Below are 112,395 nucleotides of genomic sequence, written 5' to 3'. Positions count from 1 at the left end.
GGAGATAGTCCCTGCGCGTGTCGGCCATCTGGCCCTGGTTGCCGCGACGGTAACGCACCAGCATCGCGATGCCCATGGCGATCGTGGACGCGATCATCACCATGCCCATGATCTTCATGATGGGCTGGGCCGAGGGGTTGAAGAAGAACACCACGGATCCCCCCATGCCGAGCATGGGCAGGAGTTGCATCCACGCGCCCTCCTGCTGTCCGCGCGGCAGCTCCGGCGGCGACTGCAGGTGGACCTCCTCCGTGGGCACGTTCTTCGGCAGCGCCCGAGGCGGACGCTTGACGACGATGTGGCTCACTCCGCACCAATTCCCTTGCCGGCCCGAACTGTTCCGTCCACCGTCCGTCTACCGGTGCACGTCGATCGCGAAGAGCGATCCTACTGACACACACGGACAACAGTGGGCGGTAGGGTGCCTGTGCGACGCGTGAGCAGTTGCGAACCTGCCCGGGGAGAAGGGAATCCCACAGGGAGAGCAACGCCGCGTACGAGCGGCCCCCGAGCCCCGCAGCGGTGAAGGGGGCGACGGAACAACCGAGCAGGATCGTTGCCAAGAGGCGGGGCGTCGGCGCCGCACCTTGCCGACATCACCTATGAGGGGGACAACGGGTGAGCATGACGGCCTCCGCGCCGACCGGCGCGACGGGCGGAACACGCACCGGTGCCGGAAGCGCTGCCGCAGCGGGCTCGGGACTCGGCTTCTGCCGAGTCACGATCGTGGCCCCCGACAGCCGTATCGACGTGGCCCTGCCCGACGACGTGCCGGTCGCCGACCTCTACCCCGAGATCCTGCGGTTCTCCCGGCAGAGCCCCGCCGAGGGCGCGCCCGTCGGGTACCACCTCGTACGCCGTGACGGCACCGTCCTCGACAGCGCCCGCTCCTTCGCGGCGCAGCGCATCCTGGACGGCGAGCTGCTCACTCTGCGTCCGTTCGCCGACTCGCTGCCCCCGGCCGTGTTCGACGACGTGTCGGAGGCGGTCGCGTCGGCCGTCGTCCACGACCGCACGCTGTGGGACGGTGCGCTCACCCGCGCGGCGTGTCTGGCCGCGGCGGGAGTCTTCCCGGTGCTGCTGGCGTTCGTGGCCTGGAGTTCCCAGGTCCGCCATGACATGCACGGTCTCCAGGGCATCCTCGCCGCCGTTGCCGGAGTCCTGCTCGTCATCTTCTCCTGCGTCCGAGCGCGCATCTACCGGGACCGGGGCTCCGCTCTGGCCCTCGGCCTGGGTGGACTCGCGAACGTGGCTGTCGCGGGTTCCGGACTGGTTCCGCTCGCCGAGGGGCATGGCATCGGGAGGCTCCAGTTCCTCCTGGCGTGCGCGGCGGTCCTGGTCGCCTCCGTCGTGCTCACCCTGGTGTCACCGAGTGGCGACAGCGCCTTCGTCGCGTTCGTCTTCTCCTCCGCGATCGGTCTGCTCGCGACGTTCGTGGCGATGCTGACGCACCTGCAGCCGATGGAGACAGCCGCGGTCTGCGCGGTTCTCTCGGTGTGCGCGCTGGCGTTCCTGCCGGGTCTGTCCGTGCGCTTCGCGAGGCTCCCCCTCGGCTACGAACCGCCCAACCAACCGCGCGGCTCCTACGCGCCGGACGAGGCCGGTGTGCCGGAGCCCGTGGACGCCGAACGCGTGGCGGCCCAGGCCCGTCGCGGACACGAGCTTCTCGCGGGGCTGGTCGGCGGCTGCTCGCTGGTCTCCGTGGGCGCGTCGATCGTCCTCGGCTTCACGGGCAACGTGTGGGCGCAACTGCTGACGCTCGCCACGGGCATCGCGATGGCGATGCGGGCACAGTTGTTCCGCTACACCACTCAGGTCGCCGCCACGCTGGCCGCCGGCCTCATGTGCCTGGTCGCCCTCGGCCTGGGACTGGCCATGAACCCGCCGACGGAGTACTGGCACGACGCTCTCAAGGGCGACACCGCGGCCCTCGACATGCGCAGCGTGTGGCTGGTCGCGGCGGTGGGGGTGGCCGTGGCTCTGGTCACCGCGATCGGTCTGATCACTCCTCGGCGCGGTGTGACGCCCTTCTGGGGGCGCTTCATGGAGATCGCCGAGGTCTTCGTTCTCCTGACCTTGATTCCCCTGGCCCTCGCGGTCTTCGACGTCTATGCCTCGGCACGGTCGATGACGAGCGACTGAGGACGGGGCTCGCGCGGCGCCACGCAGCGGGGACCGGAGGGACAGGCCCGGGGTCAGGGACGAGCGGGCCGAGGAGCAAGGGGCCAGAACGGCCGGACACCCCCTGGGGCGCCCCGCGAGACGGTACGACGATCGGGCGGCATCGGCCTGCCGCCCGACCACAGTGTCACTCGGCGCCGTTCCCGCTCTCCTGGGGCGCCGGCTCCAGGTCGAACTCCCCGTCCCGCGCGCCGAGTACGAAGGCCCGCCACTCCGCCTCCGTGTACCGCAGCACGGTGTCCGGGTCGAGGGACGACCGCATGGCGACGGCGCCTTCCGGGAGGTAGGCGATCTCGACCCGCTCCTCATGGGCCTCGGTGCCGGGCGCGCTGTGCCATTCGACGCCGGAGATGTCGAGGGCGTAGAGCTCGTCCCGCTCCCGGTCCTTGCGTGCTCGGAGTTCCTTGTCCTCGGCATCGGCCATCGTGGCTCCGGTCCTCCCTGCTGTGCCAACGAACTGTGCGGCTACCCTACTTGCTGCCCACCTTCATGCCTCGCGGTTCGCGCACGTCTCACCAGGCAGGGAGTGATGATGCCGTCGACTTCTTGACATCTCGACTCCTCGAGACATCGACTCTCTTGTACGGAAGGCGTCCACTGTGAGCTTCGGGCCCCCGCCCACCCCCTACAACGCGCCCGCGCCGGACAGCCGTCCCGGTCCACCGCCGCGCTCCGGGCGCCGGAGGGCGGCCGTCGGTGCGGTCGCGGCGGTCACGCTCGTGGCCCTGGCGGCCGGGCTGTGGGCATTCGGTACGGGAGGGGCCGACGGGGACTCCGCGCCCGACGGACGTCCGGTGGCCGCCCATCAGGCCCCGGACGACATCAGGGAGACCGTGGAGACCCGGCCGCCGTCCGTGGAGGGCACCGCGGCCGTGTCGTACGAGGAGACCCTCCGTACCGTCGGACGGAACGTCTCGGCGATGGGCACCTGGGCCACGGACAAGGTCTTCGCCAAGAGCTTCGGCAACGAGATCAAGGGCTTCCGGCTCGGCGGCTCCGAAGCGTCGGAGATCGCCTGGCGCCTCACCCTCCCCGGCCCGCTCTGCGCGGTGACCCGGCACGTCAGCGTGGACGGCCGTACCGCCATCGCCTACGCCGGCGACGGTGAAGACGAAGGGGAAGGCGAAGGCTCGGGCGGCGGGCCGGACGCCGACCCGCTCACCCGCGTCTGCGACCGGCTCGCGGTGTTCGACATCGACACCGGCAAGAAGATGTGGGACACGAAGCTGGCCGGCGCGGGCTCCTCCCTGGCCGTCAACGTGACGATGACGGACGGCACCGTCGTCACCGCCTGGGGCCAGGGGTCGGCGGCGTACGAGCTGACCGGCGGAAAGAGGCTGTGGGCGGACACCGATCCGTCGGCGTGCACCGACAAGGGCTTCGCCGGTGGCCGTGACCTTCTCGCCCTCCTCTCCTGTGGCGACTCGGCCGATCCCGCCTACCGCGTCCAGAAGGTCGACCCGCGCACGGGCGACGCCGAGTGGACGTACCGGGTCGCCCGGGGTGTCCAAGGCGTCTACCTGGTCTCCAGCTCACCGGCCGTCCTCGCCGTGGCTGCGGGCGACGTCGTCGTCACCGACCTGATCTCCCTCGACGAGCGGGGCAAGCGCCGCGCCACCATCCGCCTGAACCGCGACCACCAGGTCCTCGACTGCGACCGGACCTTCACCGCCGTGGTCGAGAGTTGCGGCGCGATCGTCGTCGACGGCGAACGGTTGTACCTGTCGGAGGAGGACCACGTCGTCGCCTACGACCTGGCCACCGGCCGGACCGCCGGGAAGTTCGACGGGCCCGCCGGCGGTGAGGTGCACCCACTGAGGATGAGCGGGGAGCAGCTGATCGCCTACCGTCCGGGCCGGGGGCTGGGCCGCCCCGACGCGATCGTCGCCCTGGACCCCGATTCCGGCGAGGAGACCCTCCTGCTCCTGTTCGCCGGGGGAGCGGAGGTCAGCGCACTCGACGACCCCGCGCAGAACGACATCGTGTACGAGCACGGGCGCGTATTCTTCGGCGCGCGCACCGTCGTGGGCCCGTACAACGAGGGCGAGGTCGGCGGAGCCGACCAGGTCGCGGTGGGCATCGAAAGCGCCGGGTAAGTGGCGCGTCTCCCGACTGGTACCCTGTGTGACGGCCGCTTGTGTACGCGCCCCCGGAGCCCCGAGCCCCGGAGGTCGCGTCCGGCGGACCCTCGCCTTCCGAGTCGTGGAAGATCCCCCGAGACGTAGACCGGGGGCACTCGGTGGCCCGTCACAGACCAAGAGGAGTACGCGTGTCGCTCGACGCCGCAGTGAAGAAGCAGATCATCACCGAGTTCGGTACCAAGGAGGGCGACACCGGCTCCCCCGAGGTCCAGGTCGCTCTGCTGTCCCGTCGGATCTCCGACCTGACCGAGCACCTCAAGACCCACAAGCACGACCACCACTCCCGTCGTGGTCTGCTCATCCTGGTCGGCCAGCGTCGCCGGCTGCTGCAGTACCTCGCCAAGAAGGACATCCAGCGCTTCCGTGCGCTGGTCGAGCGCCTCGGCATCCGCCGCGGTGCGGCGGGCGCCCGCTAGGACGCCGTGAAGGGAGCGGTTCCCATCGTTCGGGGGCCGCTCCCTTTGCTGTACGTGCGCGCTGTCGCCGCCTCTTTGTAGTGTGGTAACAGAACACAGGACGCGCGACGCACCAGCACGACGCGTCAGTGCGCACGAACGAGTACGAACGAGTACGAACGAACCAAGGAGAAGCGGACCTCACGCCGCCGCCGGTCCTCGGTAGTGGCCCCCGGGGGCAGATCCCCGGGTGCTTCGATCGAAGACCGGCCCGCATTGCACGGAACGCTTCTCCGGCACCGTTCCCTCCGCCACACGGGCGGGGCGGGACAAAAGACGACAAGTATCGGAGAAATCACTAGTGGAGAACGAGACCCACTACGCCGAAGCCGTGATCGACAACGGCGCGTTCGGCACCCGCACCATCCGCTTCGAGACGGGCCGCCTGGCCCGTCAGGCCGCCGGTTCCGCCGTGGCGTACCTGGACGACGACACCATGGTGCTGTCGGCCACCAGCGCCTCGAAGAACCCGAAGGACCAGCTCGACTTCTTCCCGCTCACGGTGGACGTCGAGGAGCGGATGTACGCCGCCGGCAAGATCCCCGGCAGCTTCTTCCGCCGTGAGGGCCGGCCCTCCGAGGACGCGATCCTCACCTGCCGCCTGATCGACCGCCCGCTGCGCCCGTCCTTCAAGAAGGGCCTGCGCAACGAGATCCAGGTCGTCGCGACGATCATGGCCCTCAACCCCGACCACCTGTACGACGTCGTGGCGATCAACGCCGCCTCCGCGTCCACGCAGCTGGCCGGCCTGCCCTTCTCCGGCCCGATCGGCGGCGTCCGCGTCGCGCTGATCCGCGGCCAGTGGGTGGCCTTCCCGACGCACACCGAGCTCGAGGACGCCGTCTTCGACATGGTCGTCGCGGGCCGCGCCCTGGAGGACGGCGACGTCGCGATCATGATGGTCGAGGCCGAGGCCACCGAGAAGACCGTCAAGCTGGTCGAGGGCGGCGCCGAGGCGCCCACCGAGGAGGTCGTCGCCGCCGGTCTCGAGGCCGCGAAGCCCTTCATCAAGGTGCTCTGCCGCGCCCAGGCCGACCTCGCCGCCAAGGCCGCCAAGCCGACCGGCGAGTTCCCGATCTTCCTCGACTACCAGGACGACGTCCTGGAGGCGCTGACCGGCGCCGTCCGCCCCGAGCTGGCCCAGGCGCTCACCATCGCCGGCAAGCAGGACCGCGAGGCCGAGCTGGACCGCGTCAAGGGCATCGCCGCCGAGAAGCTCCTGCCGGAGTTCGAGGGCCGCGAGAAGGAGATCTCCGCCGCGTACCGCGCGCTGACCAAGTCCCTGGTCCGCGAGCGCGTCATCAAGGAGAAGAAGCGCATCGACGGCCGCGGTGTCACCGACATCCGCACCCTGGCCGCCGAGGTCGAGGCCATCCCGCGCGTGCACGGCTCGGCGCTGTTCGAGCGCGGTGAGACCCAGATCCTGGGCGTCACCACCCTGAACATGCTCCGCATGGAGCAGCAGCTGGACACCCTCTCCCCGGTGACCCGCAAGCGTTACATGCACAACTACAACTTCCCGCCCTACTCCGTCGGCGAGACCGGCCGCGTCGGCTCCCCGAAGCGCCGCGAGATCGGCCACGGCGCCCTCGCCGAGCGCGCCATCGTGCCGGTGCTGCCGACGCGCGAGGAGTTCCCCTACGCGATCCGCCAGGTGTCCGAGGCCCTCGGCTCCAACGGCTCGACGTCCATGGGCTCGGTCTGCGCCTCCACCATGTCGCTGCTGAACGCCGGTGTGCCGCTCAAGGCCCCCGTCGCCGGCATCGCCATGGGCCTGATCTCCCAGGAGAGCAACGGCGAGACGCACTACGTCGCCCTCACCGACATCCTCGGTGCGGAGGACGCCTTCGGCGACATGGACTTCAAGGTCGCCGGCACCAAGGAGTTCGTGACCGCCCTCCAGCTCGACACCAAGCTGGACGGCATCCCCGCCTCCGTCCTGGCCGCCGCGCTCAAGCAGGCCCGTGACGCCCGCCTCCACATCCTCGACGTGATGATGGAAGCGATCGACACGCCGGACGAGATGTCCCCGAACGCGCCGCGGATCATCACCGTGAAGATCCCCGTCGACAAGATCGGTGAGGTCATCGGCCCCAAGGGCAAGATGATCAACCAGATCCAGGAGGACACGGGCGCCGACATCACGATCGAGGACGACGGCACCATCTACATCGGTGCCGCCCAGGGTTCGCAGGCCGAGGCCGCCCGCGCCACGATCAACGGCATCGCCAACCCGACCATGCCCGAGGTCGGCGAGCGCTACCTGGGCACGGTCGTCAAGACGACCACCTTCGGTGCGTTCGTCTCCCTGCTGCCCGGCAAGGACGGTCTGCTGCACATCTCGCAGATCCGCAAGCTGGCCGGCGGCAAGCGCGTGGAGAACGTCGAGGACGTCCTCGGTGTGGGCCAGAAGGTCCAGGTCGAGATCGCCGAGATCGACTCCCGCGGCAAGCTCTCCCTGATCCCCGTGATCGAGGGCGAGGAAGGCAGCGACGACAAGAAGGACGACGCCGACAAGTGACGTCCCGTAGCGCCAAGGCGACGGCCCGCACCTCCTCGGAGGCGCGGGCCGTCGCCCGTACCCAAACCCTGATCAAGGGAGAGAACGGCATCGGCACGGTCCGCAAGACCACCCTCCCCGGCGGCCTGCGCATCGTCACCGAGACGCTCCCCTCGGTCCGCTCGGCGACCTTCGGCATCTGGGCGCACGTCGGCTCCCGCGACGAGACCCCGGCCCTGAACGGCGCCACCCACTACCTGGAGCACCTGCTCTTCAAGGGCACCCGCAAGCGCAGCGCCCTGGACATCTCCGCCGCCATCGACGCGGTCGGCGGCGAGATGAACGCGTTCACGGCGAAGGAGTACACGTGCTACTACGCGCGCGTGCTCGACACCGACCTGCCGCTCGCCATCGACGTCGTCTGCGACATGCTGACCGGCTCGCTGATCCAGGAGGAGGACGTCGACGTCGAGCGCGGCGCGATCCTCGAGGAGATCGCGATGACCGAGGACGACCCCGGCGACTGCGTGCACGACCTGTTCGCCCACACCATGTTCGGCGACAACGCGCTGGGCCGCCCCGTCCTCGGCACCGTCGACACGGTCAACGCCCTCACCGCCGACCGCATCCGCCGCTTCTACAAGAAGCACTACGACCCCACCCACCTCGTGGTCGCCGCGGCCGGCAACGTCGACCACAACAAGGTCGTACGCCAGGTCCGCGCCGCCTTCGAGAAGGCCGGCGCCCTCAGGAACCCGGGGGCCGAACCGCTCGCCCCGCGCGAGGGACGGCGCACCGTCCGTGCCGCCGGCCGCGTCGAGCTGATCGGCCGCAAGACCGAGCAGGCCCACGTCATCCTCGGCATGCCGGGCCTGGCCCGCACCGACGAGCGCCGCTGGGCGATGGGCGTACTCAACACCGCCCTCGGCGGCGGCATGTCCTCGCGCCTGTTCCAGGAGGTCCGGGAGAAGCGCGGGCTGGCCTACAGCGTGTACTCGTACACGTCCGGGTTCGCCGACTGCGGCCTGTTCGGCGTGTACGCGGGCTGCCGACCCTCCCAGGTACACGACGTGCTCAAGATCTGCCGCGACGAGCTGGACCACGTCGCCGAGCACGGCCTCACGGACGACGAGATCGGCCGCGCCGTCGGCCAGCTCCAGGGCTCCACGGTCCTCGGCCTCGAGGACACGGGCGCGCTGATGAACCGTATCGGCAAGAGCGAGCTGTGCTGGGGCGAGCAGATGTCGGTCGACGACATGCTGGCCCGGATAGCCTCGGTCACGCCGGACGACGTCCGTGCCGTCGCCCGCGACGTCCTGGGCCGCCGGCCGTCCCTGTCGGTCATCGGCCCGCTCAAGGACAAGCAGGCGGCCCGGCTGCACGACGCCGTCGCCTGACGGTCCCGTTGCGAAAAGTTCGAGAAGGAAGCATGTGACATGAGCAAGCTGCGCGTGGCCGTCCTCGGTGCCAAGGGCCGGATCGGTTCCGAGGCGGTCCGGGCGGTCGAGGCCGCCGAGGACATGGAGCTGGTCGCCGCCCTCGGCCGGGGCGACGGCCTGGAGGCGCTGGCCGAGTCCGGCGCCCAGGTCGCCGTCGAGCTGACCACCCCCGCCTCGGTGATGGACAACCTCGACTACTGCCTGCGCCACGGCATCCACGCCGTCGTCGGCACCACCGGCTGGACCGACGAGCGCCTCGCGCAGCTCAACGCGTGGCTCGACGCCTCCCCGGGCACCGGCGTGCTCATCGCGCCGAACTTCTCCATCGGCGCCGTGCTGACCATGAGGTTCGCGCAGATCGCCGCCCCGTACTTCGAGTCCGTCGAGGTCGTCGAACTGCACCACCCGAACAAGGTGGACGCCCCCAGCGGCACCGCCACCCGCACCGCCCAGCTGATCGCGGCGGCCCGGCAGAAGGCAGGCTCCGCACCGGCGCCCGACGCCACTGCCACCGCCCTGGACGGCGCCCGCGGCGCGGACGTGGACGGGGTCCCGGTGCACGCGATCCGGCTGCGCGGACTGCTCGCCCACCAGGAGGTCCTGCTGGGCGGCGAGGGCGAGACCCTCACCGTCCGGCACGACTCCCTGCACCACAGCAGCTTCATGCCGGGCATCCTGCTGGGCGCCCGCCGGGTGGTCACCACCCCGGGCCTCACCTTCGGCCTGGAACACTTCCTGGACCTGAACTGAGGCCCTCACCCTGATGCGCGCGAAGATCACCTACCTCGTCACGGCCGCCGTCCTGGTCTTCTACTTCCTCCTGGTCGGCAGCCGCGGCGTGCTGCTCATCAAGACCGGCACCCTGCTCACCGTCACCTTCGGCGTCGCGGTGCTGATCCTGCCGGTGATCGGCCTGTGGTTCCTGTGGAAGAACACCCAGTTCGTCCGCAGGGCCAACCAGCTCGCCGCCGAACTGGACGCCGAGGGCGGACTGCCCGTCGACGAGCTGAAGCGCACCCCCAGCGGCCGGGTCGACCGGGAGTCGGCCGACGCGGTCTTCGCCCTGCGCAGGGCCGAGACCGAGGACGCCCCCGGCGACTGGCGCAGCTGGTTCCGCCTCGCCGTCGCCTACCACGACGCCCGCGACACCCCGCGCGCCCGTAAGGCGATGCAGCGGGCGATCGCCCTGCACGACGGCAAGCAGGTCGAGGCCGCCTGAGCGGACCGCACGCCGGACGCCGGGGCCCGGACCGCACAGCTGCGGTCCGGGCCCCGGCGTCTCGGCTTGTCGGGCGCGTCAGTCCCGTCGGTACTCGGCGGCCCATGCCTCCACCGCGTCGGCCGCCCGGTTGAAGGCACCGTCGCGCGCGAGGAAGTCGGAGTTGTGCGTGGTCAGCAGCGGGGCCATGGGCTCGGCGGACCGGCCGTTGCGGACGAGCAGCAGCGCCTGCCCCTGCACCGTGCGCGGCAGTCCGAGCCAGCGCACCGGCTGCTGCACCGTGCGCACACTGGCCACCTGCTGCCAGGCCACCGTGCGCGTGGTGAGGAAGCCCACCTGACGCACCCCGTGCGCGCTCACCCACGCGCCCATGCGCAGGATCCGCAGGGCGCAGAGGATGACGACGACCGCGACGCCGAAGACCACCCCGGCGGAGGACACCCCGCCGGTCGCCGCGATGATGACCGCCGCGAACAGGACGAACGAGGCGAGCAGCAGCATCACCGCCGCCGTCCCCACGCGCCACGGCCCCGGCCGGTAGGGCCGGCGCCAGAGGTCGCGGTCGTCGTACGGCAGCGCGACGTCGGCCGTGTCAAAGGCGCGGTCGGCCGTCAGGAAGGGCAGGGGCACGGCTGGTCCTCACTCGTTCCATGGCAAGTGTTGTGCCCGGTGAGGCTACCGACCTGTGTCTGCCGTCACCACCCTCGGGGGTCCGGACGGAGTCCGACCGGCCGTCCTGTGCGCTCCTAGCGTCCCTCGGACGCCTGTGACGGCTGCTTGTGCGGGGAGGGCTGGTCGGCCGACAGGGCGGGCATCCCGATCACCAGGGAACCCACCAGACCGGCGACGACGGTGACGCCGAGGAGCCAGCGTCCGGCCAGCTGGCCGAAGGACGCCCGCTCGGGCGGCGGGGGTGTGACATTGCTGCGGAACCTGTCGGCCTCGGCGACGAAGGCGAACGGCACGGGTTCACGCCGGCGGATCATAGGGACTGCGTCTCCCTTCGGGGACTGGAATGAAGTGCTGTTACTCATACAGACGAACGAACGCCCCTCCAGGTGCCCTGTTTCACCGACTTCATTGCGGCACGGCATCGAACGCCCGATTCGGCGCCACTTGGCGGCCCGTAGAGTGGCCTCGCCAGGCGACGTGATGGGCGCCAAGCGACGAGATGGGAAGGCCCTCCACCCGTGACCGACACCCCCGCCGACGATTTCAAGATCGACCTCCGCAGCGACATCACCGTGGAGCTGGTCAAGAGCGCCGCGACCGACTCCGACGTCCTGTTCGCGGCCCGCGTCTCGACCGCCGGGGAGCAGTCCCTGGACGAGCTCAAGAAGGACCCCGAGCGTTCCAAGGGCCTGATCAACTACCTCATGCGGGACCGGCACGGCAGCCCGTTCGAGCACAACTCGATGACCTTCTTCGTCAGCGCCCCGATCTTCGTCTTCCGCGAATTCATGCGGCACCGCGTCGGCTGGTCCTACAACGAGGAGTCGGGCCGCTACCGGGAGCTCCAGCCCGTCTTCTACGTGCCGGACGCCTCCCGCAAGCTGGTCCAGCAGGGCCGCCCCGGCAAGTACGTCTTCGTCGAGGGCACCCCGGAGCAGCACGAGCTGGTCGGCGGCGCGATGGAGGACTCCTACCGCCAGGCCTACGCGACGTACCAGAGGATGCTCGCCGCCGGCGTGGCCCGCGAGGTGGCCCGCGCGGTGCTCCCCGTCGGCCTGTACTCGTCGATGTACGCCACCTGCAACGCCCGCTCGCTGATGCACTTCCTGGGCCTGCGCACTCAGCACGAGCTGGCGAAGGTGCCCTCGTTCCCGCAGCGGGAGATCGAGATGGTCGGCGAGAAGATGGAGGCGGAGTGGGCCCGCCTCATGCCGCTCACCCACGCAGCCTTCAACACCAACGGCCGCGTGGCGCCGTAGGGCGTCCGGCCTCATGGCCGGCCCGGCCGGGCACAGATGTACGCATCAACCATGCGAAGTGTCCGGATTGCGGCGTTTGGAGAAGTTCATCTAGCCTGATCAAAGGGACCCGGCACTGCTTGAACCCCCGAGCAGGCAGTGCCGGGCTCCACTTCCGTTCCGACCTGCCGCCTCCCCCGAGGGCAGACCCCGCCCTGAGCAACGAGTAGCGTGTAACCCATGGCTCCGACCTCCACTCCGCAGACCCCCTTCGGGCGGGTCCTCACCGCCATGGTCACGCCCTTCACGGCGGACGGCGCACTCGACCTCGACGGCGCCCAGCGGCTCGCCGCCCACCTGGTGGACGCAGGCAACGACGGCCTGATCATCAACGGCACCACCGGCGAGTCCCCCACCACCAGCGACGCGGAGAAAGCGGACCTCGTACGAGCCGTACTGGAGGCCGTCGGCGACCGGGCACACGTCGTCGCCGGAGTGGGCACGAACAACACCCAGCACAGCATCGAGCTGGCCCGCGCCGCCGAGCGCGTCGGCGCCCACGGCCTGCTGCTCGTCACGCCGTACTACAACAAGCCCCCGCAGGAGGGCCTGTACCAGCACTTCACGGCCATCGCCGACGCCGCGGAGCTGCCCGTCATGCTCTACGACATCCCCGGCCGCAGCGGCGTCCCGATCAACACCGAGACCCTGGTCCGTCTCGCGGAGCACCCGCGCATCGTCGCCAACAAGGACGCCAAGGGCGACCTCGGCCGCGCCAGCTGGGCCATCGCGCACTCCGGCCTCGCCTGGTACTCCGGCGACGACATGCTGAACCTGCCGCTGCTCGCCGTGGGCGCGGTCGGCTTCGTCTCCGTCGTCGGCCACGTCGTCACCCCGGAACTGCGCGCCATGGTGGACGCGCACGTCGCCGGTGACGTACAGAAGGCACTGGAGATCCACCAGAAGCTGCTCCCCGTCTTCACCGGCATGTTCCGCACCCAGGGCGTCATGACCACCAAGGGCGCGCTCGCCCTCCAGGGGCTGCCCGCGGGACCGCTGCGCGCCCCCATGGTCGGCCTCACGCCCGAGGAAACCGAGCAGCTCAAGATCGATCTTGCCGCCGGCGGGGTACAGCTCTGACATCAGACTTCGCACCACCGCACGACCGCACGGACTTCACAACTGAATAGGCGGGCCACCGGTGCCCGCAACCCCATACGACAACTGCTTCTGCACGAACGTCATGCGCGCCACGTGCCCACCGGTACGTGGCGCGTGTGGTGAGGAGAGTCTTTTGAGTCATCCGCATCCTGAACTGGGCCGGCCCCCGGCGCTTCCCAAGGGTGGCCTGCGGGTCACCCCCCTGGGCGGCCTCGGCGAAATCGGCCGCAACATGACGGTCTTCGAATACGGCGGCCGTCTGCTGATCGTCGACTGCGGCGTGCTCTTCCCCGAGGAGGAGCAGCCCGGCATCGACCTGATCCTGCCGGACTTCACGTCCATCCGGGACCGCCTCGACGACATCGAGGGCATCGTCCTGACCCACGGCCACGAGGACCACATCGGCGGCGTCCCCTTCCTCCTCCGGGAGAAGCCGGACATCCCGCTGATCGGCTCCAAGCTGACCCTCGCGCTCATCGAGGCCAAGCTCCAGGAGCACCGCATCCGGCCGTACACCCTCGAGGTGGCGGAGGGGCACCGGGAACGCGTCGGTCCCTTCGACTGCGAGTTCGTCGCGGTCAACCACTCCATCCCGGACGCGCTGGCCGTCGCCATCCGCACTCCGGCGGGCATGGTCGTCCACACCGGCGACTTCAAAATGGACCAGCTTCCGCTGGACGGCCGCCTCACCGACCTGCACGCCTTCGCGCGGCTCAGCGAGGAGGGCATCGACCTGCTCCTCGCCGACTCGACCAACGCCGAGGTGCCGGGCTTCGTCCCGCCCGAGCGGGACATCTCGAACGTCCTGCGCCAGGTCTTCGCCAGCGCCCGCAAGCGCATCATCGTGGCGAGCTTCGCCAGCCACGTCCACCGCATCCAGCAGATCCTGGACGCCGCGCACGAGTACGGCCGCCGGGTCGCCTTCGTCGGCCGCTCCATGGTCCGCAACATGGGCATCGCCAGAGACCTCGGCTACCTGAAGGTCCCGCCGGGCCTGGTGGTCGACGTCAAGACGCTCGACGACCTGCCCGACAGCGAGGTCGTCCTGGTCTGTACGGGCTCCCAGGGCGAACCGATGGCCGCCCTGTCCCGCATGGCCAACCGCGACCACCAGATCCGCATCGTCAACGGCGACACGGTGATCCTGGCCTCGTCCCTCATCCCGGGCAACGAGAACGCGGTCTACCGGGTGATCAACGGCCTGACCCGCTGGGGCGCCAACGTCGTCCACAAGGGCAACGCCAAGGTCCACGTCTCGGGCCACGCCTCGGCCGGCGAGCTGCTGTACTTCTACAACATCTGCCGCCCGAAGAACCTGATGCCGGTCCACGGCGAATGGCGCCACCTGCGCGCCAACGCCGAGCTGGGCGCCCTGACCGGCGTCCCGCACGACCGCATCGTCATCGCCGAGGACGGCGTGGTCGTCGACCTGGTCGAGGGCAAGGCGAAGATCACCGGCAAGGTCCAGGCGGGGTACGTCTACGTCGACGGGCTCTCGGTCGGCGACGTCGGCGAACCGGCCCTCAAGGACCGCAAGATCCTCGGCGACGAGGGCATCATCTCGGTCTTCGTGGTGATGGACTCCTCCACCGGCAAGATCACCGGTGGGCCGCACGTCCAGGCCCGCGGGTCGGGCATCGAGGACTCGGCCTTCGCCGCGGTGCTCCCCAAGGTCACCGAAGCGCTGGAGCGCTCGGCCCAGGACGGTGTCGTCGAGCCGCACCAGATGCAGCAACTGATCCGCAGGACCCTCGGCAAGTGGGTCTCGGACACCTACCGGCGCCGGCCGATGATCCTGCCTGTTGTCGTGGAGGTCTGACGGGCCGTCGGACCACCGACAGCGCCAACCTGGAGCGGGGCGCCCCGATTTGCATCGGGGCGCCCCGCTCCAGTACGTTTACATCTCCGCTCGGACGGGCACCCGATCACTTCGTGGTTCGGAGCCGCCCCGGAGGGTGGAAATCCCGACTCAGAATCTCTGATAAAGTCGGACTCGCCGGAAAGGGAAACGCGAAAGCGGGAACCTGGAAAGCACCGAGGAAATCGGATCGGAAAGATCTGATAGAGTCGGAAACGCAAGACCGAAGGGAAGCGCCCGGAGGAAAGCCCGAGAGGGTGAGTACAAAGGAAGCGACCGTTCCTTGAGAACTCAACAGCGTGCCAAAAGTCAACGCCAGATATGTTGATACCCCGTCTCTCCCGTTCGGGAGGGCGAGGTTCCTTTGAAGTAACACACAGCGAGGACGCTGTGAACGGTCGGATCATTCCTCCGACTGTTCCGCTCTCGTGGTGTCACCCGATCACGGGTAAACATTCACGGAGAGTTTGATCCTGGCTCAGGACGAACGCTGGCGGCGTGCTTAACACATGCAAGTCGAACGATGAACCACCTTCGGGTGGGGATTAGTGGCGAACGGGTGAGTAACACGTGGGCAATCTGCCCTTCACTCTGGGACAAGCCCTGGAAACGGGGTCTAATACCGGATACTGACCTGCCAAGGCATCTTGGCGGGTCGAAAGCTCCGGCGGTGAAGGATGAGCCCGCGGCCTATCAGCTTGTTGGTGAGGTAATGGCTCACCAAGGCGACGACGGGTAGCCGGCCTGAGAGGGCGACCGGCCACACTGGGACTGAGACACGGCCCAGACTCCTACGGGAGGCAGCAGTGGGGAATATTGCACAATGGGCGAAAGCCTGATGCAGCGACGCCGCGTGAGGGATGACGGCCTTCGGGTTGTAAACCTCTTTCAGCAGGGAAGAAGCGAAAGTGACGGTACCTGCAGAAGAAGCGCCGGCTAACTACGTGCCAGCAGCCGCGGTAATACGTAGGGCGCAAGCGTTGTCCGGAATTATTGGGCGTAAAGAGCTCGTAGGCGGCTTGTCACGTCGGTTGTGAAAGCCCGGGGCTTAACCCCGGGTCTGCAGTCGATACGGGCAGGCTAGAGTTCGGTAGGGGAGATCGGAATTCCTGGTGTAGCGGTGAAATGCGCAGATATCAGGAGGAACACCGGTGGCGAAGGCGGATCTCTGGGCCGATACTGACGCTGAGGAGCGAAAGCGTGGGGAGCGAACAGGATTAGATACCCTGGTAGTCCACGCCGTAAACGGTGGGCACTAGGTGTGGGCAACATTCCACGTTGTCCGTGCCGCAGCTAACGCATTAAGTGCCCCGCCTGGGGAGTACGGCCGCAAGGCTAAAACTCAAAGGAATTGACGGGGGCCCGCACAAGCGGCGGAGCATGTGGCTTAATTCGACGCAACGCGAAGAACCTTACCAAGGCTTGACATACACCGGAAAGCATCAGAGATGGTGCCCCCCTTGTGGTCGGTGTACAGGTGGTGCATGGCTGTCGTCAGCTCGTGTCGTGAGATGTTGGGTTAAGTCCCGCAACGAGCGCAACCCTTGTCCCGTGTTGCCAGCAAGCCCTTCGGGGTGTTGGGGACTCACGGGAGACCGCCGGGGTCAACTCGGAGGAAGGTGGGGACGACGTCAAGTCATCATGCCCCTTATGTCTTGGGCTGCACACGTGCTACAATGGCCGGTACAATGAGCTGCGATACCGCAAGGTGGAGCGAATCTCAAAAAGCCGGTCTCAGTTCGGATTGGGGTCTGCAACTCGACCCCATGAAGTCGGAGTCGCTAGTAATCGCAGATCAGCATTGCTGCGGTGAATACGTTCCCGGGCCTTGTACACACCGCCCGTCACGTCACGAAAGTCGGTAACACCCGAAGCCGGTGGCCCAACCCCTTGTGGGAGGGAGCTGTCGAAGGTGGGACTGGCGATTGGGACGAAGTCGTAACAAGGTAGCCGTACCGGAAGGTGCGGCTGGATCACCTCCTTTCTAAGGAGCATTTCTTACCGGCCTTCGGGCTGGTCAGAGGCCAGGATGTGAGCGAACGTCTCGCACTGGTTGCTCATGGGTGGAACGTTGACTACTCGGCACGATCAGGATGAGGACTGCTAGTACTGCTTCGGCGTGGAACGCAGGATCTTGACTGAACGTGTCGGGCACGCTGTTGGGTGTCTGAGGGAATGAGTTTCCTTCAGTTGCCGGCCCCAGTGCACTCGGGAGTTTTTTCCGGGGTGATGGGTGGTTGGTCGTTGTTTGAGAACTGCACAGTGGACGCGAGCATCTGTGGCCAAGTTTTTAAGGGCGCACGGTGGATGCCTTGGCACCAGGAACCGATGAAGGACGTGGGAGGCCACGATAGGCCCCGGGGAGTCGTCAACCAGGCTTTGATCCGGGGGTGTCCGAATGGGGAAACCCGGCAGTCGTCATGGGCTGTCACCCGCTGCTGAACACATAGGCAGTGTGGAGGGAACGCGGGGAAGTGAAACATCTCAGTACCCGCAGGAAGAGAAAACAACCGTGATTCCGGGAGTAGTGGCGAGCGAAACCGGATGAGGCCAAACCGTATACGTGTGAGACCCGGCAGGGGTTGCGTGTGCGGGGTTGTGGGATCTCTCTTCTGTTGTCTGCCGGCAACAGGACGAGTCAGAAACCGTTGATGTAGGCGAAGGACATGCGAAAGGTCCGGCGTAGAGGGTAAGACCCCCGTAGTCGAAACATTAGCGGCTCGTTTGAGAGACACCCAAGTAGCACGGGGCCCGAGAAATCCCGTGTGAATCTGGCGGGACCACCCGCTAAGCCTAAATATTCCCTGGTGACCGATAGCGGATAGTACCGTGAGGGAATGGTGAAAAGTACCGCGGGAGCGGAGTGAAATAGTACCTGAAACCGTGTGCCTACAAGCCGTGGGAGCGTCGGACATCAAGCTTGCTTGGTGTCTCGTGACTGCGTGCCTTTTGAAGAATGAGCCTGCGAGTTTGCGGTGTGTTGCGAGGTTAACCCGGGTGGGGAAGCCGTAGCGAAAGCGAGTCCGAACAGGGCGATTCAGTAGCACGCTCAAGACCCGAAGCGGAGTGATCTAGCCATGGGCAGGTTGAAGCGGCTGTAAGAGGTCGTGGAGGACCGAACCCACCAGGGTTGAAAACCTGGGGGATGACCTGTGGTTAGGGGTGAAAGGCCAATCAAACTCCGTGATAGCTGGTTCTCCCCGAAATGCATTTAGGTGCAGCGTCGTGTGTTTCTTGCCGGAGGTAGAGCACTGGATAGGCGATGGGCCCTACCGGGTTACTGACCTTAGCCAAACTCCGAATGCCGGTAAGTGAGAGCGCGGCAGTGAGACTGTGGGGGATAAGCTCCATGGTCGAGAGGGAAACAGCCCAGAGCATCGACTAAGGCCCCTAAGCGTACGCTAAGTGGGAAAGGATGTGGAGTCGCACAGACAACCAGGAGGTTGGCTTAGAAGCAGCCACCCTTGAAAGAGTGCGTAATAGCTCACTGGTCTAGTGATTCCGCGCCGACAATGTAGCGGGGCTCAAGCGTACCGCCGAAGTCGTGTCATTGCAGCAATACGGCCAACGCCGGCTGTGATGGGTAGGGGAGCGTCGTGTGCCGGGTGAAGCAGCCGCGGAAGCGAGTTGTGGACGGTTCACGAGTGAGAATGCAGGCATGAGTAGCGATACAAACGTGAGAAACGTTTGCGCCGATTGACTAAGGGTTCCTGGGTCAAGCTGATCTGCCCAGGGTAAGTCGGGACCTAAGGCGAGGCCGACAGGCGTAGTCGATGGATAACCGGTTGATATTCCGGTACCCGCTGTGAAGCGTCAAACATCGAACCAGGCGATGCTAAGTCCGTGAAGCCGCCCTGATCTCTTCGGAGTTGAGGGGAGTGGTGGAGCCGACGAACCAGACTTGCAGTAGGTGAGTGATGGGGTGACGCAGGAAGGTAGTCCATCCCGGGCGGTGGTTGTCCCGGGGTAAGGGTGTAGGCCGTGCGGTAGGTAAATCCGTCGCACATAAGGCTGAGACCTGATGCCGAGCCGATTGTGGTGAAGTGGATGATCCTATGCTGTCGAGAAAAGCCTCTAGCGAGTTTCATGGCGGCCCGTACCCTAAACCGACTCAGGTGGTCAGGTAGAGAATACCGAGGCGTTCGGGTGAACTATGGTTAAGGAACTCGGCAAAATGCCCCCGTAACTTCGGGAGAAGGGGGGCCACACCCGGTGACCGGATTTACTCCGTGAGCTGGGGGTGGCCGCAGAGACCAGCGAGAAGCGACTGTTTACTAAAAACACAGGTCCGTGCGAAGCCGTAAGGCGATGTATACGGACTGACGCCTGCCCGGTGCTGGAACGTTAAGGGGACCGGTTAGTCACATTTCGGTGTGGCGAAGCTGAGAACTTAAGCGCCAGTAAACGGCGGTGGTAACTATAACCATCCTAAGGTAGCGAAATTCCTTGTCGGGTAAGTTCCGACCTGCACGAATGGCGTAACGACTTCTCGACTGTCTCAACCATAGGCCCGGTGAAATTGCACTACGAGTAAAGATGCTCGTTTCGCGCAGCAGGACGGAAAGACCCCGGGACCTTTACTACAGTTTGATATTGGTGTTCGGTTCGGCTTGTGTAGGATAGCTGGGAGACTTTGAAACTCGCACGCCAGTGTGGGTGGAGTCGTCGTTGAAATACCAGTCTGGTCGTGCTGGATGTCTAACCTGGGTCCGTGATCCGGATCAGGGACAGTGTCTGATGGGTAGTTTAACTGGGGCGGTTGCCTCCTAAAGAGTAACGGAGGCGCCCAAAGGTTCCCTCAGCCTGGTTGGCAATCAGGTGTTGAGTGTAAGTGCACAAGGGAGCTTGACTGTGAGACCGACGGGTCGAGCAGGGACGAAAGTCGGGACTAGTGATCCGGCGGTGGCTTGTGGAAGCGCCGTCGCTCAACGGATAAAAGGTACCCCGGGGATAACAGGCTGATCTTCCCCAAGAGTCCATATCGACGGGATGGTTTGGCACCTCGATGTCGGCTCGTCGCATCCTGGGGCTGGAGTCGGTCCCAAGGGTTGGGCTGTTCGCCCATTAAAGCGGTACGCGAGCTGGGTTTAGAACGTCGTGAGACAGTTCGGTCCCTATCCGCTGTGCGCGTAGGAGTCTTGAGAAGGGCTGTCCCTAGTACGAGAGGACCGGGACGGACGAACCTCTGGTGTGCCAGTTGTTCTGCCAAGGGCATGGCTGGTTGGCTACGTTCGGGAGGGATAACCGCTGAAAGCATCTAAGCGGGAAGCCTGCTTCGAGATGAGGACTCCCACCCCCTTGAGGGGTTAAGGCTCCCAGTAGACGACTGGGTTGATAGGCCGGATCTGGAAGCACCGTGAGGTGTGGAGGTGACCGGTACTAATAGGCCGAGGGCTTGTCCTCAGTTGCTCGCGTCCACTGTGTTGGTTCTGAAACCACGAACAACCCCACGTCCACAGCGTGGTGCGGTTGAGTGTTTCATAGTGTTTCGGTGGTCATAGCGTAGGGGAAACGCCCGGTTACATTTCGAACCCGGAAGCTAAGCCTTACAGCGCCGATGGTACTGCAGGGGGGACCCTGTGGGAGAGTAGGACGCCGCCGAACAAATATTGGAAGGGCTGGTCCCGGAACTTCGGTTCCGGTACCAGCCCTTTTTTGTTGTCTGTCACTTCGAGTTCACGTTGGACCCCGACCATCCCACACATGGGTACTGCAGCAATGCTCAGGGCCGCCGGCGTGGGCGTCGGTGACGAGGTCGTCGTACCTGCCTTCGGAAACGTGGAAGTCGCCGAGGCCGTGGCTCTCGTGGGCGCGTCGCCGGTGTTCGCCGACATAGATCCGACGACATACTGCCTGGATGCTTCCCTGGTGGAGGCGGCGCTGACGCCTCGGACCGCGGCCGTGGTCGTTGTGCACCGGTTCGGGCGGCCTGCGGACATGGGCGCACTGCACAGGATCGGACAGCGGCACGGCCTGCTCGTGCTGGAGCACGGCGAGTCCGAGGGACCGTACGACGAGATAGCGCGCCGCAGACAGCGTGCGGCCTACCTCGACGGGAAGTTGAGGGGCGTGCGCACCCCGGACTGGGGCGACGGGCACACGTACCAGCAGTACGTGGTGCGGGTGCCGGGGAACGGGCGGCCGGACCGGGACGCCTTCGCCCGGGCGGTGCGGGGGCGGGGAGTCGAATGCCGGGTGCCGGTGAAGGCGCCCGTGCACCGAATGCCCGGATTCCGGCGGTGCGTGGCGCTGCCGGAGACGGAGCGGGCCGTCGACGAGACGCTCGCGCTGCCCGTCGAAGCCGCGTTGACCAAGCGGGACATGCAGCGAATCGTGTCCGCCTGCAATGCGCTCGGAGGGCTGCTGCAACCCGCCTACTGACGACCAGTCCGTGGTTGGGAGCACCGGCTTGTTCGGGGTATGATCTATTCCGTTGCCGCGAGGGAAGCCTCGAAAGCGACAGGCCCCTATAGCTCAGTCGGTAGAGCGTCTCCATGGTAAGGAGAAGGTCAACGGTTCGATTCCGTTTGGGGGCTCCCACAGAAAGGCCCCGCCCACTCGGGCGGGGCCTTTCGCATGCCCTGGTCAGTCCGCGTGGGGCTCCGGGACGCGCATCGCGAGGATCGCCATGTCGTCGGACGGGGCGTCGGACGCGAAGCGCTCCACCGCGCGCATGATGCGGGCGGCCACCGCGCCGGCCGTGAGGCCCGTGCAGGTCGTCAGGACGTCGGCGAGGCCGTCGTCGCCCAGCATGCGCGTGCCCTCGCGGCGTTCGGTGACGCCGTCCGTGACACAGAGCAGGACGTCGCCCGGGTCGAGGGTGACCGTCTGCTCGTAGAGCTCCAGATCCTCGATGACGCCGAGGAGGGGCTGCGGTTCGGCCGCCGGCTCGACCGTGCCGTCCTGGCGCAGACGCAGAGGGAGCGGGTGGCCGGCGCAGACCACCTTCAGCTCGGCGCTGCCGTCCTCCTGCGGGCGCATCTCGCCGTACAGCAGCGTGAGGAAGCGGCTGCGGGCGCCCTCGTCGAGGATGGCGGAGTTGAGGCGCTGCAGGACCTCCGGGCCGCTGAGGCCCTCGCGGGCCAGCAGGCGCAGGGCGTGCCGGGCCAGGCCCGTGACGGCCGCCGCGTTGGGGCCCGTACCGCAGACGTCGCCGATGGCGAAGCCGTACGCGTCGTCGCTGATGGGGAAGAGGTCGTAGAAGTCGCCGCCGACCTCGTTGCCCTCGCCCGCGGCGCGGTAGATGACGTCGACCTCCACGCCGTCCACGACGGGGAGTTCCGGGGGCAGGAGGCTGCGCTGGAGGGACTGGCTGATGGCCGTGCGCTCCGAGTACAGCCGGGCGTTGTCCAGGGCCAGGGCGGCCCTGCGGGACAGGTCCTCGGCGAGTTCGAGGATCTCCTGGCGGAAGTGGTCGTCGGTGGGCTTGCCGAGCGTGAGCATGCCGATGACGCGGTTGCGGGCGACCAGCGGCAGGACGACGGTCTCGCCGCCGACGGCGGAGGCCGTGGCGAGGGTCGGGCCGATGCCGGTGCTCAGCGGCTGCGGCGTACCGCCGCTGAGGCCGAGGTCGCGCATGGAGGTGCGCAGCGCCGCCTGGTGGGCCATCTCCGCGGGGGCCGTCCACACCCGGGCGCCCGGCGTGGGCACCGGGTCGGGCGGGGCGATCTTCGAGAGCAGGGACTTGATGCCGTCGATCAACTCCTCGTCCTCGTGCAGGACGTACGAGAGGTACGGGTCCGAGGACTGGTCGGCGATCGTGTAGACGGCGCACCAGGTGGCCAGTGTGGGGACCGTCATCTGGGCCATCAGGGCCAGGGTCTGGTCGCGGTCCAGGGTGCCGGCGAGGAGGTCGGAGGCCTCGACGAGGAAGCTGAGGGAGCCGCGGCGCAGCCGCTCCAGCTCGCCCAGGCGCGCCGACTCGACGGCCAGGGCGATGCGGTCGGCGGCGAACTGGAGGCGCAGCGCCTCCTCGTTGGAGTACCGGCCGGCGGCCTCGGCCGCGACGCCGAGGGAGCCGGTGAGGCGGCCCTCGACCTTGAGCGGAACGGTGACGACCGAGCGCATGCCCGTGCTGTTGAGGAGCGGGACGGCGCCGGGGACGGACTCGAGGTCGTCGTGGACGGCGGGCATGCGCGCCGAGCCGTAGCGTCCGGGGCCCGCCTCGACGGGGACGCGGGCGAAGCGCTGGCGGGCGGAGGGCAGGCCGGTGGAGGCGCGGACCTCCAACTCCGTTTCGTCGTCGGTCGCCAGGAGCAGGAAGGCGGCGTCGGCGTCGAGCATGTCGCGGGCGCGTTCGACCGTGCGCTGGAGGAGGCCGTCGAGGTCGTCCGGGGCGGGGGAGCCGATGAACACCTCGAAGGGGTCGGCACTCTGGCCCTCGGCGGAGGGGGAGTCGGGGGCCGGTACCCGCAACGGGGTTTGCAGCACCGCGCGTTCGTGGTCGCGGACGAGGAGGCAGACCGTGGAGGGCTCGCCGTCGGCGTCGCGGACGCGGAGGTGGGAGGCGTAGACCGGGGTGACGCGGCCGTCGGCGCCCCTTATGCCGTAGCTGCCCTCCCAGCGGGAGAGCTGGAGGGCCTCGGCGATGCCGGTGCTGGTGCCGGGGGTGTGCGGCCAGGCGGCGAGGTCGGTCAGCGGCTTGCCGGTGACCTGGTCGGCGGCGTAGCCGAAGAGGTCCTCGGCGTCCTCGTTCCACGACGTGACGGCGCCGGTGCGGTCGATCTGGACGACGGCGACGCGGACCCGGCCGTCGGCGAGCGGCAGCAGGGCGGCCGGGAGGGAGGGACCGGCGGCGCGGGTGCCGACCGGGCGCTCGGGCAGATGGAGGTGGAACCAGACGTTCTTGAGCGTGGGCGTGTACTCCACGCCCCAGCGGTCGGCCAGTGCCGCGCACAGCTGGAGGCCGCGGCCGCCCTCGCGGTCGAGGCTGCCCATGGTGGCGGGGGAGCCCTGGAGCGGGACCTCGCGCTCCGGATAGTGGTCGGCGACCTCGATCCGTACGCCGTCGTCGCTGCGCAGGCACACGACGTCCGCGGTGGTGCCCGCGTGCACCACCGCGTTGGTCACCAGTTCGCTGGTGAGCACCACGGCGTCGTCGACGATGTCGGCATGGCCCCAGCCCTGGAGCGTGTCGCGGACGAAGGACCGGGCACTCGCCACGGATCGCCCCACGGGCTCGAAGCTGGCGGCCGCGCGCGCGGTGATCACAGAACTTCCCGACCCTCTCTCCCCGTGCACGGCCTCATGGCCGAGCGGCTGGTGCCGCTGCTGCGGCAGTCCACCCGTCGGCCCGGGATCCGGGGGCTGCCCCCCCGGGATCAGTCCGGTGGTCATTCCGGCCGCCCCTCCGATGCCCGCTCGTCTCCGTGCCACCGCCCAGACCGGACGGACCGGTACGGCTGGACAGCCACGTGCAAGGTTACTTACCTTCGCCGTCCATCCGGATGCCGGTCTGCAGTGTTTCCGCCCAGAGGGTGTGCGGACGATGTGCGAAGCTGCCGAACTGTTATGGCCTGGTTCGGCCGGGGTGAAACACTGGGCAAGCTGCCAATGAGGGTCCGGGCAGGTGAATGCACTGCTGGCCGGATGGGCAGCAGCCCTGGAAGCGGTCCGGCGCGCCGGACCGGATCGCCCGGCAGTACGAGAAACAGGCGGCAGGAACCGGTCCGCCGAGCGTTGGCGGCCGGGCACAGCGGTATCGGTCGAGCCCTGCGGGAGGGACACAGTGGAGTCTGGCGCAGCGACGCGGGCCACGAAGACGCGCGCGAAAGGCGGACAGTCCCTGAGCAACCAGGGCAAAACGCGGGGCGGCAGCACCCGGGGCGGCACCACGACGGTGGACACGGCGGCCCTGAACCGGCTGCTCGCGGCGCTGGTCTCCATGCGGGAGGGAAACTTCCGCAGGCGGCTCACGGTGTCCGGCGACGGCGTGATGCCGGAGATCGCGGCGGTCTTCAACGAGGTGGCCGACCGCAATCTCCACCTCACGGGGGAGCTGGCGCGGGTACGGCGCGTGGTCGGGCGTGAGGGAAAACTCACGGAGCGGCTCGAGACCGGAGCCTGCGAGGGGTCCTGGGCGACCGCGATCGACAACTCGAACGCCCTGGTGGACGACCTCGTACGGCCCGTCTCCGAGGTCAGCCGGGTGCTGTCGGCGGTCGCGGACGGTGATCTGTCGCCGCGCATGGAGCTGCGGACGCAGAGCGACGAGGGCACCGGGCAGCCGCTGCGCGGTGAGTTCCTGAAGGTCGGCCGGACCGTGAACAACCTGGTCGACCAGTTGTCGACGTTCACGGACGAGGTCACGCGGGTGGCCAGCGAGGTCGGCACCGAGGGCAAGCTGGGCGGTCAGGCCCGGGTGCGCGGGATGTCCGGGTCATGGAAGGACCTGACGGACTCCGTCAACACGATGGCGTACCGGCTCACCGCCCAGGTGAGGGACATCGCGCTGGTGACCACGGCCGTGGCCAAGGGTGATCTGTCGCGGAAGGTCACGGTGCACGTGGCCGGCGAGATGCTGGAGCTGAAGAACACCGTCAACACGATGGTGGACCAGCTCTCGGCGTTCTCCTCCGAGGTGACCCGGTTGGCCCGTGAGGTGGGCACCGAGGGCGCGCTGGGCGGGCAGGCGAGGGTGCCGGGCGTGGCCGGGGTGTGGAAGGAGCTGACGGACTCGGTCAACACCATGGCCGGGAACCTGACGGCCCAGATGCGCGAGATCTCCCACGTGACGACGGCGGTCGCCAACGGCGATCTGTCGAAGAAGGTGACGGTGCCGGCCCGGGGCGAGGTCGCGCAGCTCGCCGAGACGATCAACCAGATGACCGAGACGCTGCGGATCTTCGCGGACGAGGTCACGCGCGTGGCGAACGAGACGGGCGGCGAGGGCCAGCTCGGCGGCCAGGCGATCGTGCCGGGCGCGGCCGGCATCTGGAAGGACCTGACGGACTCCGTCAACACGGTCTTCCGGAACCTGACCACTCAGGTGCGGGACATCGCCGCCGTGACGACCGCCGTGGCCAGCGGTGACCTGTCGCAGAAGGTCACGGTGGACGTGGCCGGCGAGATGCTGGAGCTGAAGAACACCGTCAACACGATGGTGGACCAGCTGTCCGCCTTCGGTGCCGAGGTCACGCGGGTGGCCCGCGAGGTCGGTGTCGAGGGCGAGCTGGGCGGTCAGGCGCAGGTGCCGGGGGCGGCGGGGACGTGGAAGGACCTGACGGACTCCGTCAACACGGCGTTCCGCAACCTCACCGGTCAGGTGAGGAACATCGCCCAGGTGACGACGGCGGTGGCCAACGGCGACCTGTCGCAGAAGGTCACCGTGGACGTCTCCGGCGAGATGCTCCAGCTGAAGAACACCGTGAACACGATGGTGGACCAGCTCTCCAGCTTCGCCGACCAGGTGACGCGGATGGCCCGGGACGTGGGCACGGAGGGCCGCCTGGGCGGTCAGGCCCGGGTCGACGGCGTGTCCGGGACCTGGAAGGAGCTGACGGACTCGGTCAACTCCATGGCCGGCAATCTGACCTCCCAGGTGCGCAACATCGCCCAGGTGACGACGGCGGTGGCGCGCGGCGACCTGTCGCAGAAGATCGACGTGGACGCGCGCGGCGAGATCCTGGAGCTGAAGAACACCATCAACACGATGGTCGACCAGCTGTCGTCGTTCGCGGAACAGGTCACCCGGGTCGCCCGTGAGGTGGGCACGGAGGGCCGCCTCGGCGGTCAGGCGCAGGTGCCCGGCGTCGCCGGTGTGTGGCGCGACCTGACGGACTCGGTGAACGGCATGGCCGGCAATCTCACCGCGCAGGTCCGCAACATCGCGCAGGTCGCGACGGCGGTGGCCCGCGGTGACCTGTCCCAGAAGATCACCGTGGACGCGCGCGGGGAGATCCTGGAGCTGAAGAACACGCTGAACACGATGGTGGACCAGCTGTCGTCGTTCGCCCAGGAGGTCACGCGGGTCGCGCGCGAGGTGGGCACCGAGGGCATCCTCGGCGGCCAGGCGGAGGTGCAGGGCGTCTCCGGCACCTGGAAGGACCTCACGCAGTCCGTGAACGGCATGGCCAACAACCTGACCATGCAGGTGCGCAACATCGCAGAGGTCACCACCGCGGTGGCCAAGGGCGACCTGTCGAAGAAGATCACCGTCGACGCCAAGGGCGAGATCCTCGAGCTGGTCACCACCGTCAACACGATGGTGGACCAGCTCTCCAGCTTCGCCGAGCAGGTCACGCGGGTGGCCCGCGAGGTGGGCACGGAGGGCATCCTCGGCGGCCAGGCGAGCGTGCCCGGCGTCGTGGGCATCTGGAAGGACCTCAACGACAACGTCAACCTGATGGCCAAGAACCTCACGGTCCAGGTGCGGAACATCTCCCAGGTGGCGGCGGCCGTCGCCAACGGCGACCTGACGCGGACGGTGACGATCGAGGCGCGCGGCGAGGTCGCGCAGCTCGCCGACACCTTCAACACCATGGTGCGGACACTGCGGTCCTTCGCCGACCAGGTGACCAAGGTGGCCCGCGAGGTGGGCACCGACGGCATCCTGGGCGGCCAGGCGCAGGTGCCGGGCGTGTCGGGGACGTGGAAGGACCTCACCGAGTCGGTGAACCAGATGGCGTCGAATCTGACCGGCCAGGTGCGCAACATCGCCATGGTCACCACGGCGATCGCCAAGGGCGACCTGACCAAGAAGATCGACATCGACGCGCGCGGCGAGATCCTGGAGCTGAAGACCACCATCAACACGATGGTCGACCAGCTTTCCTCCTTTGCCGAGGAGGTCACCCGCGTCGCCCGTGAGGTGGGCACGGAGGGGCAGCTCGGCGGTCAGGCACGCGTGCGTGACGTCGACGGCACCTGGCGCGACCTGACGGAGTCCGTGAACGAGATGGCCGGGAACCTGACCCGGCAGGTCCGTGCCATCGCGCGCGTGGCGACCGCGGTGACCCGCGGCGACCTGAACCTGAAGATCGACGTGGACGCCTCCGGTGAGATCTCGGAGCTGCAGGACTACATCAACAAGATGATCGCCAACCTGCGCGACACCACGATCGCCAACAAGGAGCAGGACTGGCTCAAGGGCAATCTGGCCCGGATCTCCGGCCTGATGCAGGGCCGCCGCGACCTCCAGGACGTGGCCTCGCTGATCATGAGCGAGCTGACCCCTGTCGTCTCCGCCCAGCACGGGGCGTTCTTCCTCGCGATGCCGCTGGTCGACGGGCAGGAGCAGGCGGGCGCCGAGGGCGACGCGTACGAGCTGCGGATGCTCGGGTCGTACGGTTACTCGATGGGGTCCATGCCCACCTCGTTCCGGCCGGGCGAGGCGCTGGTCGGCACGGCCGCCGAGGAGAAGCGCACGATCCTCGTGGAGAACGCGCCGAGCGGTTACCTGAAGATCTCCTCCGGGCTCGGCGAGGCACCGCCCGCGCAGGTGATCGTGCTGCCGGTGCTGTTCGAGGGGCAGGTGCTCGGCGTCATCGAGCTGGCGTCGTTCACGCCGTTCACGCACATCCAGAAGGACTTCCTGAACCAGATCGCCGAGATGATCGCGACCAGCGTCAACACCATTTCCGTGAACACCAAGACGGAGGTCCTGCTGAGTCAGTCGCAGGAGCTGACCGAGCAACTGCGGGAGCGGTCGGAGGAGTTGGAGCAGCGGCAGAAGGCGCTCCAGTCGTCCAACGCCGAACTGGAGGAGAAGGCCGAGCTGCTGGCGCAGCAGAACCGCGACATCGAGGTGAAGAACACCGAGATCGAGGAGGCGCGGCAGGTCCTGGAGGAGCGTGCCGAGCAGCTCGCCGTCTCCATGCGCTACAAGAGCGAGTTCCTGGCCAACATGTCGCACGAGCTGCGCACACCGCTCAACTCACTGCTGATTCTGGCCAAGTTGCTCGCGGACAACGCCGACGCGAACCTGACCCCGAAGCAGGTCGAGTTCGCCGAGACGATCCACGGCGCGGGCTCCGACCTGCTCCAGCTCATCAACGACATCCTCGACCTGTCGAAGGTCGACGCGGGGAAGATGGACGTCTCCCCGACGCGCATCGCGCTCGTCCAGCTCGTGGACTACGTGGAGGCCACCTTCCGGCCGCTGAGCGCGGAGAAGGGCCTGGACCTGTCGGTGCGGGTGTCGCCGGGGCTGCCCGCGACCATGCACACCGACGAGCAGCGGCTGCTCCAGGTGCTGCGCAACCTGCTGTCCAACGCGGTGAAGTTCACCGACTCGGGCTCCGTCGAGCTGGTCATCCGGCCGGCCCGGGACGAGGTACCGAAGGCCATCCGGGAGCAGTTGCTGGAGGCCGGTTCGATGAACGACCCGGACGCCGAGCTGATCGCGTTCTCCGTGAGCGACACGGGCATCGGGATCGCGGCCAGCAAGATGCAGGTGATCTTCGAGGCGTTCAAGCAGGCCGACGGCACCACGAGTCGCAAGTACGGCGGTACGGGTCTCGGACTGTCCATCTCGCGGGAGATCGCGCAGCTGCTCGGCGGTGAGATCCACGCGCAGAGCGAGCCGGGCCGCGGCTCGACGTTCACGCTCTACCTGCCGCTGCACCCGAGCGAGCTGCCCCCGCACGGCTACCAGCAGCCGCTGCCGTCCGTGGAGGGCGGTGAGCTGCCGGCGCCCTCCGGTGCCGTGGCCGAACTGCCGGGTGCACAGACCGAGGCCCCGGCCGAGATGCCGTCGTACCAGGACCCGCAGAACGGGGCGGCCGCGCTGTTCCGGCGGCGCCGCCGGTCGGCCGCGACCGACGAGCTGCCCGCGGTGCGGGAGCGGCGGTCGGACGACGGGCAGGAGCCGGCGTCGCAGTCGAGCCGGGGAATCCGGTTCGGCGGGCAGAAGGTGCTGATCGTCGACGACGACATCCGCAACGTCTTCGCCCTCACCAGCGTCCTGGAGCAGCACGGTCTCTCCGTGCTGTACGCCGAGAACGGGCGCGAGGGCATCGAGGTCCTGGAGCAGCACGAGGACGTGGCGGTCGTCCTGATGGACATCATGATGCCGGAGATGGACGGATACGCGACGACCACGGCGATCCGCAGGATGCCCCAGTTCGCCGGGCTGCCGATCATCGCGCTGACCGCGAAGGCGATGAAGGGCGACCGGGAGAAGGCGATCGAGTCGGGCGCCTCCGACTACGTGACGAAGCCGGTCGACCCCGACCACCTGCTGACGGTGATGCAGCAGTGGATGCGGGAGGAGTGAGCGCGGCGGGCCGGCGGGCGCGGTCGGAGGAGCCGGCGGGAAGCGGCCGGTACGTTCGGACCTCGTGCCCGTAGTACGTTCGGGCACGGTGTCCTCGTACGTTGGGGCACCTTCCGTGCGGCTTGCTCGGGCGGTGTGCGAACGTGGAGTGTGTGTAAACGGCGGGGACCTTCGGGGCTCACGCGCGGTCGCTGACCGAGCGTGCCCGAAACCGTGTAGAAGTACGGGATTCGGGGAACCTTCTGGTCTCCCGCCGCGTTTCTGCTATGAGCACAGTGACATCACGGTGACAGGGTGTGGCGACAGGCGGGGTGCGGCTACGATGACCGGCACGAGGACGGGCGGCGCAAGGGAGCCGTCCGCCGGGGCGGCACCCGCCGGTGCCGCGTCGAGTCCTGTGGACAGGGGAGGCCCCACGCCGGGGCGAGGAGGGCGGGCCATGGTGCAGAAGGCCAAGATCCTCCTGGTCGATGACCGGCCGGAGAATCTGCTTGCGCTGGAGGCGATCCTCTCGGCGCTCGATCAGACGCTGGTGCGGGCATCGTCCGGGGAGGAAGCGCTCAAAGCACTGCTCACGGACGATTTCGCGGTCATTCTGCTGGACGTGCAGATGCCGGGCATGGACGGTTTCGAGACCGCCGCGCACATCAAGCGACGGGAGCGGACCCGGGACATCCCGATCATCTTCCTCACCGCGATCAACCACGGCCCCCACCACACCTTCCGCGGGTACGCGGCGGGCGCGGTGGACTACATCTCCAAGCCGTTCGACCCCTGGGTGCTGCGCGCCAAGGTCTCGGTCTTCGTCGAGCTGTACATGAAGAACTGCCAGCTGCGCGAACAGGCGGCACTGCTGCGCCTCCAGTTGGAGGGCAACGGCAAGGCCGAGGCCGGCGAGGCCAAGGAGCCGGCGGGGCTGCTGGCCGAGCTGTCGGCCCGGCTCGCGGCCGTGGAGGAGCAGGCAGAGGCGCTGTCCAAGCAGCTGGGCGACGAGTCGACGGACGCGGCGGCGGTGGCGACCGCGGCCCATCTGGAGCGCAAGCTCACCGGGCTGCGACGGGCCCTGGACGCCCTGGAGCCGGGCACGCCCGGAGACCAGGCCGCCGTCAACTGACGTCGCCCGACCCCCTGGTGCCCCGTGCGGCGCGGTACGGGGGTCTCGGGCAGCCCTGGGCATCCGGTGGCAGCCCTCTGCGACGCGCCGCCCGGTGAGGAGGCGTCAGACGCTGTACCGGAGTCGTCAGTTCCGCCTCTGCCCGGGGGCGACACGAACGGGTGAAGCGGTTGGCACACGTGTCGTCCGCCGTCTCCCCCGGTAACCTCACACCCATGGCCTCACGTCCCTCCGCAGCCAAGAAGCAGCCCGCGAAGAAGGCGGCCGCTCCCGCGAAGGGCCCCGCCAAGAAGGCCGCCGCCAAAAAGGCACCCGCGAAGAAGGCGCCCGCCAAGAAGGCCGCGGCGAAGAAGCCCGCGCCCAAACCGGCTCCGAACCCCACCGGGGGCGTCTACCGGCTGGTGCGCGCGCTCTGGCTGGGCCTCGCGCACGGAGTCGGCGCCGTCTTCCGCGGCATAGGGCAGGGCGCCAAGAACCTCGACCCGGCCCACCGCAAGGACGGTGTCGCCCTGCTGCTGCTCGGCATGGCGCTGATCGTCGCCGCGGGCACCTGGGCCGACCTCAAGGGCCCCGTCGGCGACCTCGTCGAGATCCTCGTGACCGGCGCCTTCGGCCGCCTCGACCTGCTCGCGCCGATCCTGCTCGGCGCCATCGCCGTACGCCTGATCCGGCACCCCGAGAAGCCCGAGGCCAACGGACGGATCGTGATCGGCCTGTCCGCGCTCGTCGTCGGCGTGCTCGGCCAGGTGCACATCGCCTGCGGCTCGCCCGCCCGCAGCGACGGCATGCAGGCCATAAGGGACGCCGGCGGGCTGATCGGCTGGGGAGCGGCGACCCCGCTGTCGTACACGATGACCGACGTGCTGGCCGTGCCGCTGCTCGTGCTGCTGACGGTCTTCGGTCTGCTCGTCGTCACCGCCACGCCGGTCAACGCGATCCCCCAGCGGCTGCGGCAGCTCGGGGTGCGGCTCGGCCTGGTGGGCGACCCGGAGGCGGACGTCTTCACGGACGACGACGAGCGCTACGACGAACAGTGGCGCGAGGCGCTGCCCGCCCGAACCCGCAAGCGCGGGGCGCCGGCCGCAGCCGAGCAGCCGTACGACCCCGACGCGGCCGAGCAGGAGGCGCTCGGCCGGCGCCGCGGCAGGCCCCGGCGGTCCGCCGTGCCGCAGCCCGAGATGAACCGCCCGATGGACGCCGTGGACGTCGCCGCGGCCGCGGCCGCCGCGCTCGACGGCGCCGTACTGCACGGAATGCCGCCCTCGCCGCTGGTCGCCGACCTCACCCAGGGCGTGAGCACGGGGGACCGCGAGTCCACGACCCCGACCCCGACCCCGACGCCCGTGCCGGCCGCGCGGCCGCAGCCGGGCAAGCTCAAGAAGGACGCCGCCAAGGAGCCCGGGGACGAGGCGGCGGGCGGTGGCGTGCCCGACCTCACGAAGACGCCGCTGCCCAAGGAACGGGACCTGCCGCCGCGGGCCGAGCAGCTCCAGCTCTCCGGCGACATCACCTACTCCCTGCCGTCCCTCGACTCCCTCACGCGCGGCGGCCCCGGCAAGGCGCGCAGTGCCGCCAACGACGCCATAGTCGCCTCGCTGACCACCGTCTTCACCGAGTTCAAGGTCGACGCCGCCGTCACCGGCTTCACCCGCGGCCCGACCGTCACGCGCTACGAGGTCGAACTGGGCCCCGCCGTGAAGGTCGAGCGGATCACCGCGCTGACCAAGAACATCGCGTACGCCGTCGCCAGTCCCGACGTGCGGATCATCAGCCCGATCCCCGGCAAGTCCGCGGTCGGCATCGAGATCCCCAACACCGACCGGGAGATGGTCAACCTCGGCGACGTGCTGCGCCTCGCGGAGTCCGCGGAGGACGACGACCCGATGCTGGTCGCGTTCGGCAAGGACGTCGAAGGCGGCTACGTCATGCACTCGCTGGCGAAGATGCCGCACATGCTGGTCGCCGGCGCCACCGGCTCCGGCAAGTCGTCCTGCATCAACTGCCTGATCACCTCGATCATGATGCGGGCGACCCCGGAGGACGTCCGGATGATCCTCGTCGACCCCAAGCGGGTCGAGCTGACGGCGTACGAGGGCATCCCGCACCTGATCACGCCGATCATCACCAACCCGAAGCGGGCCGCCGAGGCGCTCCAGTGGGTCGTGCGCGAGATGGACCTGCGCTACGACGACCTCGCCGCCTACGGCTACCGGCACATCGACGACTTCAACCGCGCGGTGCGCGAGGGCAGGGCCAAGACGCCCGAGGGCAGCGAGCGCGAACTCCAGCCGTACCCGTACCTGCTGGTGATCGTGGACGAGCTGGCCGACCTGATGATGGTCGCGCCGCGCGACGTCGAGGACGCGATCGTCAGGATCACGCAGCTCGCGCGCGCGGCCGGCATCCATCTGGTGCTCGCCACCCAGCGGCCCTCCGTGGACGTCGTCACCGGCCTGATCAAGGCCAACGTGCCCTCCCGGCTCGCCTTCGCCACCTCCTCGCTCGCCGACTCCCGGGTCATCCTCGACCAGCCCGGCGCCGAGAAGCTGATCGGCAAGGGCGACGGGCTCTTCCTGCCGATGGGCGCGAACAAGCCCACCCGCATGCAGGGGGCGTTCGTGACCGAGGAGGAGATCGCGGTCGTCGTCCAGCACTGCAAGGACCAGATGGCGCCGGTCTTCCGGGACGACGTCACCGTCGGCACCAAGCAGAAGAAGGAGATCGACGAGGACATCGGCGACGACCTCGACCTGCTGTGCCAGGCCGCCGAGCTGGTCGTCTCCACGCAGTTCGGGTCGACCTCGATGCTCCAGCGCAAGCTGCGCGTCGGCTTCGCCAAGGCCGGGCGGCTGATGGACCTGATGGAGTCGCGGAGCATCGTCGGCCCGAGCGAGGGTTCGAAGGCTCGTGACGTTCTTGTGAAGCCCGACGAGCTGGACGGCGTGCTCGCGGTCATCCGGGGGGAGTCTGAGGGGTAGGGACGGGTAGGCGAAGGGTTCCGCCGATGTTTCGTCGGCGGAGGGTCGCGACGGCCGGGCGGCCGATCGTGACTCACCCGTTAGGGATCATTGAGCAACCGTTTCCCCAGGCCCTACGTCAAGTTGAGGGAAGTGACAAACAGGTAGTCCACCATCGGAGTGTCGGGCCATTCCGATGGTGTAAAGGTCGTACCGTCCGCTTGCCCCACCCCTTCGCCCCCCTCCTAGACTGAACGCCCAGCACAGGCGGCTAAACGCTCGAAAGGCGCCCCCGTGTCCAACGGCAACTCTCCCGAAGACGAGCGTCCGATCGAAGACGTGTCCCACGACGTCCCCGAAGGCGTTTCCGAGGAAGCCCGCCCCTCCGTCGGCCGTGCCCTCAAGCAGGCACGGATCGCCGCCGGGTTGACCGTCGACGACATCACCACCGCCACCCGGGTCCGCATCGCCATCGTGCACGCCATCGAGGCGGACGACTTCGCGCCCTGCGGGGGCGACGTCTACGCGCGCGGTCACATCCGCACCCTCGCCAAGGCCGTCGGGCTCGACCCGGCCGAACTGCTCGCGCGCTTCGACGCCGAGCACGGCGGGCGCCCGGCGCCGACCGCCACCGCACCGCTGTTCGAGGCGGAGCGCATCCGTCCCGAGCGGCGCGGACCCAACTGGACCGCCGCCATGGTCGCCGCCATCGTCGCCGTGATCGGTTTCGTCGGCTTCACCTTCGTCAAGGGCGGGGACGACGGCGGCAACGAGGCGAGTGTCGCCGAGGGGGCCAACGCCTCGTCCGGCGCCTCCGCCTCGCCCAGCGCCAAGCCGGAGAAGCCCGCCGACCCCAAGCCGGAACCGAGCGACAGCGCCATCGCCGCCGCGCCCGCGGACAAGGTGACCGTCAAGGTCAGCGCCACCGACGGGCGCAGCTGGATCTCCGCCAAGGACCACAACGGCCGGCTGCTCTTCGACGGACTGCTCAAGCAGGGCGACTCCAAGACCTTCCAGGACAACGAAAAGGTCAACCTCGTCCTCGGCGACGCCGGAGCCATAGAGCTCTACGTCAACGGCAAGAAGATCGAGGACGACTTCCAGCCCGGCGCCGTCGAGCGGCTGACGTACACGAAGGGCGACCCGCAGGTCGGGTAGCGGATCCGCCGCGGCGGGTCGTCACGGGGCCGGCCGGGGACGGCCAACCCCGTCGACGTGGGCTGTCGGCGGGACGAAGTAGTCTTGAGCCCATGCCTGAAAGCCGCACCGTCGCACTCGTCACCCTTGGCTGCGCCCGTAACGAGGTGGACTCGGAGGAGCTCGCAGGCCGTCTGGAGGCGGACGGCTGGAAGCTCGTCGACGACGCCGAGGAAGCGGACGTCGCCGTCGTGAACACGTGCGGCTTCGTCGAGGCCGCCAAGAAGGACTCCGTCGACGCCCTCCTGGAGGCCAACGACCTCAAGGGTCACGGAAGAACGCAGGCCGTGGTCGCGGTGGGCTGCATGGCCGAGCGCTACGGCAAGGAGCTGGCCGACGCCCTCCCGGAGGCCGACGGCGTCCTCGGCTTCGACGACTACGCCGACATCTCCGACCGCCTGCAAACCATCCTGAACGGCGGAATCCACGCCGCCCACACCCCGCGCGACCGGCGCAAGCTGCTGCCGATCAGCCCCGCCGAGCGCCAGGAGGCCGGTGCCGCGGTCGCCCTGCCCGGGCACGGCCCGACCGACCTCCCCGAGGGCGTCGCCCCCGCCTCCGGGCCCCGCGCGCCCCTGCGCCGCCGCCTGGACGGCTCCCCGGTCGCCTCGGTGAAGCTGGCCTCGGGCTGCGACCGGCGCTGCTCCTTCTGCGCCATCCCGTCCTTCCGCGGCTCCTTCATCTCGCGCCGCCCGAGCGACGTGCTGAACGAGACGCGGTGGCTGGCCGAGCAGGGCGTCAAGGAGATCATGCTGGTCTCCGAGAACAACACCTCCTACGGCAAGGACCTCGGCGACATCCGGCTCCTCGAGTCGCTCCTGCCGAACCTCGCCGAGGTCGACGGCATCGAGCGGGTGCGGGTCAGCTACCTCCAGCCGGCCGAGATGCGCCCCGGCCTGATCGACGTGCTCACCTCCACCGAGAAGGTCGTGCCCTACTTCGACCTCTCCTTCCAGCACTCCGCGCCGAACGTGCTGCGCGCCATGCGCCGCTTCGGCGACACCGACCGCTTCCTGGAGCTCCTCGACACCATCCGGAGCAAGGCTCCCGAGGCGGGGGTGCGCTCCAACTTCATCGTCGGCTTCCCCGGCGAGTCCGAGGCCGACCTCGCCGAGCTGGAGCGGTTCCTGAACCACGCCCGGCTGGACGCCATCGGCGTCTTCGGCTACTCCGACGAGGAGGGCACCGAGGCGGCGACCTACGGCGACAAGCTGGACGAGGACGTCGTCGCCGAGCGGCTGGCACGTGTCTCCCGCCTGGCCGAGGAACTGGTCTCGCAGCGGGCCGACGAGCGTGTCGGAGCGACCGTGCGGGTACTGGTGGAGTCCGTGGACCCCGCCGACGGAGGAGACGGCGTCCGCGGCCGCGCGGAGCACCAGGCGCCCGAGACGGACGGCCAGGTGCTGCTCACGAGCGGCGAAGGCCTGTGTGTCGGTCGTATGGTCGACGCGAAGGTGGTCGGTACGGAAGGTGTCGACCTGGTGGCCGAGCCACTGGAGGGCTCGCCCGAGTGGAGTGAGGAGGCCGGCAGATGAGCGGTGTCCCGGCGTCCGCCGCGGGCGGTTCCTCCGGCGCGCGCAGGACCGGCCCGCGCGGCACTCCCGGGGCGGCTCAGGGACCGGCCGAGCGTACGACTCCGGGGGGTGCCGTGGGACGGGGCGCGACGGAGGGCAGTGCCGGCGGGCGTGGCGGCAAGATCGCGGCCGCCGCCGTCAACCAGGCGAGCGTCTGGAACGTCGCCAATCTGCTGACGATGTTCCGGCTGGTTCTCGTGCCGGTCTTCGTGGTGCTGATGCTGGGCAACGGCGGATACGACCCGGCCTGGCGCTCCTTCGCCTGGGCGGCCTTCGCCGTCGCCATGTTCACCGACCTCTTCGACGGGCACCTGGCGCGCACCTACAACCTCGTCACCGACTTCGGGAAGATCGCCGACCCCATCGCCGACAAGGCGATCATGGGAGCGGCGCTCATCTGCCTGTCCGCGCTGGGCGACCTGCCCTGGTGGGTGACGGCCGTGATCCTCGGCCGGGAACTCGGGATCACCGTCCTGCGTTTCGTGGTCATCCGGTACGGCGTCATTCCCGCGAGCCGGGGCGGCAAGCTCAAGACGCTCACCCAGGGCATCGCCGTCGGCATGTACGTCCTGGCGCTGACGGGGCCCCTGGCCACCCTGAGGTTCTGGGTGATGGCCGCGGCGGTCGTCCTGACGGTCGCGACCGGCCTCGACTATGTGAAGCAGGCCATTGTGCTGCGCCGCCGGGGAATCGCCGAACGCAGAGCGGCGTTGAAGGATGCGTCGAAGGAGTCGGAAGTTTGAGTTCCACGGCCGCCGACGTGGTGCGACTACTCACGGTAAGGGGCGAGACCCTTGCGGTCGCCGAGTCGTTGACCGGCGGAATGGTCGCTGCCGCGCTCACTGCGGTCCCCGGGGCGTCCCAGGCCTTCCGGGGCTCCGTCACCGCCTACGCGACGCAGCTGAAGCGGGAACTGCTCGCCGTCGACGGCGAGCTGCTCGCGGCGCGCGGAGCGGTGGATGCGCAGGTCGCCGCCCAGATGGCGGCAGGCGTGCGCACGGCGCTGGGCGCCGACTGGGGCATCGCGACGACGGGCGTCGCCGGCCCGGACCCGCAGGACGGGCAGCCCGTGGGGACGGTTTTCGTGGCCGTGGACGGGCCCTTCGGGGCCGAGCGGGGTTGCGCCGATGGCGGAAAAGTGGAGGCGCTGCGGTTGAACGGCGACCGCGCGGAAATTCGTATGGAGAGTGTACGGAGCGTACTCGCACTTCTTTTGAGGGAGCTTGCGAGCGAACAGACCGGGAATGAGCGGGCACAGGATACGGAACGGAACGGGGGGTTTTGATGTTTGCAGCCCTGAGTGAACACGACATCGCTCCCCGCACGGCCGCGGCGCGAGGCGGTACGGTGGGGCGTGAAGGATGCGGTTACACGGTCCGAGGAGGGAGCCACCGATGATTCTGCTCCGTCGCCTGCTGGGTGACGTGCTGCGTCGGCAGCGCCAACGCCAGGGCCGTACTCTGCGCGAAGTCTCCTCGTCCGCCCGAGTCTCACTCGGCTATCTCTCCGAGGTGGAGCGGGGGCAGAAGGAGGCCTCTTCCGAGCTGCTCTCCGCCATCTGCGACGCGCTGGACGTACGGATGTCCGAGCTCATGCGGGAAGTGAGCGACGAGCTCGCCCTCGCCGAGCTGGCCCAGTCCGCCGCGGCGACCCCCAGCGAGACCGTACCGGCACCGGTGCGCCCGATGCTGGGTTCCGTCTCCGTGACCGGTGTGCCACCGGAACGGGTGACCATCAAGGCGCCCGCCGAGGCAGTGGACGTCGTCGCCGCCTGAGCGCCCGTGAGCGTGTGCTTGTGAGACCCCGGCCGGGGTCGCTCCGAAGGACCGGAGGGACGTGGTCGGGGTTTTCGCGTTCCCCGGCCTTCGCGTTCCCGGACCGTGCTCGAGCCCGGTCGCCCGTCGGTTTGCCGGTCCGTGCGCGTGCGGTCATCGTGGAGGGAGATGGCCGGGGGACGAACCGACGGAGGCGTGGATGTACGTCGTGAAGAGCCCGTTGTCCGACGCGGACCTGAAGACCGTCTCCGAGGCGTTGCAGGGGGCCCTGGTCGACCTGGTCGATCTGGCCCTGGTGGCGAAGCAGATCCACTGGAACGTGGTCGGTCCGCGCTTTCGCTCCGTACACCTCCAGCTCGACGAACTCGTCGACACCGCCCGCACGCACTCGGACACCGTGGCCGAACGTGCCTCGGCGCTCGGCGTGTCCCCGGACGGGCGGGCCGCGACGGTCGCCGTCGGCAGCGGCATCGACGTGACCCCCGAGGGCTGGGTCGACGACACCACCGCCGTGCAGACCATCGTGGACGCGCTGGGCGCGGTGATCGGGCGGATGCGTGAACGGATCGCGGTGAGCGGCGACCCCGATCCGGTGAGTGAGGACATCTTCATCCAGATCACGGCCGACCTCGAGAAGCAGCACTGGATGTTCCAGGCCGGAAACGGATAGGCAGGTCAGGGTCGTGGAGGGGCTGTGACCTGCGGATACAGTCGTTCCGATGTATTTCATCGAGTGCCGTAGCGAGCCGTGAACCTACGGAACGGGACCGGAATTCCGGCGCCGACCGGAAGGATTCCGGAACGTCGCGAGCGCCCTGACCGGCTGGAACATCCGGCCACAACCTCTCAGAAACGCGAGAGCGGCCCGCCTCCGACGGGGGACGGAGACGGGCCGCGGGTTCCGCTACCGGCTCGGCCGGCGGGGTTCGAGCCGGGAGCGGAAGTGTTCGGGGCCGCCGCCGTAGGGCGTCCAATGGCCGCCCTTGCCGTCGTCGTCGGAGTGGTACGGCTCGCGGCAGCAGTGCAGCTGCCGCTTGCCGAACTTGACCCAGCAGTAGCCCATCTCGTGGCCTGGAAGGCGGGGGCGGTCGGGCTCGTCAGTCATCGGCGGCTTCCCTCCGTGGCCGGTGCGGGCTTGGTGGCGGCCGGGCAGTCGCGGCCGGGCAGGCACTGGTAGACGTCGACGTCCAGGCAGAAGGCCCCTATCTGCCCGCGGGCGCGGCCAGCGGGGGCGCCGCCGAGGCTGAGGGAGGCGCCGCACCAGACGCACGCCCACCCGGAGTAGACCGCGCGCGGCAGGCGAGCCGCGTTGGGCAGGCGGCGGCTCACTGGTCCTCGTAGGGGGTGAGCTTGAAGATCCTCACGCAGTGCACGCAGGCGTAGTGGACCTTGCCGCCGCTGCCCGCCTCGGTGAGCTGGATACGCCGCACGCTGTCAACGATCCGGTTGTGCCATGAGCAGTAGCCGGCGCTCGCCGGGCTGTCCTTGGTGCCCTGGCTCTGCGTACTCTCGTCCATGTCGACTCCACCCAGTCGGCCATCCCCCGGGCCCTGCCAGGCCGCGGGGGTTCTCTCGTTCCGAAGCTACCCCGCCTGTCACCTCTTGTCAGGTCACGTCACCCGACGAGAAGCATCGACGTAGCACACCTACGGTCGAGATATGACCCTGGACCTGGACGGGCCCGATCCTCTGTACGAGCAGATCGCGAACGTGCTCGCCGCGCGGATCGCCGACGGCACCTACCCGCCGCGCCGGCGCATCCCCTCCGAGGCCGACCTCGTCGCCGAGTTCGGGGTGTCCCGGCCGACCGCCCGCGCCGCCGTGCAGCTGCTCGTCGACCGGGGCCTGGTCCGCACTGTCCGCGGGAAGGGCTCCTACGTCGTCGACTCACCCCAGGCATGACGAAGCGGCCCCGCCCTCCCAGATCTTCCGTTCTAGTGGTCGTTGCAACACCCCAGCTTGAAGGGGTGCTCGATGGGCTTCGAGATCCGGAAGGACAAGCAGACCAGGGGGGCGAAGCTCCGGCGTGAGCGGGAGGAATACTTCCGGCTCGTGGACCTGGGCTACAGCAACAAAGAGGCGAGCAAGCTCGTCGGCATCAACATCCGGACCGGCCGCGAGTGGAGGAACGGCCGGCCCGAAGGACGCAAAAAGCGCCCGAGGCCACCTGCGCACATCGTGCGGGTGGCCTCGGGCGCTCCTTCGCGTTTTCTGACGGAAACCGAACGAATCCACATAGCCGACCGGGTACGGGAGAAGGCCACCGTCCGCGCCATCGCGGCGGAGCTGGGCCGCAGCCCGTCCACGATCAGCCGCGAGATCCGGCGCAACCGCAGCGTCCTGCCAGACGGCCGCTGGTACTACCGGCCCCACGCGGCCCAGCGGCGGGCCGACGCCCGCCGGCCACGTCCCAAGCCGGGCAGGATCGGCCAGAACCCGGAGCTGCGAGACTTCATCCAGGACCATCTCACCAAGCGCTGGAGCCCGGAGCAGATCTGCCACGCTCTGCGCAGACGCTTCCCTGACCGGCCGGAGATGCACGTGGTCCACGAGACGATCTACCAGGCCCTCTACGTCCAGGGCCGCGGAGAACTTCGGCGAGAACTGACCCGGGCCCTGCGTTCTGGGCGGGTCCGCCGCAGGCCGCACCGCCAGGCCGCCAAGCGCCAGCCGCGGTTCACCGGCAACATGCTGATGATCAGCGACCGGCCGGCCGAGGCCGCCGACCGTGCCGTCCCCGGGCACTGGGAGGGGGACCTCATCGTCGGCGCCCGGCACAAGTCCGCGATCGGCACCCTGGTCGAACGCGCCACCCGGTACGTCATGCTGGTCCACCTGCCGGACGGCCACCAAGCCGAGCACTTTCACAAGGCCCTGGCCGAGACCGTCGCCCAACTTCCGCCCCACCTGCGGCGGTCGCTGACGTGGGACCAGGGCAACGAGATGGCCAGCCACCACGTCTTCTCCACGGCAACCGACATGCCGGTCTACTTCTGCAACCCCGGCAGTCCCTGGCAGCGCGGCTCGAACGAAAACACCAACGGCCTGCTCCGGCAGTACTTCCCCAAGGGCACCAACCTCGCCCAGCACAGCCGCGAGGACCTCGACACGGTCGCGGCCGAGCTCAACGCCAGACCGCGAAAGACGCTCGGCTGGGAAACCCCAGCCGAGCGCCTCGCTAAGCTCCTGGCGACAACCAGTTGATCACTGTGTTGCGACGATCCCTGGAATCTGCCGATGGGAGAGCGGGGCCGCGGTCATCGGGCGAAGAGGGCGAGCGCGCCGGTGGCGGCACCGGCGACGCCGGCGAGGACGCCGATCGTGGGCATGGGCCATCGGGCCCGTTCGAGGGTGCGGATCCTGAGCTCGTGGTCCTGGACGTCGGAGCGGATGTCCTTGGCCTCGTCGAGGAAGCTGTCCACCTTGGACTCGATGCGGCCGACCGCCTGAGCCAGGTCCCTCACCTCTTGGTACATCTGGCCGTTGCTGATGTACACGCCCGTCTCAGGCGTGGTCATCAGGCCTCCGGCTGCTTGCGGTTGGGCACGGCGTAGGTGATGCCCCAGGCGCCGAGGACGGCGAGGACGATGGTGACGCCCTCGCCGGTCGTCACGACGTTGTCCTGCACGGCGGTGACCGCGGCGGCGGCCCCGGCGGCCACGCCGCCCACGATGGCCTTGGCGATGTTGGAGATACGCATGGGTCAGGACTCCTTCTTGAGCGCGGCGACGTCGGCGCGCAGCGCGGCGACGTCCTTGCGGAGCGCGGCGAGCGCGGCGGGAAGGCCGGCCACCGCGTTGTAGATGGACCGCAGGTAGCTGGACGCCGTCCAGCGCGGGTTCTTCTTCACGTCCGGCGCGAACGTGGGCGCCGGCAGGCCGTCGGTGTCCCAGGTCGCGTCGAAGACGTCGCCCTTGTCCATGTCGAGATCCTCCTTGGGAGTGCTGGGGTTGCTGGGTTTCCAGCCGCCGCTGGAGGGGCCGTCGAGGCGGTCGGCCACGCGGGCGCGCATCGACGCCATGGTGAAGCCGCGGGGGTCGACCTTCCCGGGCTGCCACTCGAGGTGGCCGATCACCGAGCGTTCGTTCCAGCCGTGGTGCCGGCAGATCGCGGCGGCCGCGCGCTCGATCGCCTCGAGCTGGGCGGCGGGCCAGGGGTCGTGGCCGTCGCCGAGGTTCTCGCACTCGAAGCCGTAGAAGTGCCGGTTGCCGTCGGTGTTGGCCTCGTTGTCCCGGGGCAGCGCCTTCTCCGCGACGACGGCACGCAGCACGTCGTCGTCGCCGAGACCGGCGTGGTTGGCCCGGCCGTAGCCGACCAGATGGACCCTGCCGTCCTTGGTGATGACGCCGTGGCACAGCGGGCCGGGCAGGCTGGCGTAGCCGTGGCGGCAGATGTCGACGGTCCGGGCGCTGCCCCGGGTGACGGTGTGGTGGATCATCACCCCGTTGACCGGGCCCCAGGCGCCCTTGTGGTTGCGGTTGTGGTCCCGCCAGTCGCCCACCTCGACGACGGTCAGGCCCTCGTCGCGTAGCGCCTTGACGAACGCCGACGCGGTCATGGGTGTGGCCATAGGGCCTCCAGATGAGAAAGGCCCCGGGCCAGGACGGCGCGGGGCTACGTGCGGACGGCAGGGGCTACGCGGGCCCGCTGTAGGTGATCGAGATGTACGGCCGGAGGGAGCCGGTAGCCGTGTCCAGCGCGGTGCCGCTGTTCTGCGCGGGGATCAGCTCCACGTAGTCGCCGACGGCCATCAGCCGGGGGACGGCCCGGGCGTCCACGGTGAGGGCGGTGTCGGCGATGCTGCTGCTGACGATGGGGCGGGAGCGGCCCATGGAGATGAGGCCACCGTTGACGTACCAGCAGCACTCCCGGATGGTGCCGGCGGTCCGGTTGTTGAACCCCACGGCGCCCTGGAATGTCCACCACCCGGCCCTGGGAGCGGTCCAGCGGGTGGGCTGGCCGACGGTCCAGCCGCCGAGCACGTCCAGGTCCACCGCGTCCCAGGACAGCGCGTTGGACGCGGTGTCGCCGCCGCTGCTGATGCTCTGGCTGGCGTTCCGGTTGGCGAGGAACACCAGCCTGCCGATCAGGTCGGTCTCGTACAGGCGGGCCGCGGTCGTGCGCATCCCGCCGAGCCAGTCGGTCACCGCTGCTCCTTCCCGGCCTACAGGGCCGCGTAGTTTGGGGTGGCCAGCCGCACGTCCGCGCCCGCCGCGTGCGCCTTGGTGACGCCATTGACGGACCGGACAACGGTGAACGTCTGCGGGCCGGTCCCAGCGGTCGCCGGGGTGATCCGAGCCGCCCACACGTACAGCACGTCCGCCGCAGTGGGGGTGTTGCCGTGCCGGATGCGAGCCCGGGCCTGCCCGGCAGACGCCGGTGCCGTATACGTGCCCTGGAGGAACGTCCACTGCCCGGCGGGCGCGGACAGGGCAGACCCGGCGCTGGTCGACAGGAACGTGCCAGCGGCGTCGTACCAGTAGACCGACGGCCGGATGTCCGACCAGCCGCCCGGGGAGTACACCCACGCAGACATGACGTAGGCGGTGCCCGGGGTGACGCTGCCCGCACCGGACAGTGCGTCGACCGCTCCCGCGAAGCTTCCGCCGCCGTCGGGGGTGATGAGGAGCGACCCGCGGGCGTGCGGGTCCGGGTGCACCACCGCGTCCGTCCAGGACAGGGTGGCGCCCTCGGAACTCCAGCCGACGATGTCCGTGTCGAAGAACGGGTTCTGGCCCGCGTTGACGAGCTGGCCGGGGCTGACCACGGTCACGATCTCGCCGCCCACCCGCAGGTCGAACGGCATGTCCGCGGGGTCGCTGGTCCACAGCCGTTCGCCGGTGACCGCCAGGGACACCAGGGTGTCGTCGGCGTCGATGGCGGCCTCCAGCTGCGAGCCGTCCGTGTCCGCGCGGGAGCCGAAGCTGTCCGCGACCCCCGTTGTCCACGGCTCGCCGGGGCGGCAGTTGAAGGTGATCGTCCAGGCGTCCGGTCCCGCTTCCTCCTCGTAGCCGTGCACGAGGACGTCCACCGCGTCCGGCCCGTGATCCGGCGGGAGGTTGGTCAGCCGGATCTTGTCGCCGACGTCGATGCGGAGGATCTCGTCGATCATCGCGAACACCCGCTCGTTCGCGAGGTTGAGCGTCAGCCTGGTGTAGCGGACGCCGTTGTAGGTGCCCAGATGCAGCCGCATCGACGCGACCTGGTCGGCCTGCCCGTCCGAGCCCAGCGAGTACGTGTAGGCGTTGTCGTAGCGGCCCACCCCGTTCGGCGGGTCCTGGACCGACAGCTCCCCTTCCTCGAGGACGTGCTGTGCCGCGACGCTGCCGTAGGCCCGTCGCACCGAGACGTCGTTCTCGGTGAGCTTGTCGTCGTCGACCGGCTTGAAGGGGGCACCGATCAGCCCGGCCGCGTAGTCGAGGGTCAGCGCGGGCGCCTGGTTCCACAGCGTGGAGCCGCCTCGCTGGATCACCTCGGCCCGGTCTCGGGCGTCCAGCAGATACCCGAAGTCGCTGTTGTTGGCCTCGTTGAGCAGGGCCAGGAGCTTCGCCTGGTCCTGGATCCCCGTCCGCTGCTGGAGGACGGGGTCACCGCCCGTCGACGCCGTGTATCCAGCCTCGCCAGCCAGGCGCTTGATCCGGGTGCTGGCGCCCTCGCCCTGGAACCCCATGTAGGCGTCCCACACCTCGGCAGCCGTCGGACCGTCCTGGTCCCAGTAGGTGAGGTAGCCGGCCGCGCGGTCGGTGAGGTCTGCGGTGGAGAAGTAGGCCCAGCCGAACCGGATGAGACTCAGCGATTTCATGTCGACATCCAGCAGCGCGAACGCCTGCTGCTCGCCGTCGACATAGAAGTGCCAGCCGGGGAAGGGGCCGACGTCGATGCTGACCCGGATGTGGTGCGGCCGGTCGTCGAACAGGTCGACGGTGTAGTTGCCGAGGAACGCCTCTGAGGAGCTGTCGGAGCCTTCGGAGTGGCGGATCGCGGACACCTGCCCGGGGGCGGGGTCCCCGCCGATGGTCATCTTGATGCTGACCTGGTTGTCGGCGTCCGTGCCGGCGCCCGTGTCGAAGAGAGTGAGACTCCAGATCGCGCTGCTGGCGCCCCCCGTCAGGAACAGGTCCACGCTCCACGAGGTGCCCGTGTACCCATAGCGGGGGGTGTAGCCGTAGAAGGTGCCGCGTGTGTTGGCCTTCATCGCGGCCACGGGTTCGACCCAGTCGGCGAGTGTCCCGGCCGCCCAGGTGGGCGGGCTGTCAAATGAGTCGGCGCCGATCACCATGTCCCGGCCGCCGACGAGGCTCTTGGCGGTCTCGGAGTCCACGCCGTCCGTGAGCGGCCAGCACTCGAGCGGTCCCCGCTCCTTGATGAAGCCGGAGACCCACCCCTTGATGAACCGCCTGAGTGCGGAGTCCTGGGGCTTGTTCCCGGCGTCCATCCGCCGCGTGATCCCCGTCGGCGCGATCGAGACCACGTTGTAGTTGCCGGACAGGTCCCGGGTGGGCGGCCAGGCCGGGATCTCCCCGGCCATGCGCACATGCCGGTTCGACAGCGAGGCGGCGTTGACGGTCGTCCAGACGAGCCCGCCGGACGTGAACGAGGTGTCGCCGGGCTCGGCGTCGGACGCGTCCATGGACGCCACCACGGTGCCGTCGATGCCGTTCAGCAGCCGGAAGGCGTACAGCTTCCCCGCGACGGCGTCGCCAGCGAGGTTGAGGACCCGGCCCAGCTCGAGGTCGGCGAGGCCATCGAACACGGCTGTGGTCCCCGCGACCACCACCGGATCCCCCACCGGCTCCCACTCGTCGTCGTCCACAGTGCGGCCCGTGTAGAACCGCAGCGTGTGGCCGCCCGCACCGTTGTCCACGTCCAGCGTCACCCGGACCGTGAGCCGTTGTCCGTTGTACGCCCAGAGCGGCACGGTGGAGAACTGAGTGAGCCGGCTGGGGAACGTTCCGTCCGGGGACCAGGTAAGCCCGATCTGGCCCGTCGCGGCGACGTTCACTGCCCACGCCCGGTTCTCGCCGGTGGGCTGGTACCGGCCGGCCAGGTCCCGGCCGATCCAGGTGTCCAGGGCGAGGTCCATGCGCAGGTCGAAGTCGCCCACCGCGAGCGTGGTGGTGCCGGGGGTGGTCAGTCCGTTCTCTACCGTGGTCAGCTCCACCCACGGCGAGCCCACCTCGTACCCCCAGCGGAAGGGGGTGTTGCGGCCGATCTTCCCGAACAGCGGGCTCATGGGGTTGCGGGGCGAGTAGCGGTTGTCCCGGGAGTCCAGGACGCACGTGCACGACGTCGGGTCGGCCTCGGTGGACGACTCCGAGGACAGGCCCCGGGTCACGGTGACCGGGGCCGTTCTGACGTGCACGTCCTCGGTGATGTCGTTCCAGGTCCCGTCGTAGTGCAGCTCGGCCCACACGGGCGGGGGCAGGCTGGGCATGGTCATCCTCCCGCGTACTTGACGACGTCGCCGCCCGCGACGACGCGGACGTCCTCCTGGAACCATTCGCGGAAGGCCCGGTTGCCGCCGACGAACTCGAACTGCACGCGGACCTGGGCCTGGTTGGCGCCGAGTGTGGCCGCTGACGAGGGGCCCGGCATGGTGCCGGGGGCGGGCCGGTAGGCGGCTGGGTCGACCAGGCCGCGCATCGCGTCGTCGACCACGCCCGCGTTGTCCTCGACTCCCACGGCGATACCGGCGGGGATCCAGTGGCCGATCTCGTCGGCGGCCAGCTTGGACGGGGAACCGATGTGCAGGAAGTCCTTCACCGGGTCGACGATGTAGTCCGAGGCGAAGTTGGAGACCATGGACCACAGCCAGCCGCCCATGGCAGAGATGCCGTTCCACAGGCCCTTCACGAAGTCGAGGCCGGCGTTGTACATGCGCCAGGCGCCGCCGCTGATGGCGCCCGCCAGGGTCTCCGGCATCCCGCGCACCCACGAGATCAGGGACATGGCCTGAGCGACGGCAGCGTCCTTCATCGACTGGAAGGCGTTCCAGGCGCGGCTGGCGATGCCGCTGCCCAGGCCGGCCAGTGCGTCGACTGCGCGGCCGGGCAGGGCCTTCACGGTGCTGATGAAGGCGGACCACTGGCGGCTGACCGGGTCGGAGACGTACTCGGACCACAGGCGGGAGAACCAGATGCCGATGGCGAAGCCGATCGCGCTGAAGATCCCGCTGACCTCGCCCGGCAGGGACCCGGCCCAGTCCTTGAAGGACGCCCACCACTCGGGGAACTTCTCCTGCCCCTTCTTGATCAGTTCGGCGACGAAGCCGCCGATGATCAGTCCCGCGACCGTGCCCAGGGTCGCGATCAGGAGGAGCGGGAGCTGGGTGAGCGCGAGGATGAGCGCGGCCGCGAGCAGCACGATCTTGAACAGGTTCTCGGGGTCCTGCATGGCGTACTGGGCGAGCTTCTGGCCGAACATGGCCAGCCCCTCCGCCGCCTTGGGCACCAGGTCGGTGAGGATCTTCTGACCGATGCGCTCGCCGAGGAGCACGACGAAGTTCAGGACGCGGTCGACGCCCTCGGTACCGCCGTCCCCGGCCGCGGCCCAGGCCTCGCGCACGGCCTTACCGAAACGGTTCTTGAAGTCGACGACGGCCGGGAGGACCTCGCCGCCCAGGAAGTCGATGATGTTCTGCTGCACGGTGCGCTTGAAGGCCTCCAGCTTCATCGCCGGGGAGTCCTCGAGCTTCTGCACGACCTTGTCGGCCGCGCCGGCCACGTCGTCGAAGCCGCCCGCGGCGGCCGCGCTCGCCGGGTCCAGTGCGTACAGGGCGTCCGCCTGCGTGTTGGCGAGGTCCCCGAACAGCACCTGGGCGGCGCCGAGCCGCGTGGTGGCGTCATCGGTACCGCGTAGGGCGTCCATCGTGTCCTGAAGCGCTGAGGTGGCCTCGTCGCCGCCCGCCCGCATGCGCCGGCCGATGTCCGCACCGCTCAGGCCGATGGACTTGAACGCGTCGTTGACCTGCTTGCCCCCGGCGAGGGCCATCTCGCTGAAGATGCCGATCGCGTCGGCGACGGCGTCGGAGTCCCGGGCGCCTGCCTGGAGGCCCTGGCTGAGCAGGCCCATGGCGGTCTTGCCGTCCAGACCCACCCGCCGGAAGAGAGTGCTGTACTCGTTGAAGGTGTCCAGCAGGTCGTCGCTCTTGTTCGCGACGCTGCTCAGACCGGCGGCGATGAGGTCCATCGCCTCCTCGAAGGAGTCGGCCAGGCCGGTCTTCACCAGCTGGCCGGCGGCCGCGGTGGTCTTGTTGACCTCCTGGTCGAACGCCTTGGACAGGCCCAGGGCGGCCTTGGTCATGTCCTCCAGGCGCCCCTTCTGCCCGGTGAACTCGTCCATGTTCAGGGTCACGGACTTGATGGCGTCGCCGACCTCGGTGGCGGACTCCCCCCACCCATCGGTGAACACAGACGTCATGGCGTCCGTCGCCGCCGACACGTCCGCAGTCGTGTTCGCCAGCTGCGCCTCAAGGCGGGTGGTCGCCTCCGAGACGTCCATCGCCTGCGCCAGCGTCGACATGATCGCCGCCCCCGCCAGCGCCCCGGCCGCGGCGCCGGCCGCCGCCAGCGCAGTCCCCATCTTGGAGCCGTTGGCGGCGACGTCGTCCGCCATGCCCTCCGTCTCGGAGTCCACCGTCTCCCGCGCGGAGCGCATGCCCGGGCCGGTGTCGTCCCGGGTAGACAGGGCGAAGACGAGGCTAGTGTCCGACACGGCGAACCCCCTTCAGTACGGGCGTCATCGCCGCTTCTTGGCGGCCTTCTCCATCTGCGCGAGGTACTCGTCCAGCCACGCCAGGAGGTGATCGGCCTCTTCGACGGTGAGCAGGTCCCAGTCCCGCGGGGTGAGGTGCAGCAGATGGGCGGCGTTGCCCAGGTGCTTCAGACGGCGAACGGCAGCCGGGCTTTTCCCTCGTCGTCCGGAGCGTCGTCGTAGCCGGACAGCATCCCCTCGATGAGGTCCTCGTCGCCGTTCTTCTCCCGCAGCCGCTCCACCGCGAGGCTGATCTCGCCCTTGGTCATCTCGACCGTGAGCTCGTCCCAGCAGAAGTCGACGTCGTCGAAGCTGATGGTCGGGTGCTGCCGCTTCAGCAGGACGTGCAGCAGCGCGCGCCGGCACAGCGCGTCGCCCTTGAGGACGCCCATGGCGAACTGGTTGAACGCCCGCCCGGTGCGCTTCTCCAGGGCCTCCCGCTCGGCCGAGAGCAGCCGGTTGGGGTTGTAGTCGAACGTCTGCTCGTCGCCGTCTTCGGGGCTGTACGTGACCCGCACGGGGCCCTCCTCGTTCAGTCGGATCGGGATGCGATGCGGTTGACCATGTCCGCCAGGGCGAACTGGACCTGCCGCTTGTAGTGCGCCTGCTCGCCCTCGAACGCGCGGTCGAACCACTTGATCTTGCCGGTCTGGGTGACCCACACCTCGCGGTTGCCGTAGACCGGGTGCCGCCAGCCAGAGGAGCGGTTGGTGCGCTTCGGGGCGTTGGGGAAGTTCCGCAGGTTCTTCGTCTTGAAAGCTTTGATCTTGGCGCCGGGGAACTTGCCGGTGATGCGGACCTCGGGCCGGATCTTCCGGGCGATCGCGGTCTTCAGCGCGGGCCCGGCGTGCGGGGTCGTGGAAGCCATCGACATGATCGACGACTTGGCGCGTGCGGCCCCCGGCTTGAGGGCCTCACGCATGTTCTTCGTCAGCTCCTTGCGCAGCTCCTTGCCGTCCTCCTCGGCCTTCAGCGCGTTGGAGACGTTGCGCAGGTTCGAGGAGGTCAGCTCGAGGTGGAGCGACGCGGTGGATGCGCGGGGCATCAGGTCGTCGCCCGGGTCACGGCCCCCGACGTGGTGAAGTCCTGCGACACGGTCGCCTCGTCGCCGACGGAGCCGGTGACCGGGGACCAGCCCGCGATCAGGACGTTCCCGGAGTACGAGGGGTTGGACGGGCCGACGGCGGCCTGGTCGGCGCGCACCTCGAACGGGACGACGGTGCCCAGGAGCGGCCACATGATCGCGTCCAGCTTCGTGGCGGCGAAGTCCTGGAGGAACTCGCAGGCCAGCGTCCCGGACTTGAGCCCGCCGATGACTTCCTTCCAGCCCAGCGACTTGTAGTTGGTGACGTCCTTTTCCTCGACCTCGACCGTCACCTCGGCCTTCCGGGTGTACTCGCTGAGGTCGTTGGAGTTGATGGACAGGTACTCGGCGGTCAGCACCATCTTCGGCATGGCCGGCCTCCCTTTCAGGCGTGACGAGACGCCCGGGCCCGCAGGCGGGGACCGGGCTGAGGGATGGGGTGGTCAGCCGATGCCGAGGGCAGCGGCGAACAGGAACGACGGTGTGGTGCCGGTGATGTCCCAGGCGAGGCGCCACCAGGTGTCGGTGATGGCGGTGCCGTCGGTGCGCACGATCTGCCCGCCCGGCGCGGCCGCCGCGTTGAAGGTCGCGCGGGTGGTCGGGGCAGCGAACGTGTCATCCGCGCTGGACTCCACACGGGCGGTCAGGGACGGTGTGGTGCCAGCCACGGACAGCACGTGCAGCGTGGCGTACAACCGTTTCCCGGCTGCGACGGCGCCCAGCTCGAGGCCGGTGCCGTTCCCGTCGGCGGTGCGGGCGGTGCCGGGCGGGTGGGCGAACTGACCGCGCACCAGCGGCCACGACGACTTCGCGGTGGACGTCCACGGGGCGACCTCGCCAACGTCGGCCAGCAGCGTGTAGTCCGCCCGCATCGCCTTGGTGAAGTAGGCCAGGGAGCCGACCGCGGCACTGTTGTTGCCGCTGATCGACCAGGGGCCGACACCGCCGAGCTGGGCCCAAGTGGCGTCGTCCACGAGGGTCTCGTCGCCCGCCTCCCACTGGCCTTCGCCTGCGATCTCCGAGGAGGCCAGCCCGCCGACGACCTCGGTGTATCCGTCGGAGCCGTAGTTCGTGGTGGGCTTCTCCTCCACCTCGGTCGTCAGCTCGATCTTGTTGGAGACGCTGGTCAGGTCCAGGCCGACCGCGAACGCCCTCACGTTGAGCAGGACGGACTTAGCCATCGTCGCCTCCCCTGCGGCTCTTGCGGCGCCGCGCGGGCGGCGCCTCGGTGACTTCCTCGGCGACCCCCGAGGCGACCAGGTGCGCGGCCACCGTGGTCGGCAGATCGTCGATCTCGCTGCCCTCGGTGGGCCACGGCCGGCCATACAGCACGGCGCCGGGCGGCTGGCTCACCAGGATCCGGATCTTCATCAGGTGCTCCCGTCTCCGATGACCTTGATCACCAGTTCGGCGCCGACGTAGGTGGAACTGCCATGCTCGAACCAGCGGTAGCCCTGCACGCGCAGGAGGTGGAGGTCGTCGGCCAGGCCACCGAGGGCCATCTCGCCCGGGACTCCGCGCGCCTGCTCGATCGCCTGCTTCAGCGAGGCCGGTCCGGCCCCGGACAACAGGGCGTCCACGATGCGCTGCGACGCCCGGTCGTCCTGGCGGCCGGCCAGCACGCGGCACGTGAAGAGGAGTTCGTCCAGGCGGCGGCCCATCGCCTTGTCGAAGGACACCTCGACCTCGCCGACGAAGAAGCACGGAGTGATCACCCCGTCGGGGACGTAGCCGGTGCACACCAGCTTCCCCACCCCGGCGGGCAGGACCACCGTGCGGGCGGCGTCCGCGATCGCGTCACGGACAGCGGAGATCTGCATGGCGTCTCCTATCCGAAGCCGGGGAGGATGAAGTGCTCGATCAGCGCCCACACGTCCGGGTCCCGGCGGGACAGGCGGACCACGCCCCACTCCGAGGAGCCCATGACGCCCTCGGGGGAGTCCTTGCGCTTGTACAGGCGGGACGCCTGGATGAGGGTGGCCTGCTCGATCTCCTCGGGCACCGTGGGCCAGCCCCACTGCGCGGTGACCCGCACCCGTCCGGTGCCGTGCCCCCAGCTCGAGGACGTGGACAGCAGGGACGTGACGGCCCGGCCGCGCGCAAGAGCGTTGTCCGGGCCCGTCTCGTAGCCGGTGAACGGAGTGAACGAGCCGCCCGACCCGGTCTCCACCAGCGTCGGGACGGCGCCCGCGTCGTCGATGAGGAGCCGGGCCCCGAACACGTCGAACACCACCTTGCCCGCCGGGTTGTAAGTGCGGGCCGTGGCCGTCTCGTCCAGGTAGAAGCGACGGCCACAGGCCCGGTCGATACTGCGCGACGCAGCGGTGAGGGCCTTGGACAGCAGCGCGTCCCGGGTGGTGTCGTCCGTCTCGACCTCGAACATCGCCTTGAGGACGGACAGCTCGGCGTACTCGTTGGCCACAGCCCTACTCCTTGGGGCTCTCGCCCTTACCAGGGCGGCTGCGGCGCCGGGACGGCGGCTTGGCCGCGGGCGGGGCGGCCACCTCGGCGGGCGGAAGCGTCGCCGTCTCCACCGGCGGACCGGACTCGGCGACCTCCTCGGCGAGGCCGGCGGCGATCAGGCGAGAGGCCTCGCCGTCGGGAAGGTCGGTGGTTTCGCCGCGAGCCGGCCACCTGCTGCCGTTGCGGGTGCCGGACATGGTGACAAGCATGCGGATCTGCACAGGGGCCTCCTCAGGCGCGGGATACCGGCGCGTAGCGGGGCGAGTTGAGGACGACGTGGGCGCCGACGATGCCGCCGGTCGTCGACCCGGTGGTGACCACGACGGCGCGCAGGTAGCGGCGGGTGGAGCGGACGCCCACCTCGAACACGGCTCCGTCGTCGGCGCTGTCCACGGTCGGCGCGGCGCCGGTCAGCTGGCCGGCTTCAACCGCGGCCCAGCCGGTGCTGCCGTCGGCGGAGTCCTGGATGGCCACCGCGTGGGAGCCGTCGGTGACCACGCCCGTGGTAACGACGAGCATGGCCTCCTGCATGCCGCCGTTCACCGCGCGGTCCACAGCAGTGCCGTTGACGGTGCCGTCGGTCAGCGCAGCCGGCGCGAGCGACACCTTGACGAGGGTCTGGTCGTACAGGGACACGGGAGCCTCCCATCGGTCGCGAGCGGCAGGCCCTGGTCGTCACGGGCCTGCCGCTCGCTGGTGGTCCGGTCAGGAAGCCCCGCCGGTGTAGGTCTTCACGGCGCCGGTCAGGTCGACCAGCGCCGCGTCCGCGCGCATCAGCGCCCGGAAGGTGACGAGGTCCGCATTGAACGCGAACTCGTCCGACCGCTCGAAGCGGATCCCGCCCGCCATGCGGACGAAGTACTGCGAGATGTCACCGAAGATCACGGACTCGGCGCCGACGGCGATGTCCGCGACGTTCGGGTCGGTGAGCACCGGCTTGCCGAGGATCGTGTCCGGGGTCCCGGCGACGACCGACGGCTGCCAGATGTACTGGCCCTCGGTGGTCTTGATCTTCCGGATCGTGCCCGCCGTGCCGTCGTTCATGATCCAACGGCAGGAGCTGGACATGCGGTACGGCGAGATGACCGAGTGGAACAGCTCGATCAGCAGGTCCGCGCCCTCACCCGCAGCGGACTGAGAGCCGAACCCGCCACTCTGGCCGGTCGGGCCGGTGGCGCCGGCGGTCGCGTCGGTGACGATGCCGCGCGGCTTCCCGGACCCGTCGCCGGTGATGGCGTGCGCACCGAAGGCGTTGCCCAGCGCGCGGCCCGCCTGCATGGACAGGTAGCCCTCCAGGTCGACGCCCGCGTCCGTGAGGAGCTCGCGGGAGACCTGGATGACGGTGCCGTACTTGTAGGCGCCGAGGGACACCTGGCCGAACGCCGGGTCGGACTCGCCGATCGGGCCCGCCTCGGTGACGATCGCCGCCGAGGAGTGCGCGGTGGTCTTCGGCACCTGGAGGGTCTCGCCGCTGGCCGTGTTCAGGACGGTGGCACCGGCCTGCATGATGGCGCTGGTCTCGATCAGGTGCGCCACCAGCTGGCCGTAGAAGTCCGTCGGGACGGTCGCGCCGCCCGCACCCGAGGACAGCTTGGACAGGTCACGGAACGACACCGGTCCGGCCGGGACGACGTCGAACGTGCGGCCGCCCTCACCGCGCAGGAACTTCCGCAGCTCCTCGCTGTTCGGCTGCGCGTCCGGGCCGCCCTTGCCGCGGGGCTCGCCGCGCAGCTTGGACATGGCGTCCTCGGCGTCCTTCGCGCGCTGCTCGCCGTCGATGACGGCCTTGATGCGCTTGTCCAGCGCGTCCAGCTCGGCGTTCAGCGACTGCCAGTTGCCCTCTTCCTCGCCGGAGAACGTGCGGTTCTCCTCGGCGGCCGCGTCGGCCAGCGCCTTGGCCTGCTCCCAGACGCGCAGCCGACGCTCCTGCAGGGACTTCACTACCTCGGACATGGTCCGATCTCCTCACTGTGAATCAGGGATGTGGTCCGAGGTGGCTGTCGGCCTGCCTCGACATGCGAAAGGCCCGCACCAGGCGGGCCGTCGTGCTACTCGGAGGGGTGGCTGTCGGCCTGCCCCAAAGGGGTTCAGAGGTGCGGGGACTCGCGCCGGGCCAGCAGCGCCATACGCGCGGCGGCACCGAGCGTCTGCGGCTTGGCCGGGCCCGGCCCGTCGCTGCGGCGGAACAGCTTCCGCAGTTCGTCCTGCCGGGCCAGGGACCGGACCTCTTCGAGGTCGGCGCCGACGTGCTGGGCCAGCGAGCGCAGGCCGGCCGACGAGTCCGGGTAGGCGGGGATGTTGACCGGAGCGACGTCGACGAGCTGCGCGCGCAGCAGCGTCCGCATGGGGAACCCCTGGTCGGTCATCCCCCAGTCGTCTTCCACGGTGCGGAACGCGAAGCTGGACTTGCGGACGTCGCCGCGGGCCACCAGCTCGAGGATGTCGGCGCGGGCCTGCGGCGGGTCGACGTCGTACAGCAGGCCCTGGTCGTCGATCGACAGGCGCAGCGTGCCGCCCGCGACCGTGCCCAGCAGCATGTTGTCGTCGTGGTTGTAGCGGGCGATGACGTCCGGCCAGCCGTCGCCGCGGGACTTGTTGAACGCGCGCGGGTCGACCACCTCGACGAAGCCGCCCAGGTTGGACGACTCGCGGTTGAACACGGCGGCATAGCCGCTGATGGTCTTGCGCTGCTGCTCCTTGGGCGCCCGCAGCTCGACGGGCACCGGCGTGTAGCGCCTCTCCAGGTCGGCCACGGTCGGCCTCCTCACTGAATGGGGTTGGGGTCGCCCGGCCCGGGGGCCGGGTCGTTGGTGGGCTGGCCGATCAGGGACACGGGCAGGTACGTCTGCCCCTGGCCGTCCGGCAGCGGCGACAGGTCCTCGAGGGCGCGGACCTCGTCGCGGTTGCGCCAGCCGTCGTTCAGCGCCATCGAGTGCGCCTGGTAGCGGGTCATCAGGTCGACGCGGATCATCGCGTCGGCGTTGAAGCGCACGAACTCCTTGCCCGGCATGAGCGCGGACAGCTTCGCCTCCAGCCGGGACAGCCACGGCCGCAGCGTGAACCCGACGAAGTTGATCGCGTTCTGCTCCACGTTCGCGTAGGTCATCGACCCGCCGGAGTCCCCGCCGACCATCTCCGGCGGCACCCCGTAGATCGCCGCGATCTGCGAGGCGTTGAGCCGCATCGTCTCGATGAACTGCGACTCCTCGGGGTTCACTTGTAGCGCGGTGAAGTCCCAGTCCGACCCGAACACCAGCGGCTTGCGGGCGCGGACCCGCGCGGCCAGCCGGTCGCTGATCTCCTCAGCCTCGTCCGGGTTGATCGCCTTCGCGGAGTTCTTCATCGTGGCCGGCGGGGTGCCGCCGTTGTCGAACCAGGACAGTCCGTACTCCGTCGCGCTGAGGCCGACGCCGATGGTGCGGGCGAACGCCTGCACCGGCGACAGCCCCGTCACGCAGCCGGGAAGCACCACCCACGGGATGTGGACGATCTGCTCGCGCGGCACCTCCTGGCCCTGCCAGTAGAAGACGGGCAGCGTGGGCCGGAGCTCGTCCACCCACACGTCGTCGGGGTTGAGCCACTCGATCATCGTGGGGAACCCGAAGGCGTCCCGCTGCGTGATCAGCCCGTAGGCGTTGCCCCGCAGGGCGAGCGAGACGACCGCCTTGTGCAGCCACTCGAACAGGTTGTCCCGCGCGGCCGGAGCGAACAGCAGCGACGGCACGAACGTCAGCAGCTCCCGCGACGTCCCGTTCTTCCGGTACGTCTGCACCGGCAGCGACGCGATCGAGTCGGCGAGGATCCGCACGCACGCGAACAGCGGGATCAGCCGGATCGCCTGCGCCGACGACACGGTGCCCGGGCGCGGCCCGCCCGAGATCCACGGCAGCGACGTGAGGGCCCGCTTCGACACCGCACCCAGCCGCCGGAAGCTGGCCGCCAGCGCCCGACCCACCCGGCGCCAGCCGCCCACCGACGGAGGCGGCCCGCCCGGGTAGTACACCCCATCGGGGCCGAGAGTCGGACTCACCACAGCACCCCCTTCCTCACAGCACCGAATCCAGCGCGTCGTAGTCCTCGAGGACCTGAGGCCCCCGGATGAGCAGCGCCCACCGGGCGAACGTCGTCGCGCACAGCGGACTGATGTCGACCAGCGACGCCGTGCGGTCCAGCTGCCAAGCGTCCCCGTTGCGCCGCGTCCGGGCCCCGTTCACCGCGGCCGTGAGCGGCACCTGGTCCAGGTGTCGGACCGTGCCCTGGTTCATGGCGTCGGCCAGCTGCCCGCACGCCTCCGTGATGTCCCCCGCCCGCATCACCGCGAGGTCGCCACGCTGCGGGTGGGCCCGGTCCTTCGGCGACTCGATCCCCGCGGCCGCCAGGTCGTCGATGAGCGACCCGGCCGGCGCACCCGACGAAGCCACCGCCACGGCGACCGGCTTCCACAGCTTGTGCAGCTTGGCCACAGCAGGCACCACCCAGGCCGTGCCTGGGCGGCGGGCCACGACCTCCACGTGCACCTTGCCGTCCGACCGCAGCGAGGCCGCGGCGATGGAGGCGTGCGCCCGGTCCTGCGACACATCAACAGCGAGCGCCACGCTGTCCGCCACCGGCTTGCTGCCGACGTCGACCAGGCCCGCCCACTTGTCCTTGGGCACGTTCGGATCGGTCGGCGGCGTGGGCTTGCGGGTGCGGTTCAGGTAGGCCCGGTCAAACTCGGCCGGGTCCATCTTCTCCAGCTCAGCCTGGATGATCTCCTCGGTCACCGTGTAGCCGAGCGCGGGCAGCGTCGCCCTCCACGTCGCCGGGTCCGACCGGTCCATGTCCTCCGGCGCGTACCACTCGAAGTAGGCGGCGCGCGGCCGAGCCGCCGCTGGGTCCTCGGCGAGCGCCTCCCACAGCGCTTCGATCAGCGCGCGCCCGTTCTCCCGCTTCTTGTTCAGCCACACGCTCTTGGTCGTGCCGCCCGCCGACGCCCACCACAGCTGAGCCATGGCCCGCGTCAGCATCGCCGGAGAGAACGCCTGCTCGAGCCGGTCGTCTTCGTGAGCGAACGCCTCGTCGATGAACCCGAGGTCCAGCGGCGGACCGTGGCCGGCCTTCTCCGTGTTCGCCGTGATGCCCATCTTCGAGCGGGTCTTGCCCCACAGGATGGCCTCGTTGCCGTTCGACTTCCGGATGCGCGCCAGCTTCGCCAGCTCCGAGCCCGCGATCTTCTCCCAGAACTCGTCCTCCCAGCGCTGCCTCGCCATGCCCCGGGTCTGCGCCGCGTACACGATGTTCTGCCGCGGCCACGCCAGGCCGCGGTGAACCTGCGCCCCCAGACACAGCTCCGTCTTGCCCTGCTGCCGGGACACCGACAGGCCCACCTCGCGGTGCGCGAACCGGCCCGTAGCCGGGTCGATCTCCAGGGCGACGTCGGAGACGTACCGCTGCCACGGCATCGGCGGCGCGCCGAGCTTGGCCATGACCTTCCACAGCTTCGGACCCAGCGACGGCCGGTCCGGGTGCCGCGGCGTCCCCCAGCGCGGCGGGCACTCCAACCCGTACCGCTCCCGCAGATCGGCGGCGAACTCAGTCGGGGGAGCCCAGGTCTCCGAGGTCGTCGTCATCGTCAGCGGCCCGCCCCTCCAGCAGCTGGGCGAGCGTCTGCCGGAGCTCGCGGTTCAACGAGGGGAGCTGCTTGCCGTCCTCCCCACCGCCGGCGTCGATCTCCCGGGCCAGGGCGTAGGCCATCTCGGACAGGGACGGCTCCACGCCGACCAGGTCCCCGAGCTGCTCCACGTCGTCACGCACCGTGGTCTCGACCGGGCCGGCCTGGCGCTTCGGCTGCCTCGCCACGGCGCCCCCTTCCATGATCGTCCGGCCGTGATCATGCCGGGGGGAGAAAAATGGCAGGGGGGCGCGGGGTAGGGATCGGCCCCTGTCCAAAGAACGGACGGCCGGCCGCCGCCGAGCCGAGACGATCACTGCTCTGACCTGCATCGATGATCAATGCTGGGTGTGCTCGTGCCTGGCCGGAGGGGGCAGTGCCCTGTCGTCGGCGAGGCAGGTGAGGGTGCGCCGGCCGACGGCGCCAGGCTGCGGCGGGGCTCGCTCGGAGCGGCGAGGCTGGTGGCGCCTCGGTCTGCCCCGGCCTCACTGTGGGTAGCGAGCGCGGGTCTACGGTCCGGCGAACCAGTCGACGCTGGTGTGGAGCTGGACGACGGCGGCCAGGGGCCGGTCGCCCTTCTCGGCGTTGCACTTGCGGAGGCAGACGGGACAGCCGCGGTTGCCGTGGATCGGGGCGAGGTTGTCGGGGTCCGTCCGGGCGCCGCCCTTGCTGACGGGCTGGATGTGGTCGACGGCGGTGGCGTGGCCGTGGCCGCAGACGATGCACACGTCGGACTCGGCGAGGATGCGGGCGCGGATCTGGCGGAACTCGTAGGAGACGAGCTCGCTGCGGTCGGTGGCCACGGGCGCTCTCCTCTGTGCACGACGGAGCCCCGGGCCGTGAGCGGCGGCCGGGGCTCCGTCGTGAGTCTGTGGCGGCTACTGCTGCACGGCGCCGTCCAGCGCTTCGGCGATCTTCGGGGCGAGGCGCTCGCTGTCATCGCGGGCGGCCTTGTCGCGGGTGGGCAGGCTGACGGCCCATGCGTCGTTGGTGACGGCGATGCCGCCGAACTGCTTCGACAACGGGACCCACGCGGCGAGTGCCTCGGGGTTGGGGAAGAGGTTGATGCCGGCCTCGCCAGCCGCGGGGCCGTCCCCGTCGGTGATCGTGAGGCTGTACGGCGTGCCGCCGACCTCGGTGATGTACGAGGCGTCCTTCTGCTCCTGGGGCTGCGAGACGGTCAGGCCGGCGTCCTTGAGCGCGTCGGCGATGTCCTGCGCGGTCTCGTAGTGCCGATCGCCTGCGGGTGCTGCGCTGGCGGCCGGGCTGCTCGGTGCGGTGGCGGCCTCGCTGGTGTCGTCGCTGCTGCTGCACGCGGTGAGCGTGAGGGCGAGTACGGCGAGGATGCCGGCGGTCGTGGTGCGGGCGTGCATGGTCCCCCCAGGGATGGCGGATGCTGGCGGTGCCATCATCGGTCATGTGGGGGCGCTGTGAAGGCGTCGTGGTCGTCCCGTGATGAAGGACGCCCGTCGCTGGCAGGCAGCGACGGGCGTCTAATCTTGGCCGGCCTTGACCGGACCTCTATGCCGCGGCTCTCCGGCCGGGCTGTCTGTGGGCACAGCTGTACACCGGGATCGTGACAGACCTTCTGACCTGCGGTCAAGCGGCGGCCCGGGCGCGGCGGATGGCGGCGAGGGCGGCGACGTCGGCGGCGGCGTACCAGGGCTGCCGGTCGGTGCCTCCGGAGCGGGTGAGCTGGCCGCGGCGGACGAGCTGGCGGACGCCGGCGAGGCTGATGCCGAGGAGCCGTGCGGTCTGGTGGGCGGTGAGGTGGCCGGGGCGGCTCATCTGCGACTCCATGACCCCATGATGCCGTCCTACGGCCGCCACGCCTCGCGGTAGCCGGACCGGTCGGCGTAAGGCAGGGCGAGCAGGCGCAGCACCGGGTTCATCGCGTCCAGGAGCAGACCGAGGTCCAACCCGGGCTGCGGGAACTTCGGCGGGTTGACCGCTTCGCTGGCCGCCCTCTCGTTCCAGTAGGCGAACTGGTCGATGATCTGCCGCTTGGCGTCGATCTCGCGCAGCACCCGCGCTGGGCTGTGCGTGGCGATGTGCAACGCGTCCTCAGGCGGCACGAACGCGATCTGCTCCGTTGGGTTGTAGCCGTACCAGCCGCTGCTCGCCGCCCGCGCGGTCCGATCATCGTTGTCCAGCTGCGCGCGCAGCCACTGCACCAGTTCGTCCATGGCGTCATCCTCTCGCGGTGGTGTCGTCTAGGGGGCGTCTTCGGACCCCTCGTTTCGGGGCGGATCACGGGGCGGGCGCCGGGGCCCGAAACTCGAAACTGTGCAGGTGGGGGCCGATATCGGGGGCGAAACCGGTTTCGGGCCGGGGTGAAACCTCGCCCCCTTCCCGAAACCGGCTCAGGGCCCCTATTCGGCGTCGTCGGCGGCCGGGAGATCGGCCTGCCTCAGGCCCTTGGCGCCGCCGCAGCACTCGCGGATCGTGAGCTGCTTGGTGGACACCTTGAAGGGCTTCAGCGCCGCCGACAGGGCGGTGGAGGCGGCGGCCGCGTCCATGTCGGTCCACGGCTTGTAGAGGTCGGGCCGGTAGCGGGCGAGGGCTTCGACGAGCCGGTGGGAGTGCACGGCCTCCACGCTGTCGGGCCAGATCGCTCGCAGGTGGTCGACGACGGTCTCGACGTCCAGCTCGTCGACGACGGCGCCGACGGACTGCCCGGAGAGGGTGCCGGCCGCGGTGCGCAGGGCGAGGGCGCGGGCGGCGATGTCCTCGGCTTCGGTCTGCTTGATGAACGCGGCGCGGACGGTGAAGCCTTCGCGGCCGCGGGCGAGGATGCCGGTTCCCTGCTCGTCCACGCTGATGTCGGTGGCGCGCAGGCCGCGGTCGTAGGCGCCGGTGCCGAGCACGTTGTTGTTGGCGCGCCAGTCCATGACGGCGAGGCAGAGGCGGGTGCCGACCGAGCTGGACACCGAGGTGGGCAGGCTGGGTGCGTCGGGGTTCTGGGTGAGGAGGATGAGGATGATGCCGTAGGCGCGGGCCTTCTTGATCAGGCGGGTGGCGAGTGCGGCGGCCTCGTCCTTGTAGTCGGCGTGGGTGAACAGTTCCTGGACCTCGTCGATGACGATGACGCGCGGGCCGAGGTCCTGCTCGGGGTACTTCTCGGCGATGGCGCGGGTGACCTTGCGGCCTTCGGGGACCTCGGAGGCGGGCAGGGACTTGATGAACTTGGCGCGGCGCTGGTACTCGGCGATGCCGGAGCGCATCCCGGCGAGGGCTGCCTCGAGGTCCTCGTCTTCGTCGCCGGACACGTACCGGTGGCAGATGGGCTTGACGGAGTCGAGGTCGCCGGAGCCCTTCAGTTCGTAGATCCACAGTTCGGCGGTGGGGTCGAGGGCGACGCCGAGGACGATGGCGAGCGCGCAGGACGTCTTGCCGGAGCCGGGGATGCCTCCGACCAGCATGTTGGAGTACATGAGGGAGACGTCGATGAGGTTGCCGCGCGGGTCGAAGCCGAAGGGCAGCGGCTGGTAGACGTCGGCCTGGCCGTCCTTCATGAGCGGCCACAGCTTCCGGCCGGCCTTCGCCGGGTCGCGCTGGGCGACCCAGAGGACGAGGCGGCCGGGGTGGGCGGTGCGGTCGCCCTCGGGCCACACGGTGCTGATGGGGCGGCGCATGGCGGCGGCGAGGGCGGACCGCTTCTCCAGGACGGCGGTGGCCTCCACGCCCGGGGGCAGGTCGACCTCGGCGCGCCAGCCCGGTCCGTCGCGCATGACCTCGGAGGCGAACTCGACGCCGCGGCGGCCCTTCTTGCCCTCGATGCCGATGGCGGCGAGCGCGTCGATGACCTCGGTGGAGTCCAGCCTGCGGAGGACGTTGGTGGCGACGTAGCGGGTGACGAGCGGCTTTCCGTCGCGCTTCTTGCCTGCGGTGCCGAGGAGGATCGCGCCGGTGAGGGCGGCGGTGAGGGTCCAGCCGGGCACGAGGAACGAGGCGGTGAGGGTGGTGATGCTCGTGGTGGCGGCGACGACGAGGGAGGCGATGCGGCGGGGCCGGACGCGGCGGGAGTGCTCGCGGGACAGGGCGAGCCACGCTTCGATGTCCGCGCTGGCCGCGGCCTTTGTCTCGACGGGCCGGGCTTCGGTGTCGGCGACCCAGCGGCCCCAGCGGATGATGAGCCGTCCGGCGCCGCGCGGGGCGCGCATCAGCAGGCGGGCGGCGTAGACGGGCGTGCGGAGGGCGTGGAAGCCGATGCTGTGGGCGTAGTAGGAGGCGGCCCATCGGCAGGTGTTGGTGAAGACATTCCAGCGGCGCAGCGCGGGGGGTACGACGGGCGGGGCGTCGGCGAGGTAGGCCTGCCGCTCGGCGACCCACGCGCCGGCCTCCGGGAGGGTGTCGGCGGGCGGGTCGACGGGCCTCGGTTCGGCGTCCTGGATGACGTCGATGATGGTCTCGGTGAGGGTGTCGGCGGCGTCCTTGTGGAAGTCGACGGTGGTCTCGGTCATGCTGTGGGCTTCCTGCCTCTTGCTGGGGTGTGGAGGCCCGGGGACGGCGGGCTGCTTGGCGGTAGGACGCCGTCCCCGGGGCCGAGCTACTTGCCCTGCTGCTTGCGCTTGCGGGCCTGGTCCTGGATGCGGTCGAACTTGCGCTGGAGGTCGCTCAGGTCGACGTTGCCGGTGCCGTCGTCGGCGATGCCGCGCTTGGCCATGCGGGCGATCAGCACGGTCAGGCGGGCCTTTTCACCGGCGGTGTAGTCGCGGGAGTTGAGGTCAGGGGCGGCCATGGGTCCTCCTTGGGCGGGCCGGGCTGTCCGGCTCCCCTCACCGCCCGTCACACTCGGGCGGATCGGGCAGCCGTCAGCGCTGCACGACGGGCTTGTCGAGGTCCCGGTGGAGGACGGTCACCGCGTATCCGGCGTCGGTGAGCAGCTCGGCGAGGGCGAGGGCGACCGTGGGTGCCCGATGCCGGCCGCCCGCGCACCCGGAGGCGACGGTCACGGTGCCTGCGGACGGTCCGGCGGCGAACGCGGCGACCGCGGAGGCGATGCTGCCCACGAGCGGGCAGATGCCGGGCGTGGCCAGGACCGCGGCGCGTACCGGCTTGTCGTGGGCGGTCATGTGCCGCAGGTCCGGGGAGACGTGCGGGTCCCGGAAGTGGTGCCGCAGGTCGAGGGTCAGGTGCGCGTGGGGCGGGGCGGCGTGGAGGTAGCCGAACGAGACGATGTGGACGGTGGTCTGCATGTCAGCGGCCCTTCTGGGTCTCGCGCCAGATGCTGCGGAGGATGAGGAAGCAGCCGGTGCCGGCGCAGGCGGTGATGGTGATGGCCAGGGCGAACAGGGCGCCGGCCAGGGCGACGGGCACGGCCACGCTGCCGACCACGATCCACTTCCGCGCGTCGAACTCACGCCGGGGCGCGGGCGGCTGGGTGGGCTGCTGCTGGGTGGCCTGCTGGGTGGCGAGGACGACGGCGACGATCTGCGCGATGTCCACGCTGTTCTGGGCGGCCTCGCGGGCGGCGGCCTCCGCCTTCTCCAGGGCGTCGCTCACGCCACCCACCCCCGGACGCGGCGGGTGATGCGGGGCCAGGCCCAGATGCCGGCCGCGGCGGCGAGGAGCGGCGGGTAGGTGGCGGCGGCGACGGCGACGCTGCCGACGATGGCGAGGAGGACCGCGGCGAGCGTCGGGCAGGCGACGAGGAGGCCGAGGACGATGCCGAAGATGATGCGCATCATCACGCGTAGCCTCCGTTCCCAGGGTCCCGCTGGGCCTTCGGCTTCCGGGACAGGACGGCGCGGACGTAGTTCTCGCCGACCGTGATCCGGTGCCGTTCGGCGACCTCCCGGACGATGTCCTCGGCGCGCGCATCCTTGCCGAGGGATGATGCGGCCTCCCGGATGGCGGCGGTCTTGGCGCCGCGCGGCAGGGCGTTGACCTGCGGCGCATCATCCGCATCATCGCGTTCGACCTCGTACTCGGCGGGCTTGCGGCCGAGGACCAGGGCGACGGCGACGGTGTCGACGGCGAGGCCGTAGGTGCCGAGGAGGTGGGCGAGTTCGGCCGGGGGCGCATCAGGCCGCGCATCATGCGCGAGCCGGATCGCATCAGCCGGGTCCATGTCGGCGAAGTGGGAGCGCAGGGCCTCGGTCGCGGACACCGGCCGGAGCCGGGCGGGCGGCTCCTCGATGGCGGCCGCGGGGGCGGCGCCGTACATGGAGGCGAGGGCCGCATCAGCCCCGTCACGGACCCGGTGGCGCTGGACGTCGACGAGGCCGGCGCCCAGCTCGGCGTCGCCGTGGCCGACGTACCGGGCGAGCCGCCAGTAACGGCGCCGGGCGAGCTTGCGCTGTGCCTTGCCAGGGTGGCCTTCGGCGACCGCGCGGTGGAACGCGAGCTGGCGGGCGACGTCGGCGTTGCGGCGCATCGTCTCGGCGTCCGTGCCGGTGGTGAAGACGACCACCGACCGGGCGACGAAGGACAGGCCTTCGGCGGCGCCTGACATGGCCAGCGGGGTGACCGCGTACACGGCGGCCTCCCGGGCGGTTCCGGCGATCGTGACGCCGACGCAGGCCGCGGAGACCGGGGCGAGCCACATGCCGAGCCGGACGATGGCGGGCGAGGACTGCCCGAGCATCGTGCGCAGCAGCATGACCAGCCCGAGGATGAGGGTGAGCCCTTCCCCGGCGGCGACGACGCCGGCGGCGGTGGCCTCGCGGTGGAAGGCGGTGACGGCGTTGGTGTAGGTGCCCCAGGCGCCGAACCCGCCGACGCCGGCCATGAGGATGGCGGCGACCACGAGGACGGCGATCTGGCCCTTGGTGAGGTTGCGGGTGCTCATCGCCAGGCCACCTCTCCGGCGGCGCGGAAGACACGGGCAGCGGTGCCGGCCGGGGCGTGGGGCAGGGCGACGGGGTAGGTGCCGGGGGCGGTGGAGATGCGGCGGGCGGCGTGGTGCTCGCAGCCCGCGATGCCGGTCTCGGTGAGTCCGAGGACCAGGACGACGACGGGCCCGGGGCAGGGGCTGGTGTCGCTGGCGGTCGCGGCGGGGCAGCGGGGCTGCCAGGCGGCGGGCGTGCCGTACCAGCCGATCGGCTGGCCGACGGTCCACACGCGGCCGTCGGCCATCGTCACCTGGTGAACGTCGCGGGCCATGCGGGCCGTGTAGCTGCCGGCGTCGATGACCCGGAACTCCAGGCCGTTCGCGTGCCGGACCGTGGGGCGGTCGGCCTGCGGGGCGGCGGCGGTGGAGTGGGCGGGCCAGGTGGGGCGGAGTGCGCGAAGGTGGGCGGTGCTGGCGTAGTCCGCAGCGGCGAGCCGGTGCAGCTCGGCGACGCGGTCCTCGGGCAGGTTAGGGTTCTGCTGGGTCATAACGAGGTCCGATCTCGTTCGTGATCAAGTGGTGGTCCCCGGCGGCCGGTAGGGTCGGCTTGCCGGGGGCTGCCCGCTTTACGGGCCTATGCGGTTGTGGTCGGGGAGTTCGGCGGGGGTAGGGTCCCGAGGCCGTACTCGCGGATGGATCTTCTGACTGCGCTGACGTCGATCCCGATCTCTCGGGCGACAGCCGACTTGCTGCCGAGTTCTCGGACGCCTTCTTCGAACGCTGCCGCTCGTCTTCGGGCGCTTGCCGCGATCTCTGCTTGCAGGTCGCGCTGCCGCTGATTCTCGGCAGCAACGCGTGCGCGCCAATTGGTGGTTGGCACGCACCCCACCTTACTGGGACCCAGTGTCCTAGGCAAGGTGTTCATGCCGCCGCCTCAGGCTGCAATGCCTTCAGCATCAGGTACTGCTCGGGCCCGTACTCGGTGCCGCACCACCGGCAGACCAGCAGCGCATCACCCGGGTACGCGCGCAGGACGGCACCGCACACCCCGCCTTCGACGGCGGCGACACAGTGGCCGATGCGGGTGCCGACGCGGTGGCGTCGGTCGGTCGGGTCCTCCGGGTCGACAATCGTGAGCACGTCCGCCTCGAGGGCGCGGACCTCTGCGGCCATCTCGCCGGCCATCGGCCACTCGGCGGCGATCCAGTCCATGTTCATGGCGAGGCCGCGGGCGGCGACGGCCACGCGGCGGCCCACGTCGGCGAGGATGGCGGGCGGTCCCCAGCCGCGGTCTTCCTGCATCGCGCGCCGCCAGTCCTCCAGCACCCCGGCGATACCGCCGGCCGCCCGCAGGTTCAGCACGTGTTCGCGGACGGGCAGCGGCGCCTCCGCAGCGCGGGTGCGGCCGGTCGGGGTGCTCGTACTGCTGCCGGGAGCGAGGAACGCGGCCAGCGCGGCCCACAGCTTCGGCATGCGGTTGAGGCGTTCGAGGGTGGCGCGGGTGCAGCCGGGGCACAGGTGGCCGTGCTCCAGCTGCTGCTCGCACAGTCCGCACAGGTTCACGGGGCGCTGCTCTCCTCGGTCGGAAGGGTGATGAGGCCGCGGCGGACGGCTGCGCGGACGGCTGCCGCCCGCCGGCGGTCGCGCGGAACGTGGACGACGTCCAGGCGCTCGTAGGCCCGGGAGAGGAGCGACGAGGCCTGTTCGCGGGTGATGCCGAGGCGGGCGCCGACCTCGCGCAGCGGTACGCCGTCGGCGGCCGCGGTGAGGGCCTGCGCCTGCCGCGGGGTGAGCGGCATGCGGGCCGGACCCGGTCTCACTCGGGGTCCCGCTGGTTGTCGGTGCGCAGGTGCTCGGCGATCTGCTCGAAGCGGGCGCGGTCGGCGGCGAGGAGCGCCTCCTCGTCCTCGGAGGCGAGGGCGCCGACGGGGATGATGCGGATGCGGGCGGTGCGGTGGCCGATCGTCCAGCCTGCGGCGAACGCGAGGACGATGGCGAGGATGAGACCGGTCACGGCTGCTCCTCGTCGTCGGCGTCCAGCTCGGCAAGGCGGGCGGCCTGCTCGTCGGGGGTGAGGGCGTTCCAGGCGGCGCGGTGGCGTTCGCGGAGGCCGGGCTGCTGTGCCCCGTCCTGCCGCGCCCCGGCGGCGGACTGGTCGGGTGTCAGGTCGTAACCGGGGCCGCGGTGGAGGAAGGCGTCCAGGTACCGGGCAGCGCGGGAGCGCTGCCGCGCCCCGGCGGCGGGCTCCTGGAACCGGCCGCAGACGCAGCGCGGGACCGTGCACCCGACGTCGTTGCGGTGCCAGTTCAGGGTGTGATCGCAGGCATCGCACGGGGTGGCGAGCAGCGTGCCGACGGTCTCGGCGGCTGGTGTCTCGTCGGCCATACGGCGCAGCTCGTTCGCGGCGGCGTTGATGTCAAGCATGTGACCGTCGGTGAGGTCGCGCAGGCGCTCGGAGTTGTCGAGGTGGTCGGCGGCTTCGCGGAGGACGGCGGCCCGGTCGGCGCGCAGATGCTTCAGCTCGGCCTCGGCCCCGGCGCGTCGCCGCCGCTCGTCCTTCCACGCCGCCCGGTACGACTCGCGCTCGCGCGCCACAGCCTCCGTGTTGCGGGCATGCAGCTCGGCGTCGGCCTCGGCCTGCTCGATGCGCTCGGCGGCGGTCTGGTCGGTGGTGGTCGGGTCGGTCACGGTGTCCTCCATGCGGATCGCGGATGCTGGGGTGTGGCGGTGATGTGCCAGCCGAGGTCGCGGAGTTCGGCGACGACGAGGCGGGCGAGGAGGTCGGGCCCGGCGGCCGGGTGGGCCTGCATGACGGCGGCGAGGACGGGGGCGACCGCGTCCGGGACGGCCTGCTTCGGCGTCATGCGGCGGCCCCCTGCTCGCGGTGGGGGCAGACGCCGACGATGACCGCCGAGGCGAGCTGGGCGACCGTGGGCCCGCCGGTGGCACGCTCGTGCCGGCCGCAGCAGCAGAGCCAGTCGGCGATCGGTGTCTGGTCGCGGTCGAGGCGGCGGAGGGTGAGGCCGGGGGGTATGCCCTGAACGCGGGCAGGCTGCTCGCTCACGCCGCACCGCCCTGCTGCGCCTTGGCCAGCTCACAACGCGGGCAGACCGGCTGTCCGTCGCTCATGGGGATGTCCATGCCGTCACGGCCGTGCCAGTGGAAGCCGCATGTCTCGTGGCTGTAGTACCGGCTCAGCGGCGGCTCGTCGGTCCAGTCGGTGGCGTCGTGGATGACGAGGACCAGCTGCCCGCCCGCGACCTTGCTGCCCAGGCGCATGTCCGGTCCGACGAGCCGGGTGTGGTCGTCGTCCTCGAGGAGGCCCGCGTCGACGAGCCCGTCGACGGCGGCCTTGAACGACGGGTACCAGTTCGCCGGGTCGGCGCGCCCAGCGCGGGCCGGCCGCAGGTAACCGACGATGCGGGCCCGCTCGAAGAGGACGCCGGGCTTCGCTGCGGCGAGCGCCTCCATGAGCGGCCGGTGGTCGGCGACGGCCTCGATCGCGGCGGCGCGGATCGTGCGGGTGCGGGTGGCGCGGATGTGGTGGTGGGTGCGCCGGTTGGCGTTCAGTAGCGGCAGCCCGGCCGGGAGGGTGATGGTGAAGGACTCGGTCACAGCAGGGTCTCCTGAATCGGTTGGGGCGGGCAGGCGTGGTCCAGAAGGACGGGGTGGGTGCAGACGCGGGCGTGCCAGCGGTCGCGCCACCGGATGCGCCGGGTGTGCTGGCTGCCGGTGAGGCACCAGGCGAGCCGAGTCCGGCCGGCCGGGATCTCGTCGGGGTGGATTGGCTCGGGGTCGGCGCGGACGTCGACGGCGGCGACCCGGTCCGGGGTGCGGGCGACGAGCGTGTCGGCGCCGCAGCGGGGGCACGGCTCGCGGCGGACGGTCTCCGCGGCGCGGGCGATCCGCTCGGCGAGGACGTGCGCGGGCAGCCGGCCAGTCATCGCGGGCCTGCGAAGGGGTGCGAAGGGGTTGCGAAGGGATCGCCGAAGGGGTTGGCGAAGGCTTTGACCTGCGGTTCGAAGGGGTCGAAGGGGTTTTCCGCGACTCCCCTTGTATATGAGGCGTGCTGGTTTTCCTTCCCCTTGTATGTGCGGGTGTAGAAAAACCCCTTCGACCCCTTCGACTTGCAGGTCAAAGCCTTCGCAGACCCCTTCGCAAACCCCTTCGCAATCCCTTCGCACCCCTTCGCAACGTGGGTCATCGCGGGCCGCCGAGGATGGCCAGCGCGAGACCGCGGGTGACGGCACGGCGGGTACGGGAGTCCTTCTCCTGGGCGAACCCCTGCTCCTGGAGGCGGATGGTGAAGGCCTTCATCGACATGGGCCGTCGGACCCCGGCGCGTTCGGCCCACGCCTTGTAGCTGCCGTACAGCTGGCCGTTCTCGGTGACCGCGTCGTCGACGACGTCGGTCTCCTCCTCCAGCCATGTGGCGAGCGGGTTGGCTTGGGCGATGTGCTCGCGGGTCTTCGCGGTGACTGAGTCGGGGACGGCGAGGCCCTGCTGCTGCCAGTCGAGGCAGCCGCGTATGGCCCAGTTGAGGACGCCTGCGGCCTCGCGGGCGAGGATCTTCTCGGCGAGCCCCTGGATGCGCTTGGCCGGGGGCACGATGACGTCCCAGCCGATGTCCTGGAGGCGGCGGGCCATGCTGTGGCTGCCGGACACGTCGGGCAGGTGGTTGGTCGCCAGGTGGATCTTGCCGACGGGCTGGAACTCGAAGAACTCGGCGTTGAGGAACCGTGCGGAGACGGGGTCTTCGCCGGTGAGGCGCTTGACGAGTTCCTCGTCGAGGGGCTTGCCGCGGCCTTCGGCGGTGCGGCCGGTCTCCGAGGTGGACAGGAGGCGCTTGCCGACCATGCGGGCGATGTCGTTGGGGATGCCGCCGTCGCCGTGCTTGGCCATCAGGGTGGACGCGGGGACGGCCTGCGCGTACTCGCCGAGGAGGGCCATGACGACGCGCATGAACACGCCCTTGCCGTTCTGGCCTTCGCCGTGGTGGATGAACATGACCTGCTCGCCGGTGCAGGCGGTGAGGCTGTAGCCGACGACGCGGGCCAGGTAGGCGCGCCGTTCGGGGTCGGGCATGACGCCGGCGAGGAACCGGTCCCACATCGGGCAGACGGCGTTCGGGTCGTAGCGGATGGGGGACTGCTGCATCAGGTAGAGGCTGCGGTCGTGAGCGAGGAGCCCGCCGGTGGTGAGGTCGACGATGCCGTTGGCGACGTTGAGGAGCATCTCGGGTTGGTCGAAGGCGTCCATCGTGGAGTGCACGGCGGGGTAGGCCTGGAGGACATCTCGGGCGGCGGCGATCTTGGGGCGCATGCGCTGCTTGCGGGCCCAGGCGAGGAACTGGTCACGCTGGCTCGGCTTGTCCTTCTTCGGGTCGCCGGACGGGTCGGCCTGGGGTTCGTCGTCGTAGTTCGGGGCCTCGTCGGCGAGCTGGTTGATGGTGTTGACGACGCGGGTCCAGACGCCGGTGTTGGCGGCCTTCAGGTTCCAGCGGCCGCCCGCGTAGTAGGCCCAGCGTTCGATGTCGGCGAGCCAGCGGAGTTCGGTGCCGTGGCGGTCGATAACCCGTTCGGCGTTGCCGAGGTCGTCCCACTCGCGGGCGGGCATCGGGGAGGGCAGCGGCAGGTCCTGTTCGGTGGGCGCCGTCCACGAAGGTGTGGGGGCCGCGGGCGGGACTGGGGCGGCCTGGGCGGGCAGGAGGTCGGCGAAGTCGCTGCGGGTGCGGGAGACGGGCGGCCAGGGGGCGCGCGGGTGGGACATGCCGGCGGTGAGGCCGGACTGGATGGTGGGGATGGCGCGGCCGTCGGGGTGCTGTCCGGCGCGGGCGGCGGCGAGGAGCGCCTGCCGGGCCTCGGCTTCGGTGAGGGCTCCGGCGGCGACCAACGTGCCGAGGCTGAAGGCGGATTCGTTGAGCTGGTTGTTCTGCTCGCCGTCGGCGGCGCGGACGATGCGGTCGCATTCGTCGTTGAGGGCGCGGCGGGTGTAGGCGTCCAGGCGCTCCGGAGCGAGCGGCACGGGTGCGGCCGGGCCCGCAGGGGCCGGGGCGGGCTTCGTCGTGAGGGCGGTGAGGAGCCAGGCGGGGGCGGCGACGGGCAGCTGGTCGGCGTCGTCCAGTTCGTAGATGACGCCGGTGGCGTGCACCGAGCCGGGGCCGATGACGTAGGCGTTTCCGGCGCGGACGTCGCCGTCGAACCGTCCCTTCAGGGTGCCGAGGCTGTTGCCGAGCTTCAGATCGGCGGGCGCCCAGTAGTAGTCGTGGTGGCCCTTCGCCGTGGTGACGCGCATCGTCGGGGTGTGCTGTTCGCCGAGCGCGGCGGCCGCGTCCTCGAGGGCGCCCTGCCGGTCGGAGTCGACGACGAGCAGCTGCTCGCCGTTCGGGCCGCGAGTGGCGCCGACGAAGACGCCGACGTTGCGCGGGTGCTGGTCGAGTCCGAACCACTGTCGGGCGTTGTCCTCGACGCGGGTGTGCCGGGTGGTGAAGGTGACCGCGGGGTGCTTGCCGCGCTGGTCGCAGGTGACCGGGTTGTGGCCCTGGCCGATGCCGGCGCACTGGTCCAGCCCGGGGTGGTCCACGGGGAAGACGGCGAAGCCGTGGCCAACGAGCCAGAGGGCGCCGTCCAGTGGGGTGTCGCGGGCTGTCGCGGTGCTCAAGGTGGTGCGCTCCTCGCGGGCGGTGGGGCCCGCCGTATCCACGTCCACGGACGCGGATGTGGCGGGCAGGGGGAAGGGACGGGTCAGGCGGTGGGCGGGAAGACGGCGTCGAGCATGTTGCGGATCTCGTTCGCGTCGTCCGCGTTCAGGTCTCCGTGGATGACCGTGGTGGTGCCCTGGTTGTAGTGCTTTCCGCCGAGGAGCCGGTGGCCGTGGCCGGTGCCGTCGGCGTCGAGGGCGGCGATGTTGACCTGGTGGCCGCCGGTCGCGTGGATGCGCTCCACGTTGAGGGCGACGCGGGTGGCGCCGGTGTGCAGGTTGGTGGGCGGCTGAACTTCCTCGGCGGCGGCGGTGGCGGTGCTGTTGGCGATGGCGTCCAGGCGGGCGATGCCGTCCCGCTCGTTCGCGGCGAGGGTCATCGCGTCGACCAGCTCCGGGTACGCGGTGTGGAGGCGGGCGGTGTGGACGATGTCGGCGGCGTCGATGGCCTCCATGAGCTTGAGGGTGAAGCTGCCGGGCCGGTAGCCGCCGTCGCGGCCGTAGTGGAAGAGGACGTGGCGAGCGGTCTCGGCGCTGATGCTGACGGTGTTGTGCATGCTGGTGCTTCCTCTGCTGGTGGTTGGCCCGCCCGCCGCCGCGGGCTGGTCGCGCGGCGGCGGGCGGTCGCTGAAGGGACGGTGCCTAAAACGGCGGGGGCTCGTTGCCGGTGATCTCGCCGGTGACGCTGTTCACTCCGGCCGGGGCCGCCGGGGCCGCCGGTGCGGCGCTGGTGCCCCACGGGTCGCCGCCCGGCGCGGGCGCCGGAGCCGCGGCGGCGGAGGCCGGGGTGTCGGCGCCGAGTTCGGAGACGGCGGCCGCCACGTACTTCGCCGCGTACTGCTTGGGGGCGGAGAACCCGCGCTGCTTCGGTTCGCCGTCGTGGGTGTAGCGGACGTGGAGGGTGCCGCCGACCTCGAGGCCCTTGGCGCCGGCCTGGCGGACGGCGTCGGCGACGGCGTTCTTCATCTGGCCCTTGACGAAGATGCGGCGGCGTCCGTCGTCGTCCTCGATGGCGGGGTCCCGCTCGTCGGTCTGGACAGTGACGACCATCTGCATCATCGGGTTGCCGTCGGACCAGAACTTGGCCTCGCCGGACTGGATGTCCCGCTGCTGTTCGACCTTCGGGGACTCGGTGATGCGGCCGCCGACGGTGGTGCCGGGGGTGGGGAACTTGGCGGTGGGGGCGCCGCCGCCGCCCATGAGGAAGCTGTTCGCGTCCATGCGGATGCTGTCTCCTATGCGATGAGGGATTCGAAGCCGTGCCGCGCGGGCTGCGCGGCCTGGATGCCGGGACAGCCGACGGTGAGGTCGCTACTGCCGGGCTTGTGCCACTCGCAGAACCGGCACTTCGCCAGCTCCGAGGTGGGGATCTCGGACCACCAGGTGTGGTCGTAGTCGGAGGCCTGCGCTTCGGGCCCGGTGAGGTGGGCGCGGATGCGGGCCAGCCGGGCGAGCGCGTCGAGGGCGACCTGCCGGTCATACGGTTCGGTCCAGACGTGGACGCGCAGCTCGTGGTAGCGGGCGACGAAGCAGATCGCCACGCGCTCCACGGTCTCGCCGGCGTTCTCCTGGCCGAGGCCGTAGAGGTGGGCCTGGATGCGGTACTGCGGGCCGGGCCCGCCGCGGCGGTACTTGTCCTGCGTGGTGTGGCCGACGAGCTTCCAGTCCCACACGGTGCCGGTCAGCCGGTCGAACAGGTCGGTGCTGCCCGACACGACTGCGGCTTCGATGGGGGAGGACTGGACGGTGACGCGCTCTTCGATCTTGTAGCGGGGGCGTCCGTCGGGCAGCGTCGACTGCCGCCGGCCGAAGGCCTCTTCCATCCAGGTGTGGAAGCCGGTGCCGATGATGCTGGCGGCCGGGTCGCTCTCGGCGGCGGAGCGGGGCCAGTCGAGTTCCTTGTAGGAGAGGCGGCGTTCGCAGGGGTCGCCGACCTCGGAGGGCCCGAGCCGCTTTTGCAGCGAGCGGGGGGCGTTGTGGGCGGTGTCGACGATGAGTGCGGCGATGCGCTCGGCGAGCGCCTGGCCGGTGTCGTCGGATCCGCTGGTCTTCGCCACAGTCTCGGGCCTTCCTGGTCAGTTTGTTCGGGTGGTGCGGGGCCGGGCCCGCCGGAGTCGGGGCGGGCCCGGCCGGTCAGGCGGGCGCCAGGGTGGTGCCGGTGTTGCGGAGGCGCCGGTCGGCCTGGGTGTTGGCGATGCGGCAGGGCTCGCACGCCTCTTCGCCGCGGTCGCGGTGGCGTCGGTAGCCGGGCCGGGTGCCGCACTGGATCGGCTGCCGCCTGCGCTTCTGCTTGCGGTTGGCCTCGTTCTTCGCCTCGCGGCACTCCGGGCAGGGCTCGGTCTTCAAGCGGAGGTGCTTCTGGTAGCCGCTGACGGTGCCGCACTTGGCGACGCGCGGGCGGAGGTCCGGTTCGGCTTCGCCGCGGGCGCGGACGAGGGTCCGGTGCCGGTTGAACCGCTGGTCGCCGGTGAGGCCGCCACGGACGCCCCACCGGTATTCGGGGTGGGAGCCGCCCTCCTGGGCGAGGGCGTCGCGGAGGCAGGCGGCGGCGACGGGGCAGGCGGCGCACACGGCCTGCGCCTCGGTGATGCCCTGGTCGTCGGCCGGGTTGGGGAACCAGTCGACGGCGAGGCCGGCGGGGGTGGCGCACAGGGCGCGGTCCCGCCAGTCGGCGGCGCGGAGGATGTCGGGAACGGACCCGGTGTACTGGCTCATCGCGCACCGCCCGTCCGGGCCCAGTTCAGCGGCTTGTCGGTCCGGCGGGCCTGCCAGTGCGTGCCCTCGTCGACGGCGGGGCTGGTGAGACCGACCGCGTCGTCGAGGCGCTGCTGCAGCGTGCGCTCGCGGCGCTGAAGGCGGGTGTTGTCGGTTCGGTAGCGGGCGCAGGCGCGCAGGGCGCGGGCGAGCCGCTCCTTGAGCTGGCCGGCGTCCTCGGCGGCCACCGTGGTGGCGTCGTCGTACAGGGCGGCGGCGCGGGTCGCGGAGCTCTTCCAGGCGGCGAGTTCCTCGTGGGCCTCGCTGAGGAGGTGGGCGAGGCGCTCGTTGCGGGCCTGGAGGTCGGCGTGCTTGCTGCGGCGGACGAACATCACTGGTCGGCCTCCTCGTCGTACTCGGCGGCGACCTCCAGGACGTCCACGACGTAGCCGCTGAGGTACTCGCTTCCGTCGATGCGGGTGACGGTCAGCTCGTCCTCGTCCCAGTCGAGCGACACGTCACCGGAGATCGACGCACGGGCCGACGTCTCGCAGTGCTGCTGCGCGGCCTCGCGGGTGAGGTACAGGCCCATCGGGATCGTGTCGTGGGAGGCGCGGTAGACGGTGCCCTGCGCGGCCTCCAGCTCGGTGATGCGGGCGCAGGACTCACGGTCTCGGCGCATCGCCGCCTTCAGCGCCTTGCCGTCCTCGTCGTGGCAGCGGCGCAGCTTCTCAAGCTCGGCGGCGGTGTCGGGGGACTGGAGGAGCTGCGCGGAGTCGAGGGCGACGGCGAGCGCGGCCGGGAGGGTCCGGCCCTGCTGCATCGCGCGGGAGATGACGTCCGCGGCCGTGTTGACCAGGCGGGTGTGCATCCCGCCGCTGGTGTGTTGGGTACTCTCGGTGGTCACGGTGACCTCTGCTTCCTCTGCTGTAGGGGCGCCGGTCGTGGGGCTGCCAGGCCGGGAAGTCGGGCGGCCCTTCGGCGCGTGTAGGGGTGGGTCAGGCGGCAGCGCGTTGGGCGAGGTGGTCGGCGGCCTCCTTGGCCGCGAGCCACGCGTCGACGGCGGCGCGCCGGTACAGGACCTGCCGGCCGCGCCGGAACCCGGACGGGCCCAGGCCGCGGTGACGCAGGATGCGGATGGCGTTAGGCGTCGTGCGCAGGACGCTCGCGAGTTCCTTCGTCGTCATGAACGGCGAGGCGGTGCTCGTCTCGCTCATCGTTGCTCCTCGTGGGGTCTCGTTCGATGTCGGAGATCCGGCAGCCGAGCAGTTCGGCGATTCCGGCCATGACTTCGGGCTGCGCACCGCGCTGCTCTCGTTCGATGCGGGACAGGTGCGTGTGGCTTATTCCGACGGCGGTGGCGAATCTGCGCAGGCCGTAGCCGCGGTGTTCGCGCTGCCGGCGGATTGCTTGTCCGTCTGGCTGCACATCTCGAACGTACTCCACGAGACACAACGAAGCAATATGAGTGCGTCATGAAATGCAACGACGCTCAACGTGTGTGGGTGGCGTGGTGATTGCCTCACGGGCTGGCAAAGGGTGACCGGTTCCGAGGTCGCTCGAGCGGTGATCAACCCTTACCGTGGTGCCTAACGGTGCCTATCGAGGGGGTAGGCGCCCCGAACAACAGCAGGAGAGGCGGCCATGAACCGCGACCCCCAATCGTGGACACGGCTCGGCCAGGCCATCGCCGCTGCGAGGAAGGCCCAGAGCCTCACGCAAGGCGAGCTTGCCGAACGCTCCGGGGTTTCCCTCGGCGCGGTCCAGCGGGCGGAGGCCGGCGCAGTTCCGAAGGCACGCATGCCGATGACGCTGCACCCGATCGCCCGCGCGCTCTGCTGGCCGGACAGCGCGATCGACTCGGTCCTCGACGGCGGCAACCCGCCTGACACCTTCGAGGACGTGGACGTGCAGCCGCTCGTGGAGTCCGAGCGGGCGGAGCGGGCGGAGACGATCATTTCCGGGGCCATGGTCCGCTCCCTGAAAGGGGCGTCCAGTGACGAGATCCGGGCCGCGACCCGCATGGCGCTGGACGCATTGCGCCGAGACGGTCTCCTGTGAAGACGTGTGGCGTACAACCTTCAACGAAATGTGTGGACGCATAGCGACGTGACGGTTACGCCACATAGAGTTTGGTGACTTCGGAAGGGTCCCTTCCGAACGTCACGCTGCGGGGGGTTCACGCATGTCCACATCAGCGGTTACCAGCGCCGATCTGGGACCCACAGTCGCCGCCTTCACCTGCCACATCAACGGCAAGCCCGCGGCAGTCGTCAGCACCAGCATCGTCCACAGCCCGCAGCTGAAGTCGCAGGCTCTTGCCGCTCTGCTGTGTGCCGGCCTGGACGCCGGATCCATCCTGGGAGCCCTGAATGGCGGGGTATGTAGCAGACCGCTGGCACAAGACCCGTCCCGGGCCGGATGAGCCGGAGTGCGGCGAGCACAAGGGGCTCGTCGCTTCGTCCGTGCACGGCAAGGGGAAGCGGTGGCAGGCCCGCTACGACGACCCCACCGGCCGCGAGCGCACCAGCCTCCACCGCACCAAGACCGAAGCCGAAGCCGAGGTCATCAGGCAGGAGGCCGCCAAGCAGTCCGGCAGTTGGCTGGACCCGAAGGCCGGCGTTGTCACGGTCGAAGCGTTCGCGCTGGAGACGTGGCTGCCCGCGCAGGCCATCATCGAACGCACCGAGCGGGAGTACCGCGGCGCCCTCGAGCGGTACCTGATTCCCGAGTGGGGGCCGCGCCAGATGCGTTCCATCAAGCCGTCCGAGGCCGGCGCCTGGCAGCAGCTGCTGGTGTCCAGGTACAAGCTGTCCGGCGGGTACCCGAACCGGGTGGCCCGCTACGTCCGTGGCGTCTTCCGGCTGGCGGTGACCGACCGGGTGATCGCCGTGTCCCCGTTCGACGGGATCAAGGCGCCCACGCTCGTGGAGGCCGTCGTCGACCCGCCGGACCTGGCGGAGGTCCGGCAGCTCCTCGCGCACGCCTACAAGCCGCTGTGGGCGGCGATGTTCGAGGTGGCGGCGCAGACCGGGCTGCGCTCCGGCGAGCTGCGCGGCATGCGCCTCGACAAGGTCGACTTTCTCCGCAAGGCGTACCGCGTCGAGGAGCAGCTGGTGTACGAGAAGGGGAAGAGCCAGTACCTGGACGACGTGAAGACGGGTGCCGGCCGCCGCGTGCTGCCGCTGCACCAGCGGACGGTCGACGTGCTGGCGGCCTGGGTGGCCGCGCATCCTCCTGCCCGCGGCGGGGAGTGGGCTGGGCTGGTCTTCGCCATGCCGGACGGGACGCCGGTCGGGGAGAGCACGGTCGACTGGGCGCTGAAGAACACGTGCCGGAAGGCGGGTCTGCGGAAGCGGCATCTGCACGAGCTGCGCCACCACTACGCGAGCGTGCTGATCGCGGGCGGTGAGAACCCGAAGGTGGTGCAGCGGCGGCTCGGGCACAAGGACGTGATGACGACGATGCGGACGTATGCGCACCTGTTCGCCGAGGCGGACGAGCAGACGCGGGCCGTCCTGGATGCGGCGTGGTCGGACGCGGGTGACACTGGCGGTGTGGCGGAATCCTCGGAGTCGGGCGGAAGGATTCCGGAATCCCGGACCGGTGGAGGGCGTCTTGTGCAGGTCAAAGGCTGATCCGCAGCATCAGCACTGGATGTTCCAGGCCGGAAACGGATGACGCGCGATGGCGGCGGCGCGGACCGCCCGCCGGACGGCCGCGCTGGGCCTCGGCGCGCTGTGGTGGTGGGCGGTACTGCGCCTGGCGCTGGAGCCCGGCGCCGGGGTGCTGGAAGGGGCGGTCGCGGTGGGCGGCTGGGGCTTGAGCGTGCTCCCGGTGCACTGTGTGCCCCGGTGTGCGGCCGTGGGGGCGTTGGGGGCGGGCCGGTGGCGGCGGGCCCTGCGCGGGAAGGTGCCGGCTCCGGCGTCGTCCCGTCCGGAGTGCGGTGAGCGGGTCGAGGGGTCGTGGGCGAGCAGCGAGTGGGGGCCGGGGCGGGGCGCGAACCGGAACCCGCAGCGCACCGATGAACGTAAGGACTGAACCGATGAGTGTCACCAGCCTGGACAAGGATCTGGACGGTTTGAGCCTCACCCTGGTCGCCGACTTCGCCGCCCCCGTGGAACGGGTGTGGCAGCTGTGGGCCGACCCCCGCCAGCTGGAGCGCTGGTGGGGGCCGCCGTCCTATCCGGCGACGGTGGAGGAGCACGACCTGACCCCGGGCGGGGACGTCACGTACTTCATGACCGGCCCGGGGGACGAGAAGTACCGCGGCTGGTGGCGGGTGGCCACGGTCGACGCGCCGCGGTCGCTGGAGTTCACCGACGGGTTCGCCGACGCGGAAGGGGTGCCGAACGCGGCGATGCCGACGACCGCGAACCGGGTGACGTTCACCGAGCGCGACGGCGGCACCCGTATGGAGATGCGGTCCGCCTTCGACACCCGGGAGCAGATGGACCAGCTCATGACGATGGGCATGGACGAGGGCATGCGCGAGGCGGCCGGTCAGATGGACGCCCTGCTCGCCGCCGGCTGAGCCGTCCCGTCGCTCCTCCGGTGGCCCTCTCGGGCGGCTGCCTCAGCGTCTTCTTCCGGCTCCCGCGAGGCCGCCCGGGCGTGGCGCGGGGCCGCTCTGGCAGGTCGGGCACCAGTACGTGGGGCGGTCGCGGGAGCCGTCGCCCTGGTCGGCCACCCGGACCGACGTGCCGCAGCGCAGACAGGGACGGGGCGCCCGGCCGTACACGAACAAATCCGGGCCCCGCACGCCCGTCGTTCGGCGGACCGGGCGGTCGCGGTTGGCCTCCAGGAGCCTCCGCGCGAGGGACGGTAGCTGCGCGGCGCGGTCGGCGGGCAGCTCACCGACCGGCAGCCAGGGCGTGATGCCGAGCAGGAAGCAGAGCTCGCACTTGTACACGTTGCCGATGCCGGCGAGATTGCGCTGGTCGAGCAGGGCCTCACCGAGCGGGCGGGCCGGGTCCGCGCGCAGGTTGTCGAGCGCCCGCGCCGGGTCCCAGTCGGGACCGAGCAGGTCGGGGCCGAGATGGCCGACGGCGCGCTGCTCGTCGGCGGTGCGCAGGACCTCGAGCACCGGGAGGCGGTAGCCGACGGCCGTGCGGTCGGCGGTGCCGAGGATCACCCTGATCTGGTGCGCGGGGCCGCCGCTCCAGCGCTGCCCGGGCGCGAACACCTTCCAGGAGCCGTCCATCCGCAGGTGCGAGTGCACCGTCAGGCCGCCCTCGACACGGGCGAGCAGATGCTTGCCGCGCGGGGTCACGTCCAGGACGGTGCGGCCGGTGAGGTCGACCGTCGCGTACCGGGGGACGCGGAAGTCGCTGCGGGTCAGCACCTTGCCCGCGAGGGCGTCGTGCAGCCGTCGCGCCGCCTGCCAGACCGTGTCTCCTTCGGGCATGGTCCAAGGGTGACAGGGTCACGCCCTGATGCGCAGACCGCGCGGGGTGGCGATGAAGCCCGCTCCCTCCAGGAGGGGGCCGAAGGGGGACGTCAGTGCCGCCGCCCCGTTGACCCGTTCCACGGTGACGGTGCCGAGGGAACCGGCGCGGGCGGCCTCCGCCAGCGCCTCCGCGGCGGCGCGCAGACGCGGGTCCTCGGTGGGCAGCCGGTCGGGGTCGGAGGGCCACAGCAGGAGCGTCTTGCCGCCGCGCTCCATGTAGAGCGCCGGTTCGCCCCCGACGAGCACCACCAGGGAGCCCGCCTTTCGGCCCGGCTTGTGCGTGGCACCGGCCGGTGGCTCGGGCCAGCCGAGGGCCGCGCCGTAGGCGTTCGCCGGGTCCGCGGCGGCCAGGACTACGGCCCGCGGGCCGACGGCGGAGCGGTCGCGCCGACCGGGGAATCCACCGTCGTACGGGCCGCGCGAGCCCCCGGAGCCGGCGCCCCCGCGCGGGCCGCCGGCGCCCGGCTCGGCGTAGTCGCGCGGCGAGATGTAATCGCCTCGGGAAGGGGAACGGCCCAGGCCGTCGGGATCGGCGAAGACGTCGTCATAGGGCGCCGGGCCTCCCGGGCCTCCCGGGCCCGACGGGTCTCCCGGGCTCCCCGGGTTTCCGAGGCCCCCCGAGCCTCCGTGGCTGCCGGATGCGAAGTCGGCGAACGGGTCCGGGGCGTCACCTGGGCCGCCGCCGGGGAGATCGCCCTGGCCGGACGGGCCGTCACCGCGCTCGCGGGCGTTCGCCACCGCGCGCAACCGGTCCACGGCGCCCTCCATGGCGAACTGCGCAGCCCCGAGCCCCTCCACCACGTAGCCGCGCCGGGCCTGGCCGCTCTCCTCGAAGGCGGCCAGGATCCGGTACACCGCCGAGAAGCCGCCCTCCACACCCTCCGCGGCGACGGCGCCGCGGGTCACCACGCCGTGCCGGTCGAGCAGCGTGCGGGCCAGGGCGTGCGCCCGCACCGTGCCGTCGGCCTCGCGGTCCGGGAGCAGCGACCAGCGGCCCGCGACCGTCGGCGGGCCGGTGCGGGAGGCCGGGCGGGCGGCGGCCGTCAGCGAGCCGTACCGCCCTCGGGGCACCGCGCGCTTGGCCCGGTGGGCGGTGGACCCGGCGGTGCGCCCGGAACCCAGCAGCGAGCGCAGGGGAGCGAGGGTGTCGTTCGTCAGCCGCCCGGACCAGGCCAGGTCCCACAGGGCGTCGGCCAGCTGCGGATCGGTGGCCTCCGGATGGGTGGTGGCGCGGACCTGGTCGGCGATCTGCCGGAAGAACAGGCCGTACCCGCCCGACAGCGTGCTCAGGACGGACTCGTGCAGGGCGGTCGTCTCCAGGGGGTGCGGGGGCGGCAGGAGCAGGGGGGCCGCGTCCGCCAGATAGAGGGAGACCCAGCCGTCCTTGCCGGGCAGGGAACCCGCCCCGGCCCACACCACCTCACCGGCGGCCGTCAGCTCGTCCAGCATCGCCGGGGTGTAGCCGGCCACCCGGGAAGGCAGGACCAGCTTCTCCAGGGCGGAGGCGGGCACGGAGGCGCCCTGCAACTGCTCGACGGCGCGGACCAGCCCGTCGATGCCCCGCAGGGTGTGCCCCTTGCCGATGTGCTGCCACTGGGGGAGGAACTGGCCGAGCGCGGCCGGTGCCACCGGCTCCAGCTCGTGCCGGAGCGCGGCCAGGGAACGGCGGCGCAGCCTGCGGAGCACGGTCGCGTCGCACCACTCCTGGCCGATGCCGGCCGGATGGAACTCGCCCTGCACGACCCGCCCCGATCCCGCGAGCCGCTGGAGGGCGCCCTCGGTGACCGCCACACCCAGACCGAAGCGGGCCGCCGCGGTGACCGACGTGAAGGGGCCGTGGGTGCGGGCGTGGCGGGCGAGGAGGTCGCCGAGCGGGTCCTTGACCGGCTCGGTGAAGGCCTCCGGCACACCGACGGGCAGCGCCGTGCCCAGCGCGTCGCGCAGGCGGCCCGCGTCCTCGATCGCCGACCAGTGGTCGGCTCCGGCGATCCGCACCCTGATCGCGCGGCGGGCCGCGGCCAGCTCGGGCGCCCACTGCGGCTCGGCGCCCCGCTCGGCCAGCTCCGCGTCCGTCAGCGGACCGAGCACCCGCAGCAGGTCGGCGACCCCCTCGGGATCCTTGACGCGGCGGTCCTCGGTGAGCCACTGCAGCTCGCGCTCCAGCTCGGTGAGCACCTCCGCGTCGAGCAGCTCGCGCAACTCCGCCTGGCCGAGCAGCTCCGCCAGCAGCCGCGAGTCCAGAGACAGGGCTGCGGCCCGGCGCTCGGCGAGCGGCGAGTCGCCCTCGTACAGGAACTGGGCCACGTAGCCGAAGAGCAGGGAGCGGGCGAACGGGGACGGCTCCGGGGTGGTGACCTCGACCAGGCGGACCTTGCGGGCCTCCACGTCGCCCATCAGCTCGATCAGGCCCGGCACGTCGAAGACGTCCTGGAGGCATTCGCGGACCGCCTCCAGGACGATCGGGAACGAGCCGTACTCGCTCGCCACCTCCAGCAGCTGCGCGGCGCGCTGGCGCTGCTGCCACAGCGGGGTGCGCTTGCCGGGGCTGCGGCGCGGCAGCAGCAGCGCGCGGGCCGCGCACTCGCGGAAGCGGGACGCGAACAGGGCCGAGCCGCCCACCTGGTCGGTGACGACCCGGTCGACCTCGCCCTTGTCGAAGACGACGTCGGCCGCGCCGACGGGCGCCTTCTCCGCGTCGTACTCGAGGCCCGGCTTCGCGGGGTCCTGGTCGAGGAAGTCCAGGCCCATCAGGTCGGCGTCCGGCAGGCGCAGCACGATGCCGTCGTCGGCGTGCATGACCTGGGCGTCCATGCCGTAGCGCTCGGAGAGTCGGGCGCCCAGGGCGAGGGCCCAGGGGGCGTGGACCTGGGCGCCGAAGGGGGAGTGGACCACGACCCGCCAGTCGCCCAGCTCGTCGCGGAAGCGCTCGACGACGATGGTGCGGTCGTCGGGGACGTGCCCGCAGGCCTCGCGCTGCTCGTCGAGGTACGACAGCACGTTGTCCGCGGCCCAGGCGTCCAGGCCCGCGGTGACCAGGCGCAGCCGGGCGTCCTCCTTGGTGAGGGAACCGACCTCGCGCAGGAACGCGCCCAGTGCGCGACCCAGCTCCAGGGGGCGGCCCAGCTGGTCGCCCTTCCAGAACGGCAGCCTGCCCGGCACCCCCGGCGCCGGGGAGACCAGGACCCGGTCGCGGGTGATGTCCTCGATCCGCCAGGAACTGGTGCCGAGCGTGAAGACGTCGCCCACGCGGGACTCGTACACCATCTCCTCGTCCAGCTCGCCGACCCGGCCGCCGCCCTTCTTCGGGTCGGCCCCGGCGAGGAACACCCCGAAGAGCCCGCGGTCGGGAATCGTGCCCCCGGACGTCACGGCGAGCCGCTGCGCCCCAGGGCGGCCGGTGACCGTGCCGGCGATCCGGTCCCACACCACGCGCGGGCGCAGCTCGGCGAAGGCGTCGGAGGGATAGCGGCCCGCGAGCATGTCCAGGACGGCCGTGAAGGCAGACTCCGGGAGAGAGGCGAACGGGGCGGCGCGGCGGACGGTGGCCAGGAGGTCGTCGACCTGCCAGGTGTCCAGCGCGGTCATCGCCACCAGTTGCTGGGCCAGTACGTCCAGCGGGTTGGCGGGGATCCTCAGGGCCTCGATCGCGCCGCTGCGCATCCGCTCGGTGACCACGGCGGACTGCACCAGGTCACCGCGGTACTTGGGGAAGACCACACCCGTGGAGACCGCGCCGACCTGGTGTCCCGCGCGGCCGACGCGTTGCAGGCCGGAGGCGACGGAGGGCGGCGACTCGACCTGGACGACCAGGTCGACGGCGCCCATGTCGATGCCCAGCTCCAGACTGGAGGTCGCGACCACGGCGGGCAGCCGGCCCGCCTTGAGGTCCTCCTCGACGAGGGCGCGCTGCTCCTTGGAGACCGAGCCGTGGTGGGCGCGGGCGATCACGGGAGGCGCGCCCTGGGCGGCACCCGAGCCGCCCATCAGCTCGGCGGGGGAGTGGTGCTCGTCCAGGGGCTCACCGGTCGCACGCTCGTACGCGATCTCGTTGAGCCGGTTGCACAGGCGCTCGGCCAGCCGCCGGGAGTTGGCGAAGACGATCGTGGAGCGGTGCGACTGGACCAGGTCGGTGATCCGCTCCTCGACGTGCGGCCAGATCGACGGACGCTCCGCGCCCTCGTTGCCCTCCGCGACCGGGGAGCCGCCCAGCTCGCCGAGATCCTCTACGGGGACGACGACGGACAGGTCGAACTCCTTGCCCGACTCCGGCTGGACGATCTCGACGCGGCCGCGCGGGGCGAGGAACCGGGCGACCTCGTCCACCGGGCGGACCGTCGCCGACAGGCCGATGCGGCGGGCCGGCTTCGGCAGCAGCTCGTCCAGCCGCTCCAGGGTGAGCGCCAGATGGGCGCCGCGCTTGGTGCCCGCGACCGCGTGCACCTCGTCCAGGATCACCGTCTCGATGCCGGTCAGCGCGTCGCGCGTGGCCGACGTCAGCATCAGGAACAGGGACTCGGGGGTGGTGATCAGGATGTCCGGCGGCCGGGTGGACAGGGCGCGGCGCTCGGCGGGCGGGGTGTCCCCGGAGCGGATGCCGACCTTGACCTCCGGCTCGGGCAGGCCCAGGCGCACGGACTCCTGGCGGATGCCGGTCAGCGGGCTGCGGAGATTGCGCTCGACGTCGACGGCCAAGGCCTTCAGCGGGGAGACGTACAGGACGCGACAGCGCTTCTTGGGGTCGGCGGGCGGGGGTGTCGAGGCCAGCTGGTCCAGCGCGGCGAGGAAGGCGGCCAGCGTCTTGCCGGACCCCGTGGGAGCGACCACCAGCACGTCCGAGCCCTGCGAGATGGCCTGCCACGCGCCCGCCTGGGCGGAGGTGGGCGCGGAGAAGGCCCCCGTGAACCAGCCGCGGGTCGCGGGGGAGAAGCCGTCCAGGGCTCGGTGTGCGGAGCTGACCATGGATCCATCGTGCACCCGGCCACTGACAATCGGCCCGAGGCAGGCGGGGCGGGGGCCCCGGTACGGGACGGTGGCCGAGCCGGCCGCGGGGACGGTGGATGGTGCCGTGCGTCCGGCGGGCTTCGGTCACGCCGACGTGCCGGTCAGCGCGTGCGGGCACGGTCGTCGGGTTCCTCCGGGGCGTCGTCGGCGGCCGGGGGCGTGGATGTCCGAGCCGGGCGGGTGGCGCGTGCGCGTCGGCGTCGTTGCGGCGGACTCGAGCCGGTCGCCGGGCCGGTCGCCGGTCGGCAGGCCGGTCGGCGAGGGCCCGGGGCCGGTGGCCGCGGCGGTGGCCGGGGGCCGGACACCCGGGGGCGCCGGTCGTGCCGGTCGTACGGGCCGGCCGTGCTCACCGGCGGTACCGGCCGGTCGTCGAGCCCGCCCGGGCCGTCGCGGGAGACGAGGCGCGAGACGAGAGATGCGAGACGAGAGGTGCGAGACGAGAGATGCGAGACGAGAGGTGCGAGACGAGAGATGCGAGACGAGAGGTGCGAGACGGGAGGTGCGGGCGGGAGGCGGGAGACGGGAGGTGCGGGCGGGAGGCGGGGGTGGCGGAGAATGGGGGCATGGCGGGATCGGGTGAGCGGGCACGGCACTGGCGTTACGCGGAGCTGCCCGACGTCGACCTGCTCCGCGCCCAGTACATACGGAAGACCTTCGTGCGCCACACGCACGAGCACTTCGTCATCGCGGCCATCGCCGACGGCGTGGAGGTTTTCCACCACGGCGGGAGCGATCAGTACGCCGGCGCCGGCTCGCTCGCCCTGGTCAACCCGGACACCCCGCACACCGGGCGGGCCGGAGTGCCGGAGGGGTGGCGGTACGGGGCCGTCTACCCGGCGCCCGAGCTGGTGGCCGGGATCGCGGCGGAGACGACGACGCTGCGCGGAACGCCCGGTTTCGTCCGGCCGGTGCTCGACGACCCGTACACCGTCGAGCTGGTGCACCGAGTGCTGCGGGCCGCCGACGACGGGAACGCGCTCGCCGCCGACACCCTGCTGCGGGTGGCCGTGACCCGGCTGCTGCGGCTGAACGGCGGCCCCCTGCCACGGCGCCCGGTGCGCACGGCCGGAGCCGGGACGGCGGCACGCGCTCGTGCCGTGCTGGAGGAGCGGATGGCGGACCCGCCGAGCCTGGAGCGGCTCGCCGGGGAGCTCGGGAGCAGCCCGTTCGCGCTGCTGCGCGCCTTCCGGGACGCCTACGGGATGCCGCCCCACACCTGGCTGACGGACGCCCGGGTGCGTCGGGCGCGGCGGCTGCTGGACACCGGGACGTCCCCGGCCGAGGCCGCCGTCGCCGTGGGGTTCACCGACCAGCCGCACCTGAACAGGCACTTCGCACGGATCGTCGGCGTGCCGCCCGGCGCCTACCAGCGGGAGCGCAAGAACGTACAAGACGCGCGGTCAGGACTGCTCCTACCGTTCGAGGCGTGACAGAACAGACAGCCCTTCCCGACGCTCCAGACGCGGGTGCCGCCGGTGGCAAGCCGGACGCCGCCGTCGTGCGGGACGCCCTCGGGGTCGGAATCGCCGTCGGACTGTCCGGGTTCGCCTTCGGGGTGACCTCGGCCGGCAGCGGACTCACCCTCGCCCAGACCTGTGCGCTCAGCCTCCTGGTGTTCACCGGGGCGTCCCAGTTCGCGCTCGTCGGCGCGCTCGCGGCGGGCGGCAACCCGCTCACCGCCGCGGCGGGGGCCTTCTTCCTGGGCGTGCGCAACGCCTTCTACGGGCTGCGCCTGTCGCAGTTGCTGGCCCTCCCGCGCGCGGTGCGGCCGCTGGCCGCGCAGTGGGTCATCGACGAGACGACCGCCGTGGCCCTGGCACAGCCCACACGGCGCGGCGTCCGGATCGGGTTCACCGTCACCGGACTCACCCTGTACGTCCTGTGGAACCTCACCACCCTGCTCGGCGCGCTGGGCGCGGAGGCCATCGGGGACACCGACGCCTGGGGCCTCGACGCGGCCGGTCCCGCGGTCTTCCTCGCGCTGCTCGCGCCGATGCTGAAGGACACCACCGAGCGCACGGTCGCCGCCCTGGCCGTTCTCCTGGGGCTCGGTCTGCTCCCCGTGCTGCCCGCCGGCGTGCCCGTGCTGGTGGCCGCTCTGGCGGCGCCCCTCGTCCTGTGGGCGAGCGGACGCCGCGCGGGTGGGGCGGGGGACGACGCGGGCCGTGGGACCGCCGGGGCGGAGGGAGAGCGATGAGCGTGTGGATCGCGATCGGTGTGACCGCGGTGAGCTGCTACGCCGTCAAGCTCCTCGGGCTGCTGGTGCCCGCGGGCGCCCTGGAACGGCCCCTGGTCCGGCGGCTCGCCGCGCTGCTGCCCGTCGCCCTCCTCGCGGCGCTCACCGCTCAGCAGACCTTCGCCGACGGACAGGCGCTCGTGCTGGACGCGCGGACCGCGGGAGTCGCCGCGGCCGCCGTGGCGCTGCTGCTGCGCGCACCGTTCCTGCTCGTCGTCGCGGCCGCGGTGCTGGTCACCGCGGGCGTACGGGCCATGGGCGGCTGAACCGGCGGGCGATCGGGCCAGGTCGGGCCAGACCAGGTGAGGTCAGGTCAGCCGAGGGGACGGCCGTACGCCCGGAGCGTGCGCAGGGCCTCGATCGTCGCCCGGGCGCGGGCCTCCGTCGCCGGGGCGGGTGCCCAACGCGGCCGGCGGACGGGCCAGCCGCCGTCGCCCTCCTGCTCCGCCGCGAGGAAGTCGAGGGAGCGGGCCATCTCGTCGTCCGTGAACCACGCGCGCGCGAGCGAACGCGGATCCCTCGCGTAGTCGTGCGGGAAACGGTGCTCGCCCGGCGTGCGGCCGGGGGAGACCGGGAAGCCGCCGGGACCGTCCGGGTCCAGCACGGCGAGGCGCCGCTCGCGCACCAGGCGGCCCAGCCGGCCGGCCGCGGCCTGCGCGCGTGAACGGTCCGGAGCGGTGTCCAGAAAGGCCACGGCTGCCTCGATCTCGTACGGACGCGACGCCTCCAGTGACTCCGCCGCCTGCCAGCAGAAGTCGGTGGCGCGGAACAGCCAGGCGTGCCAGACCTCGTTGCGGTGCAGCAGGCCGACCACCGGGCCGGTGGCGAGCAGTTCCCCGGGAGGGTCGGCCACGACCGGCACGAAGGGCGCGGCAGGACGTGCCTCCCCGGCCGCGCGGATCAGCGGCAGGGCACCGTCCGGGGTGGACACGGAGGTCAGATAGCGGCACACCCGCTCGATCCGCTGCCCGCCGCAGCGTCCCACGGCGTCCAGGACGCGCAGAGCACGCGCGGTGTGGAGTGGCTGGCTGGCCGGCCCGCGCACATCGGGCTCCAGCGCGTGCCCGTACCCGCCGTCCTCGTTGCGGTAGGCGTCCAGCGCGGTCTCCACCGGACCGGGGTCCCCGCCGCGGAAGTGGTACGCGAACAGCCGCCGCTCCAGTACGCGCGCGGTGAGCCACAGGAACTGCTCCGCGCGCGCGAGCGGTGAGCGCGGGTCAGGGGCGCGGCGGGACGCGGGCGGCGGGATCGCGGGGAGTGGGGACGCTCCGGTTTCGGCCATGGGACAGACCGTAGGCCGAGAAGCGGTTCCGTCAGGTGGTCCCGACCCAAGGCCCACTCTCAGGGGCGGGATACTGGTGGCATGCGGTTGACGGTCTTCTGGGAGCGGATGACGGACCACTTCGGTCCGGGGTACGCCGACACCTTCGCGCGCGATCACGTGATGGCGGAGCTGGGCGGACGTACGGTGCACGAGGCGCTGGACGCCGGCTGGGACGCCAAGGACGTGTGGCGGGTGGTGTGCACCGTCATGAACGTGCCGCGGGAGCAGCGGTGAAGACGCACGGAGACCGCCCTGCGGGGACGGCCTGTCGGTGGCGTGGGCGAGACTTGCTCCGTGCCATCCACTGACGAGACCGGGCAGGCGGCCCGGCACGCATCCCCGGCCGGCCCCCCGCCGCCCACCGGGACCCCGGCCGACGGAGCCCCGGCCGGTCCGGGCCCCGGCATGCCGCGCTGGCTGCCGCGCGCCATGGTGCTGGCCCTCGCACTCATCGCCGCCTTCCAGCTGGGCAGCTGGGCCTTCCACCAGCTCACCGGGCTGCTGATCAACGTCCTCATCGCGTTCTTCCTGGCCCTGGCCATCGAACCCGCGGTGAGCTGGATGGCCGCGCGCGGCCTGCGCCGCGGGTTCGCCACCTTCCTCGTCTTCCTCGCCGTGCTGATCGCCGCCGCGGGGTTCGTCACCCTGCTCGGTTCCATGCTCGCCGGCCAGATCGTCAAGATGGTCGAGGAGTTCCCGGAGTACCTCGACTCCGTCATCAACTGGGTCAACGGCCACTTCCACACCGAGCTGAGACGGGTCGACGTCCAGGAGGGCGTGCTCCGCTCCGACTGGCTGCGCAACTACGTGCAGAACAGCGCGACGGGCGTCCTGGACGTGTCGGCCCAGGTCCTCGGCGGCCTCTTCCAGCTGCTGACGGTCCTGCTGTTCTCGTTCTACTTCGCCGCCGACGGCCCCCGGCTGCGGCGCGGGCTCTGCTCCGTCCTGCCGCCCGCCCGCCAGGTCGAGGTCCTGCGCGCGTGGGAGATCGCCGTGGACAAGACCGGCGGCTACCTGTACTCACGCGGGCTGATGGCGCTGATCTCCGGCGTCGCGCACTACATCCTCCTGGAGATCCTCGAGGTGCCCTACGCCCCCGCGCTCGCCGTCTGGGTGGGCCTGGTGTCGCAGTTCATCCCGACCATCGGCACCTACCTCGCGGGCGCCCTGCCCATGCTGATCGCGTTCACGGTCAACCCCTGGTACGCGCTGTGGGTGCTGATCTTCGTGGTGATCTACCAGCAGTTCGAGAACTACGTGCTGCAGCCCAAGCTGACGTCCAAGACCGTGGACATCCACCCCGCGGTCGCCTTCGGCTCCGTCATCGCGGGCACCGCCCTGCTCGGTGCCGTCGGCGCGCTGATCGCCATCCCCGCGGTCGCCACGCTCCAGGCGTTCCTCGGCGCCTACGTCAAGCGCTACGACGTCACGGACGACCCACGCGTCCACGGGCGCCGGATCCGCCGGGTGGGGCCCGGGGGGTCCACCCGGCTGCGCAAGCTGTGGGCCAGGCGCCCGGAGCAGGGGAGCCCGGGGGCGCAGGGGCCGGAAGGGGCCGGGGACGGCGGATTCCCGTGAGGGCGGCCGCCCGCCTCCGACGGCGCCGCGTCAGTACGTCAGGCCGGCCCATACGCCGGCGTCGGCCACGGCGGCCGCGTAGCAGCACACCGCCGCGGTCACGACCCGACGCCGTACCGCCTCGCTCCACGGGGTGAGGGCCAGCAGCCGGGCCAGGAGGGGCAGGACCAGCACCGCGTGCAGGGACACGCCGTGCAGCGGCTTCAGCCACGCCGTGGAGTGGTAGGCGGCCTCCTGGTGACCGGTGCGGGTGAGCACCACACCGCGCGCGATCATCGCGGCGCCCGAGGCGAGCCCGACGAGCAGCACCGCGAACCCGGAGCGCACCGCCAGGGCCATGCCCGCGGGCCCTGTGGGACGACGGAAGAAGGCGGCGAGCGCGAACATGGTGAGCAGCACGACCAGGACGCCGCCGCCCACCGCGAGCGTCATGGACACGGCGGTGTCGAAGGAGGTCTCCATGTTGAGGTGCGAGGGCACCCCGCGCCACGCCTGAAGGGTGATCCCGCCCACCTCGACGACGCAGTCGGCCGCGAACACCGCGAGCAGCACGGCGTGCAGCCGCGGCCGCACGCCCAGGTACGAGGTGACCCAGGTGACCGCGATCAGCGTCACCCCGAAGGACAGCCCGAACGTCACCGGTTTCCGCCAGGACACCGGCCCGGCCCAGGGGCCGCCGTCCACCGCGAACACCACCAGGTGCGCGAGGCCGGAGAGGACCAGCAGGAGGCCGGTCGCGCGGCACAGGCGCGGCACGGGGGAGCGGTGGTCGGACAGGGCACCCGGGTCCGGGGCGGGTCCGGTCCTGCGGGCGGTCGGGGCGGTCCTCGCGTTCTGCATGGGAGGAGCCTGGCAACGGCGGCCCGCCCCGTCGTCGTCCGGCCGGAGGCTCCCGCGGTACGCCGACGGGAGCAGGGTCAGCCCTGCGGCTCCTGCGGCTGGGCGTCGACGTCCCGCAGGCCGCGGTCCTTGGACTCGGTGCGGGTCTCCGTGCGGTGACCGCGGGCGATGTAGTCCCGCACCACCGCCTCGACGGCGTCCTGGGGTGAGCCGATACCGGCCAGAACCATCACTTCCACCACCAGTTCGGCGTCGAGACTGATGTCGATCTTGGTCATGGTGCCCCCTCCTCCGGCAAGGACTCCGTATCCAATCACCCGGTTCGCCGGGCCGGGAGACGTACGCTCGGAAGTGCCGCGTGGTGCGCTTGACACGAAAATCGAACATCCATTCTTATGGAGGCTCGGGCAAGGCCCGTGACGGGTGATTCGAGTGGGTTCGGGTGGATGTGCACCTGGGTTATCCACAGGCCGGACCGGCATCGGGGCCCATTGTCAGTGGCAGGCATTAGCGTCTTTGACGTGAAGCGATCGAATCAAGCAAACCGGGTGGAACCCATGGCAGGAACCGACCGCGAGAAGGCACTCGACGCCGCCCTCGCACAGATTGAACGGCAGTTCGGCAAGGGCGCGGTCATGCGCATGGGTGACCGGACCAACGAGCCCATTGAGGTCATCCCGACCGGGTCGACCGCGCTCGACGTGGCCCTCGGGGTCGGAGGCATCCCGCGTGGCCGTGTCGTGGAGGTCTACGGCCCCGAGTCCTCGGGCAAGACGACCCTGACCCTGCACGCCGTGGCGAACGCGCAGAAGGCCGGCGGCCAGGTCGCGTTCGTGGACGCCGAGCACGCCCTCGACCCCGAGTACGCCAAGAAGCTCGGCGTCGACATCGACAACCTGATCCTGTCCCAGCCGGACAACGGCGAGCAGGCCCTGGAAATCGTGGACATGCTGGTCCGCTCCGGCGCCCTCGACCTCATCGTCATCGACTCCGTCGCCGCGCTCGTCCCCCGCGCGGAGATCGAGGGCGAGATGGGCGACAGCCACGTCGGTCTGCAGGCCCGCCTGATGAGCCAGGCCCTGCGAAAGATCACCAGCGCGCTGAATCAGTCCAAGACCACCGCGATCTTCATCAACCAGCTCCGCGAGAAGATCGGCGTGATGTTCGGCTCCCCGGAGACCACGACCGGTGGCCGGGCGCTGAAGTTCTACGCATCGGTGCGACTCGACATCCGGCGCATCGAGACGCTGAAGGACGGCACCGACGCGGTCGGCAACCGCACCCGCGTCAAGGTCGTCAAGAACAAGGTCGCGCCGCCCTTCAAGCAGGCCGAGTTCGACATCCTCTACGGCCAGGGCATCAGCCGCGAGGGCGGCCTGATCGACATGGGCGTGGAGAACGGCTTCGTCCGCAAGGCCGGTGCCTGGTACACGTACGAGGGCGACCAGCTCGGCCAGGGCAAGGAGAACGCGCGCAACTTCCTGAAGGACAACCCCGACCTGGCCAACGAGATCGAGAAGAAGATCAAGGAGAAGCTGGGCGTCGGCGTGCGTCCCGAGGAGTCCGCCACCGAGCCCGGCACGGACGCCGCCTCCGCCGCCTCGGGCGACGCCGCGCCCGCGGTGCCCGCGCCCACGACCGCCAAGGCCACCAAGTCCAAGGCCGCGGCAGCCAAGAGCTGACCCGTGACCCGACGAACCGACTGGGCCGAGTACACCGACGGTTCCGCCGGACCGGGCGACGGCACGTACGGGGCGGCTGCGGCCCCGTACGAGACGGACCCCTTCGCCACGGACTCCCGTGAGTACGGCGAAGCGCGCCACGGTGACGGCGAGGCGCGCCGCCCGGGCGGGCGGGGCCGTGGCGGGGGCGGCACACGCGGCCGCCGGCGGCGCGAGCGCACGGAGCCGCCGGCCGAGGACGGAGGTGCCACTTCCTCGTCGAGGGCCGAGAAGGGGGAGCCTCCGCGGGACCCGGTCGAGCAGGCACGGGCGATCTGCCTGCGCCTGCTCACCGGGACCCCGCGCACCCGCAGACAACTGGCCGACGCCCTGCGCAAGCGGGAGATCCCCGACGAGGCCGCGGAGGAGGTGCTGTCCAGGTTCGAGGAGGTCGGCCTGATCAACGACAGCGCCTTCGCGGAGGCCTGGGTGGAGTCCCGGCACCACGGCCGCGGGCTGGCCAGACGCGCTCTCGCCAGGGAACTGCGGACCAAGGGCGTCGACGCCACACTCATCGACGCGGCGGTGTCCCGGCTGGACTCCGAGCAGGAGGAGGACACCGCGCGCGACCTGGTCGCCCGCAAGCTGCGCGCCACCCGGGGCCTCGACCGCGACAAGAGGCTGCGCCGCCTCGCGGGCATGCTGGCCCGCAAGGGCTACCCCGAGGGCATGGCCCTGCGGGTGGTCCGCCAGGCGCTGGAGGAGGAGGGCGAGGACACGGAGTACCTCGGCGACGAGGGGTTCTGACCAGCTTCTGACTACTGGTGCCCGGTGACCACCGGCAGGCCCGCCGCGCGCCAGGCCTGGAAGCCACCGATCAGATCGGTGGCCCGGTGCAGCCCCAGACGGTGCAGGGACTCCGCCGCCAGACTGGAGGCGTAGCCCTCGTTGCACACCACGACCACCCGCACGTCGTGGCCCGTCGCCTCGGGCAGGCGGTGGCTGCCCTGCGGATCCAGGCGCCACTCCAGTTCGTTGCGTTCGACCACCAGGGCGCCGGGAATCACGCCGTCCCGCTCGCGCAGAGCGGCGTACCGGATGTCGACGAGCAGCGCCGTGCCGGCCTCGGCGGCGTCGTACGCCTCGTCCGACGCGATCCGACGGTATCCGGCGCGCACGCGCTCCAGCAGGTCGTCGATGCCGGTGGGCCCGGTGTGCCCGGCCGGCCCGCTCACTGCCAGTCCTGCGGGCGCTCGACCTGCTCCAGGCGCAGGGTCCGTCCGGTGCGGCTGTAGCGGCGGATCCGGGGCAGGGGCGGGTAGTAGGCGTGCACGGACACGGCGTGGCGCTCGCGGGACTCGTTGAGGACCTCGTGCACGTGATGCCGGCCGAAGGCGCGCCCCTTGCCCGAGGTCAGCAGGCGTTCCCGGTCCACGCCGTCGCTGAGCTTGAGGGTCTTCCAGCCGTCGGTGGGCAGGCGGGCGGCGAGCGCGTTCTCCTTGAGTTCGCCCGCGGCCGTGACGAAGGCGCCCACGGAGTCGGCGTGGTCGTGCCAGCCGGTGCCCGTGCCGGGCGGCCAGCCGATCAGCCAGGCCTCGCTGCCGCCGGGACCGGCAAGCCGCACCCGGGTGCGGCCTTCGGGGTCGAGCGGCAGGGAGGCGATCAGCTCGGTGTCGGCCGCCGTCCGCCGTGCGAAGTCGAGGAGTTCGGCCTGCGTCGGGGCGGCGGTGGAAATGGAGGCAGGAGAGAGGGAGGGGAGGGACACGGGTACCGTCCTGGGAGTTCGCGAGGGAGCGCGCGCGGGGCGGCAAGGAGGAGCCGCGGCACGCGCGAAGAGGAGATGCGAAGTCAGCGGGACGGACGACACACGCAGCCCGCATAGCGGACGAGGTCCATATGGACCCTCCGCCACAGGCGCACACAGGTGTCGGTCACGATCCGGAGTAGACCATGACGGTCCGGGCCGGTCAACTCGGCGTCACCATGCGGACAATGACCCTGCGCCCGGTGGCCGAGGGGCACGAAGCGGCCGGGCGCAGGGCCCGGCCCGCCTAACGCGACCCGGCCGCCGCCCCCGCCCCTTCTTCGGTCTCCGTCGACGCCCCGGCCGCCGCCCCGCCCAGCACGCTCTCCGCGGCCGCGTAGAGGTCGGCCGGGCGCACCCCGTTGAACGCCGTGACCAGGTGGCCGTCGGGCCGCACCAGCAGCACCGTGTGGGCGGCGGCACCCGGGTAGCTCTCGGCGACCAGCAGCTCGGCGTGGTGGGGCAGCGCCGTCACCGCCGCCGCCAGCCGGGGCATGATCCCGGCCGTCACCCAGTGCTTGCGCTCCCACACCCCCGTACCGGGTGCGATCAGCACCACCAGCAGTGCCCCGCGCCCGAGCCGGTCGCGCAGCCGTACGAAGGTGCCGTCCTCCGCCGTGACCCGCACGTCGGTGACGGGCGTCCCGGGCGGGGTGCCGACGGAGACCTCCCCGGCGAGGTTCTCGGGCGCCAGCGGAGAGTCGCCGTACGTCCCCGGCGCGCCCAGCGTCCCGCGCCCGAGGTGACCGTCCGCCAGCAGCGCGTCGTTGCCGCGGGCCGCGCCGGGGACGTAGGAACGCAGTCCCCCGCCGCCGCGCAGCAGGGGAAGCAGCTGGTCGGCGGCGCGCAGCCGCGCGGAGACCGCTGCCCGCCGCTCTTCCTGGTAGCTGTCGAGCAGCGCCTCGCGAGGCCCGTGGTGCCAGGCCAGGGCCAGTTTCCAGGCGAGGTTGTCGGCGTCGAGGAGCCCCTCCTCGAGGCCCTGTGTGCCGAGCGCGCCCAGGAGGTGCGCCGCGTCCCCGGCGAGCAGCACGCGGCCCACCCGCCAGCGGCGGGCGAGACGGTGGTGGACCGTGTGAACGCCGGTGTCGAGCAGTTCGTACGCCGGGGTCGCGCCGTCGGCCCAGCCGGTGAGGGTCTCGCGGACCCGGTTCACCAGAAGCTCCGGCGTGACCAGGTCCTTGCCGGGCGGCAGCAGCCAGTCCAGGCGCCACACGCCGTCCGGCAGCGGGCGGCCGATCACCTCGCCGGCCGACGGCCCGGTCGTCCGCCACGGCGGCATCCGGTGGAGCAGCGCCTCGTCGGGCCACGGGAGTTCGGTGCGCAGGGCGGCGACGGCGTATCGTTCCACCGCCGTACGGCCGGGGAAGCGGATGTCCTGGAGCTTGCGGACGGTGGAGCGGGGGCCGTCGCAGCCGATCAGGTAACTGCCGCGCCACCAGGTGCCGGCGGGGCCGCGGGTGTGGGCCGTGACGCCGGACCTCTCCTGCTCGATGCCGTCCAGGCGGCTGTCCACGGCGACCTTGACGAGCCGTTCACGGGCGAGTGCCGTGCGCAGGACCCCGGTCAGCTCGTGCTGGGCGATGTGCAGGGGGGCCGGTTCCGTGTCGCCGAACACGACCTCGCGCATCACCTGCTTGCGCCGCATCGACCGCCATCCGGCCCAACGCGAACCCAGCCCCGTCAGCGGGGTGCCGGTCAGCCGCTCGACGAGCGCGACGGCCTCCTCGCGCAGGACGACGGTGCGCGCGGGGCGGGGCTCGTCCTTGCCCGGACCCTCGTCGAGGAGCACACAGGGCACCTCCTGCCGCGCCAGCGCCAGGGCGAGCGTGAGCCCGACGGGCCCCGCTCCGGTGACGATCACCGGGTCCACGGTGCGGCGCCCCCTGCCCGTGGCGGTGTCCCGGGGGACGTGGGTGAACAGGACGTTGGAGCAGGGTGCACGGTCACAGAACGTATGCAACCTATTGCCGCAGCTTGCGTCAAGCGACGAAGGCCGTGGCGATCACGCCACGGCCTTCGTTGATGGTCATACGAGATGACCGTGTGTCAGGTGTGTCAGATCTTGCCGACGGTTCCGGCGTCGGCGGTCTCCACGTCGTCCGCGTGCAGCACGGTACCGGTCGACTTCTTCGCCCGCCGCAGCCGGCGCTCCAGCCAGCTCGCGAAGCTCGTGAGGGCGAAGTTGAGCGCGATGTAGATCACGGCGACCACGGTGTAGCTGGCGATCACGTTGGCGCCGTAGTAGCCGCTCATGGTGTTGGCCGACGCGAGCAGCTCCGGGAACGTGAGGATCGCGCCGCCGAGCGCGGTGTCCTTGAGGATCACGACGAGCTGGCTGACGATGGCGGGCAGCATCGCCGTGACCGCCTGCGGCAGCAGGATCAGCCGCATGACCTGGCCCTTGCGGAGCCCGATCGCCATGGCGCCCTCGGCCTGGCCCTTGGGGAGGGCGAGGATGCCGGACCGGACGATCTCGGCGAGGACCGAGGCGTTGTACAGCACCAGGCCGGTGACGACGGCGTACAGCGGGCGGTCGTCCGAGCTAACGTTGGTGTACTCCGCGAACAGCGCGAGCCCGAAGATCATCAGGACCAGCACGGGGATGGACCGGAAGAACTCGACCACGACCGCGGCCGGTACCCGGACCCACGCGTGGTCGGAGAGCCGGGCGATGCCCAGGGCCGCGCCGAGGGGCAGGGCGATGACCACGGCGAGCACCGCGGCCTTCAGGGTGTTCTGCAGACCCGGCCAGATGTACGTCGACCACGCCTCGGTGCCGGTGAAGAACGGCTTCCACAGGGCCCACTCGAGCTGACCCTTGTCGTTGAGGGTGCCGAACACCCACCACAGCAGGGCGGCGAGGGCGACCAGGAAGCCGACCGTGAAGAGGATGTTGCGACGCTTGGCGCGAGGGCCCTGGGCGTCGTAGAGGACCGAGCTCATCGCTTCACCGCCACCTTCTTGCCCACCCAGCCGAGGATCAGGCCGGTCGGCAGCGTCAACACCACGAACACGAGAGCGATGACCGCGGAGATGAGCAGCAGCTGAGCCTCGTTCTCGATCATCTCCTTCATCAGCAGCGCCGTCTCCGCCACACCGATGGCGGCGGCGACCGTGGTGTTCTTGATCAGGGCGATCAGCACGTTCGCCAGCGGAACGACGGACGAGCGGAACGCCTGCGGCAGCACCACCAGCCGGAGCACCTGGCCGAAGCTCAGACCGAGCGCCCGAGCCGCCTCCGCCTGGCCGACGGGCACCGTGTTGATGCCGGAGCGCAGCGCCTCGCACACGAACGACGACGTGTAGAGGATCAGACCCAGGACGGCGAGCCGGAAGTTGATCGTCTCGAAGTCGTTCCCTCCGCCGAGGGTGACCCCCAACGTCTGGTTCAGTCCCAGCGACGCGAACAGGATGATCACGGTCAGCGGGATGTTCCGGACGGTGTTCACGTACGCGGTTCCGAAACCGCGCATCAACGGCACCGGGCCGACCCGCATGGCGGCCAGTATGGTGCCCCAGATCAGGGAGCCGACGGCCGACAGCACAGCGAGCTGCACTGTCGTCCAGAAGGCTCCCAACAGGTCGTACTTGTCGAGAAAGTCGAACACGATCTCCCGCGCTTCCGCGTGTAGGGACGCCCGATCCGGCGCGCCGCCCCTGCCGTGGGGCGGCGCACCCCGTCAGGCCCGGCCTCAGCTCTTGATGTCGCCGATCTTCGGCGCCGGCTCGTTCTTGTAGTTGGCCGGGCCGAAGTTGTCCTTGACGGCCTTGTCCCAGGACTTGTCCGCGACCATCTCTTCAAGAGCCTTGTTGATCTTGTCCTTGAGGTCGCTGCCCTTCTTGACGCCGATGCCGTAGTTCTCGTTCGTCAGCTTGAAGCCGCCGAGCTTGAACTTGCCCTTGAACTGCGACTGGGAGGCGTAACCGGCGAGGATCGAGTCGTCCGTGGTCAGCGCGTCGACGGCGCCGTTCTGCAGACCGGGCAGGCAGGCCGAGTACGTCGGGTACGGCTGCAGCTGGGCCTTGGGAGCCAGCTTCTTCTTGATGTTCTGGGCCGAGGTCGAACCGGTGACCGAGCAGAGCTTCGCGTCGTTCAGGTCCTCCGGCGACTTGATCTTGTCGTCGTCGGCGCGGAGCAGCACGTCCTGGTGGGCCAGCAGGTAGGGGCCGGCGAAGTCGACCTTCTCCGAGCGCTCGGGGGTGATCGAGTACGTGGCGGCGATGAAGTCGACGTCACCGCGCTGGAGCATGGTCTCGCGGTCGGCGCTCTTCGACTCCTTCCACTCGATCTGGTCCTCGGTGTAGCCGAGCTTCTTCGCGACGTACGTGGCGACGTCCACGTCGAAGCCCGCGTAGCCGTCCGGGGTCTTCTGGCCGAGGCCGGGCTGGTCGAACTTGATGCCGATGGTGATCTTCTTGTCGCCACCACCGGACGAGCCGCTGTCCTTGTCGTCGCCGCCGCACGCGGTGGCGGTCAGGGCGAGAGCGAGCACGGCGGCCGAGGCGGCGGAGACCTTGCGAAGCTTCATGGTGAACATCCTTTGGCTGTGATCGAGCTGCGATCGGACGATCAGAGGATCAGGCGATCAGATGCGGCCGTCGGCGGTGGGCCGCCACGGTGGGCGACGCGGGACCTCTCGGCCGCCTCGGGAAATCAGTGGTGCAGGATCTTCGACAGGAAGTCCTTGGCACGGTCGCTGCGCGGATTGCTGAAGAACTGGTCCGGCGTGGCCTCTTCGACGATGCGGCCGTCCGCCATGAACACCACGCGGTTGGCCGCCGAGCGGGCGAAGCCCATCTCGTGCGTGACCACGATCATGGTCATCCCGTCCTCGGCGAGCTGCTTCATGACCTCGAGCACCTCGTTGATCATCTCGGGGTCGAGGGCCGACGTCGGCTCGTCGAAGAGCATGACCTTGGGGCCCATCGCCAGGGCCCGCGCGATGGCGACACGCTGCTGCTGACCGCCGGAGAGCTGCGCGGGGTACTTGTCGGCCTGGGCGCCGACGCCGACCCGGTCGAGCAGGGCGCGGGCCTTCTCCTCGGCCTTCTTGGCGTCGACCTTGCGGACCTTGACCTGGCCCAGCGTCACGTTCTCGAGCACCGTCTTGTGCGCGAAGAGGTTGAAGGACTGGAAGACCATGCCGACGTCGGCCCGCAGCCTGGCCAGCTCCTTGCCCTCGGCGGGCAGCGGCTTGCCGTCGATCGTGATCGAACCGGAGTCGATGGTCTCCAGACGGTTGATGGTGCGGCACAGAGTGGACTTGCCGGACCCCGAGGGCCCGATGACCACGACGACCTCGCCGCGGTGAATGGTCAGGTCGATGTCCTGGAGCACGTGCAACGCGCCGAAGTGCTTGTTGACACTGTCCAGGACGACCAGATCGCCGGTCGCAGCCTTGTCTTCCTTGGCCACCGATACTTCGGTCATCGCTCTCGGGCTCCGTCCTCCTGGGTTTCGGAGGACAGTAGTGACCCGGGCCACGTCACGTCTCTACATCTGAGCGAGATCTGAGCATCACGATCCGGTAGCGATCGGACACGAGTCGTAGCGCTTGTGAGCTGGGCGCATATCGGCCGGATAACTTCGAGCGGCCGCAACCCGATGCCTCTTGACGCCGTCCCCTCATATCGGCGTCACTGCACAGGACGCACGCGCGCGTGCCCCCAGTTCCAGCAGCCCGCCGGAGCCCCGGCGCCGATGTCCGCCCGCCCGATCTCCGCCCACCCCGATTACTATCCGCGCCGAGCGTACGGCCGATGAACCGAAGGGAGCCCGGATGAGACTGCTGCTCGTCGAGGACGACAACCACGTGGCCGCCGCCCTGTCCGCGATCCTGGCACGGCACGGCTTCGACGTCACCCACGCGCGCAGCGGCGAGGAGGCGCTCCAGGCGCTCGTCCCCGAGGTCGACGGCTTCGGCGTCGTCCTGCTCGACCTGGGCCTGCCCGACCAGGACGGCTACGAGGTCTGCGGCAAGATCCGCAAGCGCACCGCGACGCCGGTCATCATGGTCACCGCCCGCTCCGACGTCCGCTCCCGCATCCACGGCCTCAACCTGGGCGCCGACGACTACGTGGTCAAGCCGTACGACACCGGGGAGCTGCTCGCCCGGATCCACGCCGTCAGCCGGCGCACCGCGCACGAGGACGCCACCGGGAGCACCGAGACCGTCGTGCGCCTCGGAGCCGTGCGCATCGAGCTGCCGACCCGCCAGGTGAGCGTGAACGGTTCGGTGGTCCAGCTCACCCGCAAGGAGTTCGATCTGCTGGCCCTGCTCGCCCAGCGCCCCGGTGTGGTCTTCCGCCGCGAGCAGATCATCAGCGAGGTCTGGCGCACCAGCTGGGAGGGGACCGGGCGCACCCTGGAGGTGCACGTCGCCTCCCTGCGCTCCAAGCTCCACATGCCCGCGCTGATCGAGACCGTCCGCGGCGTCGGCTACCGCCTCGTCGCCCCCACCGCCCAAGGGGCAGGGTGAGCACACGCCTGCTCCCGCTGCTCATCGTCCTGATGGCGGCCGTCCTGCTCGCGCTCGGTGTGCCGCTCGGCGTGAGCGTCGCCCGCGCGGAGCAGCAGAAGGTCGTCATCGACCGGATAGACGACACGGCGCGCTTCGCCGCGCTCGCCCAGTTCGTCACCGAGGACGTCCCCGGCGGCTCGCGCCCGACCAGAACGGACGAGCGCCTGGAAACCCTGCAGACCGAGCTGACCAGCTACTACGAGGTCTACGGCATCAAGGCGGGCGTCTTCTACCGCAACCACATCCCGATGGCCAACGCGCCCACGACGTGGTTCCTGCCCCAGGCCGGCGAGGTCCGCGACTCCTTCGACGAGGCGCTGCTCAGCCGCCGCAGCCACGATCCCGAGCAGGTGTGGCCCTGGCAGGACGGCCGGCTCGTGGTGGCCTCGCCGGTCATCCGGGACGGCGACGTGGTCGCGGTCGTGGTCACCGAGTCGCCGACCGACTCGATGCGCTCGAACACCCTGCGCGGCTGGCTGGTCATCGGCGCCGGGGAGTTCGCCGCGATGCTCCTCGCCGTCGGCGCCGCACTGCGGCTGACCGGCTGGGTGCTCAGGCCGGTGCGGGTGCTCGACGCCACCACCCACGACATCGCCACCGGACGGCTCAAGTCCCGGGTCGCGCCCGCCGGGGGACCGCCGGAGCTGCGGCGCCTGGCCGGGTCCTTCAACGAGATGGCGGACCACGTGGAGGACGTGCTGGAGCAGCAGCGCGCCTTCGTCGCCGACGCCTCGCACCAGCTGCGCAACCCGCTCGCCGCGCTGCTGCTCCGCATCGAGCTGCTCGCCCTCGAACTGCCCGAGGGGAACGAGGAGATCGCCTCCGTCCAGACCGAGGGCAAGCGTCTGGCCCGGGTCCTGGACGACCTGCTCGACCTGGCGCTGGCCGAACACAGCCAGGCCGACCTCAAGGTCACCGACGTCGGCGCGCTGACCGCCGAGCGGGTGGCCGCCTGGTCGCCGACGGCCGACGTCAAGGGCGTACGGCTGGTCGGCGACTGCCCGCCGACCACGGGCTGGGCCGATCCGGTGACCCTGTCCAGTGCCCTGGACGCGGTCATCGACAACGCGGTGAAGTTCACGCCCCCCGGCGAGACCGTGCGGGTCGAGGTCACCCCCGCCGGTGACGCCGCCACCGTCGTCGTCACCGACAACGGCCCCGGGCTGACCGACGAGGAGCTCGCGCGCGTGGGGGACCGTTTCTGGCGCAGCGGGCGGCACCAGAACATCAACGGCTCCGGTCTGGGCCTGTCCATCTGCCGGGCACTGCTCGAGGCGGGCGAGGGCTCGATCTCCTTCGGCCACCACGACCCGCACGGCCTGGCGGTCACGGTCAGGGTGCCCAGGACGGGTACGGCGCCCACGGAGGCGCAGCAGGCGCGACCCTAGGGCTTGACCGACCGGTAGTAGCGCCGGGCGCCCTCGTGCAGCTCCAGCGGGTCGGTGTATATCGCGGTGCGCAGGTCCACCAGCTGCGCGGAGTGCACGTGCGCGCCGATGCCGTCGCGGCTGTCGAGCACGGTCCGGGTCAGCCACTCGGTGAGGCGCGGATCGACGTCCGCGCGGGTCACCAGCAGGTTGGACACCGCCATGGTGGGCACCACGGCGCCGTTCTGCACGGTGGGGTAGGCCGACTCCGGCATGTTGGTGGTGCGGTAGTAGCGGGTCGCGCCGCCCGACTCGTGCAGCTTGGTGACCAGGTCGTCGTCGATCGGCACGAACCGGAACGCGGAGTTCTCCGCAATCTCCTTGAGGCCGTCCGTGGGCACCCCGCCGGACCAGAAGAACGCGTCGAGCTCGTCGCCGAGGCGCCCGGGGCCGGTGTCGATCCCGTCCGCCCGCGGTGTGATGCCCGTCTCCGGGTCGATGCCCACGGCCCTCAGCAGCCGGGTGGCGATCAGCCGGACCCCCGAGTTGGGCGGGCCGATGGCCACCCGCTTGCCGCGCAGGTCGGCCACCGACCGGATGTCCGAGTCGTTCGGCACGACCAGCTGTACGTAGTCGTCGTAGAGCCGGGTGACGCCGCGCAGCTTCTCGGCGCCCGGGTCCCCGGCCAGCTTGTACGTCTCGACCGCGTCGGCCGCCGCGATCGTGAAGTCGGCCTCGCCGGTCGCCACCCGCTCGACGTTCTCCTGCGAGCCCGCGCTGGTCATCAGCCGCACGTCCAGGTCCGGCATGTCCTTGCGCAGCTCGGTGCGCAGCAGCTCGCCGTACTTCTGGTAGACGCCCGCGCGGGTGCCGGTGCTGAACGTGACCGTCCCGCTCGGCGGCTCCTCGCCCAGCGGCAGCAGCCACCACAGCAGCAGCCCGAGGGCGACGGCACCGGCGACCGTGCCCTGCACGGCCCGGCGCCTGCCGATACGGGAGCGCAGCGTGGACATGGGGGCGATCCTGCCAGCCCGCACCCGCACTGACCAGGGCCGGGCTCACACGGCCGCACCCTTCCCGCTGGCCGGTCCCTGCCCCGGGCCCGTGCGCGAGGACCCCGGCACACAGGTGCCGGGGCCCTCGTGAGTGGGCCGGGCGGGGCCCGGGACGCCTCGACGTCAGTCGCCCACCGAGGCCTCCGCCCCCGTCTCCGCCCCCGTCGCCCGGGGCGCCCCCTCCACGGGGCCGGCCGGGCGGTCGGGGTCGTGTCGGCGCCGGAACAGGCGCATCGCCAGCGGCTCGGTGAAGCGCGCGGTGAGGGGGCCGAGGACGACCAGGATCAGGACGTACGCCGTGGCCAACGGGCCGAGCGACGGCTCGATGCCGGCCGAGACCGCGAGGCCCGCGATGACGATGGAGAACTCGCCGCGTGCCACCAGCGCGCCGCCGGCCCGCCAGCGGCCCTTGACGGAGATCCCGGCCCGCCGTGCGGCGATGTACCCGGTGGCGATCTTCGTCACGGCGGTCAGCAGCGCCAGCGCCAGGGCGGGCAGCAGGACCGGCGGAATGCTGGCCGGGTCCGTGTGCAGCCCGAAGAAGACGAAGAACACCGCCGCGAACAGGTCCCGCAGCGGACTCAGCAGCGTGTGAGCACCCTCCGCGACCTCCCCGGACAACGCGATGCCCACCAGGAAGGCGCCCACCGCCGCCGACACCTGGAGCTGCTGCGCGACACCGGCGACGAGGATCGTCAGGCCCAGCACCACCAGGAGCAGCTTCTCGGGGTCGTCGCTGGAGACGAAGCGGGAGATGAGGCGCCCGTAGCGCAGCGCGACGAAGAGCACGAGGCCCGCCGCGGCCAGCGCGATCGCCAGCGTGATGCTCCCGGTCATCAGACCGGCGCCGGCGACCAGGGCGGTGACGATCGGCAGGTACACCGCCATCGCCAGGTCCTCCAGGACCAGCACGCTCAGGATCACCGGCGTCTCGCGGTTGCCGACCCGGCCCAGGTCGCCGAGGACCTTCGCGATCACACCGGACGACGAGATCCACGTCACGCCGGCCAGGACCACGGCGGCCACCGGGCCCCAGCCCATCAGCAGCGCGGCCACCGCGCCCGGCACGGCGTTGAGCGCGCAGTCGACGAGACCGGCCGGATAGTGGGACTTGAGGTTGGTGACCAGGTCGCTGGCCGAGTACTCCAGGCCCAGCATCAGCAGCAGGAGGATGACACCGATCTCGGCGCCGGTCGCGACGAACTCCTCGCTCGCGCCGAGCGGAAGCAGGCCGCCCTCGCCGAAGGCCAGACCGGCGAGGAGGTACAGCGGGATGGGGGAGAGGCGGTAACGGCCGGCGAACCGGCCGAGGAGCCCGAGCCCCAGGATGATGGAACCGAACTCGATCAGCAGTACCGCGGAGTGCACCGGCTCACTCCTGCCCGAGTATCGCCGCGGCGGCGTCGACGCCCTCACGGGTGCCGATGACGATCAAGGTGTCACCACCCACGAGCCGGAAGTCCGGCGCCGGCGAGGGAATCGCCTCGGCCCGCCGCAGCACCGCCACGATCGAGGCTCCCGTGTCGGTCCGCATCCGGGTGTCGCCCAGCAGCCGTCCGTTCCACCGGGAGGCGGCGGCCACCTCGATCCGTTCGGCGACCAGGCCCAGATCGGTGGTGTAGAGCAGGCTCGCGCTGTGGTGGGAGGGCTTCAGCGCGTCGATCAGCGCGCCCGCCTCGGGCCCCGTCAGCCGCAGCGAGTGGGCGCAGGAGTCGGGGTCGTCGGTCCGGTACACGTTCACCGTGCGGGCGCCGTCGCGGTGGGCCACCACCGACAGGTGGCGGTGCTCGCGGGTCACCAGGTCGTACTGGACCCCGATACCCGGGAGCGGCGTCGCCCTCAGGCGTGGAGCTGACACGTGCTTTCCCCTCAGTCGTCCTGCGTTGCCTGCCGCGTCTCAGCTGCGCTTTCCGCACGTGGGTGCCGTGCCCGCGACCTCGCCATGCTGCCATCCGCACGTACGGTGGCGATATGGGTGTCGTGACGGATATACGCAGCCGGTCGCGGTCGGCGAAGCTGGCTGCGGGGGTGTCGTGCGAGCAGGCCGGGAGGAGCGGGAAGAGGAACGTGTCGCTGTTCTGGCGGATCTTCTCGCTCAACGCCGCCGGTCTGGTCGTCGCCACCGCCCTGCTGCTGGGACCGGTCACCGTGTCGACGCCCGTGCTGGCCGGAGAGGCCCTGGTCCTGCTGGCCGGCCTCGCGGCCATGCTGGCCGGCAACGCGGTCGTCCTGCGCATCGGACTCACCCCGCTGCACCGGCTGGGCCGGGCCATGTCGACCGCCGACCTGCTGGTGCCCGGGACCCGTCCCGAGGTCTCCGGACCGGCCGAGGCGGCGCAGCTGATCGAGACCTACAACACGATGCTGGACCGGCTCCAGGCCGAACGCGCCGCCGGCGCCGGCCGCGCGTTGCAGGCCCAGGAGCGCGAACGCCACCGCATCGCCCGCGAGCTCCACGACGAGGTGGGCCAGACCCTGACCGCCGTCCTCCTCCAGCTCAAGCGCGTCGCCGACCGGGTCCCCGGGGAGCTGCGCGAGGAGGTGACCCTGGCGCAGGAGGCCACCCGGGCCGGCCTCGACGAGATCCGCCGCATCGCCCGCCGGCTGCGCCCCGGCGTCCTGGAGGAACTCGGCCTGGCCAGCGCCCTGCGCTCGCTCGCCGCCGAGTTCACGCACCACGGGCTCACCGTCCAGCACCACATCCCCGGTGACCTGCACCCGCTCGCCCCGGAGGCCGAACTCGTGCTCTACCGGGTCGCCCAGGAGGGCCTGACCAACACCGCCCGCCACGCCGGCGCCGACCGCGCCCGCCTCACCCTGCGCCCGCTGCCGCCGCCCGAGGGCGGGGGCGTGGAACTGCTCGTCCGCGACAACGGCACCGGCCTCGGCGCGGCCACCGAGGGCGCCGGCATCCGCGGGATGCGGGAGCGGGCCCTGCTGATAGGAGCCGAGATCCACTTCGAACCCGCCCCCGGAGGGGGCACCGACGTACGCCTGCGCGTCCCCGCGCCGCCGGGGGACCGTTCCGCAGACCGAACCGGAGACAGCCCCTGATGCCAGCACGGCCCCCGATCCGCGTCCTGCTCGCCGACGACCACACCCTCGTACGCCGCGGGGTCCGCCTCATCCTGGACGGCGAACCCGATCTGACGGTGGTCGCGGAGGCCGGTGACGGTGCCGAGGCGGTCGCGGCCGCGCGCGCCACCGAGGTCGACCTGGCCGTACTGGACGTCGCGATGCCCCGCATGACCGGCCTCCAGGCGGCCCGCGAACTCTCCCGGCGCCTGCCCGAGCTGCGCATCCTGATCCTGACCATGTACGACAACGAGCAGTACTTCTTCGAGGCCCTCAAGGCGGGCGCCTGCGGATACGTCCTCAAGTCCGTCGCCGACCGCGACCTGGTGGAGGCGTGCCGGGCCGCGGTGCGCGACGAGCCGTTCATCTATCCCGGGGCGGAACGGGCCCTCGTCCGTTCCTACCTGGAGCGCGTGCAGGGCGGTGGCGGCCTCCCCGAGCGGCCGATCACGGAACGCGAGGAGGAGATCCTCAAGCTCGTCGCCGAGGGGCACACCTCCAAGGAGATCGGCGAGCTGCTGTTCATCAGCGCCAAGACCGTCGAACGCCACCGCGCGAACCTCCTGCAGAAACTGGGCGTGCGCGACCGTCTGGAACTCACCCGGTACGCGATCCGCGCGGGACTCATCGAGCCCTGAGCCGCGCACCGGCGCCGGTACGGGGCGGTCAGCAGCCGATCGGCTCGGAGCCCACGGCCACGTCGTCGAACCAGACCGTGTCGTCGCCCGTCGCGTAGCTCTCCCAGCCCAGGCGCAGCGCGGTCGGCCGGGGCGCGGTGCCGCGGGTGAGCCACTGCTGGTCGACGTCCTGCGTCGGCACCCCGTCGGCGTGCAGCCCCGGAATCCGCTCGTCGCCGAGCCAGGTGTCCAGGTGGCCGGCCGAGGTGTCGACCGCGAACCGCAGGCACTGCCAGCCGCCCGTCGGCAGCGGGCTGCTCAGCGCGACCCCGGCCGGGCTCTGCGCGGGCAGGGTGGCGTCGTCGCTCTCCCGGTTCCACTGCAGCGCGCCGTTCTGGCCGCCCACGCGCAGCGCCCGGCCGCCCTGGGCCGAGTCCGGCATCGACACGAAGGTGACGTGCGAGACGGGCAGCGCGGTGGTGTGCCGTACCCACATGCGTACGTACAGCACCGGGCCGACCGCCGACAGGTCCGCGGTATGGGTGACGAAGGCGTGGTTGCAGTAGCCGGCCCGGCCGTCCACCCGGAGCGATGTGCCGCCCTCGTGCGCCACCGCGGAGTCGACGGCGGCCGTGCCCGTGCCCCGGCAGTCGGGCGCGGTGAACCGCCAGTCGCCGGACGGCTCGGAACCGGTCTGGTCCTCGAAGCCGGAGCAGATCACGGCGTCACCGCACTCCGCGGCCGGCGGCTCGGTCGTCGGCGGAGGCGTGGTGGGCGGCGGCGTGGTGGGCGGTGTGCCGCCGTCCTCGCCGCAGGAGAGACCGTTGAGCGCGAAGTCCTCCGGCGCGGGGTCCGCGGACCGCCAGGTGCCCTGGAGCCCGAACTCGGCGGTGCCGCCCGTGGACAGCGCGCCGTTCCAGCCGGCGTCGACGGCGACGACCGACGCGCCGGTCTGGGCGACGGTCGCGTTCCACGCCGACGTCACCTGCTGATCGCCGGTGTAGGTCCAGGTCAGACGCCAGTCGGTCACGGCGGGACCGAGGTTGGTGATCTTGACCTGGGCGGTGTAGCCGCCCGCCCACGCGTCGACGGTGTAGTCGACGCGGCACGCGGCCGCCGCCGCACCGCTCGCGGGCATCGCCATCAGGACCGGCACCACCAGCGCGACGGCGGCCAGGACCGCGGTCCAGGGCCGGCGCGTCAATCGCAGAACTCGGGTGAGCACAGAGTGCCTCCAGCGGGAGAAGGGATGCATGACAGCGCGAGGTGTGCATGGGAGCGCTCCCATATGCGCGCCGTACGCATCACACCGAGCATGACGGTGTACTGTCAAGACGTGCGACGGCCTTCACTGCCGTCGCGACCGCCTACCCTTGTGGCCATGAGCAGCATCGACCGGAGCCAGTCAGCGGGCGGCACGCGCACCTACGAAGTACGCACCTACGGGTGCCAGATGAACGTCCACGACTCCGAGCGATTGTCCGGTCTGCTGGAGGACGCGGGCTACGTCCGCGCGCCGGAAAGCGCCGACGGCGACGCCGACGTCGTCGTCTTCAACACCTGCGCCGTACGGGAGAACGCCGACAACAAGCTGTACGGCAACCTCGGCCACCTCGCCCCCAGGAAGGCGAGCCGCCCCGGCATGCAGATCGCCGTCGGGGGCTGCCTGGCGCAGAAGGACCGCGACACCATCGTGAAGCGGGCCCCCTGGGTGGACGTCGTCTTCGGCACCCACAACATCGGCAAGCTCCCGGTGCTGCTCGAGCGCGCCCGCGTGCAGGAGGAGGCGCAGGTCGAGATCGCCGAGTCCCTGGAGGCGTTCCCGTCCACGCTGCCCACCCGGCGCGAGAGCGCGTACGCGGCCTGGGTCTCCATCTCCGTCGGCTGCAACAACACCTGCACCTTCTGCATCGTCCCCGCGCTGCGCGGCAAGGAGAAGGACCGCCGGCCCGGCGACATCCTCGCCGAGGTCGAGGCCCTGGTCGCCGAGGGCGTCAGCGAGATCACCCTCCTCGGGCAGAACGTCAACGCCTACGGCTCCGACATCGGCGACCGCGAGGCGTTCAGCAAGCTGCTGCGCGCCTGCGGGAACATCGAGGGCCTGGAGCGTGTCCGCTTCACCTCCCCGCACCCGCGCGACTTCACCGACGACGTCATCACCGCCATGGCCGAGACGCCGAACGCGATGCCGCAGCTGCACATGCCGCTCCAGTCCGGCTCCGACCCGGTGCTCAAGGCGATGCGCCGCTCCTACCGCCAGGAGCGCTACCTGGGGATCATCGAGAAGGTGCGCGCCGCCATCCCGCACGCCGCGATCACCACCGACATCATCGTGGGCTTCCCCGGCGAGACCGAGGAGGACTTCGAGCAGACCCTGCACGTGGTCCGCGAGGCCCGCTTCGCCCAGGCCTTCACCTTCCAGTACTCCAAGCGCCCCGGCACCCCGGCCGCCGAGATGGCGGACCAGATCCCCAAGGCGGTCGTCCAGGAGCGCTACGAGCGCCTGGTCGCCCTCCAGGAGGAGATCTCCTGGGACGAGAACAAGAAGCAGGTCGGCCGCACCCTGGAGCTGATGGTCGCCGAGGGCGAGGGTCGCAAGGACGGCGCCACCCACCGCCTCTCCGGCCGGGCCCCCGACAACCGCCTGGTGCACTTCACCAAGCCGGAGCAGGAGGTCCGCCCCGGTGACGTGGTGACCGTCGAGATCACCTACGCCGCCCCGCACCACCTCCTCGCCGAGGGCGCGGTCCTCGACGTGCGCCGCACGCGCGCGGGCGACGCCTGGGAGAAGCGCAACACGGCCGAGCCGGCCAAGCCGGCCGGTGTGCTCCTCGGCCTGCCGAAGATCGGCGTCCCCGAGCCTCTGCCGGCCGTGGCGAGCGGCTGCGGCTGCGACTGACCGCAGGGGGTGCCGCCGGGGGCGGCGGTACGGGGATACGCTGCCGATCATGCTTGTCGCCGCCGCCGTCTGCCCCTGCCCACCGCTCCTCGTACCGGAGGTCGCCTCGGGTGCCGCACCCGAGCTGGACGCCGCGCGCGCCGCGTGCGCGGACGCGCTGGGCGTGCTCGCCGCGTCCCGGCCCGACCGGCTCGTGGTCGTCGGGCCCGCGGACTCGGCAGGCCCCGTGGTGTACCCGCAGGGCGCCCGGGGCTCGTTCCGCGGCTTCGGCGTGGACGTGGACGTGTACCTGGGCGCCGACAGCGGCGACGCGGGCGGCACCGACCTGCCCCACGGTCTGGCCGTGGGCGCCTGGCTGCTCGGGCGGGCCGGCTGGACCGACGCCCCGGTCGAAGCCGTCGGAGCAGGGGAGGAACTGCCGGCCGGGCGTTGCGCCGCCGTGGGCCGGGACATCGCCGCCGCGTCCGGGCGGACCGCGCTGCTGGTGCTGGGCGACGCCAGCGCCTGCCGCACGCTCAAGGCGCCCGGCTACCTCGACGAGCGGGCGGCGCCCTTCGACGCGGAGGTGGGGCGCGCCCTGGGCACGGCCGACCTGGCCGCCCTCGCGGCCCTGGACGTCGCACTGGCCCGCGAACTCAAGGCGTCCGGCCGGGCACCCTGGCAGGTCCTCGCGGGTGCGGCCGAGGGCACGGATCTCGCCGGCACGCTGCTGTACGAGGACGCGCCGTACGGGGTGGGGTATGTCGCGGCCACCTGGTCGTAGCGGCTGAGCGAGCCGTGGCGGCCAGGGGTCGTCCGTGCGGGCCCGGCGGGCGCACGTGCCTGTGAACCACCCCGTGGCTCAGGCGCCCGCGGAGCACCCGCGGAGCCATGTCGCGGCCACCTGGTCGTAGCGGCTGAGCGAGCCGTGGCGGCCGGGGGTCGTCCGTGCGGGCCCGGCGGGCGTACGTGCGGGCCCGGCGGGCGTACGTGCGTGTGAACCACCCCGTGGCTCAGGCGCCCGCGAAGCGCCCCGCGGAGCACCCGCGGACGGCCCGGAGCCGGGTATTCGGCTCCGCGGCCGTCCGAGGACGCGGGGGAATCAGGAGGCCGGCGGCGGTCCGGCCGGAGGCGTTCCGCCGGGCGTTGTGCCGCCTGTGTCCCCGCCCCCGCCGTCCTCCTTGTGGGCGAGGCGGTCCATGGCGCCCTTGGCCTTGCCCGTCCCCGTCTGGATGCGGTCGCTGTACTTGCCCTTCGTCCGTTCGTCGACGGTCCGCGCCATCTTGTCCAGACCGCGGTCGATCTTGTCGCCGTGCTGCTGGGCGAGGTCGGAGACCTTGCCCTTCGCCGGTTCGAGTCTGGCCTTCAAGTTGTCCAGGAGACCCATGGTTCGCCTTCCCTCACGGGGCAGTCAGGTGCGGGCGCCCTTGTCGGCCTCGTTGTCGACGGCCTCCCCGGCCGACTGCTGCTTGGGGATGCCGACGCTCTCCGGATCGCCCTCGGCGGTGGCCCCGGCGGCTTCGTCGGCCTCCGCCGTGTTCCGGGGACCGGCGTCGGCCGTCTCCGCGGCCTCGGCCGTGCTCACGTCCGCGGTGCTCCCGGTGTCCGGGGTGTCGGTCCGCGTCTCGGCGGCCGACGTCTCCTCGGTGCCCTTCGACCTCCGAAAAAGCCGTGCAAAAACGCCCATATCAACTCCATACGTTACTCGTGCGGGCGAAATCCCGCGGCATCCGGTGCGTCCGTTTGCGTGGCCGGGGCCATGACCCGGTGGTCCGGGGAGCGGGAACCTCGCAACGGGCAACGACCCCGGTCGCGCACCGTCACGTAACTCGTTCGAGGGCCGGCCGGGAGGTTTGCGAGACTGGTGCGGTGAGCAGCGCACCCCCCGCCCCCCGAGTCATCGCCGTAGTCGGACCCACCGCGGCCGGAAAGTCCGATCTGGGCGTCTTCCTGGCCGACCGGCTCGGCGGCGAGGTCGTCAACGCCGACTCCATGCAGCTCTACCGTGGGATGGACATCGGCACCGCCAAGCTGACGCCCGAGGAGCGCGGTGGCGTCCCGCACCACCTGATGGACATCTGGGACGTGACGGTCACGGCGTCCGTCGCCGAGTACCAGCGCCTCGCGCGGCAGCGGATCGACGCGCTGCTCGCCGAAGGGCGCTGGCCGGTCCTCGT

At 70.9% G+C, this 112,395-nt stretch carries 115 protein-coding genes, 1 tRNA gene and 3 rRNA genes (2 of these 119 running past the window's edge); 44 read left to right on the top strand and 75 right to left on the bottom strand.

What is annotated here, in order from left to right; all coding sequences use genetic code 11:
• Positions 1-307, bottom strand: the 5' end (the start) of a protein-coding gene (eccCa, locus tag OHA99_RS09645) for a type VII secretion protein EccCa (protein WP_405695342.1). Its footprint begins 3,668 nt before the window's first position; the window shows 307 of its 3,975 coding nt (coding positions 1-307); its start codon is at positions 305-307; the stop codon falls past the left edge of the window.
• 317 nt (positions 308-624) lie between these two features.
• Here eccCa and eccD point away from each other — a divergent pair, with 317 nt between their 5' ends.
• On the top strand, positions 625-2,142 hold the full coding sequence (gene eccD / locus OHA99_RS09640) for a type VII secretion integral membrane protein EccD (protein WP_153181722.1): 1,518 nt from the start codon (positions 625-627) through the stop codon (positions 2,140-2,142).
• Positions 2,143-2,308: 166 nt separating this feature from the next.
• Here eccD and OHA99_RS09635 read toward each other — a convergent pair whose 3' ends face one another.
• Positions 2,309-2,605: a DUF397 domain-containing protein gene (locus OHA99_RS09635; RefSeq protein ID WP_153177669.1), complete on the bottom strand. Its 297-nt coding sequence runs from the start codon at positions 2,603-2,605 to the stop codon at positions 2,309-2,311.
• Positions 2,606-2,780: 175 nt separating this feature from the next.
• Between OHA99_RS09635 and OHA99_RS09630 the strand changes: the two genes are divergently transcribed.
• From OHA99_RS09630 to OHA99_RS09605, 6 genes are all read left to right on the top strand, one after another.
• A complete protein-coding gene (locus OHA99_RS09630) occupies positions 2,781-4,277 on the top strand; it encodes a PQQ-binding-like beta-propeller repeat protein (RefSeq protein WP_366473860.1) in 1,497 nt (498 codons plus the stop codon).
• Positions 4,278-4,450: 173 nt separating this feature from the next.
• On the top strand, positions 4,451-4,738 hold the full coding sequence (rpsO, locus tag OHA99_RS09625; RefSeq protein WP_003973291.1) for a 30S ribosomal protein S15: 288 nt from the start codon (positions 4,451-4,453) through the stop codon (positions 4,736-4,738).
• A 340-nt stretch (positions 4,739-5,078) separates the two neighbouring features.
• Positions 5,079-7,298, top strand: coding sequence for a polyribonucleotide nucleotidyltransferase (locus OHA99_RS09620; protein ID WP_153177667.1), 2,220 nt, complete (start codon positions 5,079-5,081; stop codon positions 7,296-7,298).
• Positions 7,295-8,674 (top strand): pitrilysin family protein, encoded by a 1,380-nt coding sequence (locus OHA99_RS09615; protein ID WP_164383011.1) that lies wholly within the window; start codon positions 7,295-7,297, stop codon positions 8,672-8,674. The genes OHA99_RS09620 and OHA99_RS09615 overlap by 4 nt, the downstream gene beginning before the upstream one ends.
• A 39-nt stretch (positions 8,675-8,713) precedes the next feature.
• Positions 8,714-9,466, top strand: a complete 753-nt coding sequence (gene dapB, locus OHA99_RS09610; RefSeq protein WP_153177666.1) for a 4-hydroxy-tetrahydrodipicolinate reductase — start codon at positions 8,714-8,716, stop codon at positions 9,464-9,466.
• 13 nt (positions 9,467-9,479) lie between these two features.
• Positions 9,480-9,935: a hypothetical protein gene (locus OHA99_RS09605; RefSeq protein ID WP_153177665.1), complete on the top strand. Its 456-nt coding sequence runs from the start codon at positions 9,480-9,482 to the stop codon at positions 9,933-9,935.
• Positions 9,936-10,013: 78 nt separating this feature from the next.
• On the opposite strand, the gene OHA99_RS09600 is transcribed toward OHA99_RS09605, so the two are convergent.
• On the bottom strand, positions 10,014-10,565 hold the full coding sequence (locus OHA99_RS09600) for a hypothetical protein (protein ID WP_405695337.1): 552 nt from the start codon (positions 10,563-10,565) through the stop codon (positions 10,014-10,016).
• A gap of 116 nt (positions 10,566-10,681) precedes the next feature.
• On the bottom strand, positions 10,682-10,921 hold the full coding sequence (locus OHA99_RS09595; protein WP_007387840.1) for a hypothetical protein: 240 nt from the start codon (positions 10,919-10,921) through the stop codon (positions 10,682-10,684).
• A 204-nt stretch (positions 10,922-11,125) separates the two neighbouring features.
• Between OHA99_RS09595 and thyX the strand changes: the two genes are divergently transcribed.
• From thyX to OHA99_RS09555, 8 genes are all read left to right on the top strand, one after another.
• Positions 11,126-11,866, top strand: coding sequence for an FAD-dependent thymidylate synthase (gene thyX / locus OHA99_RS09590; RefSeq protein WP_153177663.1), 741 nt, complete (start codon positions 11,126-11,128; stop codon positions 11,864-11,866).
• 219 nt (positions 11,867-12,085) lie between these two features.
• Positions 12,086-12,985 carry a 4-hydroxy-tetrahydrodipicolinate synthase gene (gene dapA / locus OHA99_RS09585; RefSeq protein WP_007387860.1) on the top strand — a complete coding sequence of 300 codons (900 nt, stop codon included), beginning with the start codon at positions 12,086-12,088 and terminating at the stop codon, positions 12,983-12,985.
• A gap of 154 nt (positions 12,986-13,139) precedes the next feature.
• The gene (locus tag OHA99_RS09580) at positions 13,140-14,825 is read left to right on the top strand and encodes a ribonuclease J (protein ID WP_153177662.1); all 1,686 of its coding nucleotides are present in this window, start codon (positions 13,140-13,142) and stop codon (positions 14,823-14,825) included.
• Positions 14,826-15,319: 494 nt separating this feature from the next.
• A 16S ribosomal RNA gene (locus OHA99_RS09575) occupies positions 15,320-16,848 on the top strand.
• 296 nt (positions 16,849-17,144) lie between these two features.
• Positions 17,145-20,267 (top strand): 23S ribosomal RNA (locus OHA99_RS09570).
• Positions 20,268-20,351: 84 nt separating this feature from the next.
• Positions 20,352-20,468: ribosomal RNA gene (gene rrf / locus OHA99_RS09565) — 5S ribosomal RNA — on the top strand.
• The 16S, 23S and 5S rRNA genes sit together here, the layout of an rRNA operon.
• Before the next feature lie 114 nt (positions 20,469-20,582).
• Positions 20,583-21,245, top strand: coding sequence for a DegT/DnrJ/EryC1/StrS family aminotransferase (locus OHA99_RS09560; RefSeq protein ID WP_194280273.1), 663 nt, complete (start codon positions 20,583-20,585; stop codon positions 21,243-21,245).
• An 82-nt stretch (positions 21,246-21,327) separates the two neighbouring features.
• Positions 21,328-21,400, top strand: a tRNA-Thr gene (locus OHA99_RS09555).
• 49 nt (positions 21,401-21,449) lie between these two features.
• On the opposite strand, the gene OHA99_RS09550 is transcribed toward OHA99_RS09555, so the two are convergent.
• Positions 21,450-24,200: a SpoIIE family protein phosphatase gene (locus OHA99_RS09550; RefSeq protein WP_405695333.1), complete on the bottom strand. Its 2,751-nt coding sequence runs from the start codon at positions 24,198-24,200 to the stop codon at positions 21,450-21,452.
• A gap of 391 nt (positions 24,201-24,591) precedes the next feature.
• On the opposite strand from OHA99_RS09550, the gene OHA99_RS09545 reads away from it, so the two are divergent.
• The 9 genes from OHA99_RS09545 to OHA99_RS09505 all read left to right on the top strand — a co-directional run bounded on the left by OHA99_RS09545 (position 24,592) and on the right by OHA99_RS09505 (position 39,365).
• On the top strand, positions 24,592-30,078 hold the full coding sequence (locus tag OHA99_RS09545) for a HAMP domain-containing protein (RefSeq protein ID WP_405695331.1): 5,487 nt from the start codon (positions 24,592-24,594) through the stop codon (positions 30,076-30,078).
• Positions 30,079-30,517: 439 nt separating this feature from the next.
• Positions 30,518-31,192, top strand: coding sequence for a two-component system response regulator (locus tag OHA99_RS09540; RefSeq protein ID WP_007387864.1), 675 nt, complete (start codon positions 30,518-30,520; stop codon positions 31,190-31,192).
• Between the two features lie 215 nt (positions 31,193-31,407).
• On the top strand, positions 31,408-34,170 hold the full coding sequence (locus OHA99_RS09535; RefSeq protein ID WP_405695327.1) for a DNA translocase FtsK: 2,763 nt from the start codon (positions 31,408-31,410) through the stop codon (positions 34,168-34,170).
• 273 nt (positions 34,171-34,443) lie between these two features.
• Complete coding sequence (locus OHA99_RS09530) at positions 34,444-35,307, top strand: helix-turn-helix domain-containing protein (protein ID WP_153177658.1); 864 nt, start codon at positions 34,444-34,446, stop codon at positions 35,305-35,307.
• Positions 35,308-35,399: 92 nt separating this feature from the next.
• On the top strand, positions 35,400-36,881 hold the full coding sequence (rimO, locus tag OHA99_RS09525) for a 30S ribosomal protein S12 methylthiotransferase RimO (protein ID WP_153177657.1): 1,482 nt from the start codon (positions 35,400-35,402) through the stop codon (positions 36,879-36,881).
• The gene (pgsA, locus tag OHA99_RS09520; protein WP_165684662.1) at positions 36,878-37,663 is read left to right on the top strand and encodes a CDP-diacylglycerol--glycerol-3-phosphate 3-phosphatidyltransferase; all 786 of its coding nucleotides are present in this window, start codon (positions 36,878-36,880) and stop codon (positions 37,661-37,663) included. The genes rimO and pgsA overlap by 4 nt, the downstream gene beginning before the upstream one ends.
• Complete coding sequence (locus OHA99_RS09515; protein WP_153177655.1) at positions 37,660-38,205, top strand: CinA family protein; 546 nt, start codon at positions 37,660-37,662, stop codon at positions 38,203-38,205. The genes pgsA and OHA99_RS09515 overlap by 4 nt, the downstream gene beginning before the upstream one ends.
• A gap of 109 nt (positions 38,206-38,314) precedes the next feature.
• Positions 38,315-38,695, top strand: coding sequence for a helix-turn-helix domain-containing protein (locus OHA99_RS09510; RefSeq protein WP_007387871.1), 381 nt, complete (start codon positions 38,315-38,317; stop codon positions 38,693-38,695).
• Positions 38,696-38,894: 199 nt separating this feature from the next.
• On the top strand, positions 38,895-39,365 hold the full coding sequence (locus OHA99_RS09505) for a Dps family protein (protein ID WP_153177654.1): 471 nt from the start codon (positions 38,895-38,897) through the stop codon (positions 39,363-39,365).
• Between the two features lie 234 nt (positions 39,366-39,599).
• Here OHA99_RS09505 and OHA99_RS09500 read toward each other — a convergent pair whose 3' ends face one another.
• Genes OHA99_RS09500 through OHA99_RS09490 form a run of 3 tightly spaced genes read right to left on the bottom strand, consistent with a single transcriptional unit; the run spans position 39,600 to position 40,212 of the window.
• Positions 39,600-39,800 carry a hypothetical protein gene (locus OHA99_RS09500; RefSeq protein WP_405695321.1) on the bottom strand — a complete coding sequence of 67 codons (201 nt, stop codon included), beginning with the start codon at positions 39,798-39,800 and terminating at the stop codon, positions 39,600-39,602.
• Positions 39,797-40,024 (bottom strand): hypothetical protein, encoded by a 228-nt coding sequence (locus OHA99_RS09495; protein WP_405695320.1) that lies wholly within the window; start codon positions 40,022-40,024, stop codon positions 39,797-39,799. Before OHA99_RS09495 ends, OHA99_RS09500 begins: the two co-directional genes overlap by 4 nt.
• Positions 40,021-40,212, bottom strand: coding sequence for a hypothetical protein (locus OHA99_RS09490; RefSeq protein WP_405695317.1), 192 nt, complete (start codon positions 40,210-40,212; stop codon positions 40,021-40,023). Before OHA99_RS09490 ends, OHA99_RS09495 begins: the two co-directional genes overlap by 4 nt.
• Before the next feature lie 142 nt (positions 40,213-40,354).
• Between OHA99_RS09490 and OHA99_RS09485 the strand changes: the two genes are divergently transcribed.
• Both OHA99_RS09485 and OHA99_RS09480 read left to right on the top strand, forming a co-directional pair.
• Complete coding sequence (locus tag OHA99_RS09485) at positions 40,355-40,597, top strand: GntR family transcriptional regulator (RefSeq protein WP_405695315.1); 243 nt, start codon at positions 40,355-40,357, stop codon at positions 40,595-40,597.
• Between the two features lie 72 nt (positions 40,598-40,669).
• Positions 40,670-41,899 carry an IS30 family transposase gene (locus OHA99_RS09480; RefSeq protein WP_405694274.1) on the top strand — a complete coding sequence of 410 codons (1,230 nt, stop codon included), beginning with the start codon at positions 40,670-40,672 and terminating at the stop codon, positions 41,897-41,899.
• Between the two features lie 53 nt (positions 41,900-41,952).
• Here the strand turns inward: OHA99_RS09480 and OHA99_RS09475 are convergent, their stop codons facing one another.
• The 48 genes from OHA99_RS09475 to OHA99_RS09240 all read right to left on the bottom strand — a co-directional run bounded on the left by OHA99_RS09475 (position 41,953) and on the right by OHA99_RS09240 (position 76,240).
• Positions 41,953-42,213, bottom strand: a complete 261-nt coding sequence (locus OHA99_RS09475; protein ID WP_405695312.1) for a hypothetical protein — start codon at positions 42,211-42,213, stop codon at positions 41,953-41,955.
• The gene (locus OHA99_RS09470) at positions 42,213-42,395 is read right to left on the bottom strand and encodes a hypothetical protein (RefSeq protein WP_405695310.1); all 183 of its coding nucleotides are present in this window, start codon (positions 42,393-42,395) and stop codon (positions 42,213-42,215) included. Before OHA99_RS09470 ends, OHA99_RS09475 begins: the two co-directional genes overlap by 1 nt.
• A 3-nt stretch (positions 42,396-42,398) precedes the next feature.
• On the bottom strand, positions 42,399-43,265 hold the full coding sequence (locus OHA99_RS09465) for an N-acetylmuramoyl-L-alanine amidase (RefSeq protein ID WP_405695307.1): 867 nt from the start codon (positions 43,263-43,265) through the stop codon (positions 42,399-42,401).
• A 64-nt stretch (positions 43,266-43,329) separates the two neighbouring features.
• Positions 43,330-43,842 carry a hypothetical protein gene (locus tag OHA99_RS09460; protein ID WP_405695305.1) on the bottom strand — a complete coding sequence of 171 codons (513 nt, stop codon included), beginning with the start codon at positions 43,840-43,842 and terminating at the stop codon, positions 43,330-43,332.
• Between the two features lie 17 nt (positions 43,843-43,859).
• Positions 43,860-47,129 (bottom strand): hypothetical protein, encoded by a 3,270-nt coding sequence (locus OHA99_RS09455; protein WP_405695303.1) that lies wholly within the window; start codon positions 47,127-47,129, stop codon positions 43,860-43,862.
• A gap of 2 nt (positions 47,130-47,131) precedes the next feature.
• Positions 47,132-49,408 (bottom strand): phage tail tape measure protein, encoded by a 2,277-nt coding sequence (locus OHA99_RS09450; protein ID WP_405695301.1) that lies wholly within the window; start codon positions 49,406-49,408, stop codon positions 47,132-47,134.
• Positions 49,409-49,575: 167 nt separating this feature from the next.
• Positions 49,576-49,965 carry a hypothetical protein gene (locus OHA99_RS09445; protein WP_405695298.1) on the bottom strand — a complete coding sequence of 130 codons (390 nt, stop codon included), beginning with the start codon at positions 49,963-49,965 and terminating at the stop codon, positions 49,576-49,578.
• Between the two features lie 14 nt (positions 49,966-49,979).
• On the bottom strand, positions 49,980-50,492 hold the full coding sequence (locus OHA99_RS09440; RefSeq protein WP_405695295.1) for a hypothetical protein: 513 nt from the start codon (positions 50,490-50,492) through the stop codon (positions 49,980-49,982).
• Positions 50,492-50,902, bottom strand: coding sequence for a hypothetical protein (locus OHA99_RS09435; RefSeq protein WP_405695293.1), 411 nt, complete (start codon positions 50,900-50,902; stop codon positions 50,492-50,494). Before OHA99_RS09435 ends, OHA99_RS09440 begins: the two co-directional genes overlap by 1 nt.
• Positions 50,903-50,974: 72 nt before the next feature.
• A complete protein-coding gene (locus OHA99_RS09430; RefSeq protein ID WP_405695290.1) occupies positions 50,975-51,712 on the bottom strand; it encodes a hypothetical protein in 738 nt (245 codons plus the stop codon).
• The gene (locus OHA99_RS09425) at positions 51,705-51,902 is read right to left on the bottom strand and encodes a hypothetical protein (RefSeq protein ID WP_405695287.1); all 198 of its coding nucleotides are present in this window, start codon (positions 51,900-51,902) and stop codon (positions 51,705-51,707) included. The genes OHA99_RS09430 and OHA99_RS09425 overlap by 8 nt, the downstream gene beginning before the upstream one ends.
• On the bottom strand, positions 51,902-52,351 hold the full coding sequence (locus OHA99_RS09420) for a hypothetical protein (protein WP_405695284.1): 450 nt from the start codon (positions 52,349-52,351) through the stop codon (positions 51,902-51,904). The genes OHA99_RS09425 and OHA99_RS09420 overlap by 1 nt, the downstream gene beginning before the upstream one ends.
• Before the next feature lie 8 nt (positions 52,352-52,359).
• A complete protein-coding gene (locus OHA99_RS09415) occupies positions 52,360-52,953 on the bottom strand; it encodes a phage gp6-like head-tail connector protein (protein WP_405695281.1) in 594 nt (197 codons plus the stop codon).
• A 4-nt stretch (positions 52,954-52,957) separates the two neighbouring features.
• Positions 52,958-53,215, bottom strand: a complete 258-nt coding sequence (locus OHA99_RS09410) for a hypothetical protein (RefSeq protein ID WP_405695279.1) — start codon at positions 53,213-53,215, stop codon at positions 52,958-52,960.
• A gap of 10 nt (positions 53,216-53,225) precedes the next feature.
• The gene (locus OHA99_RS09405) at positions 53,226-53,630 is read right to left on the bottom strand and encodes a hypothetical protein (protein ID WP_405695276.1); all 405 of its coding nucleotides are present in this window, start codon (positions 53,628-53,630) and stop codon (positions 53,226-53,228) included.
• Positions 53,631-53,699: 69 nt separating this feature from the next.
• Entirely contained in the window at positions 53,700-54,947 is a 1,248-nt protein-coding gene (locus tag OHA99_RS09400) for a phage major capsid protein (RefSeq protein ID WP_405695273.1), read from the bottom strand.
• Between the two features lie 134 nt (positions 54,948-55,081).
• On the bottom strand, positions 55,082-55,747 hold the full coding sequence (locus OHA99_RS09395) for an HK97 family phage prohead protease (protein WP_405695270.1): 666 nt from the start codon (positions 55,745-55,747) through the stop codon (positions 55,082-55,084).
• A gap of 11 nt (positions 55,748-55,758) precedes the next feature.
• A complete protein-coding gene (locus tag OHA99_RS09390; protein WP_405695267.1) occupies positions 55,759-57,024 on the bottom strand; it encodes a phage portal protein in 1,266 nt (421 codons plus the stop codon).
• Between the two features lie 16 nt (positions 57,025-57,040).
• Complete coding sequence (locus OHA99_RS09385; RefSeq protein WP_405695264.1) at positions 57,041-58,603, bottom strand: terminase; 1,563 nt, start codon at positions 58,601-58,603, stop codon at positions 57,041-57,043.
• Positions 58,566-58,832, bottom strand: coding sequence for a hypothetical protein (locus tag OHA99_RS09380; RefSeq protein WP_308407045.1), 267 nt, complete (start codon positions 58,830-58,832; stop codon positions 58,566-58,568). Before OHA99_RS09380 ends, OHA99_RS09385 begins: the two co-directional genes overlap by 38 nt.
• A gap of 321 nt (positions 58,833-59,153) precedes the next feature.
• Positions 59,154-59,447, bottom strand: a complete 294-nt coding sequence (locus tag OHA99_RS09375) for an HNH endonuclease (RefSeq protein ID WP_405695260.1) — start codon at positions 59,445-59,447, stop codon at positions 59,154-59,156.
• 75 nt (positions 59,448-59,522) lie between these two features.
• On the bottom strand, positions 59,523-60,017 hold the full coding sequence (locus OHA99_RS09370; RefSeq protein WP_405695257.1) for a hypothetical protein: 495 nt from the start codon (positions 60,015-60,017) through the stop codon (positions 59,523-59,525).
• A gap of 226 nt (positions 60,018-60,243) precedes the next feature.
• Positions 60,244-60,444 carry a hypothetical protein gene (locus OHA99_RS09365; RefSeq protein WP_405695254.1) on the bottom strand — a complete coding sequence of 67 codons (201 nt, stop codon included), beginning with the start codon at positions 60,442-60,444 and terminating at the stop codon, positions 60,244-60,246.
• A 17-nt stretch (positions 60,445-60,461) separates the two neighbouring features.
• Entirely contained in the window at positions 60,462-60,830 is a 369-nt protein-coding gene (locus tag OHA99_RS09360) for a DUF6221 family protein (RefSeq protein ID WP_405695252.1), read from the bottom strand.
• A 186-nt stretch (positions 60,831-61,016) separates the two neighbouring features.
• Complete coding sequence (locus OHA99_RS09355; RefSeq protein WP_405695249.1) at positions 61,017-63,107, bottom strand: FtsK/SpoIIIE domain-containing protein; 2,091 nt, start codon at positions 63,105-63,107, stop codon at positions 61,017-61,019.
• 86 nt (positions 63,108-63,193) lie between these two features.
• The gene (locus tag OHA99_RS09350; protein WP_405695247.1) at positions 63,194-63,385 is read right to left on the bottom strand and encodes a DUF6257 family protein; all 192 of its coding nucleotides are present in this window, start codon (positions 63,383-63,385) and stop codon (positions 63,194-63,196) included.
• A 73-nt stretch (positions 63,386-63,458) separates the two neighbouring features.
• Complete coding sequence (locus OHA99_RS09345; protein WP_405695244.1) at positions 63,459-63,842, bottom strand: ATPase; 384 nt, start codon at positions 63,840-63,842, stop codon at positions 63,459-63,461.
• 1 nt (position 63,843) lies between these two features.
• Complete coding sequence (locus tag OHA99_RS09340; protein ID WP_405695242.1) at positions 63,844-64,149, bottom strand: hypothetical protein; 306 nt, start codon at positions 64,147-64,149, stop codon at positions 63,844-63,846.
• Entirely contained in the window at positions 64,146-64,334 is a 189-nt protein-coding gene (locus OHA99_RS09335; RefSeq protein ID WP_405698927.1) for a hypothetical protein, read from the bottom strand. Before OHA99_RS09335 ends, OHA99_RS09340 begins: the two co-directional genes overlap by 4 nt.
• Positions 64,334-65,437, bottom strand: a complete 1,104-nt coding sequence (locus OHA99_RS09330) for a hypothetical protein (protein ID WP_405695239.1) — start codon at positions 65,435-65,437, stop codon at positions 64,334-64,336. Before OHA99_RS09330 ends, OHA99_RS09335 begins: the two co-directional genes overlap by 1 nt.
• The gene (locus tag OHA99_RS09325; RefSeq protein WP_405695236.1) at positions 65,434-65,967 is read right to left on the bottom strand and encodes a hypothetical protein; all 534 of its coding nucleotides are present in this window, start codon (positions 65,965-65,967) and stop codon (positions 65,434-65,436) included. The genes OHA99_RS09330 and OHA99_RS09325 overlap by 4 nt, the downstream gene beginning before the upstream one ends.
• Before the next feature lie 373 nt (positions 65,968-66,340).
• Entirely contained in the window at positions 66,341-66,982 is a 642-nt protein-coding gene (locus tag OHA99_RS09320; protein WP_405695233.1) for a hypothetical protein, read from the bottom strand.
• A complete protein-coding gene (locus OHA99_RS09315) occupies positions 66,979-67,218 on the bottom strand; it encodes a sigma factor-like helix-turn-helix DNA-binding protein (protein WP_405695230.1) in 240 nt (79 codons plus the stop codon). Before OHA99_RS09315 ends, OHA99_RS09320 begins: the two co-directional genes overlap by 4 nt.
• Before the next feature lie 17 nt (positions 67,219-67,235).
• Positions 67,236-67,433, bottom strand: a complete 198-nt coding sequence (locus tag OHA99_RS09310) for a hypothetical protein (RefSeq protein ID WP_405695228.1) — start codon at positions 67,431-67,433, stop codon at positions 67,236-67,238.
• Positions 67,430-68,107 (bottom strand): hypothetical protein, encoded by a 678-nt coding sequence (locus OHA99_RS09305; RefSeq protein WP_405695226.1) that lies wholly within the window; start codon positions 68,105-68,107, stop codon positions 67,430-67,432. The genes OHA99_RS09310 and OHA99_RS09305 overlap by 4 nt, the downstream gene beginning before the upstream one ends.
• Positions 68,104-68,283 carry a hypothetical protein gene (locus OHA99_RS09300; RefSeq protein ID WP_405695223.1) on the bottom strand — a complete coding sequence of 60 codons (180 nt, stop codon included), beginning with the start codon at positions 68,281-68,283 and terminating at the stop codon, positions 68,104-68,106. The genes OHA99_RS09305 and OHA99_RS09300 overlap by 4 nt, the downstream gene beginning before the upstream one ends.
• Positions 68,280-68,483, bottom strand: coding sequence for a hypothetical protein (locus tag OHA99_RS09295; RefSeq protein ID WP_405695221.1), 204 nt, complete (start codon positions 68,481-68,483; stop codon positions 68,280-68,282). The genes OHA99_RS09300 and OHA99_RS09295 overlap by 4 nt, the downstream gene beginning before the upstream one ends.
• The gene (locus tag OHA99_RS09290; protein WP_405695218.1) at positions 68,480-69,034 is read right to left on the bottom strand and encodes a hypothetical protein; all 555 of its coding nucleotides are present in this window, start codon (positions 69,032-69,034) and stop codon (positions 68,480-68,482) included. The genes OHA99_RS09295 and OHA99_RS09290 overlap by 4 nt, the downstream gene beginning before the upstream one ends.
• Positions 69,031-69,363 carry a hypothetical protein gene (locus OHA99_RS09285; protein WP_405695216.1) on the bottom strand — a complete coding sequence of 111 codons (333 nt, stop codon included), beginning with the start codon at positions 69,361-69,363 and terminating at the stop codon, positions 69,031-69,033. The genes OHA99_RS09290 and OHA99_RS09285 overlap by 4 nt, the downstream gene beginning before the upstream one ends.
• A gap of 256 nt (positions 69,364-69,619) precedes the next feature.
• Positions 69,620-72,079, bottom strand: a complete 2,460-nt coding sequence (locus OHA99_RS09280) for a phage/plasmid primase, P4 family (protein WP_405695214.1) — start codon at positions 72,077-72,079, stop codon at positions 69,620-69,622.
• A gap of 83 nt (positions 72,080-72,162) precedes the next feature.
• The gene (locus OHA99_RS09275) at positions 72,163-72,675 is read right to left on the bottom strand and encodes a hypothetical protein (RefSeq protein WP_405695212.1); all 513 of its coding nucleotides are present in this window, start codon (positions 72,673-72,675) and stop codon (positions 72,163-72,165) included.
• A gap of 85 nt (positions 72,676-72,760) precedes the next feature.
• Positions 72,761-73,339, bottom strand: a complete 579-nt coding sequence (locus OHA99_RS09270; RefSeq protein ID WP_405695210.1) for a hypothetical protein — start codon at positions 73,337-73,339, stop codon at positions 72,761-72,763.
• Positions 73,340-73,353: 14 nt separating this feature from the next.
• Positions 73,354-74,175, bottom strand: a complete 822-nt coding sequence (locus OHA99_RS09265) for a hypothetical protein (protein ID WP_405695208.1) — start codon at positions 74,173-74,175, stop codon at positions 73,354-73,356.
• Positions 74,176-74,251: 76 nt separating this feature from the next.
• On the bottom strand, positions 74,252-74,833 hold the full coding sequence (locus OHA99_RS09260) for a WhiB family transcriptional regulator (protein WP_405695206.1): 582 nt from the start codon (positions 74,831-74,833) through the stop codon (positions 74,252-74,254).
• Positions 74,830-75,204 (bottom strand): hypothetical protein, encoded by a 375-nt coding sequence (locus tag OHA99_RS09255; protein ID WP_405695205.1) that lies wholly within the window; start codon positions 75,202-75,204, stop codon positions 74,830-74,832. The genes OHA99_RS09260 and OHA99_RS09255 overlap by 4 nt, the downstream gene beginning before the upstream one ends.
• Positions 75,204-75,719 carry a hypothetical protein gene (locus tag OHA99_RS09250; RefSeq protein ID WP_405695203.1) on the bottom strand — a complete coding sequence of 172 codons (516 nt, stop codon included), beginning with the start codon at positions 75,717-75,719 and terminating at the stop codon, positions 75,204-75,206. Before OHA99_RS09250 ends, OHA99_RS09255 begins: the two co-directional genes overlap by 1 nt.
• Before the next feature lie 91 nt (positions 75,720-75,810).
• Positions 75,811-76,029 carry a helix-turn-helix transcriptional regulator gene (locus tag OHA99_RS09245; protein ID WP_405695201.1) on the bottom strand — a complete coding sequence of 73 codons (219 nt, stop codon included), beginning with the start codon at positions 76,027-76,029 and terminating at the stop codon, positions 75,811-75,813.
• The gene (locus tag OHA99_RS09240; protein WP_405695199.1) at positions 75,956-76,240 is read right to left on the bottom strand and encodes a helix-turn-helix domain-containing protein; all 285 of its coding nucleotides are present in this window, start codon (positions 76,238-76,240) and stop codon (positions 75,956-75,958) included. Before OHA99_RS09240 ends, OHA99_RS09245 begins: the two co-directional genes overlap by 74 nt.
• A gap of 216 nt (positions 76,241-76,456) precedes the next feature.
• Between OHA99_RS09240 and OHA99_RS09235 the strand changes: the two genes are divergently transcribed.
• The 4 genes from OHA99_RS09235 (at position 76,457) to OHA99_RS09220 (ending at position 79,346) form a co-directional block, all read left to right on the top strand.
• Positions 76,457-76,873 carry a helix-turn-helix domain-containing protein gene (locus tag OHA99_RS09235; RefSeq protein WP_405695197.1) on the top strand — a complete coding sequence of 139 codons (417 nt, stop codon included), beginning with the start codon at positions 76,457-76,459 and terminating at the stop codon, positions 76,871-76,873.
• A 404-nt stretch (positions 76,874-77,277) separates the two neighbouring features.
• A complete protein-coding gene (locus OHA99_RS09230; RefSeq protein ID WP_405695195.1) occupies positions 77,278-78,450 on the top strand; it encodes a tyrosine-type recombinase/integrase in 1,173 nt (390 codons plus the stop codon).
• 49 nt (positions 78,451-78,499) lie between these two features.
• The gene (locus OHA99_RS09225) at positions 78,500-78,853 is read left to right on the top strand and encodes a hypothetical protein (protein ID WP_153177653.1); all 354 of its coding nucleotides are present in this window, start codon (positions 78,500-78,502) and stop codon (positions 78,851-78,853) included.
• 4 nt (positions 78,854-78,857) lie between these two features.
• Positions 78,858-79,346 carry an SRPBCC domain-containing protein gene (locus OHA99_RS09220; protein WP_153177652.1) on the top strand — a complete coding sequence of 163 codons (489 nt, stop codon included), beginning with the start codon at positions 78,858-78,860 and terminating at the stop codon, positions 79,344-79,346.
• A 42-nt stretch (positions 79,347-79,388) separates the two neighbouring features.
• Here the strand turns inward: OHA99_RS09220 and OHA99_RS09215 are convergent, their stop codons facing one another.
• Both OHA99_RS09215 and OHA99_RS09210 read right to left on the bottom strand, forming a co-directional pair.
• The gene (locus OHA99_RS09215) at positions 79,389-80,219 is read right to left on the bottom strand and encodes an Fpg/Nei family DNA glycosylase (RefSeq protein WP_165684659.1); all 831 of its coding nucleotides are present in this window, start codon (positions 80,217-80,219) and stop codon (positions 79,389-79,391) included.
• An 18-nt stretch (positions 80,220-80,237) separates the two neighbouring features.
• The gene (locus OHA99_RS09210) at positions 80,238-85,220 is read right to left on the bottom strand and encodes an ATP-dependent helicase (RefSeq protein WP_405695192.1); all 4,983 of its coding nucleotides are present in this window, start codon (positions 85,218-85,220) and stop codon (positions 80,238-80,240) included.
• Between the two features lie 605 nt (positions 85,221-85,825).
• Here OHA99_RS09210 and OHA99_RS09205 point away from each other — a divergent pair.
• Genes OHA99_RS09205 through OHA99_RS09195 form a run of 3 tightly spaced genes read left to right on the top strand, consistent with a single transcriptional unit; the run spans position 85,826 to position 87,764 of the window.
• Positions 85,826-86,692 (top strand): AraC family transcriptional regulator, encoded by an 867-nt coding sequence (locus OHA99_RS09205; RefSeq protein ID WP_153177649.1) that lies wholly within the window; start codon positions 85,826-85,828, stop codon positions 86,690-86,692.
• The gene (locus tag OHA99_RS09200; protein ID WP_153177648.1) at positions 86,689-87,459 is read left to right on the top strand and encodes an AzlC family ABC transporter permease; all 771 of its coding nucleotides are present in this window, start codon (positions 86,689-86,691) and stop codon (positions 87,457-87,459) included. The genes OHA99_RS09205 and OHA99_RS09200 overlap by 4 nt, the downstream gene beginning before the upstream one ends.
• Entirely contained in the window at positions 87,456-87,764 is a 309-nt protein-coding gene (locus tag OHA99_RS09195; protein ID WP_381500609.1) for an AzlD domain-containing protein, read from the top strand. The genes OHA99_RS09200 and OHA99_RS09195 overlap by 4 nt, the downstream gene beginning before the upstream one ends.
• A gap of 47 nt (positions 87,765-87,811) precedes the next feature.
• Here the strand turns inward: OHA99_RS09195 and OHA99_RS09190 are convergent, their stop codons facing one another.
• Positions 87,812-88,780: a hypothetical protein gene (locus tag OHA99_RS09190; RefSeq protein ID WP_405695189.1), complete on the bottom strand. Its 969-nt coding sequence runs from the start codon at positions 88,778-88,780 to the stop codon at positions 87,812-87,814.
• A gap of 81 nt (positions 88,781-88,861) precedes the next feature.
• On the opposite strand from OHA99_RS09190, the gene OHA99_RS09185 reads away from it, so the two are divergent.
• Both OHA99_RS09185 and OHA99_RS09180 read left to right on the top strand, forming a co-directional pair.
• The gene (locus tag OHA99_RS09185; RefSeq protein ID WP_007445009.1) at positions 88,862-89,056 is read left to right on the top strand and encodes a DUF3046 domain-containing protein; all 195 of its coding nucleotides are present in this window, start codon (positions 88,862-88,864) and stop codon (positions 89,054-89,056) included.
• 60 nt (positions 89,057-89,116) lie between these two features.
• Positions 89,117-90,400, top strand: coding sequence for an AI-2E family transporter (locus OHA99_RS09180; protein WP_405695186.1), 1,284 nt, complete (start codon positions 89,117-89,119; stop codon positions 90,398-90,400).
• A 30-nt stretch (positions 90,401-90,430) separates the two neighbouring features.
• Here OHA99_RS09180 and OHA99_RS09175 read toward each other — a convergent pair whose 3' ends face one another.
• Both OHA99_RS09175 and OHA99_RS09170 read right to left on the bottom strand, forming a co-directional pair.
• Positions 90,431-91,240, bottom strand: coding sequence for a hypothetical protein (locus OHA99_RS09175; protein WP_405695184.1), 810 nt, complete (start codon positions 91,238-91,240; stop codon positions 90,431-90,433).
• A 77-nt stretch (positions 91,241-91,317) separates the two neighbouring features.
• Positions 91,318-91,518: a DUF2191 domain-containing protein gene (locus OHA99_RS09170; RefSeq protein WP_405695182.1), complete on the bottom strand. Its 201-nt coding sequence runs from the start codon at positions 91,516-91,518 to the stop codon at positions 91,318-91,320.
• Positions 91,519-91,797: 279 nt separating this feature from the next.
• On the opposite strand from OHA99_RS09170, the gene recA reads away from it, so the two are divergent.
• Positions 91,798-92,922, top strand: coding sequence for a recombinase RecA (gene recA / locus OHA99_RS09165; protein ID WP_405695181.1), 1,125 nt, complete (start codon positions 91,798-91,800; stop codon positions 92,920-92,922).
• A gap of 3 nt (positions 92,923-92,925) precedes the next feature.
• Complete coding sequence (recX, locus tag OHA99_RS09160; protein ID WP_381500597.1) at positions 92,926-93,708, top strand: recombination regulator RecX; 783 nt, start codon at positions 92,926-92,928, stop codon at positions 93,706-93,708.
• A gap of 11 nt (positions 93,709-93,719) precedes the next feature.
• On the opposite strand, the gene OHA99_RS09155 is transcribed toward recX, so the two are convergent.
• The 8 genes from OHA99_RS09155 to OHA99_RS09120 form a co-directional block, all read right to left on the bottom strand.
• Positions 93,720-94,136 (bottom strand): rhodanese-like domain-containing protein, encoded by a 417-nt coding sequence (locus OHA99_RS09155; protein ID WP_405695178.1) that lies wholly within the window; start codon positions 94,134-94,136, stop codon positions 93,720-93,722.
• Positions 94,133-94,666, bottom strand: coding sequence for a cysteine dioxygenase (locus tag OHA99_RS09150; protein ID WP_405695176.1), 534 nt, complete (start codon positions 94,664-94,666; stop codon positions 94,133-94,135). Before OHA99_RS09150 ends, OHA99_RS09155 begins: the two co-directional genes overlap by 4 nt.
• A gap of 83 nt (positions 94,667-94,749) precedes the next feature.
• Positions 94,750-94,821, bottom strand: a complete 72-nt coding sequence (locus tag OHA99_RS09145) for a putative leader peptide (RefSeq protein ID WP_311136958.1) — start codon at positions 94,819-94,821, stop codon at positions 94,750-94,752.
• Positions 94,822-94,952: 131 nt separating this feature from the next.
• On the bottom strand, positions 94,953-96,575 hold the full coding sequence (locus tag OHA99_RS09140; RefSeq protein ID WP_405695174.1) for an FAD-dependent monooxygenase: 1,623 nt from the start codon (positions 96,573-96,575) through the stop codon (positions 94,953-94,955).
• A gap of 185 nt (positions 96,576-96,760) precedes the next feature.
• The gene (locus tag OHA99_RS09135; RefSeq protein ID WP_405695172.1) at positions 96,761-97,648 is read right to left on the bottom strand and encodes an amino acid ABC transporter permease; all 888 of its coding nucleotides are present in this window, start codon (positions 97,646-97,648) and stop codon (positions 96,761-96,763) included.
• The gene (locus OHA99_RS09130; protein WP_153177638.1) at positions 97,645-98,313 is read right to left on the bottom strand and encodes an amino acid ABC transporter permease; all 669 of its coding nucleotides are present in this window, start codon (positions 98,311-98,313) and stop codon (positions 97,645-97,647) included. The genes OHA99_RS09135 and OHA99_RS09130 overlap by 4 nt, the downstream gene beginning before the upstream one ends.
• An 84-nt stretch (positions 98,314-98,397) precedes the next feature.
• Positions 98,398-99,234 carry a glutamate ABC transporter substrate-binding protein gene (locus tag OHA99_RS09125; RefSeq protein WP_153177637.1) on the bottom strand — a complete coding sequence of 279 codons (837 nt, stop codon included), beginning with the start codon at positions 99,232-99,234 and terminating at the stop codon, positions 98,398-98,400.
• Between the two features lie 125 nt (positions 99,235-99,359).
• Positions 99,360-100,136 carry an amino acid ABC transporter ATP-binding protein gene (locus OHA99_RS09120; protein ID WP_153177636.1) on the bottom strand — a complete coding sequence of 259 codons (777 nt, stop codon included), beginning with the start codon at positions 100,134-100,136 and terminating at the stop codon, positions 99,360-99,362.
• Between the two features lie 349 nt (positions 100,137-100,485).
• Here OHA99_RS09120 and OHA99_RS09115 point away from each other — a divergent pair, with 349 nt between their 5' ends.
• Both OHA99_RS09115 and OHA99_RS09110 read left to right on the top strand, forming a co-directional pair.
• Entirely contained in the window at positions 100,486-101,184 is a 699-nt protein-coding gene (locus tag OHA99_RS09115; protein WP_153177635.1) for a response regulator transcription factor, read from the top strand.
• Complete coding sequence (locus OHA99_RS09110) at positions 101,181-102,614, top strand: ATP-binding protein (protein ID WP_405695168.1); 1,434 nt, start codon at positions 101,181-101,183, stop codon at positions 102,612-102,614. The genes OHA99_RS09115 and OHA99_RS09110 overlap by 4 nt, the downstream gene beginning before the upstream one ends.
• Here OHA99_RS09110 and OHA99_RS09105 read toward each other — a convergent pair.
• From OHA99_RS09105 to OHA99_RS09095, 3 genes are all read right to left on the bottom strand, one after another.
• The gene (locus OHA99_RS09105) at positions 102,611-103,606 is read right to left on the bottom strand and encodes a TAXI family TRAP transporter solute-binding subunit (RefSeq protein WP_164382990.1); all 996 of its coding nucleotides are present in this window, start codon (positions 103,604-103,606) and stop codon (positions 102,611-102,613) included. The genes OHA99_RS09110 and OHA99_RS09105 overlap by 4 nt on opposite strands.
• Positions 103,607-103,771: 165 nt before the next feature.
• Positions 103,772-105,016: a cation:proton antiporter gene (locus OHA99_RS09100; RefSeq protein ID WP_153177632.1), complete on the bottom strand. Its 1,245-nt coding sequence runs from the start codon at positions 105,014-105,016 to the stop codon at positions 103,772-103,774.
• A 4-nt stretch (positions 105,017-105,020) separates the two neighbouring features.
• A complete protein-coding gene (locus tag OHA99_RS09095) occupies positions 105,021-105,506 on the bottom strand; it encodes a cation:proton antiporter regulatory subunit (RefSeq protein WP_087789342.1) in 486 nt (161 codons plus the stop codon).
• 113 nt (positions 105,507-105,619) lie between these two features.
• Between OHA99_RS09095 and OHA99_RS09090 the strand changes: the two genes are divergently transcribed.
• Positions 105,620-106,702, top strand: coding sequence for a HAMP domain-containing sensor histidine kinase (locus OHA99_RS09090; protein ID WP_153177631.1), 1,083 nt, complete (start codon positions 105,620-105,622; stop codon positions 106,700-106,702).
• Entirely contained in the window at positions 106,702-107,361 is a 660-nt protein-coding gene (locus OHA99_RS09085; protein WP_007445024.1) for a response regulator transcription factor, read from the top strand. Before OHA99_RS09090 ends, OHA99_RS09085 begins: the two co-directional genes overlap by 1 nt.
• A gap of 28 nt (positions 107,362-107,389) precedes the next feature.
• On the opposite strand, the gene OHA99_RS09080 is transcribed toward OHA99_RS09085, so the two are convergent.
• On the bottom strand, positions 107,390-108,565 hold the full coding sequence (locus OHA99_RS09080; protein ID WP_405695165.1) for a cellulose-binding domain-containing protein: 1,176 nt from the start codon (positions 108,563-108,565) through the stop codon (positions 107,390-107,392).
• A gap of 156 nt (positions 108,566-108,721) precedes the next feature.
• Here OHA99_RS09080 and miaB point away from each other — a divergent pair, with 156 nt between their 5' ends.
• Both miaB and OHA99_RS09070 read left to right on the top strand, forming a co-directional pair.
• Positions 108,722-110,239: a tRNA (N6-isopentenyl adenosine(37)-C2)-methylthiotransferase MiaB gene (miaB, locus tag OHA99_RS09075; protein WP_405695163.1), complete on the top strand. Its 1,518-nt coding sequence runs from the start codon at positions 108,722-108,724 to the stop codon at positions 110,237-110,239.
• Positions 110,240-110,288: 49 nt separating this feature from the next.
• Positions 110,289-111,002 (top strand): class III extradiol dioxygenase subunit B-like domain-containing protein, encoded by a 714-nt coding sequence (locus tag OHA99_RS09070; RefSeq protein ID WP_153177628.1) that lies wholly within the window; start codon positions 110,289-110,291, stop codon positions 111,000-111,002.
• A 318-nt stretch (positions 111,003-111,320) separates the two neighbouring features.
• Here OHA99_RS09070 and OHA99_RS09065 read toward each other — a convergent pair whose 3' ends face one another.
• Complete coding sequence (locus tag OHA99_RS09065; RefSeq protein WP_405695160.1) at positions 111,321-111,605, bottom strand: antitoxin; 285 nt, start codon at positions 111,603-111,605, stop codon at positions 111,321-111,323.
• Between the two features lie 24 nt (positions 111,606-111,629).
• On the bottom strand, positions 111,630-111,905 hold the full coding sequence (locus OHA99_RS09060; RefSeq protein WP_153177626.1) for a hypothetical protein: 276 nt from the start codon (positions 111,903-111,905) through the stop codon (positions 111,630-111,632).
• Positions 111,906-112,087: 182 nt separating this feature from the next.
• Between OHA99_RS09060 and miaA the strand changes: the two genes are divergently transcribed.
• On the top strand, positions 112,088-112,395 hold the start of the coding sequence (gene miaA / locus OHA99_RS09055; RefSeq protein WP_164382986.1) for a tRNA (adenosine(37)-N6)-dimethylallyltransferase MiaA. The gene runs 631 nt beyond the window's last position; the window shows 308 of its 939 coding nt (coding positions 1-308); the start codon lies at positions 112,088-112,090; its stop codon lies beyond the right edge, outside the window.

It is taken from the genome of Streptomyces coelicoflavus (assembly GCF_045041415.1).
GTDB classification, from domain to species: Bacteria; Actinomycetota; Actinomycetes; order Streptomycetales; family Streptomycetaceae; genus Streptomyces; species Streptomyces coelicoflavus.
Note: the sequence above shows the minus strand (reverse complement) of the source record. Positions and strands in the feature narration are given on the sequence as shown.

Bases quoted from the DNA above. Each gene is read 5' to 3' on its own strand.
- eccD (WP_153181722.1), top strand. From the start codon at position 625: ATGACGGCCTCCGCGCCGACCGGCGCGACGGGCGGAACACGCACCGGT.
- OHA99_RS09635 (WP_153177669.1), bottom strand. From the start codon at position 2,605: ATGGCCGATGCCGAGGACAAGGAACTCCGAGCACGCAAGGACCGGGAG.
- dapB (WP_153177666.1), top strand. From the start codon at position 8,714: ATGAGCAAGCTGCGCGTGGCCGTCCTCGGTGCCAAGGGCCGGATCGGT.
- OHA99_RS09605 (WP_153177665.1), top strand. From the start codon at position 9,480: ATGCGCGCGAAGATCACCTACCTCGTCACGGCCGCCGTCCTGGTCTTC.
- OHA99_RS09595 (WP_007387840.1), bottom strand. From the start codon at position 10,921: ATGATCCGCCGGCGTGAACCCGTGCCGTTCGCCTTCGTCGCCGAGGCC.
- dapA (WP_007387860.1), top strand. From the start codon at position 12,086: ATGGCTCCGACCTCCACTCCGCAGACCCCCTTCGGGCGGGTCCTCACC.
- OHA99_RS09560 (WP_194280273.1), top strand. From the start codon at position 20,583: ATGCTCAGGGCCGCCGGCGTGGGCGTCGGTGACGAGGTCGTCGTACCT.
- OHA99_RS09550 (WP_405695333.1), bottom strand. From the start codon at position 24,200: ATGACCACCGGACTGATCCCGGGGGGGCAGCCCCCGGATCCCGGGCCG.
- OHA99_RS09540 (WP_007387864.1), top strand. From the start codon at position 30,518: ATGGTGCAGAAGGCCAAGATCCTCCTGGTCGATGACCGGCCGGAGAAT.
- OHA99_RS09535 (WP_405695327.1), top strand. From the start codon at position 31,408: ATGGCCTCACGTCCCTCCGCAGCCAAGAAGCAGCCCGCGAAGAAGGCG.
- rimO (WP_153177657.1), top strand. From the start codon at position 35,400: ATGCCTGAAAGCCGCACCGTCGCACTCGTCACCCTTGGCTGCGCCCGT.
- pgsA (WP_165684662.1), top strand. From the start codon at position 36,878: ATGAGCGGTGTCCCGGCGTCCGCCGCGGGCGGTTCCTCCGGCGCGCGC.
- OHA99_RS09510 (WP_007387871.1), top strand. From the start codon at position 38,315: ATGATTCTGCTCCGTCGCCTGCTGGGTGACGTGCTGCGTCGGCAGCGC.
- OHA99_RS09505 (WP_153177654.1), top strand. From the start codon at position 38,895: ATGTACGTCGTGAAGAGCCCGTTGTCCGACGCGGACCTGAAGACCGTC.
- OHA99_RS09500 (WP_405695321.1), bottom strand. From the start codon at position 39,800: ATGACTGACGAGCCCGACCGCCCCCGCCTTCCAGGCCACGAGATGGGC.
- OHA99_RS09490 (WP_405695317.1), bottom strand. From the start codon at position 40,212: ATGGACGAGAGTACGCAGAGCCAGGGCACCAAGGACAGCCCGGCGAGC.
- OHA99_RS09485 (WP_405695315.1), top strand. From the start codon at position 40,355: ATGACCCTGGACCTGGACGGGCCCGATCCTCTGTACGAGCAGATCGCG.
- OHA99_RS09480 (WP_405694274.1), top strand. From the start codon at position 40,670: ATGGGCTTCGAGATCCGGAAGGACAAGCAGACCAGGGGGGCGAAGCTC.
- OHA99_RS09475 (WP_405695312.1), bottom strand. From the start codon at position 42,213: ATGACCACGCCTGAGACGGGCGTGTACATCAGCAACGGCCAGATGTAC.
- OHA99_RS09470 (WP_405695310.1), bottom strand. From the start codon at position 42,395: ATGCGTATCTCCAACATCGCCAAGGCCATCGTGGGCGGCGTGGCCGCC.
- OHA99_RS09465 (WP_405695307.1), bottom strand. From the start codon at position 43,265: ATGGCCACACCCATGACCGCGTCGGCGTTCGTCAAGGCGCTACGCGAC.
- OHA99_RS09455 (WP_405695303.1), bottom strand. From the start codon at position 47,129: ATGCCCAGCCTGCCCCCGCCCGTGTGGGCCGAGCTGCACTACGACGGG.
- OHA99_RS09440 (WP_405695295.1), bottom strand. From the start codon at position 50,492: ATGCCCCGCGCATCCACCGCGTCGCTCCACCTCGAGCTGACCTCCTCG.
- OHA99_RS09435 (WP_405695293.1), bottom strand. From the start codon at position 50,902: ATGCCGAAGATGGTGCTGACCGCCGAGTACCTGTCCATCAACTCCAAC.
- OHA99_RS09430 (WP_405695290.1), bottom strand. From the start codon at position 51,712: ATGGCTAAGTCCGTCCTGCTCAACGTGAGGGCGTTCGCGGTCGGCCTG.
- OHA99_RS09425 (WP_405695287.1), bottom strand. From the start codon at position 51,902: ATGAAGATCCGGATCCTGGTGAGCCAGCCGCCCGGCGCCGTGCTGTAT.
- OHA99_RS09420 (WP_405695284.1), bottom strand. From the start codon at position 52,351: ATGCAGATCTCCGCTGTCCGTGACGCGATCGCGGACGCCGCCCGCACG.
- OHA99_RS09400 (WP_405695273.1), bottom strand. From the start codon at position 54,947: ATGTCCGAGGTAGTGAAGTCCCTGCAGGAGCGTCGGCTGCGCGTCTGG.
- OHA99_RS09385 (WP_405695264.1), bottom strand. From the start codon at position 58,603: ATGACGACGACCTCGGAGACCTGGGCTCCCCCGACTGAGTTCGCCGCC.
- OHA99_RS09370 (WP_405695257.1), bottom strand. From the start codon at position 60,017: ATGCACGCCCGCACCACGACCGCCGGCATCCTCGCCGTACTCGCCCTC.
- OHA99_RS09365 (WP_405695254.1), bottom strand. From the start codon at position 60,444: ATGGAGTCGCAGATGAGCCGCCCCGGCCACCTCACCGCCCACCAGACC.
- OHA99_RS09360 (WP_405695252.1), bottom strand. From the start codon at position 60,830: ATGGACGAACTGGTGCAGTGGCTGCGCGCGCAGCTGGACAACGATGAT.
- OHA99_RS09355 (WP_405695249.1), bottom strand. From the start codon at position 63,107: ATGACCGAGACCACCGTCGACTTCCACAAGGACGCCGCCGACACCCTC.
- OHA99_RS09350 (WP_405695247.1), bottom strand. From the start codon at position 63,385: ATGGCCGCCCCTGACCTCAACTCCCGCGACTACACCGCCGGTGAAAAG.
- OHA99_RS09345 (WP_405695244.1), bottom strand. From the start codon at position 63,842: ATGCAGACCACCGTCCACATCGTCTCGTTCGGCTACCTCCACGCCGCC.
- OHA99_RS09335 (WP_405698927.1), bottom strand. From the start codon at position 64,334: ATGATGCGCATCATCTTCGGCATCGTCCTCGGCCTCCTCGTCGCCTGC.
- OHA99_RS09330 (WP_405695239.1), bottom strand. From the start codon at position 65,437: ATGAGCACCCGCAACCTCACCAAGGGCCAGATCGCCGTCCTCGTGGTC.
- OHA99_RS09325 (WP_405695236.1), bottom strand. From the start codon at position 65,967: ATGACCCAGCAGAACCCTAACCTGCCCGAGGACCGCGTCGCCGAGCTG.
- OHA99_RS09315 (WP_405695230.1), bottom strand. From the start codon at position 67,218: ATGCCGCTCACCCCGCGGCAGGCGCAGGCCCTCACCGCGGCCGCCGAC.
- OHA99_RS09300 (WP_405695223.1), bottom strand. From the start codon at position 68,283: ATGACGCCGAAGCAGGCCGTCCCGGACGCGGTCGCCCCCGTCCTCGCC.
- OHA99_RS09285 (WP_405695216.1), bottom strand. From the start codon at position 69,363: ATGACTGGCCGGCTGCCCGCGCACGTCCTCGCCGAGCGGATCGCCCGC.
- OHA99_RS09275 (WP_405695212.1), bottom strand. From the start codon at position 72,675: ATGCACAACACCGTCAGCATCAGCGCCGAGACCGCTCGCCACGTCCTC.
- OHA99_RS09270 (WP_405695210.1), bottom strand. From the start codon at position 73,339: ATGGACGCGAACAGCTTCCTCATGGGCGGCGGCGGCGCCCCCACCGCC.
- OHA99_RS09260 (WP_405695206.1), bottom strand. From the start codon at position 74,833: ATGAGCCAGTACACCGGGTCCGTTCCCGACATCCTCCGCGCCGCCGAC.
- OHA99_RS09255 (WP_405695205.1), bottom strand. From the start codon at position 75,204: ATGTTCGTCCGCCGCAGCAAGCACGCCGACCTCCAGGCCCGCAACGAG.
- OHA99_RS09245 (WP_405695201.1), bottom strand. From the start codon at position 76,029: ATGAGCGAGACGAGCACCGCCTCGCCGTTCATGACGACGAAGGAACTC.
- OHA99_RS09235 (WP_405695197.1), top strand. From the start codon at position 76,457: ATGAACCGCGACCCCCAATCGTGGACACGGCTCGGCCAGGCCATCGCC.
- OHA99_RS09225 (WP_153177653.1), top strand. From the start codon at position 78,500: ATGGCGGCGGCGCGGACCGCCCGCCGGACGGCCGCGCTGGGCCTCGGC.
- OHA99_RS09220 (WP_153177652.1), top strand. From the start codon at position 78,858: ATGAGTGTCACCAGCCTGGACAAGGATCTGGACGGTTTGAGCCTCACC.
- OHA99_RS09215 (WP_165684659.1), bottom strand. From the start codon at position 80,219: ATGCCCGAAGGAGACACGGTCTGGCAGGCGGCGCGACGGCTGCACGAC.
- OHA99_RS09210 (WP_405695192.1), bottom strand. From the start codon at position 85,220: ATGGTCAGCTCCGCACACCGAGCCCTGGACGGCTTCTCCCCCGCGACC.
- OHA99_RS09205 (WP_153177649.1), top strand. From the start codon at position 85,826: ATGGCGGGATCGGGTGAGCGGGCACGGCACTGGCGTTACGCGGAGCTG.
- OHA99_RS09195 (WP_381500609.1), top strand. From the start codon at position 87,456: ATGAGCGTGTGGATCGCGATCGGTGTGACCGCGGTGAGCTGCTACGCC.
- OHA99_RS09190 (WP_405695189.1), bottom strand. From the start codon at position 88,780: ATGGCCGAAACCGGAGCGTCCCCACTCCCCGCGATCCCGCCGCCCGCG.
- OHA99_RS09185 (WP_007445009.1), top strand. From the start codon at position 88,862: ATGCGGTTGACGGTCTTCTGGGAGCGGATGACGGACCACTTCGGTCCG.
- OHA99_RS09175 (WP_405695184.1), bottom strand. From the start codon at position 91,240: ATGCAGAACGCGAGGACCGCCCCGACCGCCCGCAGGACCGGACCCGCC.
- OHA99_RS09170 (WP_405695182.1), bottom strand. From the start codon at position 91,518: ATGACCAAGATCGACATCAGTCTCGACGCCGAACTGGTGGTGGAAGTG.
- recA (WP_405695181.1), top strand. From the start codon at position 91,798: ATGGCAGGAACCGACCGCGAGAAGGCACTCGACGCCGCCCTCGCACAG.
- OHA99_RS09135 (WP_405695172.1), bottom strand. From the start codon at position 97,648: ATGAGCTCGGTCCTCTACGACGCCCAGGGCCCTCGCGCCAAGCGTCGC.
- OHA99_RS09125 (WP_153177637.1), bottom strand. From the start codon at position 99,234: ATGAAGCTTCGCAAGGTCTCCGCCGCCTCGGCCGCCGTGCTCGCTCTC.
- OHA99_RS09120 (WP_153177636.1), bottom strand. From the start codon at position 100,136: ATGACCGAAGTATCGGTGGCCAAGGAAGACAAGGCTGCGACCGGCGAT.
- OHA99_RS09115 (WP_153177635.1), top strand. From the start codon at position 100,486: ATGAGACTGCTGCTCGTCGAGGACGACAACCACGTGGCCGCCGCCCTG.
- OHA99_RS09105 (WP_164382990.1), bottom strand. From the start codon at position 103,606: ATGTCCACGCTGCGCTCCCGTATCGGCAGGCGCCGGGCCGTGCAGGGC.
- OHA99_RS09090 (WP_153177631.1), top strand. From the start codon at position 105,620: ATGGGTGTCGTGACGGATATACGCAGCCGGTCGCGGTCGGCGAAGCTG.
- OHA99_RS09085 (WP_007445024.1), top strand. From the start codon at position 106,702: ATGCCAGCACGGCCCCCGATCCGCGTCCTGCTCGCCGACGACCACACC.
- miaB (WP_405695163.1), top strand. From the start codon at position 108,722: ATGAGCAGCATCGACCGGAGCCAGTCAGCGGGCGGCACGCGCACCTAC.
- OHA99_RS09070 (WP_153177628.1), top strand. From the start codon at position 110,289: ATGCTTGTCGCCGCCGCCGTCTGCCCCTGCCCACCGCTCCTCGTACCG.
- OHA99_RS09065 (WP_405695160.1), bottom strand. From the start codon at position 111,605: ATGGGTCTCCTGGACAACTTGAAGGCCAGACTCGAACCGGCGAAGGGC.
- OHA99_RS09060 (WP_153177626.1), bottom strand. From the start codon at position 111,905: ATGGGCGTTTTTGCACGGCTTTTTCGGAGGTCGAAGGGCACCGAGGAG.